Source organism: Streptomyces canus 299MFChir4.1 (assembly GCF_000383615.1).
GTDB classification, from domain to species: domain Bacteria; phylum Actinomycetota; class Actinomycetes; order Streptomycetales; family Streptomycetaceae; genus Streptomyces; species Streptomyces canus_C.
The window spans coordinates 374,296-489,638 of sequence record NZ_KB911582.1; the positions used below are offsets into that span (position 1 = coordinate 374,296).

At 71.6% G+C, this 115,343-nt stretch carries 95 protein-coding genes, 3 tRNA genes and 2 pseudogenes (2 of these 100 only partly in view); 51 read left to right on the forward strand and 49 right to left on the reverse strand.

Features of this window, described 5'->3' with window-relative positions; genetic code table 11:
* The 3 genes and pseudogenes from mmsB to H293_RS0101690 form a co-directional block, all read left to right on the forward strand.
* Positions 1 to 618, forward strand: the end of a protein-coding gene (gene mmsB, locus H293_RS0101680) for a multiple monosaccharide ABC transporter permease (protein WP_020116150.1). Its footprint begins 627 nt before the window's first position; only the last 618 of its 1,245 coding nucleotides appear in the window; its start codon lies off the left edge, out of view; its stop codon occupies positions 616 to 618.
* 58 nt (positions 619 to 676) lie between these two features.
* Positions 677 to 1,732: pseudogene (locus H293_RS0101685) on the forward strand (aldose epimerase family protein); the annotation flags it as partial.
* A 175-nt stretch (positions 1,733 to 1,907) separates the two neighbouring features.
* Positions 1,908 to 3,551 carry a pyridoxal phosphate-dependent aminotransferase gene (locus H293_RS0101690; RefSeq protein ID WP_020116152.1) on the forward strand — a complete coding sequence of 548 codons (1,644 nt, stop codon included), beginning with the start codon at positions 1,908 to 1,910 and terminating at the stop codon, positions 3,549 to 3,551.
* 23 nt (positions 3,552 to 3,574) lie between these two features.
* On the opposite strand, the gene H293_RS0101695 is transcribed toward H293_RS0101690, so the two are convergent.
* The 8 genes from H293_RS0101695 to H293_RS0101730 form a co-directional block, all read right to left on the reverse strand.
* A complete protein-coding gene (locus tag H293_RS0101695; RefSeq protein ID WP_020116153.1) occupies positions 3,575 to 4,531 on the reverse strand; it encodes an arabinan endo-1,5-alpha-L-arabinosidase in 957 nt (318 codons plus the stop codon).
* Positions 4,532 to 4,896: 365 nt separating this feature from the next.
* Entirely contained in the window at positions 4,897 to 5,427 is a 531-nt protein-coding gene (locus H293_RS0101700; RefSeq protein ID WP_020116154.1) for an SUKH-4 family immunity protein, read from the reverse strand.
* A 28-nt stretch (positions 5,428 to 5,455) separates the two neighbouring features.
* Positions 5,456 to 6,010, reverse strand: a complete 555-nt coding sequence (locus H293_RS0101705; protein ID WP_259294404.1) for a hypothetical protein — start codon at positions 6,008 to 6,010, stop codon at positions 5,456 to 5,458.
* Complete coding sequence (locus tag H293_RS0101710; protein WP_020116156.1) at positions 6,003 to 6,812, reverse strand: hypothetical protein; 810 nt, start codon at positions 6,810 to 6,812, stop codon at positions 6,003 to 6,005. The genes H293_RS0101705 and H293_RS0101710 overlap by 8 nt, the downstream gene beginning before the upstream one ends.
* A complete protein-coding gene (locus H293_RS0101715; protein WP_020116157.1) occupies positions 6,809 to 7,513 on the reverse strand; it encodes a WXG100-like domain-containing protein in 705 nt (234 codons plus the stop codon). The genes H293_RS0101710 and H293_RS0101715 overlap by 4 nt, the downstream gene beginning before the upstream one ends.
* A 988-nt stretch (positions 7,514 to 8,501) precedes the next feature.
* Positions 8,502 to 8,972 (reverse strand): hypothetical protein, encoded by a 471-nt coding sequence (locus tag H293_RS0101720; RefSeq protein WP_199790120.1) that lies wholly within the window; start codon positions 8,970 to 8,972, stop codon positions 8,502 to 8,504.
* 83 nt (positions 8,973 to 9,055) lie between these two features.
* A complete protein-coding gene (locus H293_RS0101725; protein WP_020116159.1) occupies positions 9,056 to 9,400 on the reverse strand; it encodes a DUF1330 domain-containing protein in 345 nt (114 codons plus the stop codon).
* A 683-nt stretch (positions 9,401 to 10,083) separates the two neighbouring features.
* Positions 10,084 to 10,389 carry a hypothetical protein gene (locus tag H293_RS0101730; protein ID WP_020116160.1) on the reverse strand — a complete coding sequence of 102 codons (306 nt, stop codon included), beginning with the start codon at positions 10,387 to 10,389 and terminating at the stop codon, positions 10,084 to 10,086.
* Positions 10,390 to 10,535: 146 nt separating this feature from the next.
* On the opposite strand from H293_RS0101730, the gene H293_RS0101735 reads away from it, so the two are divergent.
* The gene (locus H293_RS0101735; RefSeq protein ID WP_020116161.1) at positions 10,536 to 11,306 is read left to right on the forward strand and encodes an intradiol ring-cleavage dioxygenase; all 771 of its coding nucleotides are present in this window, start codon (positions 10,536 to 10,538) and stop codon (positions 11,304 to 11,306) included.
* Positions 11,307 to 11,370: 64 nt separating this feature from the next.
* On the opposite strand, the gene H293_RS0101740 is transcribed toward H293_RS0101735, so the two are convergent.
* Positions 11,371 to 12,021, reverse strand: a complete 651-nt coding sequence (locus H293_RS0101740; RefSeq protein WP_020116162.1) for a DUF4360 domain-containing protein — start codon at positions 12,019 to 12,021, stop codon at positions 11,371 to 11,373.
* Positions 12,022 to 12,210: 189 nt separating this feature from the next.
* On the reverse strand, positions 12,211 to 12,669 hold the full coding sequence (locus tag H293_RS0101745; protein WP_028807453.1) for an RrF2 family transcriptional regulator: 459 nt from the start codon (positions 12,667 to 12,669) through the stop codon (positions 12,211 to 12,213).
* A 110-nt stretch (positions 12,670 to 12,779) separates the two neighbouring features.
* On the opposite strand from H293_RS0101745, the gene H293_RS0101750 reads away from it, so the two are divergent.
* On the forward strand, positions 12,780 to 15,767 hold the full coding sequence (locus tag H293_RS0101750) for a glycoside hydrolase family 35 protein (protein WP_020116164.1): 2,988 nt from the start codon (positions 12,780 to 12,782) through the stop codon (positions 15,765 to 15,767).
* A gap of 51 nt (positions 15,768 to 15,818) precedes the next feature.
* Positions 15,819 to 17,558 (forward strand): endo alpha-1,4 polygalactosaminidase, encoded by a 1,740-nt coding sequence (locus H293_RS54430; protein WP_078612496.1) that lies wholly within the window; start codon positions 15,819 to 15,821, stop codon positions 17,556 to 17,558.
* Between the two features lie 18 nt (positions 17,559 to 17,576).
* Here H293_RS54430 and arfA read toward each other — a convergent pair whose 3' ends face one another.
* The 5 genes from arfA to H293_RS0101780 all read right to left on the reverse strand — a co-directional run bounded on the left by arfA (position 17,577) and on the right by H293_RS0101780 (position 23,641).
* Positions 17,577 to 19,088, reverse strand: a complete 1,512-nt coding sequence (gene arfA, locus H293_RS0101760; protein WP_020116165.1) for an arabinosylfuranosidase ArfA — start codon at positions 19,086 to 19,088, stop codon at positions 17,577 to 17,579.
* Between the two features lie 66 nt (positions 19,089 to 19,154).
* Positions 19,155 to 20,123, reverse strand: coding sequence for an arabinan endo-1,5-alpha-L-arabinosidase (locus H293_RS0101765; protein WP_020116166.1), 969 nt, complete (start codon positions 20,121 to 20,123; stop codon positions 19,155 to 19,157).
* A gap of 358 nt (positions 20,124 to 20,481) precedes the next feature.
* Positions 20,482 to 21,348: a carbohydrate ABC transporter permease gene (locus H293_RS0101770; RefSeq protein WP_020116167.1), complete on the reverse strand. Its 867-nt coding sequence runs from the start codon at positions 21,346 to 21,348 to the stop codon at positions 20,482 to 20,484.
* Positions 21,345 to 22,295, reverse strand: coding sequence for a carbohydrate ABC transporter permease (locus H293_RS0101775; RefSeq protein WP_020116168.1), 951 nt, complete (start codon positions 22,293 to 22,295; stop codon positions 21,345 to 21,347). Before H293_RS0101775 ends, H293_RS0101770 begins: the two co-directional genes overlap by 4 nt.
* The gene (locus tag H293_RS0101780; protein ID WP_020116169.1) at positions 22,292 to 23,641 is read right to left on the reverse strand and encodes an extracellular solute-binding protein; all 1,350 of its coding nucleotides are present in this window, start codon (positions 23,639 to 23,641) and stop codon (positions 22,292 to 22,294) included. Before H293_RS0101780 ends, H293_RS0101775 begins: the two co-directional genes overlap by 4 nt.
* A gap of 179 nt (positions 23,642 to 23,820) precedes the next feature.
* Here H293_RS0101780 and H293_RS0101785 point away from each other — a divergent pair, with 179 nt between their 5' ends.
* Genes H293_RS0101785 through H293_RS0101795 form a run of 3 tightly spaced genes read left to right on the forward strand, consistent with a single transcriptional unit; the run spans position 23,821 to position 27,045 of the window.
* Positions 23,821 to 24,411: a hypothetical protein gene (locus H293_RS0101785; RefSeq protein WP_020116170.1), complete on the forward strand. Its 591-nt coding sequence runs from the start codon at positions 23,821 to 23,823 to the stop codon at positions 24,409 to 24,411.
* A complete protein-coding gene (locus H293_RS0101790) occupies positions 24,408 to 25,640 on the forward strand; it encodes an MAB_1171c family putative transporter (RefSeq protein ID WP_020116171.1) in 1,233 nt (410 codons plus the stop codon). The genes H293_RS0101785 and H293_RS0101790 overlap by 4 nt, the downstream gene beginning before the upstream one ends.
* Positions 25,633 to 27,045 (forward strand): NAD(P)/FAD-dependent oxidoreductase, encoded by a 1,413-nt coding sequence (locus H293_RS0101795; protein ID WP_028807455.1) that lies wholly within the window; start codon positions 25,633 to 25,635, stop codon positions 27,043 to 27,045. The genes H293_RS0101790 and H293_RS0101795 overlap by 8 nt, the downstream gene beginning before the upstream one ends.
* Positions 27,046 to 27,052: 7 nt before the next feature.
* On the opposite strand, the gene H293_RS0101800 is transcribed toward H293_RS0101795, so the two are convergent.
* Positions 27,053 to 27,901, reverse strand: coding sequence for an SMP-30/gluconolactonase/LRE family protein (locus tag H293_RS0101800; protein ID WP_020116173.1), 849 nt, complete (start codon positions 27,899 to 27,901; stop codon positions 27,053 to 27,055).
* Positions 27,898 to 28,671: an IclR family transcriptional regulator gene (locus tag H293_RS0101805; protein ID WP_028807456.1), complete on the reverse strand. Its 774-nt coding sequence runs from the start codon at positions 28,669 to 28,671 to the stop codon at positions 27,898 to 27,900. Before H293_RS0101805 ends, H293_RS0101800 begins: the two co-directional genes overlap by 4 nt.
* Positions 28,672 to 28,923: 252 nt before the next feature.
* On the opposite strand from H293_RS0101805, the gene H293_RS0101810 reads away from it, so the two are divergent.
* Complete coding sequence (locus H293_RS0101810) at positions 28,924 to 30,978, forward strand: TerD family protein (RefSeq protein ID WP_020116175.1); 2,055 nt, start codon at positions 28,924 to 28,926, stop codon at positions 30,976 to 30,978.
* A gap of 24 nt (positions 30,979 to 31,002) precedes the next feature.
* On the opposite strand, the gene H293_RS0101815 is transcribed toward H293_RS0101810, so the two are convergent.
* Complete coding sequence (locus H293_RS0101815; protein ID WP_028807458.1) at positions 31,003 to 32,226, reverse strand: PucR family transcriptional regulator; 1,224 nt, start codon at positions 32,224 to 32,226, stop codon at positions 31,003 to 31,005.
* 3 nt (positions 32,227 to 32,229) lie between these two features.
* Positions 32,230 to 32,382 carry a hypothetical protein gene (locus H293_RS59045; RefSeq protein WP_020116177.1) on the reverse strand — a complete coding sequence of 51 codons (153 nt, stop codon included), beginning with the start codon at positions 32,380 to 32,382 and terminating at the stop codon, positions 32,230 to 32,232.
* Positions 32,383 to 32,770: 388 nt separating this feature from the next.
* Between H293_RS59045 and pgfA the strand changes: the two genes are divergently transcribed.
* The 11 genes from pgfA (at position 32,771) to H293_RS0101875 (ending at position 45,728) form a co-directional block, all read left to right on the forward strand.
* Positions 32,771 to 33,760 (forward strand): cell envelope lipid trafficking protein PgfA, encoded by a 990-nt coding sequence (gene pgfA / locus H293_RS0101825; protein ID WP_020116178.1) that lies wholly within the window; start codon positions 32,771 to 32,773, stop codon positions 33,758 to 33,760.
* Positions 33,761 to 33,952: 192 nt separating this feature from the next.
* A complete protein-coding gene (locus H293_RS0101830; RefSeq protein ID WP_020116179.1) occupies positions 33,953 to 35,134 on the forward strand; it encodes a glycosyltransferase family 4 protein in 1,182 nt (393 codons plus the stop codon).
* On the forward strand, positions 35,131 to 35,871 hold the full coding sequence (locus tag H293_RS0101835; protein ID WP_020116180.1) for a class I SAM-dependent methyltransferase: 741 nt from the start codon (positions 35,131 to 35,133) through the stop codon (positions 35,869 to 35,871). The genes H293_RS0101830 and H293_RS0101835 overlap by 4 nt, the downstream gene beginning before the upstream one ends.
* Positions 35,868 to 40,067 carry an alpha-(1->3)-arabinofuranosyltransferase domain-containing protein gene (locus H293_RS48910; protein ID WP_020116181.1) on the forward strand — a complete coding sequence of 1,400 codons (4,200 nt, stop codon included), beginning with the start codon at positions 35,868 to 35,870 and terminating at the stop codon, positions 40,065 to 40,067. The genes H293_RS0101835 and H293_RS48910 overlap by 4 nt, the downstream gene beginning before the upstream one ends.
* Positions 40,064 to 41,431, forward strand: coding sequence for a condensation protein (locus H293_RS0101845; protein ID WP_020116182.1), 1,368 nt, complete (start codon positions 40,064 to 40,066; stop codon positions 41,429 to 41,431). The genes H293_RS48910 and H293_RS0101845 overlap by 4 nt, the downstream gene beginning before the upstream one ends.
* Positions 41,428 to 42,165, forward strand: a complete 738-nt coding sequence (locus tag H293_RS0101850) for a class I SAM-dependent methyltransferase (RefSeq protein WP_020116183.1) — start codon at positions 41,428 to 41,430, stop codon at positions 42,163 to 42,165. The genes H293_RS0101845 and H293_RS0101850 overlap by 4 nt, the downstream gene beginning before the upstream one ends.
* A 24-nt stretch (positions 42,166 to 42,189) precedes the next feature.
* Positions 42,190 to 43,095 (forward strand): hypothetical protein, encoded by a 906-nt coding sequence (locus H293_RS0101855; RefSeq protein ID WP_020116184.1) that lies wholly within the window; start codon positions 42,190 to 42,192, stop codon positions 43,093 to 43,095.
* Positions 43,092 to 43,331, forward strand: a complete 240-nt coding sequence (locus tag H293_RS0101860; RefSeq protein WP_020116185.1) for a Trm112 family protein — start codon at positions 43,092 to 43,094, stop codon at positions 43,329 to 43,331. Before H293_RS0101855 ends, H293_RS0101860 begins: the two co-directional genes overlap by 4 nt.
* Entirely contained in the window at positions 43,328 to 44,179 is an 852-nt protein-coding gene (locus H293_RS0101865) for an FkbM family methyltransferase (RefSeq protein ID WP_020116186.1), read from the forward strand. Before H293_RS0101860 ends, H293_RS0101865 begins: the two co-directional genes overlap by 4 nt.
* The gene (locus tag H293_RS0101870) at positions 44,127 to 44,723 is read left to right on the forward strand and encodes a hypothetical protein (RefSeq protein ID WP_028807459.1); all 597 of its coding nucleotides are present in this window, start codon (positions 44,127 to 44,129) and stop codon (positions 44,721 to 44,723) included. Before H293_RS0101865 ends, H293_RS0101870 begins: the two co-directional genes overlap by 53 nt.
* Before the next feature lie 132 nt (positions 44,724 to 44,855).
* Positions 44,856 to 45,728 carry an ATP-grasp domain-containing protein gene (locus tag H293_RS0101875; RefSeq protein WP_020116188.1) on the forward strand — a complete coding sequence of 291 codons (873 nt, stop codon included), beginning with the start codon at positions 44,856 to 44,858 and terminating at the stop codon, positions 45,726 to 45,728.
* 32 nt (positions 45,729 to 45,760) lie between these two features.
* On the opposite strand, the gene H293_RS0101880 is transcribed toward H293_RS0101875, so the two are convergent.
* The gene (locus H293_RS0101880) at positions 45,761 to 46,468 is read right to left on the reverse strand and encodes a FadR/GntR family transcriptional regulator (RefSeq protein WP_020116189.1); all 708 of its coding nucleotides are present in this window, start codon (positions 46,466 to 46,468) and stop codon (positions 45,761 to 45,763) included.
* Positions 46,469 to 46,676: 208 nt separating this feature from the next.
* Between H293_RS0101880 and H293_RS0101885 the strand changes: the two genes are divergently transcribed.
* The 4 genes from H293_RS0101885 (at position 46,677) to H293_RS0101900 (ending at position 52,103) form a co-directional block, all read left to right on the forward strand.
* The gene (locus H293_RS0101885; RefSeq protein ID WP_020116190.1) at positions 46,677 to 48,092 is read left to right on the forward strand and encodes an SLC13 family permease; all 1,416 of its coding nucleotides are present in this window, start codon (positions 46,677 to 46,679) and stop codon (positions 48,090 to 48,092) included.
* A gap of 36 nt (positions 48,093 to 48,128) precedes the next feature.
* Positions 48,129 to 49,574: an acyl-CoA synthetase gene (locus H293_RS0101890; RefSeq protein ID WP_020116191.1), complete on the forward strand. Its 1,446-nt coding sequence runs from the start codon at positions 48,129 to 48,131 to the stop codon at positions 49,572 to 49,574.
* Positions 49,567 to 50,976, forward strand: a complete 1,410-nt coding sequence (locus H293_RS0101895; protein WP_020116192.1) for a carboxyl transferase domain-containing protein — start codon at positions 49,567 to 49,569, stop codon at positions 50,974 to 50,976. The genes H293_RS0101890 and H293_RS0101895 overlap by 8 nt, the downstream gene beginning before the upstream one ends.
* Positions 50,977 to 51,065: 89 nt before the next feature.
* Positions 51,066 to 52,103, forward strand: coding sequence for a rod shape-determining protein (locus H293_RS0101900; RefSeq protein ID WP_020116193.1), 1,038 nt, complete (start codon positions 51,066 to 51,068; stop codon positions 52,101 to 52,103).
* A gap of 21 nt (positions 52,104 to 52,124) precedes the next feature.
* Here H293_RS0101900 and H293_RS0101905 read toward each other — a convergent pair whose 3' ends face one another.
* The gene (locus H293_RS0101905; protein WP_020116194.1) at positions 52,125 to 52,754 is read right to left on the reverse strand and encodes a ScbR family autoregulator-binding transcription factor; all 630 of its coding nucleotides are present in this window, start codon (positions 52,752 to 52,754) and stop codon (positions 52,125 to 52,127) included.
* A 385-nt stretch (positions 52,755 to 53,139) separates the two neighbouring features.
* On the opposite strand from H293_RS0101905, the gene H293_RS0101910 reads away from it, so the two are divergent.
* A complete protein-coding gene (locus H293_RS0101910; RefSeq protein ID WP_020116195.1) occupies positions 53,140 to 53,637 on the forward strand; it encodes a hypothetical protein in 498 nt (165 codons plus the stop codon).
* 208 nt (positions 53,638 to 53,845) lie between these two features.
* On the opposite strand, the gene H293_RS0101915 is transcribed toward H293_RS0101910, so the two are convergent.
* Complete coding sequence (locus tag H293_RS0101915; protein WP_028807460.1) at positions 53,846 to 54,784, reverse strand: anti-sigma factor RsbA family regulatory protein; 939 nt, start codon at positions 54,782 to 54,784, stop codon at positions 53,846 to 53,848.
* Positions 54,785 to 55,115: 331 nt separating this feature from the next.
* On the opposite strand from H293_RS0101915, the gene H293_RS0101920 reads away from it, so the two are divergent.
* Positions 55,116 to 55,787 (forward strand): ANTAR domain-containing response regulator, encoded by a 672-nt coding sequence (locus H293_RS0101920; protein ID WP_020116197.1) that lies wholly within the window; start codon positions 55,116 to 55,118, stop codon positions 55,785 to 55,787.
* Positions 55,788 to 56,242: 455 nt separating this feature from the next.
* Entirely contained in the window at positions 56,243 to 56,779 is a 537-nt protein-coding gene (locus H293_RS0101925) for a hypothetical protein (RefSeq protein WP_020116198.1), read from the forward strand.
* Between the two features lie 4 nt (positions 56,780 to 56,783).
* Here H293_RS0101925 and H293_RS0101930 read toward each other — a convergent pair whose 3' ends face one another.
* From H293_RS0101930 to H293_RS0101945, 4 genes are all read right to left on the reverse strand, one after another.
* Positions 56,784 to 57,479, reverse strand: a complete 696-nt coding sequence (locus H293_RS0101930) for a SecDF P1 head subdomain-containing protein (RefSeq protein WP_028807462.1) — start codon at positions 57,477 to 57,479, stop codon at positions 56,784 to 56,786.
* Positions 57,476 to 57,997 (reverse strand): SigE family RNA polymerase sigma factor, encoded by a 522-nt coding sequence (locus H293_RS0101935; RefSeq protein WP_020116199.1) that lies wholly within the window; start codon positions 57,995 to 57,997, stop codon positions 57,476 to 57,478. The genes H293_RS0101930 and H293_RS0101935 overlap by 4 nt, the downstream gene beginning before the upstream one ends.
* A gap of 367 nt (positions 57,998 to 58,364) precedes the next feature.
* Positions 58,365 to 59,807, reverse strand: a complete 1,443-nt coding sequence (gene dctA / locus H293_RS0101940; RefSeq protein ID WP_020116200.1) for a C4-dicarboxylate transporter DctA — start codon at positions 59,805 to 59,807, stop codon at positions 58,365 to 58,367.
* The gene (locus H293_RS0101945; RefSeq protein WP_020116201.1) at positions 59,804 to 60,922 is read right to left on the reverse strand and encodes a PrpF domain-containing protein; all 1,119 of its coding nucleotides are present in this window, start codon (positions 60,920 to 60,922) and stop codon (positions 59,804 to 59,806) included. Before H293_RS0101945 ends, dctA begins: the two co-directional genes overlap by 4 nt.
* Before the next feature lie 131 nt (positions 60,923 to 61,053).
* Between H293_RS0101945 and H293_RS0101950 the strand changes: the two genes are divergently transcribed.
* The gene (locus H293_RS0101950) at positions 61,054 to 61,962 is read left to right on the forward strand and encodes a LysR family transcriptional regulator (protein ID WP_020116202.1); all 909 of its coding nucleotides are present in this window, start codon (positions 61,054 to 61,056) and stop codon (positions 61,960 to 61,962) included.
* 51 nt (positions 61,963 to 62,013) lie between these two features.
* Here H293_RS0101950 and H293_RS0101955 read toward each other — a convergent pair whose 3' ends face one another.
* Positions 62,014 to 63,477 (reverse strand): aldehyde dehydrogenase family protein, encoded by a 1,464-nt coding sequence (locus H293_RS0101955; protein ID WP_020116203.1) that lies wholly within the window; start codon positions 63,475 to 63,477, stop codon positions 62,014 to 62,016.
* Positions 63,478 to 63,614: 137 nt separating this feature from the next.
* Between H293_RS0101955 and H293_RS0101960 the strand changes: the two genes are divergently transcribed.
* Entirely contained in the window at positions 63,615 to 66,080 is a 2,466-nt protein-coding gene (locus H293_RS0101960) for a SpoIIE family protein phosphatase (protein ID WP_020116204.1), read from the forward strand.
* Between the two features lie 16 nt (positions 66,081 to 66,096).
* Here the strand turns inward: H293_RS0101960 and H293_RS0101965 are convergent, their stop codons facing one another.
* On the reverse strand, positions 66,097 to 66,492 hold the full coding sequence (locus H293_RS0101965) for a (2Fe-2S)-binding protein (RefSeq protein ID WP_020116205.1): 396 nt from the start codon (positions 66,490 to 66,492) through the stop codon (positions 66,097 to 66,099).
* A gap of 12 nt (positions 66,493 to 66,504) precedes the next feature.
* Between H293_RS0101965 and H293_RS48915 the strand changes: the two genes are divergently transcribed.
* Complete coding sequence (locus H293_RS48915; RefSeq protein ID WP_020116206.1) at positions 66,505 to 68,115, forward strand: laminin G domain-containing protein; 1,611 nt, start codon at positions 66,505 to 66,507, stop codon at positions 68,113 to 68,115.
* Positions 68,116 to 68,287: 172 nt separating this feature from the next.
* Here the strand turns inward: H293_RS48915 and H293_RS48920 are convergent, their stop codons facing one another.
* The 6 genes from H293_RS48920 to H293_RS0102000 all read right to left on the reverse strand — a co-directional run bounded on the left by H293_RS48920 (position 68,288) and on the right by H293_RS0102000 (position 70,549).
* Positions 68,288 to 68,749: an SRPBCC family protein gene (locus H293_RS48920; RefSeq protein WP_020116207.1), complete on the reverse strand. Its 462-nt coding sequence runs from the start codon at positions 68,747 to 68,749 to the stop codon at positions 68,288 to 68,290.
* Between the two features lie 56 nt (positions 68,750 to 68,805).
* Positions 68,806 to 69,204: a PIN domain-containing protein gene (locus H293_RS0101980; protein WP_020116208.1), complete on the reverse strand. Its 399-nt coding sequence runs from the start codon at positions 69,202 to 69,204 to the stop codon at positions 68,806 to 68,808.
* Positions 69,192 to 69,443: a type II toxin-antitoxin system Phd/YefM family antitoxin gene (locus H293_RS0101985; RefSeq protein ID WP_020116209.1), complete on the reverse strand. Its 252-nt coding sequence runs from the start codon at positions 69,441 to 69,443 to the stop codon at positions 69,192 to 69,194. The genes H293_RS0101980 and H293_RS0101985 overlap by 13 nt, the downstream gene beginning before the upstream one ends.
* 711 nt (positions 69,444 to 70,154) lie before the next feature.
* A tRNA-Ile gene (locus H293_RS0101990) sits at positions 70,155 to 70,228 on the reverse strand.
* 169 nt (positions 70,229 to 70,397) lie between these two features.
* Positions 70,398 to 70,470 (reverse strand) — tRNA-Asn (locus H293_RS0101995).
* Positions 70,471 to 70,476: 6 nt separating this feature from the next.
* A tRNA-Asn gene (locus tag H293_RS0102000) sits at positions 70,477 to 70,549 on the reverse strand.
* 191 nt (positions 70,550 to 70,740) lie between these two features.
* Between H293_RS0102000 and H293_RS0102005 the strand changes: the two genes are divergently transcribed.
* The 4 genes from H293_RS0102005 to H293_RS0102020 all read left to right on the forward strand — a co-directional run bounded on the left by H293_RS0102005 (position 70,741) and on the right by H293_RS0102020 (position 76,420).
* A complete protein-coding gene (locus tag H293_RS0102005; RefSeq protein WP_020116210.1) occupies positions 70,741 to 71,046 on the forward strand; it encodes a hypothetical protein in 306 nt (101 codons plus the stop codon).
* A gap of 106 nt (positions 71,047 to 71,152) precedes the next feature.
* Positions 71,153 to 72,589 carry a xylulokinase gene (locus H293_RS0102010; protein WP_020116211.1) on the forward strand — a complete coding sequence of 479 codons (1,437 nt, stop codon included), beginning with the start codon at positions 71,153 to 71,155 and terminating at the stop codon, positions 72,587 to 72,589.
* A 169-nt stretch (positions 72,590 to 72,758) separates the two neighbouring features.
* Positions 72,759 to 74,492: an ABC transporter ATP-binding protein gene (locus tag H293_RS0102015; protein WP_020116212.1), complete on the forward strand. Its 1,734-nt coding sequence runs from the start codon at positions 72,759 to 72,761 to the stop codon at positions 74,490 to 74,492.
* A complete protein-coding gene (locus H293_RS0102020; protein WP_020116213.1) occupies positions 74,492 to 76,420 on the forward strand; it encodes an ABC transporter ATP-binding protein in 1,929 nt (642 codons plus the stop codon). The genes H293_RS0102015 and H293_RS0102020 overlap by 1 nt, the downstream gene beginning before the upstream one ends.
* A gap of 32 nt (positions 76,421 to 76,452) precedes the next feature.
* Here the strand turns inward: H293_RS0102020 and H293_RS0102025 are convergent, their stop codons facing one another.
* The 5 genes from H293_RS0102025 to H293_RS0102045 form a co-directional block, all read right to left on the reverse strand.
* The gene (locus H293_RS0102025; protein WP_020116214.1) at positions 76,453 to 77,742 is read right to left on the reverse strand and encodes an RNA polymerase sigma factor; all 1,290 of its coding nucleotides are present in this window, start codon (positions 77,740 to 77,742) and stop codon (positions 76,453 to 76,455) included.
* 101 nt (positions 77,743 to 77,843) lie between these two features.
* Positions 77,844 to 79,751 carry a DNA primase gene (gene dnaG, locus H293_RS0102030; protein ID WP_020116215.1) on the reverse strand — a complete coding sequence of 636 codons (1,908 nt, stop codon included), beginning with the start codon at positions 79,749 to 79,751 and terminating at the stop codon, positions 77,844 to 77,846.
* A gap of 29 nt (positions 79,752 to 79,780) precedes the next feature.
* Positions 79,781 to 81,046, reverse strand: a complete 1,266-nt coding sequence (locus tag H293_RS0102035) for an NAD(P)/FAD-dependent oxidoreductase (protein WP_020116216.1) — start codon at positions 81,044 to 81,046, stop codon at positions 79,781 to 79,783.
* A gap of 155 nt (positions 81,047 to 81,201) precedes the next feature.
* Positions 81,202 to 82,443 carry a deoxyguanosinetriphosphate triphosphohydrolase gene (locus tag H293_RS0102040; protein ID WP_020116217.1) on the reverse strand — a complete coding sequence of 414 codons (1,242 nt, stop codon included), beginning with the start codon at positions 82,441 to 82,443 and terminating at the stop codon, positions 81,202 to 81,204.
* A gap of 55 nt (positions 82,444 to 82,498) precedes the next feature.
* Complete coding sequence (locus tag H293_RS0102045; protein ID WP_020116218.1) at positions 82,499 to 83,311, reverse strand: sirohydrochlorin chelatase; 813 nt, start codon at positions 83,309 to 83,311, stop codon at positions 82,499 to 82,501.
* A 211-nt stretch (positions 83,312 to 83,522) separates the two neighbouring features.
* Between H293_RS0102045 and H293_RS0102050 the strand changes: the two genes are divergently transcribed.
* Entirely contained in the window at positions 83,523 to 84,218 is a 696-nt protein-coding gene (locus tag H293_RS0102050) for a SanA/YdcF family protein (RefSeq protein WP_028807463.1), read from the forward strand.
* A gap of 131 nt (positions 84,219 to 84,349) precedes the next feature.
* The gene (locus H293_RS0102055; protein ID WP_020116220.1) at positions 84,350 to 86,452 is read left to right on the forward strand and encodes a molybdopterin oxidoreductase family protein; all 2,103 of its coding nucleotides are present in this window, start codon (positions 84,350 to 84,352) and stop codon (positions 86,450 to 86,452) included.
* Here the strand turns inward: H293_RS0102055 and H293_RS0102060 are convergent.
* Positions 86,412 to 86,873 (reverse strand): gamma-glutamylcyclotransferase family protein, encoded by a 462-nt coding sequence (locus H293_RS0102060; RefSeq protein WP_020116221.1) that lies wholly within the window; start codon positions 86,871 to 86,873, stop codon positions 86,412 to 86,414. The two genes, H293_RS0102055 and H293_RS0102060, sit on opposite strands and share 41 nt — an antisense overlap.
* A 130-nt stretch (positions 86,874 to 87,003) precedes the next feature.
* Here H293_RS0102060 and H293_RS0102065 point away from each other — a divergent pair, with 130 nt between their 5' ends.
* On the forward strand, positions 87,004 to 88,659 hold the full coding sequence (locus tag H293_RS0102065) for a M4 family metallopeptidase (protein WP_028807464.1): 1,656 nt from the start codon (positions 87,004 to 87,006) through the stop codon (positions 88,657 to 88,659).
* A 377-nt stretch (positions 88,660 to 89,036) separates the two neighbouring features.
* Here the strand turns inward: H293_RS0102065 and H293_RS0102075 are convergent, their stop codons facing one another.
* Entirely contained in the window at positions 89,037 to 89,465 is a 429-nt protein-coding gene (locus tag H293_RS0102075) for a VOC family protein (protein ID WP_028807465.1), read from the reverse strand.
* A gap of 43 nt (positions 89,466 to 89,508) precedes the next feature.
* Positions 89,509 to 90,090, reverse strand: a complete 582-nt coding sequence (locus tag H293_RS0102080; protein WP_020116224.1) for an NADPH-dependent FMN reductase — start codon at positions 90,088 to 90,090, stop codon at positions 89,509 to 89,511.
* A 278-nt stretch (positions 90,091 to 90,368) separates the two neighbouring features.
* Here H293_RS0102080 and H293_RS0102085 point away from each other — a divergent pair, with 278 nt between their 5' ends.
* Together H293_RS0102085 and H293_RS0102090 are read left to right on the forward strand one after the other, a co-directional pair.
* Positions 90,369 to 90,890, forward strand: a complete 522-nt coding sequence (locus tag H293_RS0102085) for a hypothetical protein (protein ID WP_020116225.1) — start codon at positions 90,369 to 90,371, stop codon at positions 90,888 to 90,890.
* Between the two features lie 112 nt (positions 90,891 to 91,002).
* Complete coding sequence (locus H293_RS0102090; RefSeq protein WP_020116226.1) at positions 91,003 to 91,629, forward strand: class F sortase; 627 nt, start codon at positions 91,003 to 91,005, stop codon at positions 91,627 to 91,629.
* Here the strand turns inward: H293_RS0102090 and cpt are convergent.
* Positions 91,613 to 92,158: a chloramphenicol phosphotransferase CPT gene (cpt, locus tag H293_RS0102095; protein WP_020116227.1), complete on the reverse strand. Its 546-nt coding sequence runs from the start codon at positions 92,156 to 92,158 to the stop codon at positions 91,613 to 91,615. The two genes, H293_RS0102090 and cpt, sit on opposite strands and share 17 nt — an antisense overlap.
* Positions 92,159 to 92,530: 372 nt before the next feature.
* Here cpt and H293_RS0102100 point away from each other — a divergent pair, with 372 nt between their 5' ends.
* The 5 genes and pseudogenes from H293_RS0102100 (at position 92,531) to H293_RS0102115 (ending at position 97,544) form a co-directional block, all read left to right on the forward strand.
* Positions 92,531 to 93,742 (forward strand): NAD(P)/FAD-dependent oxidoreductase, encoded by a 1,212-nt coding sequence (locus H293_RS0102100; RefSeq protein ID WP_033415102.1) that lies wholly within the window; start codon positions 92,531 to 92,533, stop codon positions 93,740 to 93,742.
* A complete protein-coding gene (gene nirB, locus H293_RS0102105; protein WP_020116229.1) occupies positions 93,742 to 96,345 on the forward strand; it encodes a nitrite reductase large subunit NirB in 2,604 nt (867 codons plus the stop codon). Before H293_RS0102100 ends, nirB begins: the two co-directional genes overlap by 1 nt.
* Entirely contained in the window at positions 96,342 to 96,692 is a 351-nt protein-coding gene (gene nirD / locus H293_RS0102110) for a nitrite reductase small subunit NirD (RefSeq protein WP_020116230.1), read from the forward strand. Before nirB ends, nirD begins: the two co-directional genes overlap by 4 nt.
* Before the next feature lie 9 nt (positions 96,693 to 96,701).
* Positions 96,702 to 96,836, forward strand: a pseudogene (locus H293_RS57000) (SDR family oxidoreductase); the annotation flags it as partial.
* A 57-nt stretch (positions 96,837 to 96,893) separates the two neighbouring features.
* Positions 96,894 to 97,544, forward strand: coding sequence for a LysE family translocator (locus H293_RS0102115; RefSeq protein WP_020116231.1), 651 nt, complete (start codon positions 96,894 to 96,896; stop codon positions 97,542 to 97,544).
* Between the two features lie 37 nt (positions 97,545 to 97,581).
* Here the strand turns inward: H293_RS0102115 and H293_RS0102120 are convergent, their stop codons facing one another.
* Entirely contained in the window at positions 97,582 to 98,508 is a 927-nt protein-coding gene (locus tag H293_RS0102120) for an oxidoreductase (RefSeq protein ID WP_020116232.1), read from the reverse strand.
* Between the two features lie 228 nt (positions 98,509 to 98,736).
* On the opposite strand from H293_RS0102120, the gene H293_RS0102125 reads away from it, so the two are divergent.
* Positions 98,737 to 99,159, forward strand: coding sequence for an excalibur calcium-binding domain-containing protein (locus tag H293_RS0102125; RefSeq protein WP_106968227.1), 423 nt, complete (start codon positions 98,737 to 98,739; stop codon positions 99,157 to 99,159).
* Positions 99,160 to 99,209: 50 nt separating this feature from the next.
* Here the strand turns inward: H293_RS0102125 and H293_RS0102130 are convergent, their stop codons facing one another.
* Positions 99,210 to 99,650, reverse strand: a complete 441-nt coding sequence (locus H293_RS0102130) for a VOC family protein (RefSeq protein WP_020116234.1) — start codon at positions 99,648 to 99,650, stop codon at positions 99,210 to 99,212.
* Positions 99,651 to 99,817: 167 nt separating this feature from the next.
* On the opposite strand from H293_RS0102130, the gene H293_RS0102135 reads away from it, so the two are divergent.
* Positions 99,818 to 100,105 (forward strand): hypothetical protein, encoded by a 288-nt coding sequence (locus tag H293_RS0102135; RefSeq protein WP_020116235.1) that lies wholly within the window; start codon positions 99,818 to 99,820, stop codon positions 100,103 to 100,105.
* A gap of 166 nt (positions 100,106 to 100,271) precedes the next feature.
* Here H293_RS0102135 and ppdK read toward each other — a convergent pair whose 3' ends face one another.
* Together ppdK and H293_RS0102145 are read right to left on the reverse strand one after the other, a co-directional pair.
* The gene (gene ppdK, locus H293_RS0102140) at positions 100,272 to 102,992 is read right to left on the reverse strand and encodes a pyruvate, phosphate dikinase (RefSeq protein ID WP_020116236.1); all 2,721 of its coding nucleotides are present in this window, start codon (positions 102,990 to 102,992) and stop codon (positions 100,272 to 100,274) included.
* Between the two features lie 406 nt (positions 102,993 to 103,398).
* Positions 103,399 to 104,601, reverse strand: a complete 1,203-nt coding sequence (locus H293_RS0102145; protein ID WP_020116237.1) for an ROK family transcriptional regulator — start codon at positions 104,599 to 104,601, stop codon at positions 103,399 to 103,401.
* Between the two features lie 120 nt (positions 104,602 to 104,721).
* On the opposite strand from H293_RS0102145, the gene H293_RS0102150 reads away from it, so the two are divergent.
* From H293_RS0102150 to H293_RS0102160, 3 genes are all read left to right on the forward strand, one after another.
* Complete coding sequence (locus H293_RS0102150; RefSeq protein ID WP_020116238.1) at positions 104,722 to 106,170, forward strand: MGH1-like glycoside hydrolase domain-containing protein; 1,449 nt, start codon at positions 104,722 to 104,724, stop codon at positions 106,168 to 106,170.
* Positions 106,167 to 108,107 carry an amylo-alpha-1,6-glucosidase gene (locus H293_RS0102155; protein ID WP_020116239.1) on the forward strand — a complete coding sequence of 647 codons (1,941 nt, stop codon included), beginning with the start codon at positions 106,167 to 106,169 and terminating at the stop codon, positions 108,105 to 108,107. Before H293_RS0102150 ends, H293_RS0102155 begins: the two co-directional genes overlap by 4 nt.
* Positions 108,108 to 108,258: 151 nt before the next feature.
* Positions 108,259 to 109,995, forward strand: coding sequence for an LTA synthase family protein (locus H293_RS0102160; RefSeq protein WP_020116240.1), 1,737 nt, complete (start codon positions 108,259 to 108,261; stop codon positions 109,993 to 109,995).
* Positions 109,996 to 110,337: 342 nt separating this feature from the next.
* Here H293_RS0102160 and dusB read toward each other — a convergent pair whose 3' ends face one another.
* A complete protein-coding gene (gene dusB, locus H293_RS0102165; RefSeq protein ID WP_020116241.1) occupies positions 110,338 to 111,459 on the reverse strand; it encodes a tRNA dihydrouridine synthase DusB in 1,122 nt (373 codons plus the stop codon).
* A gap of 105 nt (positions 111,460 to 111,564) precedes the next feature.
* Between dusB and H293_RS0102170 the strand changes: the two genes are divergently transcribed.
* Positions 111,565 to 113,010, forward strand: a complete 1,446-nt coding sequence (locus H293_RS0102170) for an MFS transporter (protein ID WP_028807466.1) — start codon at positions 111,565 to 111,567, stop codon at positions 113,008 to 113,010.
* Between the two features lie 50 nt (positions 113,011 to 113,060).
* On the opposite strand, the gene H293_RS0102175 is transcribed toward H293_RS0102170, so the two are convergent.
* Positions 113,061 to 115,343 carry the 3' portion of a cation-translocating P-type ATPase gene (locus H293_RS0102175; RefSeq protein ID WP_020116243.1) on the reverse strand. It continues 2,034 nt past the right edge of the window, so the window shows 2,283 of its 4,317 coding nt (coding positions 2,035-4,317); its start codon lies beyond the right edge, outside the window; it ends in the stop codon at positions 113,061 to 113,063.

A 115,343-nucleotide genomic window follows, 5' to 3' on the forward strand; every position in this document is an offset into this window, starting at 1 on the left:
GCCTTCGTGGTCTACCAGGAGATCCGCGACCGCAAGCGCCAGCAGGAGTTCGCGCTGGACGTGCTGCCCAGGAACGCCTTCCTGCTCAAGCTCGTCGCGATCGCCGCCGCGGTCCTCGCGGTCACGATGCTGCTCGCCAGCTACCAGGGCGCGCCGATCATCCTGCTCGTCCTCGGTGTGCTGGTGGTCGGCTACGGCTACGTCATGCGCAACGCGGTCTTCGGCCGGCACATCTACGCGATCGGCGGCAACCTGCCGGCCGCGAAGCTGTCCGGCGTCAAGGACAAGAAGGTCACCTTCCTTGTCTTCCTGAACATGGGCGTGCTCGCGGCCCTGGCGGGTCTGGTGGTCGCGGCCCGCCTGAACGCGGCCTCCCCGAAGGCGGGCCTGAACTTCGAACTCGAGGCGATCGCCTCGTCGTTCATCGGTGGCGCGTCCATGAGCGGCGGCGTGGGAACCGTCCTCGGCGCGATCATCGGCGGTCTCGTCCTCGGTGTGCTGAACAACGGCATGAACCTCCTCAGCGTCGGCACCGACTGGCAGCAGGTCATCAAGGGCCTGGCCCTGTTGGCGGCGGTCGGCTTCGACGTGTGGAACAAGCGCAGGGTCGGCTCGTAGACCGGGCCGACCGGATCGGGCCCCGCCGGACGGCGGGGCCCTTCCCATGGGAGGAGAGGACAGACCGGTGAAAACGCTCTTCGGCAGGCTCGCCGACGGGACCGAAATCCACCGCTGGTCGCTGGAGAACGGCGGCACCCGGCTGAAGGTCCTGTCCTACGGCGGGATCGTGCAGTCCCTGGAGGTCCCCGACCGAGACGGCCGGTACGCGAACGTCTGCCTCGGCTTCGACCGCGTCGAGGACTACGTCGCCTCCAGCCCGTACTTCGGCGCGCTGATCGGCCGGTACGGCAACCGCATCGCCAAGGGCCGGTTCACCCTGGACGGCAAGAGCTACCAGCTCTCCGTCAACGACGGGGTCAACAGCCTGCACGGCGGCACCCAGGGCTTCGACAAGCGGGTGTGGGACGTAGAGCCGTTCACCAAGGGCTCCGACGCCGGCCTGCACCTGTACTGCACCTCCGTCGACGGCGAGATGGGCTACCCGGGCACCCTCAAGGTGAAGGTGACGTACACCCTCACCCACCACGGCGACTGGCGGATCGACTACACGGCCACCACCGACAAGGCCACCGTGGTCAACCTGACCAACCACGTGTACTGGAACCTCGGCGGCGAGGGCACCGGCACCATCGAGGACCACGAGCTGCACATCGCCGCCTCCCGCTACACGCCCACCGACTCGGGTCTGATCCCCACCGGTGAGCCGGCGAAGGTCGGGGGCACGCCCTTCGACTTCCGCAAGGGCAAGCCGGTCGGCCGGGACATCCGCGCCGGCCACCCGCAGCAGATCCTCGCCGAGGGCTACGACCACAACTGGGTGCTCGACAAGGGCATCACGGCGAAGCCCGAGCACGTGGCGACCCTGCGCGACCCCTCCTCGGGCCGCACGCTCAAGATCTCCACCGTCGAGCCGGGCCTGCAGTTCTACTCGGGCAACTTCCTCGACGGCACCCTCACCGGCACCGGCGGTCACACCTACCGCCAGGGCGACGCCCTGTGCCTGGAGACGCAGCACTTCCCGGACTCGCCGAACCACCCGTCGTTCCCTTCGACGGTGCTGCGTCCTGGCCAGACACACCGGTCCACGACGATCCACTCGTTCGGTGCCTGACCTGGCCTGATGCCGGATTCGGGCCCATGGTTCCCGAACTCACACTTCTTTCACACCCGTTGAACAGCGCCACGCGGACATCCGTATGTAAGGGCGGCCCGTGCTCCCCCGCGCGGGCCACCCAATGACGACGGACCCGGTCGTCCCCGCCGGGTCCGCCCCATACGGAGGTTCGATGGCCGACAACGTCACCTCGTTGTTCCGCAGCACTTCTGCGCACAGCCCGTCCATGGCGGCGCTGGCGCGCGAAGGCGGAGACGGGACGGGGCCGGTGGACTTCTGTATCCCCTGCAATCCCTACTTTCCCACCCCGGCGATGATGGACACCATGGCCGCGCGGCTGAAGGACATCATCACCTACTACCCCAGCAGCGCCGACACGATCACCGCCGAGCTGTGCAACCTGCTCCAGCTCCCGCCGCAGGCCGTGGCGATGGGCAACGGCTCGACCGAACTGATCACCTGGATCGACCACCTGCTGGTCCGCGAGTCCCTCGCCGTCCCGGTCCCCACCTTCGGCCGCTGGACCGACCAGCCGATGGAGACCGGCAAGCGGGTCGACATGTTCCCGCTCCAGGAGTCCAGCGGATTCGCCCTGGACCTCGCGCAGTACGCCGACTTCATACGCACCCGGGGCACGCGGGCAGCGGTCATCTGCAATCCGAACAACCCCGACGGCGGCTTCCTCCACAAGCACGCGCTCGTGCAGTTCATGGACGCCATGGCCGACCTGGACCTCATCGTCATCGACGAGTCGTTTCTGGAGTTCGCGGACGCCGAGCAGGAGCCCTCGGTGGTCCAGGAGGCGATGCTCCGGCCGAACGTCATCGTCCTGCGCAGCCTCGGCAAGAACTTCGGCCTGCACGGCATCCGCTTCGGCTACATGGTCGCCAACCCCTCCCTCGCGGGCCGGGTCCGCTCGATGCTGCCGAAGTGGAACCTCAACGCCTTCGCCGAGTACGTGGTGTTCATGCTCAAGGAGCACGGCGCCGAGTACGCGCAGAGCCTCCACCAGGTCCGCCGGGACCGTCTCGACATGGCGAGCCAGCTCGCCGCGCTGCCCGGCCTGACCGTCTACCCCTCCCAGGGGAACTTCCTCTTCGTGCGCCTGCCCGTGGGCGCCGAGGGCACCGTGGTCCGGGACCGGATGCTCACCGAGCACCGCATCCTCGTCCGCGAGTGCGGCAACAAGATCGGTTCTTCCAGCCGCTTCCTGCGGCTCGTGGTGCGCCCCCAGGTGGATGTGCGACGCCTGGTGTCCGGCCTGGAACAGGTGCTCTACGGGACCAGGAGGGGAGCCGCCGTGCCCGAGCTCGCTCAAGGGACCAGCTACAGCTCGGGTACGGCGGCAGTGGACCGGCTCGTCGGCCAGACCAACGGGGCCGGCATGCAGGACCTCGCGGCGATGGCCGTCGGCGGTGGGGGGATGGGCGGAGGCGTCGGCATGCCGATGCCGGTCGCCCAGCCGGTGGCGGTGGCCGCGGCGGCGCCGATGGGGCCGGCCGCTTCCATGGGCTCCATGGGTGCGGGGATGCCGATGCCGGCCCAGATGCCGACGCCGACCCCGATGCCCGCGCCTGCCCCTGCCCCCGCTCCCGCCGCTGCCCAGATGCCGACGCCGGTGCCGCCTCCGGCTCCGGCGCCCTTCGCGCCGACCCCTCCTGGGGTGCCGGCCCGTGGCGGACTCACCGCCGCACAGGTGCGCGGCATGACCGCCCCGGCGCCGGGGGCTCCGCAGGAGCTGTCCCAAGCCCCCGCCACCGGCTGGCCCAACGCTCAGAGCTGGCCCAACGCGGCGGGCATGGGGCAGACCGGTTGAGCGGCCTCCGCGTGTTCGACTGATCAGTACGCGACCGGCCAACCCGTGCTCCAGTTCAGCAGGTTGACGCCGAGCTTGGGTGTGCCGTTGTCGTTGCCGTCGTAGTAGTGGTAGACGATCAGGTCGCCGTCGGAGTCGTTCATGATCGACTGGCCGCCGGGGCCGATGTAGCGGCCGTGCGACTCCAGGACCGGGGTGCCGCCGTTGTTCATCATCGAGACGCCGTTCTTGTCGACGTACGGCCCGGTGACGCTGGTGGCGCGGCCGACCTTGACCTTGTAGGTCGAACTGGTGCCGGCGCAGCAGGTGTCGTAGGACGCGAAGAGGTAGTAGTAGCCGTTTCGCTTCACGATGTACGGCGCTTCGACGGCCTTGGTCCCGGTGGGGCGGGAGGCGATCGAGTAGCGGGTGGAGTTGGAGGAGAGCTGCTTGCCGGTGGCCGGGTTGAGCTGGATCATCTTCAGGCCGGTCCACCAACTGCCGAAGGACAGCCACCACTTGCCGTCGCCGTCGACGAACAGGTTCGGGTCGATGGCGTTGTAGTCGCTGGAGGTGGTGGAGGTGTACACGGTGCCCTGGTCGCTCCAGGAGCCGGGCAGGCCGGTGCTCGACGTGGCCAGGCCGATGGCGGACTTGTTGGAGCCGAAGGTCGAGACGGCGTAGTACAGCAGGTACTTGCCGCGCTGGTAGGAGATGTCGGGCGCCCAGGCCTCGGTGGCGTACGACGACCACCAGCCCGGCTTGGCGGAGAAGGCGTCGCTGCCGGCCGTGAACGCGATCCGGTCGGTGGAGGTGCGGTAGCCGAGGCCGCCGCCGGTGCCGTACAGCAGGTAACGGCCCGCCGAGGTACGGATCATCGTCGGGTCGTGGATGGTGGTGGCACCGGTGACGGTGCCGGGGTTGGGGTACGCGGAGGCCGTGCCCGGGATCAGGGCCAGCAGGAAGGCCACGGGGACGGCCAGGAGTGAGGTGCGGCGCACGGGGACGCTCCTTCGCAGGATGCGGGTGGGGGGATGTTCGATATGCCGATCACCGATCAGAGCTTCGGACGGGACCGTAGAATCGAACCCCTTGCGCGTCAATGGCCCGCGCTCGCCTCAGTGGTGAGGGGTTCCGTGGCAGCCGTACAGGTGACGGTGTGGGACGACGGTGCTCAGGCAGCCGTCGGCGGCTGTTGATGCCCCCCCCGGAGTGACAAGGTGGCGCCGCGCTGCTCGCCACACGGGGCGGCACCCCCGGGGTCGCGCTGACTCGCTCGGGGCACGCCGGGCACCACCCGCACACCCAGTGGCCCGACGCCCTCGATGCGGGGCTGCGGGAATCCCGGGTGCGCGCGTCGTGGGACTCAGCCGACCTGCTCGAAGACCATCGACCACCAGCTGTCCGGCTGGGCGAACGCGTAGGGGTCGCGGGCCTTGAGGTACTCGACGAGCTTGTCGGTGTACGGGGCGCGGTCCTGGGGTGCGGCCTGTTCCAGGTGCTTGGCGCGCAGGGCGAAGCGGTACAGGAACTCGACGAGGTCGGCGAGGGTGCGGTTGACGATCTCGGCGCGCGGCTCCGCGTCGAAGGACATGAGGATGACGTAGCCGCGGTCCATGTCGAGGCAGTACCGCATCGCCGGGTCGTCGGTGGGGCCACCCAGGACGAGGATGTGGGTCTCCTCGCCGCCCGCGGCCACCGGCACCACGGTGAAGGGATCGGGTCCCTCCTCGGCGGTGTCGAGGGTGAACAGCACGTCGACGAAGACGGGCACACCGACCTCGCACAGCACCTCGGCGTCGGCCTCGGACAGTCCGCGCTCCTCGGCGACGGCACGGTCCAGCGTGACCACGCGGTCCGCGCCGAACAGCTCCGTCATCTCGTCATGGGTGGCCATGCGTCCTCTGCTTTCCCTTCGTCCTGCCTCAGCCGGTCAGACCGGCTCGGCGCAGCAGCTTCAGCCAATCGTCGTACTCCAGCAACTCGTCGTCGATCAGAGCGAGCCGGGCGTACTCGTCGGGAGCGACCAACCGCTCCAGGAAGAACGCCCCCAGCCCGGGCGCGAGCTGCTCGAAGCGCTCCGCGTCGGGCCAGTCCGGGCCTTCTTCAATGGCTCCGAGGAGGTCGCCGCTCGCGCGGTCGACGAAGACTGGGGCCTCCTGGATCATCCCGACACAGTAGAGCTTCTCGGGGGACAGCGGCAGCGGGGAGTCGACCACCGGCTCGCAGTAGAACTGGTGCTCCTCGGCTTCCGCCAGGCTGAAGAGCTGCACGGACGGCCCGCAGCCCACGCCGTTCAGCACCCGGCAGAAGTCCAGGAACGCCCGCGGCACCCCTTCGGCCTCCGCGGCGGCGGCCGTCTCCTCGTCGATCGTCCCACCGAGCGTGAACCCGAGCAGGTCCGGGCTCTCCAACAGTGCCAACCGCAGGGCGTCCACCGTCGCGATCAGACGGGACGGCGCATGGCTCGCGCTAGTCATCTGGCCACCATTTGATGTCGATGTTGATCGGATTGCCGTCCGGTAGATCCTTGATCTGCGGGCGTATCTGGTTCCACCCGATGTCCTGGTTCGTGACCCGGTCAAGCATCCGCAGGTTACGCCACGCGTCCGGACCACCGGTCTGCAGCTCGTGGACGTGGTCGGGCGACATGTTACGGGCGGCCTCCGCGGCCTCCCTGGCAAAGTCGGGGTCGTCCTTGTTGTTCCTGAGGATCAGGGCGGTCAGCGCGCCCTTGTAGTCAGCTGTGATCTTCGAGTCACGGTAGTCCTTGGTCCTGCCCTTGAACTTGAAGAGCTTTCCCTCTTCCCCCAACCGCTGAAGGGCCCGCGCCTTCCGCTCGAAGGCCTGCTTGGGCATGCCGGGCTTCCACTCCAGGGTGACGGTGTGCGGGTCCTTCGTCGTGTCCGGCCGGTCCTTGCCGATCCCGCCGCCGTCACGGACCGTGTCCTGGTCGCGGGAACGCTTGACGATGCTCTGCAGCATCGTCTCGATGTTCTTGTCGTTGCGCGCGTGGTTGTCGCCCATCGCCCGCACGCCCTTGGACACGTCCTGCAGGTGCTTGTGGAGCTGGTCCTCGGCCTCCTCGATGGCCTTGAGGATCTTCTCGGCCCCGGTCTCGACGGCCGCCGCGAGGGCGCCCTTGCCCCGGGTGCGGTTCAGCCCCGCGCGGCTGCGGCGCAGGTGGGGGCGGGCGCCGGACTCGTGCTCGTCGGCCTGGGAGGTGATCCGGTCGGCGAGCCGGTCGTGGAGGTCCTTGTCGCTGCGGACGGTGTCGCTCACGCGGCGCCTCCCTTGCCGGTGAAGGTCCCGGTGGTGCCGTCGGCTCCCGTGACGGCGTCCAGCCCCTCGGACAAGCCCTCGCTGCCCGCGTGCAGGGTCTTGCCGGGGCTGTAACCGTCCTGCAGTCCCACGGCGTTGGCGCCGAGCTGGAGGACGAGGTCGGTGGCCATGTTGCCGAGCGCGGAGTAGACCGGGCCCATGGCGACGGACATGAGCTCCTCCATGAGGAGGTGCTCGGCCTCCTTCAGCAGCCGCCGCACGATCAGGCGGGTGGCCTGGGTGGCACCGAGCGCGCCGACCTCGGAGAGCCCGAGCGTGAAGGGCGCGGCGGCCTGGGCGGCGATGATCTCGGCGGCGAGGATGCCGAGTTGGACGATGGCGGCCACCTTGGCTCCGGCCACGGCGATCGCGGCGCCGTCCAGGGCCGTCGCCCCGAGGTCGGCGGCTTCACCGAGCCGTTCCAGGTGTACGTCGCTGACCTTGCCCCAGTGCTGCTGGAAGGCCGCGGTCGCGATGCCCTCGTTGCCCTCCAGGAACTCCCTCACGACGCTCGCCGTGGCGTCCTTGCCCTCCCGCATCTGGGAGGCGAAGGAACGCAGGCCGTCGGCCATGTCCCGGTAGTCGTCCTCGTCGACGTTGGGCCACTCGACCCCGATGAGGTCCAACACCCAGGCCGCCTCGTCGGGCAGCACGACCCCCATGCTCGTTCCCCCTTTGTCTTGGCAGGACCATTTCAGGTCACGCGTACGACGGCCGAACTTTACTACGGGGGGCGGGATTTGCTGGGGGTGTGGGCGGGGGTGGTGTTCTGGGCGGAGGGGGTCTGCTGGCGGGGCGGGGCGAAGTGGGGTGGGCGGGTTGCTCGTTGAGGGGCGGCCGGGTGCTGAGCCGGCGTTCGGCGGCTGAGTTCGGTGATGGGGAGGGGTGTTCGACGACGGAGGAAGGGGAGCCCGGGGCGGGCGTGGGGCGGCGCTGGCCCCGGGCCGGGCGGGGTTCAGCGGGTGGCCGCAGGTGCCCCAGGGGAGGGCAGCGCTTGACCGGGTCCCGAGTTCAGCGAGATGCGGACGGAGGTGAACAGGGCCCGCGGTTCGGCCACGGCTACGAGAGCCTGGGGCGGAGGTGCCACGCGACCGCAGTCCCGAGCCCACCCCGAAAAACGCCGGCAGCGCCAGACGAGCCCCGGAGTTCAACGGAGCCCCAAGAAGTGGGTGACACCCGACCGCAGGCCCAAGCCCAGCGACAGACACCCCTCGACACAGGCCGCACCGGAAGGGAACGTCGCTCAGCCGCGCCCGCGAGGACGCGGGGCTAAGGCGGCACTCGACCGCAGGCCCGAGCCCAGCCCCAGCCCACCCCGAAACGCCAGCAGCGCCACACGAGCCCCGAAATCCAGCGGAGGCCGCGGAGGCCCAAGAAGCGGGTGACACCCGACCGCAGGCCCAAGTCCAACGACAGACACCCCGCCACGCAGGCCGCACCGGAAGGGAACGTCGCCCAGCCGCGGCCGCGAGGACGCGGGGCAAAGGCGGCACGCGACCGCAGGCCCGAGCCCAGCCCCAGCCCCAGCCCACCCCGAAACGCCAGCAGCGCCACACGAGCCCCGAAGTTCAGCGGCGTCCGAAAAGCCCCGGCGAGGGGGTGGCGGCACCGCTCGGCGAGGGCCGGAACGGGGCAGGACAGGCCCGGTGCTCAGCCGCGGTCGAAGGGGCCTGCCGGGCGGGGGCCGCCCAGGCCGCCCGGCCCGCCCGCACCGGGGTGCCGCCAGGGCCCCGACGGCCGCTGAGGTGCCGGACGGGGCGTCGTCTCGGACGGTGGCGTGCCCTGGCCCTCGCCCCCGTCACCGCGCTCGTCCTCGGTGCTCCGCGCCTCCTGCCACGCACCGAAACGCTCGCCCGCCTCGCGAGCCTCGGCGTCGGTACGCAGCTCCCCCGCACGCCGGATCTTGTCGGCGCCGGAGAACAGGGCGGCGGTGTACTCCGGGTCCGTGAAGGCCTGTTCGGCGGTGAGGTCGCCGCGCAGCACCCCGGTCGCCATCTCCCGCAGCTTCGGATCCGGCCCGGAGCTCAGGGTGCGCAGCGCGCGGAGCAGGCTACGGGCCCGCTCCTCGTCCTTCGCGACGCCCAGCAACTCCGCCTGGTCCACTTCACGTCCGTCCGGCACGCGAACCTCCCCCTTCCGTACGCCAGTCGCCCCAGTATCCAACAGCCCCGTAGGTCACGGGAGTCGGGGAACACCACCGCCCCTCACGACGTGAGCGCGTCCCGCATCGCCTTCGCGGTGACCGCAGGGTCGTAGCCCTCGGGAACGCCCTCGACCAGGATGATGTCGCCCTCGATGTGCCGCGAGCGCAGTGGCGCGATCTCCTGGTACCCGGCGGAATCCCACCAGGCCCGCGCCTCGGCGATCCCGGGAAACCCGATCACCACGACGTGCCCGGGCCAGCCGCCCTCCTTCACCTCGTGCCGCGCGCCATGCACGAGGAAGCGTCCGCCGTACGGCTCGAAGGTGGCGGTGATGCGCTCGATGTACTCGGCGATCTCGGGGTGCGGCACGGCTTCCCGCAGGTGGGCTATGGCGTAGGCGGTCATGGTGTCCTCCCGGTCGGTAGGGCTCCGTACAGGGATGAGCCTGGCACGCACGCCGAACCGGGGTCGATTACCCGAGGGGTAAGCGGTCAGGGGCGCCGGGCGGGGTCTTCGGGAACCTCCGGGTCCCGACGCCCCAGCACTTCGGCCAGAGGAGCCCCGCTTCGGGCCGCCGCGACCCGCCGCGCCCGTAGCTGAGCCCGGGTGCGGGGGCGGGACTCGGGCTCCCTGCCACAGCCGCAGGGCTCACGTCCCTCGTAACGCAGACCGGCGGCGAGAACGGCCGCCACCACACTCCAGGCCTTCACGTCCCGCCGCCGAGGCGCCGCGAAGTCACGCCCGGCGCAGTTCATCGGAGTGGAGCAGCGGGGGCACCGATGCCCGCCGGGACCGGGATGCCGCTTGAACGCGACACGGCAGGGCACGCACGCGTAGTGCAGCTTGTATGCCTTCCCGGCGTGGTAGCACATGGGCCGAACGTACCCGGCGGTGCGACGACCGGCGAACCGGTTTAAGCGGGCCCTCCACTGCACGGCAGCAACGTGGACGCTCGACACCGACACCGACACCGACACCGGCACCGACCCTGCCCAGCCCGACCCGACCCGGCCCCCGAGCAGCGCGCGGCCCCGCAGTCGCCCCGAACCCGGAGGTTCGGCGGCCACCGCGGGGCCCGCACCGCCGCCTCAGCCGGAGGCGACCGCCGGACCGAAGTCCGCCTCCAACCGCTCCCTCCACCCCGCCTCCGCCAGCCCCGCCCCCACCAGCACGTCCCGCCAGTCCTCCTTGGCCAGCTGGACCGCGTCCAGGAGCCGGTCCACCCGGCCCTGTCCGCACAGCAGCGTCGCGGCGGCGATCCGTTCCTTGTCCTCCTGGTCGCCCCGGTCGGTGAGGTGGTTGACCAGCTCGGTGAGGAGATCGCCCACCACCTCGCCCTCGCGGCCGGGGAAGTCCTCCGCGATGCGCCGTTCGACCCGCACGGTAAGCCCCATTTACCCTCCTTGTCGGCATACGCCCCGTTACAGTAGCCCGCCCACCACGAGGAACACCGCAACCTGTCTCGCAGGAAACTTGACGGTCCCTCACTTTGCCGAACTGGCAGCCCATCAACAGCAACACCTCTTAAGGTGCCGTGTCCATGACAGACACCCCCACGAAAGACACCATCGGCCGACGGACCGTCCTCGTCGCCACCGGGGCCACGGCCGTCACCCTCGCCGTGGGTGCCGCCGCGCCCGGTACCCAGGCGGCCCCCGACACCACAGCCGACACCGCACCCGTGGCCGCCGCCGCGGTCTGCACCCTCACCAGGGAGATGACCGAAGGCCCCTACTACCTCGACGGCCAGTACGTCCGCTCCGACATCACCGAGGGCAAGACCGGCTTCCCGCTCAAACTCGCCCTCACCGTCGTCGACAACGACACCTGCGCCACGATCAGCGACGCCCTCGTGGAGATCTGGCACTGCGACGCGCTCGGCGAGTACTCCGGCTACGTGGGCAACAACGGCCACAACGAGCCCGACAGCGGCACCTTCCTGCGCGGCGGCGTCCTCACCGACGCCGGCGGCGTCGCCCGCATCACCACGGTCTACCCGGGCTGGTACCGGGGCCGCTGCGTGCACATCCACGTGAAGGTGCACGTCGGCGTCACGCTCACCCCGGACGGCTCCTTCACCGGCGGCACCGAACTCCACACCGGCCAGCTCTTCTTCGACGAGACGATCACCGCCAAGGTCGGCAGGCTCTCGCCGTACTCGGCCAACACGGTCACCCGCACCACCCTCGCCCAGGACGGGATCTACGACGACGGCGGCGCCGCGTCCGGCCTGCCGACCCTGGCCGCCCTCGGCAGCGGCCCCTCGGCCGGCTACTCCGGCACCCTGACCCTCGGCGTCGAGAGGAGCTGACGCCAGGACCCGAACCGCCCGCCGCCCCTGAGGGCGGCGGGCGTGACCTGCTGGGAGCGGAGCCTCACTTGCCGGGGCACGCCTTCCACGCCATGTGGTAGACGGTGCTGATGTCGCCGTCGGTCGAGTCCATCGTCATGAAGCTGACCTTGGACGGCGAGGAGGTGCCCGCGTTCACGCGGACCTCCGTGTTGATGTTGAAGTTGCGCTGGACTCCACAGGGGGCCCAGACCAGTTGGGCCCAGTCGGTGGTGTCGGTCGCCTGCCAGTTGTCGTTGTAGGCGCCGGGGAAGGTGTGGGTCTTGGCGGCCGTCTGCGAGGAGCCCTGGAAGTAGTACGAGGCCCGCTGGACGCCGCTCGCGCCGGCCTGGAGCGAGGCGAAGCCCCGGTAGTCCGCCTCGGCGATGGCGTACGTGAAGCCCTGCGGGACATGGACGAGCAGGTTGAGCTGGCAGTTCTTGCGGAACGCCGTGGGGTCGGAGTTGCCGCCGACCTGGGCGAGGTAGTCGCTGTAGGTCACCGTGAAGGCGGTGTTGTCCTCGGAGACGGCGACGGCCGCCGTGCCCGCGGGGCAGCCGGAGCCGTTCACCGTGGCGACGTCGATGACGATCTTGTCCGGGGGCGGGTCGGTGAACCCGCCGGACGGGTTGTGCGCGGGCACCGCCGCGGCCACGAGAGCGGTGACGGCACCGCCCAGAAGAAGTCCACTTGCCATGGGGGGTCTCTCCTCTGCGCTGAAGTTGAAGCGTGGAGAACCTGTGTGGTTTCTGTGAAGCACCGCGGCGATCGAATCGTAGGGAGCGCCCTGTGACACCGCCAGGGCGAACTCCAGCCATTCGGCTTATGTCCGAACTCACGTGTAAGCAGAGGAAGTTGACCGCTGAAGGGTCTCCTGCGGGGTGGGTCAGGGGTTCTCCCAGGCGGCCGGTTCGGCCGCGAGCCGTTGCACCGGCTCGGGGAGCGCGTCGCCCGCGATGTCGGCGATGGTCACGCCCTCCAGGATCTTGCGGACGTTGGCCCGCAGGGCGATCCACAGCGGGAGCAGGGGCTGTGCGGACCCCGTGTACTCCAGACCGGTGGGCCGCTCACCGCGCACCGACACGATCGGCCCGTCGACCGTGCGGATGACGTCCGCGACCGTGATGGCCGAGGCCTCGCGCGCGAGCCGGTAACCGCCGCCTCCGCCCCGCCTGCTGTCGACGATGCCGCCGCGCCTGAGGTCGCCGAGGATCCCCTCCAGGAACTTGTGCGGAATGTCCTGGACCGCGGCGATGGCCTCGGCCTTCACCGGTTCCGTGCCCTGCCTCACGGCAAGCTCCAGCACCGCCCGTACCGCGTAGTCCGCCCGTGCAGAGATCCTCATACGACAATTGTGCGGCGTTCGGGCAGAGACAATGGCCACGCCACAATAGGCACACCAACCACACCCACGGACGGACTGGCGCTAGCGCGGCACGACCAGGAGGCGCTCCCTTGGAGCTGAGCAGACGTACATTCAGCGCCCTCGCCGGCACCACGGCGCTCGGCTTCGCGCTGAGCGGCAGTGGTGGGGAGACCACCCGGGCCTACGCCTCCCACAGCGTGCCCACCGGCCCCGCGCCCGGCGCGCCCGCCGCCGACCGGGCGCGCCACAAGGTCGGCTACGACAAGCACTCGCTGCTGGTCGACGGCCGGCGCCTGGTGCTGTGGTCCGGCGAGATGCACCCCTTCCGGCTGCCGAGCCCGTCGCTGTGGCGGGACGTCCTGCAGAAGATGCGCGCCCACGGCTTCAACGCGGTGAGTGTGTACGTGGCCTGGAACTACCACTCCCCCGGCCCCGGCCAGTACGACTTCACCGGCGTCCGTGACCTCGACCTGTTCCTGCGCACGGCCACCGAGACCGGTCTGTATGTGATCCTGCGCCCGGGCCCGTACATCAACGCCGAGGTCGACGGCGGCGGCTTCCCGGGTTGGCTGGCGGCGACCGCGGGCCGGGCCCGCACCTCCGACCCGGCCTATCTGTCGTACGTCGACGAGTGGCTGACCGAGGTGAACGCCATCGCCGCCCGGCACCTGTTCACCAGGGGCACGGGCACGGTCCTGCTCTACCAGATCGAGAACGAGTACGACGCCTTCGTCGACGAGCCCCTCGGCCGCGACTACATGTCCCACCTGTACAAGAAGGTGCGCGCCGACGGGATCAACGTCCCGCTCTTCCACAACGACAGGGGCAGGAACGGTCATTGGACCCCCGGCTCCTTCAACACCGGTGGCGAGGAGCGCGGTTGGCTCTACGGCTTCGACGGGTACCCCTTGCCGTCCGAAGTGCCGCCCGACTGGGGGGACTTCGGTGAGGGCGGGCTGAAGGGCGGAGCCACGGCCAGTCCCCGGACGCCCGGGTTCATGCCGGAGTTCGGCGGGGGCTGGTTCGACTCGTGGGGCGGGGCCACGTTCGACGGCAAGGGGTACGCCGAGGCGCGGCGGACCCGGGACGCGGCCTACGAGCGGCGCTTCCAGCTCACCAACCTCGCCAACGGCATCACCGTGCACAACGTCTACATGACCTTCGGCGGCACCTCGTGGGGCTGGCTGCCCGCGCCGCAGGTCTACACGTCGTACGACTACGGGGCGGCGATCGACGAGGCGCGCAGGCAGACGCCGAAGCTGGCCCCCACGCACCAGCTCGGCCATCTCCTGCGGACCGTGCCGGACTTCGCCAAGCTGGACCGGGCCGACGCGGTGCGGGCCGCGGACGAGCGGCTGAAGGTGTACCACCTGACCAACCCGGACACCGGCTCCCATGTGTACGTCGTGCGCAACGACACCGACGCGCCGATCACGACGACCGTCCCGGACGCCGGGATCGACGTGGCGTTCACCGTCGCCGCCCATGACGCCCGACTGCTCGCCGCGGGGCTCCAGTTGGGCGGGCGCACGCTCAGGTTCGCCACCGCGCAGCCCATGATGTGCCTGAAGGTCGGGCGGATGGACGTCGCCGTGTTCACGGCCCCGCACGGCGAGATGGCCCAGGTCCTCATCGAGTGCCCGGAGGAGCCGCTGGTCACCCGGGGCGACGCGGAACCCGCGTGGAACTACGACCTCGGGGTCCTCAGGATCACGGCGCCGATGGGTGTCGGCGGCCTGGCCCGGGTGCGGATCGAGGGCGGCGGCAGCGACAACCCGCTGCTGCTGGTCTTCGCCGACGACCCCGGCTCGCTGCGGCTGTTCCCGGTGGACACCCCGACCGGTCCGGTGCTGGTGTACGGTCCGTCGCTGGTGCGCGGGGTCACCCTGGACGGCGCGACCGCCCATCTCACCGGTGACACGGTCGAGGGCACGGGCATGGAGGTGTGGGGGCCGCGCGGGATGGGCCGGATCACCTGGAACGGGCGCCCGCTGCGCACCTCCGCCACCCCCATGGGCAGTCTGCGGGCCGACATGCCGGCCACGCCCGGGCAGCTTCCCGTCCCCGCCGTGGGCGAGGTGCGCCTGCCCGCGCTGGGCGGCTGGCGGCGCCGTACCGAGAACTTCGAGTCCGCCCCGGACTACGACGACTCCGGCTGGACCACCGCCGACCGCACGAGCTCGTACAGCATCACCCCGGTCCCGAAAGGGCAGCCGGTCCTGTTCGCCGACGACTACGGCTTCCACTACGGCGACGTCTGGTACCGGGGGCGCCTGACGGACGCGGACGAGCTTGAGTCGGTGTCCCTGTCCTACAGCACGGGCACGCAGGGGCTGCTGATGGCGTGGCTGGACGGTGAGCCGCTGGGCACGCACCGGATGCCGGTGCCGGACAAGGGCACCGCGCGCAAGGGCAGTTGGACGGCGACGGCCACCTTCGACACGCCGCCACCCACCGGGCGGGCGCCCCGCGTCCTGTCCGTCCTGGTCCGGCGGATGGCGCACGACATGGACGGCGGGTCCACCGACTCCCACAAGGCGGCCCGGGGACTGACGGCCGTCGGCTTCAAGGGCGGCTCTCCGAAGGCGAGTTGGCGTATCCAGGGCGAGACGGCACCCGACCCGGTGCGCGGGCCGCTCAACAACGGCGGACTGTACGGGGAGCGCAAGGGCTGGCATCTGCCGGGATTCGCCGAAGAGCACTGGGAGGACACGCAGTTGCCGCGCGCCGACCGGCGCCAGGGGGTCACCTGGTACCGGACGACGTTCCGGCTCGCCGTGGACGCCGGCATCGACGCCTCCGTCGGCCTCGACCTCGACGACGACCCGAAGCGCGCCTACCGCGTGCAGATCTTCCTCAACGGCTGGAACATGGGCCAGTACGTCAACGACGTGGGCCCGCAGCACACCTTCGTCCTCCCCAACGGCATCCTGCGCACCCGCGGCACCAACACCCTGGCCCTTGCGGTGCTGTCCGACGGGACGACGGAGTCCGGGCCCGGGGACGTACGGCTGAGGCTGCTGGGGACTTCGGCCGGAGGTGTACCGGTCACGCCGGTGGATTCCCCCGGCCGCTAGCCTGATGTCCTTGAACTTTCGACCACCCGTACTCGGAAAGGGTGTCCCGCGATGCCGCTGAGCCCCGGCGATCCGGAGTCCATCGGCGGCTACACGCTGGTCGACCGGCTCGGCAGCGGTGGCATGGGGGTCGTCTACCTGGGCCGCTCGGACTCCGGGCGGCGGGTCGCGGTCAAGCTCGTGCACCCCGCGCACGCGCTGGACGAGGAGTTCCGCACTCGCTTCCGGCAGGAGGTCGCGGCGGCCCGCCGGGTGAGCGGGGCGTTCACGGCTCCGGTGGTGGACGCGGACCCGGACGCCCCGCAGCCGTGGATGGCCACCCTGTACGTCCCGGGCCGCACCCTCGCGGACGTCGTGGCCCAGGACGGCCCGCTGCACGGAAGCGCGCTGCGGGTGCTCGCGCTGGGCCTCGTCGAGGCGCTGCGGGACATCCACCGGGTCGGCATGGTGCACCGTGACCTGAAGCCGAGCAACGTCCTGATGGCCGAGGACGGGCCCCGGGTCATCGACTTCGGCATCTCCTACGCCGTCGACAACGAGGCGCTCACCATGACCGGGCGGCTGATCGGCACCCCGCCCTTCATGTCCCCGGAGCAGTTCGCCGCGCCGCGCGAGGTCACCGGGGCCTCGGATGTCTTCTCCCTCGGGTCCCTGCTGGTCTACGCGGCCACCGGCAGCCGCCCGTTCGACGGCAGCAGCCCGTATCTGACGGGATACCAGGTGATGCACGAGCCGCCGGCCCTGGACGGGGTCGCGGAACCGCTGCGCGGCATCGCCGAACGCTGCCTGGACAAGGACCCGGCGGCCCGGCCGGAACTCGGTGAACTGCAGGAGCTGCTAAGGGCGTTGCCGGACACCGGGGCGCCCGCGGCCCCAGCCGCACCGGTGCCGCCCGGACCGTCCGACTCCACGGCGACCGGACACCCGGTCTCGCGACGGGGGCTCCGGCGGCGCCTCCTCGTCGCTCTCGTCACGGCCCTGGCCGTCACCGGGCTGGGCATCGCGGCGGTGTGGGCCGGGTCGGACAAGGACAGCGCGGCACCGTCACCGCCCGAGCCGACGTCGTCCACCTCGCCCGTATCCGTGACACTCCCGCCCCGGCACGTGCCCTGGGACTACCAGATCGGCGGCGCGTACCCTCCCGCGGCCGGTGTCCGGGTGGTGAGCCGCGGCTACGAGGACGCGCCCGCGCCGGGGCTCTACAACATCTGCAACATCAACGCCTTCCAGGCGGAGTCGGGCGAGGAGAGCGACTGGGACGCCGACCTGCTGCTGCGCGGCGCCGACGGGAAGACCGTCTACGACAAGGACTGGGACGAGGCCGTCCTGGACATCCGTACGGCCGCCAAGCGCGAGCGCGTCGCCGCCCGCTTGGACACCTGGATCGACGCCTGCGCGGCCAAGGCCTACCAGGCCGTGGAGCCCGACAACTACGACTCCTTCACCCGCTTCCCGTCGTATCTCAAGGCCGCCCAGGCCGAGGCCCTGATGAAGCTGCTGGTGACGCACGCCCATGCCAAGGGGCTGGCGGTCGCGCAGAAGAACACCGCGGAGCTCGTCTCCGACCGCGCCTTGCCGGGCCTGGACTTCGCCATCGCGGAGGAGTGCGCGGAGTACGACGAGTGCGGCACGTTCGCCGACGCCTTCGACGACCACGTCCTGGTGGTCGAGTACACGAAGAAGGGTCTGACCACGGCGTGCGCCGGCTGGAGCAGCACCCTCAGCGTGGTGCGCCGGGACGAGGACGTCGTGCCCGAGGGCGCCGACGGGTTCCTGCGCGAAACCTGCTGACGCCCTCGGGGACCCTGCTCAGCCCAGCCGGATCACGTTCCAGGACAGCGGCTCCAGTACGGCGGTGAGGGTGCCGTCCGTCAGCGCGGTGCCCTCGGCCGCGTGCGGGGCGACCCGCTCGGGCTCGTCGAGGGTGTTGCGGGCGTCCGGGTCTGCGTCGGCGAGGACGCTGTGCTCGACCACGCTCGTCAAGTCCAGCCCGTTCAGGGCTACTTCGAGGGGCAGGGACTGCGACCGGCTGCGGTTGACGGCGAACACGGTGACCGACCCGTCCTCGGCGCGCACGGCGGTGGCGTGCAGGAGGTCCGTCTCGCCGTACTTCTTCGTCTCGTACGTCGGCGAGTCGACCCGTACGTCGAGGACCTCGCCGCGGCCGAACCGCGAGGCCTGGGCGAACGGGAAGAACGTCGTCTGACGCCAGGCCGGGCCGCCCGGCTCGGTCATGATCGGGGCGATCACGTTGACCAGCTGGGCGAGACAGGCGACGGTGACCCGGTCCGCGTGCCGCAGCAGGGCGATGAGGAGGGAACCGAAGACGACCGCGTCCAGGACGCTGTAGTTGTCCTCCAGGAGACGGGGGGCCTCCGCCCAGTCCCGCGCGCCGGAGTTCTCGATCTCGTGCCACTCCGAGATGTACCAGACGTTCCACTCGTCGAAGGAGAGGTTGATCTTCTTCTTCGACTTGAGCTTCGCGCCGATGTGGTCGGCGGTGGCGACCACGTTCTCGATGAAGGACTCCATGTCGACGGCGGAGGCCAGGAAGGAGTCGACGTCGCCGTTCTCGGGCTGGTAGTAGGCGTGCAGGGAGATGTGGTCGACGAGGTCGTACGTCTCGGCGAGGACCGTCGCCTCCCACTCGGCGAACGTGGGCATGGACTGGCTGGAGGAGCCGCAGGCGACGAGTTCGACGCCCGGGTCGATCTGGCGCATCGCGCGGGCCGTCTCGGCGGCGATCCGGCCGTACTCCGTCGCCGTCTTGTGGCCGGTCTGCCAGGGGCCGTCCATCTCGTTGCCCAGGCACCAGAGGTTGATGCCGAAGGGGTCCTTGTCGCCGTGGGCGGCGCGGAGGTCGGAGAGGGCGGTGCCGGATGGGTGGTTGGCGTACTCCAGGAGTTCGAGGGCCTCGGCGACTCCGCGGGTTCCGAGGTTGAGGGCCATCATCGGCTCGGCCTGGGGGCCGACCTTCTTCAGGAAGGCGATGTACTCGGAGAGACCGAAGCGGTTGGTCTCGGTGGAGCGCCAGGCGAGGTCGAGGCGGCGGGGGCGGTCCTCCACCGGGCCGACGCTGTCCTCCCACTTGTAGCCCGAGACGAAGTTGCCGCCGGGGTAGCGGATGGCGGTGACGCCGAGTTCGCGGACGAGGTCCAGGACGTCGGTGCGGAGGCCTTCGGCGTCGGCCGTGGGGTGGGTCGGCTCGAAGATGCCGGTGTAGACGCAGCGGCCGAGGTGTTCCACGAAGCTGCCGAAGAGGCGGGGGTTCACGTGGCCGACGGTGAAGGCGGGGTCGAGGGTAAAACGGGCGGTGCTCATCTTGGCCTTCCGGTTTCAGTCTCGTCTGCAGGTGGTTCGTGGCTGGTCGCGCAGTTCCCCGCGCCCCTAGAAGACCTCGGGCCAGCCGTCCTTTGTCCAGCTCAGGCGGTTCAGCCCGAGCTTCGGTGTGCCGTTGTCCTCTGCGTCGTAGTAGTGGTAGGCCAGCCAGTCCTGGCCGCGGGTGCGGAAGACCGACTCGCCTCCGGTGCCGATGTACCTCCCGTGTCCTGCCAGCAGCACGTCGCCGCCGCCCTCCAGCAGGGGCTTGCCCGTGCTGTCCGTGTACGGGCCGGTGATCGCCGTCGATCTGCCCACCCTGATCTTGTAGGTGGAGTCCGCTCCCGCACAACAGGCGTCGTAGGACGCGAAGAGGTAGTAGTAGCGGCCGTGCCGCACGATGGACGGGCCCTCGACCGCGTACGGGGCGTCGGGGCGGGTGGCCAGGTGGTGGACGCGGGCCCCGGGGAGGGCCTTCCCGGTGACCGGGCTGAGCTCGACCATGCGGATGCCGGTCCAGTACGAGCCGAACGCCATCCACAGCCTGCCGTCCGCGCGGACGATCGCCGGGTCGATGGCGTTCCAGGAGTCGGCGGTCCCGGAGGCGAAGACCTTGCCGTGGTCGGTCCAGGTGCCGGGGAGGCCGGACGGGGAGGTGGCCACGCCGATCGCGGAGTGGTTGGTGCCCCAGGACGAGACGGCGTAGTACAGCCAGTACCGGCCTGCCCGGTAGGAGATGTCCGGCGCCCAGGGGTCACCGGTGTCGTTGTACTCGAACCACCAACTGGGCGCCTCGGCGAAGGCGTTCCCCGCGTCGGTCCAGTGCCTGAGATCCCCGGACAGCCGGGCCCCGATCACACCACCGGTCGAATAGGCCACGTAGCCACCGGACTTGAGGGCGATCACGGCCGGATCGTGGATGATCTGCTGCCCACTGATCGGGAGCGGGTCGGGATAGCCGGTGTCCGCCTGGGCCGTGGTCGGCAGAAGTGCGATGAGGGCGGCGGCCAGGACGGTGGCAAGTCTGAGTCGCTTCAACTGGAGCTCCCTACAGTATGGTGGCCCGCCGGGGCCGGGTGAGGTCGGTGTGGCGCTGCCGTCCGGGTGACTGCGCGGAGATGACCGCCCGACCGCCACCGACCCGGGCGGATCCCGCTGTCGCGCACCGCCTTCTCGACGTCCGCGGAGAACCACCCATGCCGACGGACCACGAGGTCCCGGCCCCTGCGCAGCCCCGCTCCGCACCGTGACGGGAAGGCCGGCCCACGGGGACCGCATACGACCGGTGCGGCCATGTCCCCCCGCCGACTGCAAGGAAGCGACCGCCCTGCAGACCCCGTCGGGACCACCACCGAGTCCCGCCCGGCCTCCGGCTGCACCCCATACCGTGGTCGTGTCACTGGCCCGCCAGCCCCGTATGGGCCACCCCCGCCACGATCTGGCGTTGGAAGAAGACGAACACGATGATCAGGGGGAGGCCCGCCATGAGGCCGCCGGCCATGAGTTGGGCCCACTGGATGCCGTAGGAGTTCATGACGGTCGCGATGCCGTTCGGCATGGTCATCAGGTCGGGGTTGTTGGTCACCATGTAGGGCCACAGGAAGTTGTTCCAGGAGGCGATGAAGGTGAAGATCCCGACCGCCGCCAAGGAAGGCCTCGCCAGGGGGACCACGATGGTGAAGAAGACCCGCCAGCGGCCCGCGCCGTCGATGAACGCGGCCTCCTCCAGCTCGCGCGGGACGCCCTGGAAGAACTTGTAGAGGATGTAGACCATCGCGGCAGGCGCGCACTGGGGAAGGATCATGCCCCAGTGCGTGTCGACCATCCCCATCTGCTGGACCGTCGTGAAGAGGGGCACTCCCAGGACCGCCGGGGAGATCATCAGGCCCGACATGACGATGCCCATCAGGACGCTCTTGCCGCGGAACTCCGTGCGGGCGAAGCCGTATCCGGCGAGGGCGCTGACCGTCAGCACGACGGAGGTGACGCAGACCGACACCACCAGGGAGTTGATGAACCAGTCGGTGATGTTGCCGGTCTCCCACAGCGCCTTCCACGCCTGTCCCGTCCAGACCTTCGGCAGCCAGTGCGGCGGGATCTCGGCCGCCTCCGCCTCGGACTTGAGGGAGGTGAACAGCGCGGCCGCGATCGGTGCGACGAAGACGGCGGAGACGGCCACGCCGAGCAGCGTGAGGACGACCTGGCCGGGCGTCCAGGGCTTACGGGGACGGGGGCTCCTGCGGACCTGCACGGCGGTGGTCATCGGCCGCTCTCCTCACGGTTGCGCAGCAGCCACATCCGCGCCAGCGCGACGACTGCGATGATCACGAAGAAGATGATGGACATCGCGGAGGCGTAGCCCACCCGGTAGCTGGTGAAGCCCTGTTCGAGGGTGTACTGGACGAAGGAGCGGGTGCTGACCTCAGGACCCGGTCCGAAGTCCATCATCACGACGGCCTGGTCGAAGAGCTGGAGCGAGGCGAGGATCTGGAGCGCGATCACCAGGCCGGTGATGTTGCGCAGCATCGGCAGCGTGATGTGGACCATGCGGTGCCAGGCGTTCGCGCCGTCCAGCTTCGCGGCCTCGTAGAGGTGGCCGGGGATGCCCTGGAGGGCGGCGAGGTAGAGCAGGAAGCTGAAGCCGACGGTCCACCACAGGGTCTCGATGACGATGGCGAGCATCGCGTACGACTTGTCGGTCAGCCAGGGTGTGTCGAGCCCGAAGGTCTCGTTGATCAGGCCGATGCCCTGGGTGAACAGCCACTGGAACATGTTGGCGGCGACCGTCGAGGGCAGCAGGAACGGCACGAAGAAGCACAGCCGCCACAGCCACTTGCCGCGCTCGATGTGGTGGGCCAGCATCGCGAGCAGGAAGGCGAGGACCGTGATGCACGGGACGACCAGCAGCGTGAAGTACGCGCTGTGGCCGAGCGCGTCCCACATCGCCCGGTCGTTCAGGGCCTCGCGGTAGTTGTCGAGGCCGACGAAGCTCGCGCCGTCGCCGGAGATGTTGGCGTCCGTGAAGCTGAGCCAGACGCCGCGCAGCAGCGGCCAGATCACGAACAGCACGAAGAGCGCCAGGAAGGGGGCGACGAACCAGCCCCCGTGCTGGAAGCCCTGCCTGCGGCGCACCGTCGCGACGGCGGTCGCGGTCCTGGCGCGGGCCGGTGCGGCGACGGCTCCGGTCGTCATGTGAGCGCTGGTCGTCATGCGACCGCATCTCCCCGCGCGGCGGTCCTGCCGTCCATCGGGTTCTTGGCGGCGAGGAGTCGGGTGAGGTGCTTCTTCATCGTCCGCGCGACCGAGGCCGGCTTGGCGGAGCCCATCGTCGAGGAGACGACGACCGGTCCGAGGTCCTGGGCGAGCACCCCGGTGGAGCCCGCGAACCACACCTTCGGCTCGGTGGCCTGGTGGTCCATGGCGCTCACGTACTCGTTCTGCGGGGTGAGCTTCTTGTACGCGGCCGTGGACAGCGTCGGCGTGTACGCGGGGATGTGACCGCCGGCCGCCCACTGGAGGGCGTGCGTGACGACGTACGCGGCGAGTTCGTGGGCGCCCTCATCGGTGGCGCCGCCGCGGCCCGCCTGGTGCGGCAGGACGAAGGCGTGCGACTCGGCGTGGGTGGCCTGTCTGCCGAACACGGGCGGCAGCGGGGTCGCGCCGTAGTCGAGCTTCGCGCCGGAGAACACCGGCACGGACCAGTTGCCCTCCCAGGTGAAGGGGGCGCCGTTGATGAACTGTTCGCCGGTGGGGGCGCCGGGGATGACGTACCCGTCGGTGACGTGCCTGCGCAGGAACTCCAGGACCTGGGTGGCCTTGTCGGGGTCGAAGAGGACCTCGGTGTTGTCGTCGTTGAACCACGTGCCGCCGAGCTGGGTGTAGAAGGCGACGAAGAACCACCACTGGAAGTTCTGGTCGTTGGTCCACAGGCCGATGGTCTGGAGCCCTTTCTTCTGGGCCGCCTTGGCCTTCTTCAGGACGTCGAACCACTCGTCGGTGGAGGTGACCGGGACCATCCGGCCGTCGTCGCCGAGCAGGCCGGCCTTCTTCAGCACGTCCCTGCGGTAGAAGCAGAGCTGGACGTGGATGTCGAGCGGGAGGGCGTAGAGCTTGCCGTCGATGACGCCGCGCTTCCACAGCGCGGGGTTGTAGTCCTGTTCGCGTACGCCGTACTTGGCGAGCAGGTCGACGTCCCAGGGGTCGAGGAGGCGGCCCGGTGAGAAGCCGGTGACCCGGCCCATGTGCATGACGCCGAGGTCGGGGGCGCGGTTGCCCGCGGCCGCCATGGCGAGCTTGGTGTAGAAGGGGTTGCCCCACTGGAGGGTGGAGTCCTTCACGTCGATGTCCGGGTGGGCCTTTCGGAAGGCGTCCAGCATCGCGATCATGTTGGCGCCGTCGCCGCCGCTGAAGAGGTTCCAGTAGCGCACCCGGGTGTCCGCCCCGGAGGCGAGCGCGTCGGCCCCGGTGCCGAGGGCCGCGAAGCCGAAGCTCGCGGCGACGCTCAGTCCGCCGGCCGCGGAGAGAAGATGCCTGCGGCTCAGGTCAGGTCGTCCCATTCCCTGCCCCATCTGTTCGAGATCTCGAATTGCGCCCGTAACTTCGAACGGGACCGTAGGCAGGAAGCGCTTTCTAGTCAATGGGGTACGCAGCAAAATCCGATCGCGTGACGGGACCGGACAGGGCGCGTAGTCTCGAACAGCCCGTCCTAAGGCGGCGGGAGAGTTCAGGGGGTGGGATGGACATCGCGGGTGCGCGCAGGAGTGCGGCCCGGATCGCCTCGGCGCTACGACGCACCCGTGCGACCTCGGCCATGCGCGATCTGGTCTCCCACCTCACCGCCGCGGTCCGGGCCAGACCCCGTCCCCCGGCCGACCTGCCCGAGCTGTGCCGGGCCCTGTGCCAGGAGATGAGCGCCCGCCGCGGCGGCCGCCCCGTCGACCTGCGTTTCGAACGGTTCCCCGACGAGATCGCGGTGACCGGACTGTGGGTGGAGTTCGAGGACTTCGACCTCGTCATCGTCGAGGAGCGGGCCGAGGAGATGCAGCAACTGGTCATCCTGGGCCATGAGTTGTGGCACCTGCACGCCGGCCATGCCCACCACCACGCGGCCGCGGCGGACGCGCTGGCCAGGCGGCCCGGCTGGGACTCCGTCGCCCTGACCGTGGCCGCCCGCGACGGCTCCCGGGCGGCGGACGAGGCCGAGGCGGACGACTTCGGGCACCGGCTGGCGGCGGCGTTCCGGCCGTTCGTCTCGGGCCGCGGCTCCGGTGCCCGGCCCGACACGGTCCAGAGAACCCTCGGCTACCGCGGAGGCGGAGCGCGGTGACACACCCCCACCTGACCGCGGGGACGGTCGGGTCCCTCACCGGTCTGAGCATCCCCTACTGGCTGCCGGGCCTGGTCCTCGGAGCGGCCCTGGCGATCAAGCTGCCCAGCATCGTCAAACTGTGGCGGGACCCGCTGCTGCGGGCCGTGGGCGGCCTGCTGCTGTTCGCCTGCGCGGTGTTCCTGTTCGCGGCCCCGAGCACCATCGCCTGGACGAACCGGGTCACCGGCGTCCCGAACATCGCCGCGCCCTGGGTGTACTCGCTGCTCACCGCGCTGTGCGCGTCCTGGCTGCTGCTCGTCGTGCACTGGCGCGACGGCCGCACCGAGCACCACGCCCGGACCCGGCGGGCGACCCGCTGGGTGATCTGGGTGTACGCGGCCGTGGTCGTCGTGATGTGGGTGCTGTTCGCCCTCGCCGACGTCCCCGTGGAGCGGATCCGGGACCTGGACACCTACTACGCCGGCACGCCGTTCATGCGCGAGCTGATCCTGCTCTACCTGCTCGCGCACACCGTGGCCAGCCTGATCACGTCCGGGCTGGTGTGGAACTGGATCCGCACCGCCGGCCTCGACGCCTGGCTGCGCTGGGGACTGCGGTTCCTCGGGATCGGCTTCGCGACGAACCTGCTCTTCAGCGCGGCCAAGCTCACCGCCGTCGTGGCCCGCTGGACCGGGCACGACCTGGATTGGCTGAACACCAACATCGCCCCGGCCGCCGCCTGCGTCGCCGCCACCCTGGTCGCGATCGGCTTCATCGTCCCGCACGCCGGCCAGTACCTCCACGAGCGCTGGCTGGTCCGCCGTCGCCACCGCGACCTCAGGTCCCTGTCCCGGCTGATGCGGACCGTCGCGGGCAGCCGCGAGCCGCTCGCCCTGCGCGCCACCGCCGAGATGCGGCTGATCCGCCGCGAGACCTTCATCCGCGACGCGCTGCTCCAGCTGTCCCGGTTCATCGACGAGGACCTGCGCGTGCGGGCCTACGACACCGCGCTCGCCCTCGGTTTCGAGCGCGGCCGGGCCCAGGCCCTCGCCGCCGCCGTGACCATCCTGGACGCCGTCGAGGCGGGGCGGCGGGCGCCGGACACCGAGGGCGACGGCGACCCCGACACCACGTACCTGCTCCAGGAGATCGCGGCCGTGTCCGAGGTCCTGCGCAGCCCCGACGAGATCAAGGCGGTACGCGCCCGCGCGACCGTCCCGGCAGAGAGCATGTCCACGCATGACTGAAAGCCCCTCCCCCGCCCGAGTCGCCGTCGTCCTCGGGGGATCGCACACCGGCATGCTCGCGGCGGCCGCGCTGACGGGCCTCGCCGACCGGGTGGTCGTGGTGGAGCGCGACGAACTGCCCGAGGGCCCGGCCCCGCGCAAGGGGCTGCCGCAGGCCCGGCACGCCCACATGCTGTGGTCCGGCGGGGTACGGGCGATGGAGGAGCTGCTGCCGGGCATCACCGCCGCGCTCCTGGACGCCGGGGCACGCCGGGCGCCGGTCACCACCGACATGGTCGTCCACTCGGCCCACGGCTGGTTCCGGCGCTGGCCCGAATCCCACCACGTGATCCTGGCCGGCCGGGATCTGCTGGACGCCACGATCCGGGCACGGGTCCTCGCCGACGAACGGGTCGAGGTGCTCGGCGGCGCGGAGGCACTGGGGCTGGTGGGCGGCGCGGCGGCCGTCACCGGGGTCCGGGTGCGGGAGGCCGACGGCCGCGAACGGACCATCGAGGCGGGGACGGTCGTGGACGCGACCGGGCGGTCCTCCGGAACGCCCCGTTGGCTGGCGGACCTCGGGCTGCCCGCGCCGGAGCGCCGCGAGGTCGACTCGGGCCTGGCGTACGCGAGCCGCCTCTACCTCGCACCCGAACAGGCCCGCGACGGCTTCCCCGTCGTCAGCGTCCAGCCCGACACCCGCGAGCCAGGCCCCGGCCGCTCGGGCTTCCTGCTGCCGATCGAGGACGGCCGCTGGATCGTCACCCTCAACGGCACCCGCGGCGGCGAGCCGACCGCCGCCGACGCCTCGGGCGAGGACTTCGTACGCTTCGCCCGCGAGGAGCTCAGACATCCGCTGATCGGCGACCTGCTCGCCCGCGCCGAGCCGCTGTCCGAGGTCGCCTTCACCCGTACGACCGTCAACCGGCGGAACTTCTACGAGCGGGCGGCGGCCTGGCCGGAGCACTTCACGGTGCTCGGCGACGCGTTGGCCGCGTACAACCCGGTCTACGGGCACGGTCTGGCCGTCGGCGCCCAGAGCGCGCTGATCCTGCGGGACCTGACACGGCGGCACGGGTTCGGGGCGGCCGGGCTGTCCCGCCGGGTGCAGCGGGCGGTGGCCCGGCCGGTGGGGGCCGCGTGGGACCTGGCCACCGGACAGGACGTCTTCTATCCCGGGGCGACGGAGACCGGCCCGACGGCCCGGGACCGGCTCGTGGCCGCGTACGTCTCGCGTCTCATGCGCACGGCCACCGGGAACGGCCGGATCGCCCGCCGGGTCACCGACGTGACCTCGCTGGAGCGGCGGGCGGAGGTACTGCTGACGCCGGCTGTGCTGCTGGCGGCGGTGCGGGGGCCGTCGATACCGGCGTTGGCCGAACCGCCGCTGACCGATGAGGAGTTGAAGAAGGCGGGCCTTCAGTAACCGTCCCTCAGCCCGCGAACGACGGCTGCCGCACGCCCTTGCCCGCGCCCGGCACCACCAGCAGGGAGCCCGCCACCGGGTGCGGGGCGTCCAGGCCCACCCGGGCCGTGGTGATGTACAGGTCGGTCAGGTCCGGGCCGCCGAACGCGCACGCGGTGACGCGCGGGGCAGGGAGGGTGATCACCCGGTCCAGCCCGCCGTCGGGCGTGTAGCGGCGGACCGCTCCCCCGTCCCACAGCGCGACCCACACGCACCCGTCGGCGTCGACGGTGAGCCCGTCGGGGAACCCGGCGCCGTCCTCGATCTCGACGAGGGTCCGGCGGCCGGAGATGTGCCCGTTCTCGTGGTCGAAGACGTCGACGCGGCGGGTGGGCGAGTCGACGTAGTACATGAGCCGGCCGTCCGGGCTCCAGCCGGTGCCATTGCTGACGGCCACGTCGTCGAGGACGGTCCGGTGCGTGCCGTCACCGGTGACCCGGGACAGGGTGCCGCCGCCCGGTGCTTCGTCGTAGCGCATGGTGCCGGCCCACAGCGAACCGTCGGGGGCGACGGCGGCGTCGTTGGCCCGGCGGCCGGGGACGGGCTCGTGGTCGAGCCAGCGGAAGGAGCCGTCGGGGTCCAGCAGGGCCACGCCGTCCCGCAGGTTGAGGACCAGTCCGCCGTCGGCGCGCGGCTTGACGGCGCCGATGTGCTGGTCGAGGACGCGGACCGTGCGCTGCCCGGAGACGGGGTCGTAGCTGTGCAGCCGGGCGCCGAGGATGTCGATCCACAGCAGCTTCTCGCCGTCCCAGGTGGGCCCCTCGCCGAGGGTGGCCTCGGCGCGTACGGCGACGTCGAACTTCGTGTAGCGGGTCATCCCACACTCCGGTGGCCGAGGCGCTCGGACAGTTCGGCGGCGCCCTTGGCGGCCAGCTGCTCCAGCTCGCCGCGGCGGTCGTCGCTCCAGCGGATCATCGGCACGGAGATGGAGAGCGCGGCGACGACCTGCCCGGTGCGGTCGCGTACCGGGGCGGCGACGCAGGACACGTCCGGGTTGGACTCCCGGTTCTCGACGGCGACCCCGCGCTGCCGGATCTCGTCGAGGGCCTCGCGCAGGGCCGCGGGGTCGGTGATGCTGTTGGGGGTCATGCCGACGAGCGGAGTGTCCTCCGGGATACGGGAGGCGAGCTGCGGCTCGGGGAGGGAGGCGAGGAGCATCTTGCCGACGGAGGTGCAGTGCGCGGGCAGCCGCCGGCCGGCGGCCGACACCATCCGCACCGCGTGCGTCGAGTCGACCTTGGCGATGTAGATGACGTCGGTGCCCTCCAGGATCGCCACGTGCACGGTCTCGTCACAGGTCTCGGCGACGGACCGGGCGACCTGCTGGCCCTCGGCGGCGAGGTCGAGCTGCTCGGCGTACCGGCTGCCGAGCTGGTAGGGCCGCACCCCGAGCCGGTAGCGTCCCGGCTGTCCCGGGACCTGGACGATGTACGACCGGGCGGCGAGAGTGGTCACCAGCTCGTGCACGGTGGTGCGCGGCAGCTGGAGCCTGCGCACGATGTCGGGGGCGGAGAGCGTCCCGTCTCCGTCGAGGAAGAGCTCGAGAATGTCGAGAGCCCGGGTCACGGCAGGTACGAGGCGTCCCACAACCGGCCCCCTCCCTTTGCGTCTAAGGCGTCTGCGTTCGAAATTTCAACAGACGATCGGCATGACGAACACAGGCTAGCGACATGCTGTTTCCTCCGGCAATGGTCAGGCGCGTCCCGAACTCCCCCTCCGGCCTGTTTCCGCAGGAAGGACACCGGTGTGAGCTGCCGGTACTACTGTGTTCGTGTGCGACACGTCACATTGCGTGGTGTGTCCGGGGGATGTGATCCAGGGGGGGATCTCGTGCTTGAAATGATCAAAGGGTCGAACACTGCCCTGTCGGCCCTGAGTGAGAACGCCGGTTCGGTGATCGTGAGCCTGGGCTGGAGCAGTCCGGCGGGGGACGGGGACGCTGATGTGTCCGTCTTACTGCTGGGCCGGGACGGCAAGGTCCGCAGCGACGCGGACTTCTACTTCTACAACAACCCGGTGGCCGCCGACGGAAGCGTGCACCTGCTGGACAAGACACCCACGGAGGACGGGAACGAAGACCGGATCGGCTTCGACCTGACCGCGGTCCCGCCCGAGGTCGACCGCATGGTGGTGGCCGCGAGCCGCTACGAGGGCGCCCACTTCGGCGAGCTGGACGACCTCCGCGTCACCCTCTCCGACGCGGTCGGCGAGACCCTCCTCCGCTTCACCGTCGGCGACGCGGGAACGGTCAGCGCGATCATCTTCGGCGAGCTGTACCGGCGCGGCGACGAATGGAAGTTCCGAGCCGTCGGCCAGGGGTACGACTCGGGGCTGGCGGGCCTCGCCACGGACTTCGGGGTGGACGTCGACGACGACGCGGAGACGGCCGTCGAGGTCGTGGACGACATGGCGGTCACGGCCGCTCCGGAGCCGGCTGTGAACGGCCGGCCGGTCGCAGTGGCGCCGGGCGGGGCTCCGGAGCCGGATCCGTCGGGCGCGCTGGACGCCGTTCCGGCTCCCCGCCGATCCGGCGACGAGGCCGGAGCACGCAGACCGGCTGCCCGGCCCCGCACCGCCAAGAAGCGCGCCGCACCGCCCAGCACGCCACCGAAGTCGCTGGCGGAGAACGACTCCTGGAAGCCCGCCAGGCTCTTTCCGGTCTCCGCGCTCAAGAGCGACCGGGACCGGGAGATGCGCGCCACCTCGGTCCTGCTGTCGGTGATGACCCAGGTTCCGCGGTTCGGCAGACGGCTCACCGCCGCGTTCGGGGCACCGTCGGGCCGTATGGAGACGTTCACCGAGGTCTCCCTGCCGCACGGTGACACCCCCCGGCGCCCCGACGGGGTGATCCGTATCGAGCGGGCCGGCAAGCTGTGGACGGCTCTCGTCGAGACGAAGACCAACGGCAACCCCCTCAAGGCCGACCAGGTGCAGGCCTATATGGACATCGCCGCCCGGCGTGGCTACGAGGCCGTGATCACGCTGTCGAACGACGTGGCGCTGGAGGGCAGTCCCCTGGTCGACGTCAGGATCGACCGACGGCGCAAGCACCAGGTGGCGCTGTGGCACCTGTCCTGGGCCGAAGTGGCCCATCAGGCGCAGATGCTGATCCGGCACGAGGGCGTCGGGAACGCGGCACGGACCTGGCTGCTCCAGGAGCTGCTGCACTATCTCCAGCACGAGAACTCCGGTTGCCACGGTTTCCAGAACATGGGCTCGGCCTGGGTACCGGTGCGCAACGGCATCAGCGACGAGACCCTGTGCCAGGGCGACCCCCGCGCCCTCGAAGTGGTCGAGAGCTGGGAGCGGCTCGTCCGCCAGGTGTGCCTCAGGCTCGGCGGCGAACTCGGGCAGAAGGTGCTGCCCGCCCAGCGCGCCCGGCGCGGCACCGACCCCGAGGCCCGCCGAATGCAGCTCGCCGACCGGCTCTGTACGGAAGGCCGGCTTCAGGCGGAGCTTCGCGTCGAGCAGGCACCCGGCCTGCTCACGATCGGCGCCGATCTGCGTACCGGCAGACTGCGCACCTCGATCGAGTTCCCCGCGCCCGAGCAGGGCTACCCCCTGACCTGGGTCAAGCGTCTGGTCCGCCGTCTCGCCGAGGCACCGGCGGACCTGCATGTCGAAACCCTGGTAGAGGGCGGGACGGGAGGCCCCCGGGGCACGCTGGAGCGGCTGCGCCCCGAACCGGCGGACATGCTGCCGAAGGGAGGTGCGGCCATCACCGGTTTCCGTCTGTCCCTCTTCAAGAACATGGGGAACAGCCGCGGCAACGCCGAGTCCAGCTTCATCCGCAGCGTGGACGACGCCGTGCACCGCTTCCACTCCACGGTGATGGTCCACCTGGACGCTCCCGCGGCCCGGCGAACGGGGGCCAGGGAGCGGGCGGGGGTGTGAGTCCCCGGGGCGGCGGTCCGCCCCTCACGCCAACTCCCCCCGCAACCGCCGCGCACGCAGCACCAGCTCCAGTTCGAAGCGGCGGTCCGGGTCGTCGATCTCGTCGCCCCACAGTTCGCGGATCTGGCGGAGGCGGTAGCGGACGGTCTGGGGGTGGACGCCCAGGCGGGCCGCCACCTCCGGGGCCCCGCCCCGTGTCTCCAGCCAGGCGAGCAGGGTTTCCGCGAGGCGGCGGCCGTGGGTGGGACCGCAGTGGCGCAGGGGGGCCAGGCAGCGCCGGGCCAGGTCGTCGATGAGTTCCTCGGGCTGCAGGAGGACCAGGGCCTCGGTGTGCTCGGTGCAGTACAGGACGTCCCCGGCGGGGAGCAGGTCGCGTTCCATCAGGCGTACGGCCGCCTCGGCCCAGCGCAGCGACTTGGCCGCGTCGGCGAGGGGGACCGGGGGGCCGATCGCGCCCGCCCAGCCGGTCAGGGCCCGGTGCAGGAGCTCAGGGCGGCCCGCGGCGTCCGGTTCCGGGACGACCATGCGGGGCTGTTCGTAGTCCATGTCCAGGAGGACTCCCTGGCCCACCGCGGGGGGTACCGCCTCGCGGGCCGGGCGGAGCAGGACGCCGACCGCCACCTTCTTCGGGAGGGGCCAGCCGATGCGGGCGGCGCGTTCCGTCAGCGCGTCCGCCGGGTCGCCCCGATGGCGTTCGGCCAGCAGTAACTCCATCAGTCGGCGCTGGAGGCGCAGCCGCTCGCCCGCCTGGCGGGCCGCGGCCTCCGCGTAGCCCCGCACCGACTGGTCGACCAGGCCGTCCAGGTACTCGTAGCCCGCGTCCACCAGCTCGTACATCGCGGGCGGCGGGATCTCGACGCGCTGGCCGATGTCGGCGAAACGGCGCCAGGCCAGGCGTACGCCCATGCGGTAGATCGCCTGGAGGGAGTCGAGACTGCGGCCGTTCAGGCCCTCGCCGCGGCCGAACTCCTGGAAGACGCCCGGTGGGACCGTCGGGCGGCCCTCCGCCGTCTCCAGATGCTGGACGAAGACCTCGATCGCGCGGCGGATGCCGACCAGGGCCATCGGTTCGCCGGAGTCGTCCAGGACGACCGGCAGATGGGGGTACTCGCGGCGGATCTCGCGCAGGATCTCCTCCGCGAGGGCCGGCGCCTCGGACATGGCGATGGCCGCGAACTGACGGACCTGGAGGCGGGGGACGTCATGCCAGGCCGAGCGGGCGTCCACTGCTGCCGGGCGGGCGGCCACGGGTCAGCTCCCCTGGTCCGTCTGCTCGTAGGTGATCAAGGGTGTGTTGGGCTGCTCGGGCGTCGCCTCAAGCAGCGCGACGATGCCGAGCGCGGCACCGAGGGCGAGCAGGGCGGCGACCACGACGGTCAGTGCGGCGGCGAGCAGTCTGGACATCGCAGGGGCAGCCTCTCTCGAGCGGCTCGGTCCGGCGTACGTCCCCACCCGGAACCCACCCGGTATCCACCCTGCCTGTCGACCCAGTGTCGACAGCACATTGACAATCCGTCAAGACATTGGCACGCCGTTGACACCCCGTGCCGATACGCCTACGGTCTCCGGCCCAAGGGCCCTGTCGTCACACTCCCGCCTGCCGAGCGACGCCTGGCACGCCCATCTGCGGCGTTGTCGTCGGTTGCCGACGCTCCGCGTCGACGCCCTCCTCCGCCTTGCAGCTGCACGCGCCAGACGCCGCTCGGCCCGCCCTACGGGCGGACGACGGGAGTGGGACGACAGGGCCCAGAGCGGCCCGAACTCCGTCATCTCACGCCCCTGGAGTGTCCGGATGCGCCGTACAGCCTCTCCAATCTCCCTGGTTCTGCTGGGACTCGGCACGTTTTTGCTGGTACTGGCGCCGTTGCTCGCGTGGTACGTGGCCCCACGGGCAGCCGTGAATCCGATCAACATCGACCAGACCGCCGTCTACCGCGGTACGGGCAGCGTCTTCGACACCGAGCAGGTGAAGACCGTCCCCGACCAGCGGATCACCGTCACCCAGCGGGTGCGCGGCGACGTCGAGGACAGCGAGCGCAGCGGCCGGGCCGCGGTGTGGGACGTCACCACCACCGTCGACACCGACAAGTCGCTGCCGGCCGCCGACCCGCACGACGCGCTGGAGTTCGTCCCGCACCGCTGGGTCATGGATCGCAGGACCACCAAGCCGGTGCACTGCTGCGGCGAGAAGCCGTACATCGAGGGCGAGGCCTATCTGAAGTTCCCCTTCGACGTGCAGCGACGCTCCTACCAGTGGTGGGACAACTCCCTGGGTTCCACGCTGACCTTGCGTTACCAGGGTACGAAGAAGGTTCAGGGGTACACGGGTTACCGGTTCACCGGCACGGTCGCCCCGGCGAAGGTCGGGACACGGCTGGTGCCGGGCACGATCGTGGACGAGCCCGACCGGCCGCAGGTGCTGGCCGAGGAGTGGTACTCCAACCACGGCATCGAGCTGGTCGTCGACCAGCGCACCGGCCGGGTGGTCTACGCGCAGGTGGGCCCCAAGCGCACCCTGCGGGCGCCCGGGGCGAAGAAGGACGCGGTCGTGCTGCTCGACAGCGAAAAGATCGCGTTCACCACCGCGACCCAGAAGGACGCCGTACGCCTCGCGAAGCGGGACAGCGGCCAACTGCGAGCGGTGGGCGAGACGTTGCCGATCGGGGCGGCTGTGGCTGGATTCGTGCTGGCTGCCGTGGGAGGCGTTTTGGTGGTACGGGGACGCAGGCGCCCCGAGTCCACCGATATGAGCGGTACGCCCCAGCCCGTCCTCACGATGTGACTGGACGTCAGCTCTAATAAGCCCCGAAATTGTCACGTGCGTGAGTAGCCACGGCGTACCGGTGGGCGAAAACTGTGCCACCCCACCCGAGCACAACCCGTCCACACCCTCCTCCTAGGAAGCACTCAGTCCCCCCACAACAGCCCGAAAGACACTGCTGAGTTCCGCACCCTGAGACGAGTTGGAGCACCCATGCCCCAGCACGTGCCCCACCCGCTGCGCACGTCCCCCCAGGCGTCGCAGTGGCAACCCTCATCGCACGGCCCGCACCACCCCTCGGCGCTCCCCCCACCCCCGCGCCGAATCGTTTTTCTCGCCCACCGTGACCTCGACAACCCGGCCGCCGGCGGCTCCGAGCTCCTCGTCGACCGGCTCGCCGACGGACTGACCCGGCTCGGCCACCAGGTGACCCTGCTGTGCGGCGGGCCGGCCTCCTACCGGGACTACCGCGTCGTGTCGGCGGGCGGCGAGTTCGGCCACTACCTGCGCGCCCGTACGGCCTTCGCCCGCCAGGTCGGCGAGACCGACCTGCTGGTCGAGGTCTGCAACGGCATGCCGTACCTCGCACCTCTGTGGCACCACGGCCCCACCCTGTGCCTGGTCAACCACGTGCACACCGACCTGTGGAAGATGCGGTTCGGCGGCCCGCTGGCCCCGGCCGCCCGGATCGGCCGAAGACTCGAACACTGGGCGCTGGCCGGTGCGGCGGCCCGGCACCGGAGTCTGCTGGTCGCCGTGTCCCCCTCGACAGCCCAGGCCCTGCGGGCGATCGGGGTCGAGCGGGACCGCATCCGGGTCGTGCACAACGGGGTCGAGGAACCGGAACCCCTGGTTCGCCGCTCACCGGAACCGCTCTTCGTGGCCGTGGGCCGGCTGGTCGAATACAAGCGCATCGACCTGCTGCTGAGACTCTGGGAGCGGGTGCGACCGGTGACCGGAGGCCGACTGGTGATCGTCGGGGACGGCCCCGAGCGCTCCCGGCTGGAGCAACTCGCCGGTCCCGGCGTGGAGTTCACCGGCCATGTCTCCGAGGCCGAGAAGCACCGGCTGCTGTGCGAGGCGTGGTTGCTGCTCCATCCCTCGGCCGTGGAGGGGTGGGGTCTTGTGGTGACCGAGGCCGCGACCCGCAAGACGCCGACCATCGCCTTCGATGTGCCCGGATTGCGGGATTCCGTCGTGGACGGGGAGACGGGTGTCCTCGCGCGGGGCGAGTCCTCGTTCGCCGCCGCCTGGTGCACGCTCACCCTGTCGGGGCACCGCCGTGAGCTGATGGGCAAGGCCGCTCAGGACCGGGCGGCCCGGTATCGCTGGCATCGGACGGTCAGACAGTTCCGGGCCGTGGCCGCCGAGGCGGTGAGGGGCTGGGGACCGTGACGCGGACCCGGGCGAAGGATCCCTCCCTCCGCCGCTCCCTGGCTCTCTTCCGGGCCTTCCTGCGGGAGCAGGACGACCCCGAGTCCTGCTACGCGCTGCTCGCCCGCGACGCCGTGGACCAGGTCGAGGCCTACGACGGTCCGGTCGCCGGCCGTACCGTCGTGGACGTCGGCGGCGGGAGCGGGTACTTCACCGAGGAGTTCCGGCGGCGCGGCGCCGACGCGTTCCTCTTCGAACCGGACGCGCGCGAGCTGGGCGAGAAACCGCCCGACTCCACGGTGATCGCTGACGGCTACCTGCTCCCCCTGCGGGACGCGGCCGCCGACGTCACCTTCTCCTCCAACGTCCTTGAGCACGTGGCCGATCCGGAGACCTTCCTCAGCGAGCTCGTCCGGGTGACCCGGCCCGGTGGGCTGATCTACGTGTCGTTCACCAACTGGCTGTCCCCGTGGGGCGGTCACGAGTGGGCTCCCTGGCACTACCTGGGTGCCGAGCGGGCCCACGCCCGCTATCGGCGCCGTACCGGGAAGGCCCCCAAGCACACGCTCGGCGAGAACCTGTTCGCCGTGCACATCGGCCCGACCCTGCGGCAGGTGCGTGCCCGCGACGACGTCACGGTCGTCTCGGCGCGCTCCCGCTACTGGCCCTTCCTCGCGGAGACCGTCGTGCGGGCTCCCGGCCTCCGCGAGATCGCCACCTGGAACCTCCTCCTCATCCTCCGGCGGTGTCCACCATGACGACGTCCACGGTCCAGGCCCCTCCTCCGGCAGCCGTCCCCAGCACCGCGCTCATGTCGGGCCCCCCGGAGGGTCCGCGGTCGCGGAGCTGGCTGCTGGGGTTCTGGGCCGTGGTCTTCGTGCTGTTCCTGGTGGTGCACCCGGGCCGGCAGACCTTCGACACCAAGCTGGGCGTCACCACGGACCCCGGACGGTTCCTCGGCGACCTCGGGCAGCTGTGGCACGACCAGGGCTCCTTCGGCGGCATCCAGGACCAGTACGTCGGCTATCTGTGGCCGATGCTGCCGTTCTACTGGCTTGGCCACGCCCTCCAGTTGCCGGTGTGGCTGGTGGAGCGGCTGTGGCTGTCGCTGATCGTGTCGGTCGCCTTCTGGGGCGCGCTGCGGCTGGCCGAGCGGCTGCGCGTCGGCAACGGACCGGGCAGGCTGCTCGCCGCCGTCACGTACGCGCTGTGGCCGACCTTCACCATCGTCGTCGGCTCGACCTCCGCCGCCGCGCTGCCCGGCGCCTTCCTGCCCTGGGTGCTGCTGCCGCTGACGAACGAGCGCCTGAGCGCCCGGATCGCCGCCCTGCGCTCGGCGCTGGTCGTCCCGTTCATGGGCGGGGTGAACGCGGCCTCGACCCTGGCCTGTCTGCTCCCGGTCGGGCTGTACCTCCTGTCCCGGCCGCCGGGACCACGGCAGCGCAAGCTGATCGCCTGGTGGGTGCCGGGAGTGATCCTGGCGACGGCCTGGTGGGTGATCCCGCTGCTGCTGCTCGGCCTCTACGGCGAGAACTTCCTGCCGTACGTCGAGAGCGCGCACACCACGACCGAGACGATGTCGGCGACGGAGGCCCTGCGCGGGGCCGGGAACTGGGTCGCCTATCTGCACCTGGGGGAGGCGTGGCTGCCGGCCGGCTGGACCGTGGCCTCCTCGGTGATCGTGATCCTCTGCTCGGCGTTCGCGGCCGGACTCGGCCTCGCGGGCCTGGCGCGCCGGGACATGCCGGAGCGCCGGTGGCTGGTGCTGACCGTGCTGACGGCCGTCCTGGTGCTGCTCGCGGGGTACGGCGGCGCGTTCGGCGCCCCCTTCCACGGGCTGGTGCAGGACTGGCTGAACGGCGGTCTCGCCCCCTTCCGCAACATCTACAAGTTCCAGCCGGGGCTGGCCCTCGCCCTGGTCCTCGGCCTCGCCCATCTGGTGGGCGTGGCCGCCGAGCCGCGCGGGGCGAGAGAGATCAGGGGCCGCCGGTACGCCCCGCTCGTCGCGGCCGTCCTGATCCTGCCCGGGCTGATGTGGCCGTATCTCAACGGCTCGATCCTGAACCCGGGTTCCTTCCAGGAGCTGCCCAAGTACTGGCACACCACGGCCGACTGGCTGGACAAGTACTCCCCCGACTCGCGCGCCCTGGTCGTCCCCGCGACCGCGCACGGCATTTACACCTGGGGCTCCCCCATCGACCAGCCCCTCGACGTCCTCGCCGAGTCCCGCTGGGCGCAGCGGGACTACGTCCCCTTCGGCACCCCCGGCAACCGGCGCACCACGGACGCGGTCGAGCAGGCGCTGATGACCGGCGGCGAGATCCCGGGCCTCGCGGACTACCTGAGCCGGGCCGGGGTCTACTACGTCGTCGTCCGCAACGACCTCGACCCCGACCAGATCGGCGCCGTGTCGTCCTCGGTCGTCAAGCGGGCTCTCGAACAGTCCGGCTACGAGCGGGTGACGGGCCTCGGGCCGCTCATGACGGGCGGGAAGATCGCGAACGACACCCCGCTCCAGATCGAGGGGCTGTACCCGAGGCAGCGGGCGGTGGAGATCTACCGTCCGGCGGGCGAGGACGTGCCCCGGCCCGGACAGGCCGGCCTGCTGCCGGTCGCCGACACCGCGCAGGTGTCCGGCGGTCCCGAGTCACTGCTCCCGCTGGCCACCGAACTGCGGGGCAGGGCGACGGTGTTGACCGGTGACAACCACCCCGGGCTCGGCACCCCGCCGATCCAGATCGTCGGTGACGGACTGCGGCGCGCGGACACCCGCTTCGGTCTCGTCAACGCGAACACCTCGTACACGTACACCGGCGAGGAGCGCAATGCCTCCGGGGCCGCGCAGGACGCCGGGGAGAAACCGCACCAGATCCTGCCGACGACGGGCCAGGCGCACCAGACGGTGGCGGAACTGCGCGGCGCCCGCTCGGTGACGGCGTCCTCGTACGGCAACTGGCTGTTCCACCTCCCGCAGTTCGACCCGGTCAACGCCTTCGACGGCAACCCGGACACCGCCTGGGCGGAGGGCGTCGCGGGCTCGCCGGACGGGCAGTGGCTGCGGATCGGGCTGTCCGATCCCGCGTACGACATGCCCTCGTCGTTCAAGGTCACGCCGTTGCCGCAGGAGAGCGTGCGGTCGGCGGCCACCGAGGTGCGGGTGGAGACGGAGCGGGGGTCGCGGACCAGCTTCCTGCGGGCCGACGGCTCGACGCAGAGCATCAAGGCCCCGCCCGGGGCGACGAGTTGGATGAAGCTCACCATCGTCGACTCGGTGGCACGGCGGACCGGTCTCGCCGGTGCCGGGTTCTCCGAGATCGCCCTGCCGGACGTGCAGGTGACCCGGCTGCTGCGGGTGCCGACCGACGCCGACGGCGCGGACTCGGCAGCCGAGGTGGTCTCCCTGCACCGGGTCCCCGACCCGGCCGGGATCTCCCCGACCGGCACCGAGGCCGGACTGCACCGCCGCTTCACCACGGAGGCCGCGGGCACGTACGCGGTGAAGGCGAGCGCGGTGCCGGTGACCGGGGAGGAACTCGACAGGCTGCTGTACGAGGTCGCCCCCGACCAGCGCGACCGCATCACCGCGACCGCGGACTCCACGGCCGCCCTCGGCACGGGCCTGTCCGCCCGCAACCTCACCGACGGCGACCTCACGACCGCCTGGATCGCCGGCGACCGCCCCACGATCCACCTCAGCTGGAACGGCAAACAGCCCATATCCGAGATCGTGCTGGCGCCCGCGGGCGGCCTCTCCACCCGTCCCACCGAGGTGGACATCACCTCGCCCGACGGCGCGACGGTCGCCGGGGTCGACGAGAACGGCGCGGTGCGCTTCCCCGCGATCACGACCGACCGCCTCGACATCACGATCACCAAGACGGCCCCGCTGGTCCTGCACAACCCGGTCGCCGACGAGGACCTCCAGCTCCCGGTGGGGCTGACGGAGGCGTACATCCCGGCCCTCGACCAGTACCGGACCCCGCAGCCGAAGGCCGACCGGAAGTTCGCACTGCCGTGCGGCAAGGGCCCGGTGCTGGCGATCGACGGGAAGCTGTACGAGACGGGCGTGTCGGGCCTGATCCGCGACCTGACGGACCGGCGTGAGCTGACCGTGACGCTCTGTCAGTCGGGCCGGTCGGACGCCGAGTTGTCCCTCCCCTCCGGTGAGCACGTCGTCGAGGGCGGCGACGCCGGGCCGCTCGCCCTGACCGACATCACCCTGACCCGCGGCACGGTCCCCGAACCCACCTCCCTCACCAGGGAGTTGCGGATACGGGACTGGCTGGGCGACCGGCGCGAGGTGACCGTGGGGTCGGGCGCCGCCTCGTACCTCACGACGTACGAGAACTACAACGACGGCTGGAAAGCGACGCTGAACGGCAAGTCGCTCTCCCCGCTGCGGCTCGACGGCTGGCAGCAGGGCTGGCGCGTCCCCGCGGGGGCCGGCGGCACGGTGAAGCTGTCGTACGAGCCGGCGACGACGTACGACGGCGCGCTGATCGGCAGCGGGGTCGCCCTGGCGGTCCTGGTGGGCCTGGTGCTGTGGCGCAGGCGCTCCCCGAACCCCGACGAACCGCAGCCGGTGCCTCCGGCGCCGGGCGTGTGGCTCGGCGTGGTGGCGCTCACCCTGGTGGGCGTGGTCATCGCGGGCTGGTTCGCCCTGCTGGTCCCGGCACTGGCGCTCCTCGCGTCCAGGCGGCACGGTCTGCTGGTGCCGATCGCCTTCGTTGCCCTGGCGGGCGCGGGGATCGCCGCGGCGGTGGGGGCGGGTGAGCCGGTGGGCGCGTCGCACGGGGCATTCGGCCACGTGGCCCAACTGCTGGCACTGATCGGCTTGTTCGCGGCGCTGGTGAGTGTGCGGGACGGTGAGACCGAGGCGCCCCCCGACTCCGAGGCACCGACACAGCAACTGCCGCCGGTCGAGGTGAACAAGGGGAGGGCGGAACCGGCATGACCCCACCGACACGCATCCCGTTCCCGGTGGTCGACGAGGTCTCCCGCCACTGCCTCCAGGAGGAGGAACCGGAGACGGTCCACATCGAGGTGCATCTGCCGGGACGGCTCGACCCCGCGCGCCTGAGGAAGGCGTTCACGGAAGCTCTGCACCGGCATCCACGGATCCTGATGCGGGAGGCCCCGGGGGGCTGGTACCGCCGCCGCTACGAGTGGGAGCTGACGGCGGAGCCGGATGTCGAGGTGGTGAGCTTCCCGACGCCGGGCCGGGATGCCTTGCGGGACGCGAGGACAAGGGCCTTGGAGGAGGCACCTCCCCTGACCCTGTCCCCACCGATCCGTCTGGAGGTGGTGGAAGGAGCGGGCCCGGCGGAAGGCAGCGAGGCAACGGACATAGTCGGCCTGCACCCACCTCTTCAGGGGCGCGGGGAACTGCGCGACAAGCCCCCACCAAGCCGCACCCAAAACACAACCGTCCTCTTCCTCACCATCAACCACACAGCTCTGGACGGCCCCGCCTGCCTCCGCATACTCGCCACAGCAGCAGAGATCTACGGCGGCAGGGACAACTCCCCGGCACCCGCACCCACCCGCCCACAAGAACCCCCCGCACCCCCCGAGAACACCCCCTCCAACTGGACCCGCCCCGCCCGCGTAGCGCAAGGCACCCCCGAGACCTCCCCCGGCAACGGCCTCCTCGTCACCGAACTCCCCCTCCCCCACCGCCCCAAGGGCTCCCCCTACACGGTCAACGACCAGCTCATGGTCGCCACGGCCCTGACGATCGCCCACTGGAACAGGGAACACGGAGAAACCCCCCGCCCCCTTCGCATCACCATGCCCGTGGACGACCGCCCCAGGGACATGACGATGCCGATAGGAAACGGCACCCGACTGGTCGAAGTCCCGTTTTCACCAGCGGAGTTGGTACGCAAACCCGAAGACATGCCCGACCTCCTGCGCCGCACCGCACAACGAACCCGCGCCCTCAAATCCCTCAGCCGCCCCCAACTCGGCCACGGCGCAGGCGTCCTCACGGCTCCGGTCACCCCGGTGACCTGGCGCGCCGCCCTCACCCGCGGCCTGCGCAGAGCGGCTGCCCCCTGGACCTCCACCACCCTCCTCAGCAACATCGGCCGCATCCCGTACCCCCTGGACTTCGGCGAGGAGGCGGGCCGCGCGCACGCCGTGTGGTTCTCGGCGCCCGCGCGGATGCCCCGCGGCCTCACCGTCACGACCGCTTCGACCGCGGGCCGCCTGCACCTCGCCCTGCGCTGGTCGCGGGCCCTGCTCGGGCACGGTGACGGCGCCCATCTGCGGGACCTGTTCGAGCACTACCTGCACACCACGGAGGTGGCCCCGTGAACACCACCGCGCCCCCGCGCCGCGGCGGCCTCAGGGACTTCTACGAGGACCCGGCCGTCCCGGTCGCCTCCGGCGCGCCCCGCTCCCTGCGCCAGGCCCGCATGCTGGCCGCGGCCCTCGGCACCGCCGGAACAGCGCCGCGTACCGTCCTGGACATCGGCTGCGGCGACGGCTCCGCGGCCGCCACCGCCGCCCCGCTCCTCACCGGTCACCGCATCGTCGGCGTCGACTGGTCCCAGGACGCCCTCCAACGCGCCCGCAGCAGACTGTCGTACGCCATCCGCGGTGAACTCGGCGACACGGGGCTGCCGTTCAGGGACGCCTCGGTCGACGCCGTGCTGTTCAGCGAGGTCGTCGAGCATCTCGTCGACCCCGACGCAGCGCTGGACGAGATCCGTCGCATCCTTCGCCCGGGAGGCCACCTCATGCTGTCCACTCCGAACCTGGCCGCCTGGTACAACCGCGGCCTGCTGCTGGCCGGCGTCCAGCCGGTGTTCTCGGAGGTGAGTCTGCGGGCCATCCACGGGCGGCCGGGGCGGGAGGTCGTGGGGCATCTGCGGCTGTACACGGCGCGTGCGCTGCGGGAGTTCGTCGCGGCGGCCGGCTTCGAGGTGGTACGGCTGGCGGGGGCGCCCTTCCACGGTGTGCCGCGTCCGCTGCGCGTACTGGACCGGCTGGCGTGTGCCAGACCCTCACTCGCGTCGATCCTGCTGCTGCACGCGCGCAAGACGTAGGGGGCGTGGACCATGTGGTGGGGAGTGGCGGCGGCCCTGTTGGCGAACACCCTGTACAGCGTCGGATTCGTGCTGGAGAAACGGGCGTTGACCGCCCTGCCGGAGGTGTCGATCCGGCAACCGGCCCGGCTGCTCGGGCTGGTGCTCAGAAGCCCGCTCTGGATCGGCGGCTCCTTGTCACTCGCGGCCGGGTTCGGGGCACAGCTGGCGGTGTACCGGACGCTGCCGATCGCGGCCGCGCAGGGCATCTTCGTCTCCGGTCTGGTGCTGCTGGTGCTGCTGTCGGCGCGGCTCCTGGGCGAGGAGACGACCGGGCGGGAACGGTACGCGCTGGGCGCCATCCTCGTCGCGCTCCTCATGGTGGTGCTGTCCCTGAAGGAGGGCTCGGACCGGGTCAGCCGGGACGCCCCGTACCAGCTGATCCTGCTGGTGTGCGTGCCGTCGCTGGCGGCGGGCGTGTGGCTGTACGGGTCCGCCGAGCGGCGCACCCGACACCGGCACCGCATGCCGACGACCGGCGTCGAGTACGGCGTGGCGGTGGGCCTGCTGTACGGGGTCAGCTCGCTCGCGATCAAGGGCGTGTCGAGCTATCTGACGTCAAGTGGGCTTGGTGGCGCGGTAGTTGAGCTGTTGGCCTCTCCGTATCCGTATCTCCTGTTGTTCACCGGAGCGTTCGGTCTGGTGATGTCGCAGGCGGCGCTGCAGCGCTGCCGGGCCTCGCTGATCGTGCCGGTGTGCACGACGGTGACCTGTCTGTACACCGCGGTGCTCGGCACGCTCTCGTTCGGCGAGTCCCTGCCCCACGATCCGCTGCGGCTCGCGCTGCGCCTCGCGGGCACGGTGCTCGCCGTCGCCGTACTGCTCAGCATGCCCAAGCACGATCCGGCGCCCCAGCCCCCCATCGGTGCCAAGGAGTTGACGCCCCCATGAACCCCGACGACCCGCTGCTGCAGATCCTGGCCTGCCCGCTCGACAAGGGCCCGCTGCACCTCGTACCGCCGGACGAGGCCCTCTACAACCCCCGGCTGCACCGCCGTTACCCGATCGTCGACGGCATCCCGCAGCTGCTGCCGTCCTCCGGTGAGCAGGTGACGGACGACGAGCACGAGGATCTGCTGCTGCGCTGCGCCGGAGGTTCCCCGCGGACTCCCGGGGCGACCCCATGACCGGACCGGCTCGCACCTGGGCGGCGAGAGTTGCCCCCCATCTGCCCACCCGCCTCGTCGCGGCGGCGGCCCGGGCCGTGTACCCGCGCTTCGAGCCGGAGCTGGCGCGGCTGGCCGAGCTGTGCCCGGCGGACTGCCGGACGGCGGTGGACGTGGGCGGCTGGTACGGGCCGTGGACGCGCCGGCTGGCCGGGCGGGCGCGGCAGGTGGTGACCGTCGAGCCGGTCCCCCACCTGGCCCGACTGCTGACCTCGGCGGCCCCCGCGAACGTCCAGGTCGTCCAGGCCGCCGCCGCGGACCGCCCGGGCATCGCCCGGCTGTGGCTGCCGCCCGGCGACGAGGGCGACCGCGGGGTGTCCTCCCTGGTCCGGCGCGACATCCACGGCCGCGCGCTGGACGTCCGCTGCGTCACGCTGGACGAACTGGGCCTGAAGGACGTCGGTTTCATCAAGATCGACGTGGACGGGAGCGAGCTGGCGGTGCTGCGCGGGGCGACGGGAATCCTCGCGCGCGACCGGCCCGCGCTCTTCGTCGAACTGGAGTCCCGGATCCAGCCGATCGCGCCTGTGGTGACCTACTTGTCCCTCCTCGGCTACGACGGCTGGGTGCTGCCCCGCGCCACCTGGGTCCCGCTGTCCGGCTTCCCCCTGGAGGCCCACCAGGAGACGGCCTCGTACGTCGTCAGCCAGGGCCTGCTCCGCCGGGTCCTGCCCTTCCTCCGCCGCCCGCGGTACATCAACTCGGTGCTGTTCCTCCCCGACGGGCGCCGGCCCAGTGTCAGTGCGGTGGGGGACGATGGGGACCATGCCCTCCGGAAACCTCCCGGCCAGCCCCTTCACCGTCCATGACTTCCAGTTGGTCCTGCTGCGCCGCATGGCCGACCACAACCCCGACCTTGTGGAGGGCGCCAGACGCACCCTGGGCGCCTCGATCGCGGACATGCGCGAGGCCAACAAGCGCTGGCAGGCGATGGTCCGCTCCCCGCGGGCCCGCGCCGCCGCGTCCCGGTACCGCTCGGTCCTCGGCGCCCCGGAGACCGTCCTGACCCGCGCGGTGGGCGACCTGGAGTGCGAGGCCTGGCTCTGGCCCGTCCCGCTCTGGCCCGACCTCCGCTTCGAGGTCCTCCTCTCCCCGACCGGCGCGGTCTGGAACGAGTGGCTGATCCGCGCCCCCGGAGCGGCGGGCCCCGGCCTCCACACCCTCGCCGACCTCGCCCCCTGGTCCTGCACGGTCGACGAGGCGGCCCGTGCGTTCTCCCCGGCCCGCCCCCTGGAGGGCACGGCCCCGACCCGCTGGGGCCTGGCGTTCACGGCCCCGGACGAGGAGGGCGTACGACGCGAGGTGGTGGCCGAGTTCACCTGGGGGCTGCTGCAGAGACTGACCGTGCGCTGACCGCCCGGCGCCGCGTCCCGACACGTGCGGGACGCGGCAGCTCCAGCTTGTCGTGGAGAGGCAAAGCGGTTGCCGCGGTTGCGTCCGCCGTGGTTAGCCTGCTGGTCGAGCTGTATGGGAAAGGAATCCGCCGTGCCCCGAATCGCCCTCGTCACCTACGACCCCCGGCCCGAGCCCAGCAAGGACGCCGATCTGCCCGTGCTGGTGGCGGCGCTGCGCGAGGCAGGGGCCGACGCGCAGGCCGTGTTCTGGGACGACGGGGAGGTCGACTGGGCCGGGTACGACCTGGCCGTCATCCGCTCCACCTGGGACTACAGCTGGCGGGCGGCCGAGTTCGTGGCGTGGGCGGAGCGCTGCGGCAAGGCGACGCGGCTCGCCAATCCGGCGGAGGTCGTGCGCTGGAACACCGACAAGCGGTACCTCGGAGAGCTCGCGGAGGCGGGCGTTCCGGTGGTGCCGACCCGCTATCTCGCGCCCGGCGGCCCGGCCGACCTGCCCGACGACCACGAGTACGTCGTCAAGCCGACGTCCGGGGCGGGCGCGCGCTACGCGGCGCGGTACACGCCCGGGCAGCGCGAGAGCGCGGTACGGCAGCTGGAGCGCATGCACGCGGAGGGGCTGACCGCGATGGTGCAGCCGTACATGCGGGGCATCGACGCGGCCGGTGAGCGGGCGCTGCAGTTCTTCGGGGGCCGGCTGCTGCACGCGAGCCGCAAGCGGGCCGTCCTCGCTCCCGGTACGGCCTTCGACGCGGCGAAGGTCGCCCACCCGGGCCTGGAGCCCTGGACGCCGACCCCGGCCGAACAGGCCGTCGCCGAGCGCGCCCTGGCCGCCGTACCGGACGCGCCGGAGCTGCTGTACGCGCGCGTGGACCTCGTCGACGGGGAGGACGGGCAGCCGCGGGTCATGGAACTGGAGCTGGTCGAGCCGAACCTCTTCCTGTTCCTGCATCCCGGGTCGCTGCGGCCGGTCGTGGAGGCGGTGCTGGCGGCCGCCGGGCGGTAGGGCGGGCGGCTCCCGGGCCCCGCGCGAGTCCGCTATTCGTCGTCCTCCGGCTCCCAGTCCAGCAGCCGTACCTTCGCCACCGTACGGACATGGCGGCGCATCGCCGTGGCCGCCTGGCCCGGGCGCTGGAGGGCGATCGCGTCGAGGATCGCCCGGTGCTGGGCGAGGGAGCGCTCGGGGCGGTGCGGCTGGCGCAGCGACTCGGTGCGGCTCTCGGCGATCTGGTCGGCGATGGAGCGCATGAACTCCGCGAGCAGGCTGCTGTGCGCGGCCGCGGTGACCGCCGCGTGGAACAGGCGGTCGCCCTCGATGCCATGAGCCCCGTCCTCGATCTCCCCGGCCATCTTGGCCAGCGCCGTGCGCATGGCGACCAGGTCCTCGTCGGTGCGGCGCTCGGCGGCCAGTTCGGCGAGCTTGGTCTCCAGGGCCTCGCGGGCGTCGAGCACGTCGGGCAGGCGCCGGCGCCGCTCGACCATCTTCTCGACGGGCTCGACGTCGAGGCTGTCCCTCACGAGATACGTCCCGCCGCCGCGCCGCGCCTCGACGAGGCCCTGGACCTCCAGCACGACGATGGCCTGCTTCACGGAGGCCCGGCTGACGCCGAGACGGGTGGCGAGATCACGTTCGGGCGGGATCCGGTCGCCGGCCCGGAGCCCTGCCTCGGCGACGTACTGGCGCAGCCGGTCCAGCACCTGTTCGTAGAGGCGTGGCTTGGTCATGGGGCGCAGGGCGTCGGTCACGGGTCCCCCTCTCGTTCGTCGGGAGCGTAACACCCCCATAGGCGGTCAATTGGACAAGTGGCTGAGCCAATTGCGTGCGCGCTCTTGACGTACGGTACGGACCGCACCACGCTGTCCACCCATCCCCCATTGGACGAGTGGCTGAGCCAATTAGCCAGTGAGCCACTCATCCGCCCAACCGCTCCGGGGCCCAACGACGGGAGCCCGTATGTCCCCCGAACTCATCTCGATCCTCGTCCTCGTCGTGGTGTTCGTCATCGCCACCACCCGTTCCGTCAACATGGGCGCCCTCGCCTTCGCCGCCGCCTTCGCGGTGGGCGAGCTGGTCGCCGACCTCGACGCGGACGGCATCTTCGCCGGCTTCCCCGGCGACCTGTTCGTCGTCCTCGTCGGCGTGACGTACCTGTTCGCCATCGCACGGGCCAACGGCACCACGGACTGGCTGGTCCACGCGTCCATCCGGCTCGTGCGCGGGCGGGTGGCGCTGATCCCGTGGGTGATGTTCGCGCTCACCGGCGCGCTGACGGCGATCGGCGCGGTCAGCCCGGCCGCGGTCGCGATCGTCGCGCCGATCGCGCTGAGCTTCGCCGCGCGGTACGGGATCAGCCCGTTGCTGATGGGCGCGATGGTGGTGCACGGCGCCCAGGGCGGCGGCTTCTCGCCGATCAGCATCTACGGCACGATCGTCAACGGCATCGTCGAGCGCGAACACCTCCCGGGCAACGAGGTGTTCCTCTTCCTGGCCTCGCTCGGCGTCAACCTCGTCATCGCGGGCGTGATGTTCGTGCTGTTCGGCGGGCTGAAGCTGTGGGCGCAGGGGGCGGTACCGCTGGACGAGGCGAACGGGGCCGCCGGCACCCCGGACCGGCGTGACGCACCGGACCGGCGTGACGCGTCGGCCGACGGCACCGGCACGGCTCCCTCCTCGGGCGCGGCGCCCTCCTCCGGCACGGCGCCTTCCTCCGGCACCGCGCTCTCCGGCACCGAGGTGGCCACCCGCCCCGAAGAGGCCCCCGGCGCCACCCGCCTCACCCCCGCTCGTGTCGCGACCCTCACCGCCCTGGTCGCCCTGGTCGTCGCCGTCCTCGCCTTCGACCTCGACGCCGGGCTCACCTCGATCACCCTCGCGGTGATCCTGAGCGCCGCCTGGCCCCAGGACAGCCGCACGGCGGTCGGACAGATCGCCTGGACCACGGTGCTGCTGATCTGCGGTGTCCTCACCTACGTCGGCGTGCTGGACCAGATGGGCACCATCAAGTGGGCCGGTGAGGGCGTCGGCGGCATCGGCGTCCCGCTGCTGGCCGCCGTACTGCTGTGCTACATCGGGGCGATCGTCTCCGCGTTCGCCTCGTCCGTGGGGATCATGGGCGCGCTGATCCCTCTCGCCGTACCGTTCCTCGCGCAGGGCGAGATCGGGGCGGTCGGGATGGTGGCGGCGCTGGCGGTGTCGGCGACGGTCGTGGACGTGAGCCCGTTCTCGACGAACGGGGCGCTGGTGCTGGCCGCGGCGCCGGACGTGGACCGCGAGCGTTTCTTCCGGCAGTTGATGATCTACGGGGGCATCGTGGTCGCGGTGGTGCCCGCGGTGGTGTGGCTGGTGATGGTCGTGCCGGGGTTCGGGTAGGAACGACAGGCGACAACAAGTCAGGAGTTGTGAAGCGTGACCTCTCTCTTCCCGGCCCTCAGGGGCGCCGCGGCGGACCGTCCCGCCCTGCGGTTCGGTGACCGCTCGCTCACCTACGCGCAACTCGCCGCCGCGACCGGCACCCTGGCGGCCCGTCTCGCGCGGCACGACCGCGTGGCCGTCTGGGCGACGCCGGAACTGGAGACCGCGGTGGCCGTGGTGGCGGCCCTGGAGGCCGGTGTCGCCGCGGTGCCGCTCAACCCGAAGTCCGGCGAGAAGGAGCTCGGGCACATCCTGGCCGACAGCGCGCCGGGCCTGCTGCTCGCCGCGCCCGGTGCCGAACTCCCGTCAGCGGTGGGGGGTCTGGAGCGCGTCGACGTCGACGCGCACGCCACCGGCCACCCCGCCCCCGACAGCGGGGCGCAGGACGGCGACCCCGCCCTCGTCGTCTACACCTCCGGCACCACCGGCCCCCCGAAGGGTGCCGTGCTCCCCCGCCGGGCCGTCGCCACCACCCTGGACGCCCTCGCCGACGCCTGGCAGTGGACCTCGGCGGACGTCCTCGCGCACGCTCTGCCCCTGTTCCATGTGCACGGTCTGGTCATCGGCGTCCTCGGCCCGCTGCGCCGCGGCGGCTCGGTCCGTCACCTGGGCCGTTTCAGCACGGACGGTGTGGCCCGCGAGCTGAACGACGGCGCGACCATGCTCTTCGGCGTCCCCACGATGTACCACCGCATCGCCGAGACCCTGGCGGCGGACCCGGAGTTGGTGAAGGCACTGGCCGGTGCCCGTCTCCTCGTGTCCGGTTCGGCGGCACTGCCGGTGCACGACCACGAGCGCATCACGGCCGCGACCGGCCGGCGGGTCGTGGAGCGCTACGGCATGACGGAGACCCTCATGAACACCAGCGTGCGCGCGGACGGCGAGCCGCGTGCCGGGACCGTGGGCACACCGCTGCCGGGTGTGGAGCTGCGGCTGGTGGAGGAGGACGGGGCGCCGATCACGGCGTACGACGGCGAGACGGTGGGCGAGATCCAGGTGCGCGGCCCGAACCTGTTCACCGAGTACCTCAACCGGCCGGACGCGACGGCGGCCGCGTTCACGGCGGACGGCTGGTTCCGTACGGGGGACATGGCGGTGCGGGACGGGGACGGGTACGTCCGGATCGTCGGCCGGAAGGCCACCGACCTGATCAAGAGCGGCGGTTACAAGATCGGGGCGGGCGAGATCGAGAACGCGCTGCTTGAGCACCCGGGGGTGCGGGAGGCGGCGGTGACCGGGGAGCCGGACCCGGACCTGGGCGAGCGGATCGTGGCGTGGATCGTCCCGGCGGACCCCCAAGCGCCGCCGCGGCTGGACGAGTTGGCGGACCACGTGGCCCGCCGCCTGGCCCCGCACAAGCGCCCCAGGGTCGTCCACCACCTCACCGCCCTCCCCCGCAACGACATGGGGAAGATCATGAAGCGGGCGCTGCATGGCTGAGCGCCTGTCCGCACGCGAGATGGCCGCCCTGCTCGCCGACGACTTCCGCGAAATCCCGTACCCCGAACGGCAGTCGAAGCCGGACGGGCCGCTCTCCTGGCAGGGCTACGACGCCTCGCGCGCCCGCGCCGCCGAGCGCACCGGCGAGCAGGAGTCGGTCGTCTGCGGCACCGCGCACGTCGAGGGCACCCGAGCCGTCCTGATGGCCTTCGAGTTCGGTTTCCTCGGCGGCTCGCTGGGCGAACGCACCGGGGACCGTCTGGAGGCGGCGTACACGTACGCCCGCGAACACCGCCTTCCGGTCGTCCCGTTGGTGGCCACGGGGGGCAGCCGTATGCAGGAGGGCATGCTCGCCCTGTCCCAACTCCAGCGCGTGGCACGCCAGTCGGCGCTCACCAGGGCGGCGGGCCTGCCCCAGATCGCGGTACTGCGCGATCCCACGACGGGCGGCGGCTGGGCCACCCTGGGCGCGGGCGCCGACGTGGTCCTCGCCCTCCCGGGCGCCCAGGTGGGCTTCGCTGGCTCCCGGGTCCGCCCCCCGGACGCGGACCCGACGGCGTACACGGCGGACGCTCAGGTGGCGGCGGGGGCGGCGGACGCGGTCGTACGGCCGCAGGAGCTGCGGGAGACGCTCGGACTGTGGCTGCGGCTGCTCGCGAGGCCGTCGGGCGGAACCGGCGACGAGACAGCGGACGGTCGTACCCCCGACACGGCACCCGCACCCGCTCCCGTCCCGGCCCCGCTCGGCACGGCCGACCTGCCCGCCACCGGGTGGGACGCGGTCCGCAGGGCCCGTTCTCCGCAGCGGCCCCGTGCGCAGGCGTACCTGGACGCCTACTTCACCCACCGTGCGGCCGTCTCCGGCGACCGCTGCGGGGGCACCGACCCGGGCATGCTGTGCGGCTTCGGGGAGCACGGGGGCCGTACCGTCGCCTACGCCGCCCAGACCGGCACAGCCACCCGCCCCGCCGGCTACCGCACCGCCACCCGTCTGATCCGTCTCGCGGACCGCCTCGGCATCCCGGTGCTCACGCTGGTGGACACCCCGGGCGCGGCCAACGACGCGGAGGCCGAGCGCCAGGGCGTGGGAGCGGCCGTCGCCGACCTGTTCACCGCGGTCGCCTCCGCCCGCACCCCGATCACGTCCCTGCTCATCGGCGAGGGCGGCTCCGGCGGCGCGTTGGCCCTGGCGGCGCCCGGAAACACGTACGCCACGCCGGACAGCTACTTCTCCGTGATCGCGCCGGAACTGGCGGCGGCGATCCTGAAGCGGGCGCCGGAGGAGGTCGAGCCGACGGCGGATCAGCTGCGGATCCGGCCGCAGGACCTGGTGGAGCTCGGGGTGGTCGCGCCTCCCGACGGCAGAAACCCCCATTCAGCGGCACCCCGCCCGGCCCCCTAATAGAGGCGCCCCCTCCCCCGCCCCCGCACGATGCCACTAAGCCCGCCACCCGGCGCGCCCCCACGGTCTGTGCTCTCGGGAGGACCTCCATGACCGCCAGTCTGGAGCAGCTGCGCCGCTGCCACTTCGCCGTCGACCTGGGCGCGGCGAGGACGCGGGTGTACGTGAAGGGGGCCGGGCTCGTCGTCGACCAGCCGTCGGCCGCCGCCGTGAACACCCGTACCGGCGCGCTGATCGCGGTCGGCGAGTTCGCCGAGAAGATGACGGGCCGCACCCCCGACTACATCCGTGTCGTACGGCCCGTCTCCGGCGGCACCGTCGTCGACATCGAGATGGCCCAGCGCATGCTGCGCCATCTGCTCGGCGACAAGATCCGCCGCAACCTGCGCCGCAAGCCCCGGCTGCGGGCGGCCGCCTGCACCCCGCACGACGCCGACCCGCTGGCCCAGCGCGCGGCGATCGAGACCCTCGTGGGGCTCGGGGCGCGGCGCGTGGAGCTGGTGGACACCCTCATCGCGGCCGCCGTCGGCTGCGGACTGCCCGTCGAGCGGCCCGAGGCCACCATGATCATGGTGTGCGGGGCCGCCGCCACCCAGGTCGCCGTGCTCTCCCTCGGGTCGATCGTGACGGCCGAGCGCGTCCCGGTCGGCGGCGAGGCCGTCGATCACGCGATCGTCCAGCACCTGCGTCACGAGCACGAGCTGATGCTGCCCAGTCAGTCCGTACGACCGCTCCAGCTCGCCCTCTCCGGCAACGGCCTCACCCCGCAGGGCCCCGCCTCCACCGAGATCCACGGCCGGGACGTCGCCACCGGACTGGCCCGTTCCGTGCAGGTCGACACCGCCGCCGTGCGGGACGCGATCGAGACCCCGCTGACCGCCGTGCTCGACGGCATCGGCCGGGTGCTGCGCAACTGCCCGCCCGACCTGGTGGCCGACCTCGCCGACCGCGGCATCATGATGGTCGGCGGTTCCGCGCTGCTTCCCGGGCTCGACCAGATGCTGCGGCACGCCACCGGGATGCCGGTGCACATCGCCGAGCGGCCCGACGTCTGCGCCGTACAGGGGCTGGGGTACATGCTGGAGGGCCGGATCGAGCCGCTGTCCCTCGACCCCCTGGCCACCTGAGGGTCGCCCCTGTGGGCCCCCTCAGACCATCTCGGGCACCCGGGCCGTGCCCTCGGGGTGGAACCGTTCCAGCCGTCGCGGCGGCACGATGCTCGGCAGCAGCATCTCCCACATGAGGGTGGTCTCCTCGGTCAGGTCGGCACGCCCGCTGAGGACTTGGGAGCTGAGCTGCAGTCCGGTCCAGGAGCCGACGACCAGCCGGGCCACCCGTCCGGGGTCGAGGTCCGCCTTCACGTCCCCGCGCCGCTGGGCCTGGACGAGGCACTCCCGGAAGAGCTCGATCCACCGGGTGTACGGCTCGCTGACGATGCCCGCCTTGGAGCTCTGGTCGATGACCAGGCGGATGCCGGCCCGCACCCGGACGTCCGCCAGCAGCCGCCGGGCCATGGAGTGCACGATGTCGATGACGGTCTGCACTCCGGGTCTGCCCGTGTCCGTGACCGACTCCAGGGCGGAGAACTGCTCGTCGACGAGGGCCTGGGCGAGCTCCTCCTTCGAACCGAAGTGGAAGTACAGCGCGGCCTTCGTCACTCCGGCCTCCTTGACGATGTCCCCGAGCGACGTCCCGTGGTAGCCCTCGGCGTCGAAGGCGCGGGCCGCCCCGTCGAGGATGGCCGACCGGGTGGCCTCCGCGCGTTCCTGTCCGACCATGCGTCCAACCCCTGCCTGTGTCACGACGAGCTCTCGGGAGCAGTCTGCCTTGGGACGTCGGCGCCCACGCCGAGCGGGGATGAGGTCGCCACATCCATCTCCCGGCGCTGCGTGCGCTAAACGACTTTCGGACACGACAGTCGCACACAGGTCTGGTGGACCCTGGCTTCATGCTGACCCGCTGGACGCGGTCAAGTCGGCGGCAGTGAGCGGCAGTCGGGGGCGGCGGGGCCGAGTGGACGTCGTCCGGCGAGCCCGGTGTGACCGGGTGCGCCCCTGTGTGCTCCCCGCCGACGGAGTTACGGTGTAGTCACCGACGGCTGTGGGAGGCTCTTTCGTGACGAGCGGAACCGCGACGACCCGAGAGGCCGGGACCTCTCCCACCGTGACCGGACCGGCTCTCACCACGGTCACCCGGATCGGCGTGACGGGGCACCGCTCCATCCCGGGCCAGGTCCTGCCGGTCGTGCGGGCGGGGATGCGCGGGCACCTCGGCGGCGGCTCCCTGGAGGCCCTCACCTGTCTCGCGGCCGGGGCCGACCAGCTGTTCGCGGACATCGCCCTGGACAGTGGTGTCCCGGTGACGGCGGTGATCCCGGGCATGGAGTACGAGGCCCACCTCGACGACGACGTGGCACGCGCCGGGTACCGCAGGATCCTGCGCGCCTGCGCGCACCGCGTGGAGCTGCCGCCCGAACCGACGCACGAGGAGGCGTACTTCGCGGCGGGCCGCTGGATCGTCGACCACTGCGACCGTCTGATCGCCGTGTGGGACGGCCGTCCGGCGCGGGGGCTGGGGGGCACCGGCGACGTGGTGGCCTACGCGCGCAGGACGGGGGTCCCGGTGACCGTGCTGTGGCCGAGCGGGGCACAACGCGGCTGACGCTTGCAGGGTCCAAAACTGCCGAACCCGACTGCATACCGTCACATCCCGAAGCGAACCAGCCTGAGGAACACGGGGCGTCCGTGCGGATCCCCCGAGACCCCCACCGAGGCCTTGACCGGGCCACGCTGCCCGAATCCTGCCCGCGGGGCGTACGGCGAACGAACACGCGGGTGAGCGCAGGTCGTGGCGGGCGGGCCTCGGCGGGTCAGACGGCGAACCAGCATCGGACCGTCGTGCCCTTCGGCCCGGTGTGCACGCGCACGAGGTCGGCGACGAGGTTGACGATGAGGAGGCCGCGGCCGCCGAACTGGTCCCGGGAGGGCGGCCGGCGACCGGCCAGCGGGTCGGTGAGGTGTCCCTGGTCGCGGACCTCGCACACCACGTGCCCGTCCTCGGCCCAGACCCGCAGCAGCCCCGAACCGCCGCCGTGCACCACGCTGTTGGTGGTCAGCTCGGCGACGGTCAGCGCCAGGTCGTCGAGCCGGGGCCGCTGGAGCCCGAACCGCTCGGCCGCGTCGGACGCGAAGTGCCGGATCTCGCCGAGCACATCGGCGACGAAGGCGTGGGCGGCCACGTCCGGGGCCGGTGGCAGCGGGGCGTTGTAGCGGGCGTGCACGGCCTCGAAGTCGTACCGTCCGCTCTCCTCCTCCCGCCCGGAGCCGGCGTCGACGACCACGGGGTGGGTGGCGCGGGCGTCGGCGACGACCTGGGGGTCGAGGCGCCGGGTGTCGTAGGGGCACAGGATGGTGACCGGGCGGCCCTGGAAGGCGGCGTTGATCAGCGCCTCGTGCTGGACGCAGGCGGGGTACTCGACGGCCGAACGGCCGGCCCAGATCGGTTCGCCGACGATCCGCACCCGGGTGCCGGGCGGCTGGGCGTCGGCGAAGGCGCGCAGCACCCCCGGGATGATCCGGCCGGGGTTGCGCCCGGCCTCGCGCATGTCGAGGAACCGTACGTCCTCCTCGGCGCCGATCTCCGCCTTCAGCAGCCGCAGGTTCTCGGTGGGCACGGCCACGGCGACCGGTTCCCCGGCGGCGACCGCCTTGTGCACGAACGGCACCACTGCGGCCAGGTACTCCCGCTCGTCGCGGTAGAACAGCGCGGGATGCACGAACGGATCAGGCGTCTCGGCCACAGCGCTCACCACGGCGTGACCCTGTTCCCGCACGCCGGAAGGCGGCGCCGCGGCGCGTTGTACCGGACCTTCACACCCACTCCCCACTGTCGTCCCGCCTCTCTCCCCTCCGATACGTGTCCCCTCCCGAAACGTCTCCTGTCAAGACCTGGATGAGACCGCGTTTACCCCCTGTGCGCGCCCGTCACGCCCCACCGGGCCGGGTGTACTCCCCGAGGGGCCGGGCAGGCGCATTCCAGCACCGCCGGATCCCGCACAGCCACACCCCTGGGCCGGGCCGGAGTCCGGCGGCGATCGGTGACTCAACGTCGTGACGACTGTGGGGAGCAGCGAGGCGGACATGAGTTCAGCGACGAACACTTCGCTCGCGGGGCGGCTGGACACCCTGGCCATCGACAGCAGTGTGGACGGGGGCAGGGCCGTGCTCGTCGTCCGCGGCGAGCTGATCCACGGCTGCGCGGACGCCCTGGGCAGGACCCTGGCCCGGCTGCCGGAGGACATCGACCGGGTCGACCTGGACATGACGGGCGTCACCTTCATGGACACGGCCGGACTGCAGTTCCTGGAAGTTCTCGACACCTACGGCCGCCGCTGTCGCGTACGGGTGGCGGCGACCGGCTGGGCCGAACAGGCGCGCCGCGTCCTGGAGATGGCCGGTCTGGACCCCGACGATCCCCTGCACGGCCCCGGGACGCGCCGGGAGCCCGTGCCCTGCACGGTGGTCCTGGAGCGCACCCGGCAGCTGGACCTGCTGCGCACGGAGGTCGAGCAGCTCCGGCAGGCGATCGCCACCCGCCCGGTCATCGACCAGGCGCGCGGGGTCCTGATGGCCACTCACGCCTGCTCCTCGGACCAGGCGTGGAACGTCCTGCGGGAGGCCTCCCAGCTCTCCAACACCAAACTGCGCACGGTCGCCGCGGTGGTCACGGCCGGTGCGGAGGGCGGTGGCCCGCTGCCGTCGCCCGAACTGCGCCGAGCGCTGCGGACGGCGATCGACCGCTGCCTGAACTGACCGGCGGTCGTGGGCCGTTGCGGCGTCAGTACGGCAGCAGTCGTCCCGACGGAGTCCTGCGGTCGATCTCGGGCTGCCGGGTGTCACGGGACGACGAGGGCCGACGGCTGACACGAACACGGATCTGGCGGTTCATGGCGCCCTCCTCGGGCCTGGATTCCTGTTCCCCGACACGAACCAGCCTCGTCCTCGAGACCCGCCCGCACATCGTGCCCACGGAGGCACCTGCCCTGCCTCCCCGGGACGACCGCACCGCCTCCCGCTACTCCCGGGGGAGGACAACTACCCGCGAGAACGCCCGATCAAGCCTTGTCGGGCAGGACGCGCGGGAACACCCGGCCGCGCTCGAGGCGCACACTGGAGGAACGCGGCGGTCGGAAGCCGGTCCTCCGCACCCGCGAGGGCCTGTCGGCGAGGCCCGGTCGGCACGGACACCACGGACGCCAGGAGGGGCCATGCGCACAGGCACAGCTCCGGAGGTGCCCGCGCCCCGAGCCGCACGATGGCTGCTGGCGGTTGTACGGTGGCCGGCGGTTGTACGGCCCCTCCTGCGCCCCCTGCTGTGCCGCCGCCCGGCCCCCGCCGGCCCGTCGCGGCCGGACCAGTTGAGGGCGCTCGTCGCCGTACTGGACGAAGCGGTGGCCGCGCAGCGGCCGGCCGACGAGGCGGTCGCCGCGTGCGGCGAGCCCGGCCCGGTGTCCCGCGGGTCGGCCCGGGACTGCGGGCAGCAGAGCATCGCCCTGCACCGGCTGCGCGCCCGGCTCCAGGACGTGGGCACCACCGACCCGGACCTGGTGGCGGCGCAGGCCCGCGCGGCCCGGCTGCTCGCCTACGACCTGTGGATGCTGCGCGCCTCGCTGAACCTGGCCTTCACCGTCCGCCCCGTCGATCGCACCGAGGCGGCCCGGCTGCGCCTCAACGGCCTGGGCCGCCCCGCGGACGACCTGCGCCGCCTGCGCGACACCCTGCGCGCGGAGCTCTCCGAGACGTAGGGCGTCAGGTGCCGGGGTCCAGCCGGTGGGCGAGGTCGTGGACGGCGGCGCTGGTGAGGTCCCCGACGAAGGAGCCGACGATCTCCAGACGGCCGCCGGTGATCGAGCGGTTCACGTAGGGGTTGCCCCACAGCTTGCCGTCGATGACGATGGCGAATTCGTTGCGCGGAGCCGGGGCCGAGGCGATGGAGCCGGTGAGGGCGGCGAAACGGGCCCGGTCGGCGGAGTCGAGGGTCACCTCGACCTGCCAGGCGCCGTCGATACTGCTCTTGACCGCCTTGGCGGAGGCGACCCGGACGTCGGTCATGCCCTTGGCCCGGTCGGTCCGGACGCAGAGCTCCGGGTGGGTCGCGCTCGCGGGAACGGTGTAGCCGCCGCTGCCGGGGGCGCAGGCGCGCTCCGTGGACGAGGTGACCGGCAGGAGGGACATCAGGGCCGCCTTCCCGGTGCTGTCCCCTGCCGCGGGCTGCACCACGTGCCCGCGCGGGGTCGTACCGTCCGGGACGGCCACCCAGGCGGTGGCGACCGCGGCGGCGACGGCGACACCGGCCCCGGCGCGGACCAGCCGCTGCCGCCGCCGGGCGATCCGCAAGGCGCCGTCGGCGAGTCCGGCCAGCCGGGCACCGGCGGCGTCGCCGCCGCTCTCCCGGACGTGGGCGTGCAGGGCGTCGCGCAGCGGGTGTTCGGTCGAGTCGTTCATGCGACGACGCCCCTTCCGGAGGCAGTGGACAGGGAGGTGCGCAGGGAGGTGAGCGCCTTGTGGGTCTGGCTGCGGACCGTTCCCTGGGCGACGCCCAGAATCGCGGCGATCTCCTCGTCCGGCCGGTCCTCGAAGTAGCGCAGCACGATCACCGCCCGCTGGCGCTTGGGCAGCCGCCGCAGTGCTGCCATGATGTCCTGCCGCTGGACCACGGTGTCGGCCCAGTCGGTGGCCTGCTCCGACGGCTGGTCCGGCAGGGTGTCGGTGGCCGTCTCCCGTCCCCAGCTGAGCAGTCGGAAGCGGTCCACCTGGGCGTGGTAGAGCGCCCGGCGCACATAGATCTCCGGCTGCTCCCGGTCCCGCAGCTTCGACCAGCGCCGAGCGGTGGCGGCGAGCGCGGTCTGGAGCAGGTCCCGGCCCTGCTCCCAGTCCCCGGTCAGCAGGTAGGCCGTGTGCAGCAGCGATCTCGACCGCGCCGCCACGAACTCGCGGAACTGGCGTTCCTCGTCGGCGTTCAATGTGCCCTCCCTCGTTCCCCTGTAAAGACGGGTGGGGAAGGGGGTTCGACTGCCCTGCCGCCCGGACTTTTTCACATGTGCGTCCGGCGTCGCCGACGACGCGCTGCGACCGCGCGTAAGGGGACTGCGCTCCCGCGAGGAGCTTCTCGCCGAGTGCGGCGTGCAGCTGCTGCCCAAGCCCGCCACGACGACGTGGCCGCGCTGCGCGAGGGCCCGTCCGAACTCCACCACCCGGGAGATCAGCGAGGCGCACCTCCGCTGTCCGCGCAGGGTCCTGACCGGCCCGGCGGCATGGCCTGAGTGAGGGCTGACACCGAGACCGGGGCCGGTCCGGAGCACGTGCTCCGGACCGGCTGTGAGAGGTGTGTCAGCCGGCCGCGGGCACCGGCTCCCGGTCCGCCCCTGGCGCCACCCTCGGGTCGGGCTCCTCGGCATCCTCGGGGTTCGCGTCCGGCGTCGGTTCTGCCTGCGCCTCGGGGGCGTGGTCGTCCTCGGGCGCGGCGGTGAACGGGAGGTCGCCGCGCAGGACGGCCTTGGCGCGCTCCTCGTCCAGCTGTCCCTCCCACTTGGCCACCGCGAGCGTGGCGACGCTGTTGCCGACCACGCTGGTCAGGGCTCGGGCCTCGGACATGAAGCGATCGATGCCGAAGATCAGTGCCAGGGCGGCGACGGGCACGTGCGGTACGGCGCTGAGGGTGGCCGCCAGGGCGATGAACCCGGAGCCGGTGACACCGGCCGCGCCCTTGGAGGTGAGCAGCATGATGGCCAGCATGGACAGCTGCTGGGTGAGGCTGAGGTCGATGCCGAGGGCCTGGGCGAGGAAGACCGAGCCCATGGTCAGGTAGATGGCGGTGCCGTCGAGGTTGAACGAGTACCCGGCGGGCAGCGTGATCCCGACGACCGGCTTCGAGGCGCCCGCGTGCTGGAGCTTGGCCATCAGACGCGGCAGCACCGGCTCGGAGGACGATGTGCCCAGGACGATCAGCAGCTCCTCCTTGATGTAGCGGAGGAAGGGCAGCAGGCGCAGGCCGTTGACGCGCATCACGGCGCCGAGCACGACCAGGACGAAGAACAGCGCGGTGAGCCAGAACGAGCCGACCAGCAGGGCCAGGTGGCGCAGGGTGTCCAGGCCGTAGTTGCCGATGGTGAAGGCCATGGAGCCGAAGGCGCCGATCGGGGCCAGCCGCATGATCCAGCGGATGAGCGTGAACAGCACCCTGGAGAGCTTCTCGATGCCCTGGGTGATCCCGGCCCCCGCCTCGCCGGCGGCGTTCAGGCCGAAGCCGAACAGCACCGAGATCAGCAGCACGGGCAGGATCTCGTGGCCGGTCAGCGCGCTGAGCAGGGTGTCCGGGATCATGGCGAGCAGGAACGCGGAGAGGCTCTCGTGGCTCGCGGTCGCCTCCGGCGGCAGCCCCTCGGTCGACAGGGTCGAGGGATCGACGTGCAGCCCGCTGCCCGGCTGGACGACGTTCACGACGACCAGCCCGATCACCATGGCGACGGTCGTCAGGACCTCGAAGTAGATCAACGCCTTGAGACTGACCCGGCCGACGGCACGCGCGTTGCCCATGGAGGCGATGCCGTGGACGACGGTACAGAAGATGACGGGCGCGATCATCATGCGCACCAGGGCGATGAACCCGTCGCCCAGGGGTTTGAGATCGGCTCCGAACGACGGCCACAGCCAGCCTGTGGCGGCCCCGGCCAGGACGCCGATCAGGCACTGGACGTACAGCAGGGACAGCAGCCTGCGCAGGCGGCTCGGGGGAGCGTTGCCGGTACCCGGGGCAGCGTCGTTGCGGCTCATACGGGGCGTCCTTCCAGGACGGGAACGAGGAGTTCGGCTCGGGCGATGCGGCGGGCGGCGCGGTGCAGCAGCACCGTGGGGGAGGCGCCCTCCGCCGTGGGGACGGCTCGGGCGGTGACGATGCCGGCCGGGGTGCCCAGGCGCAGCGTCCCGTCGGCGGTCTGCCGGGCGACGCGGTGGGCGAGGGTGCCGGGGATGGTGGCAGCGGTGGCCAGGGCGACGGCCGAGGTGAGGCCGATCGCCGGGTGGGGTGCGTGCATGGAGACCATGCGGACGGCCAGGTCGTACGCGTCCTGTGGGACGAGGGTGCCATCGGTGGTGCGGTAGGCGACAGGGCGGGCGACCACTCCGACCTTCGGGACGGCATGGCTGACGGGGTCGCTCTCCCGGACCAGTCCCATGGCCAGGGCGGCCTGCCGGCGCAGCACGGTGAGGGCGGGCACCGCCTTGGCGAAGTCGGCGAGGGACTCGGTGCCGTCGAGTCCGAACGCCTTGGCCTCGAACAGCGCCGCCGGGGCGCCGGCATCGACCAGGGACGCCTCGACGGTGCCGGTGGGCCCGGTCAGCGTGTCCACGGCGTGGCCGGTCGGCAGGGCCCGGCCCGTCGACGTACCCGCGGGGTCCTCGAAGCCGAGGAGTACCGGCACGCCGAGCGCGGCGGTGCCCGGCACCTGGGCCGTTCCCGCGTCGGGGGCGACCCGTCCCAGGGTGGGGATGGTGCCGCTGAGCCGGGCGCCGGTGTTGACGTTGAGCATCCGCACCGTGGTCGAGTCCGACGCGAGAGGCACCAGCCCGTTGTGGACGGCGTACAGGGCGACGGCGGTGGCGCAGTTGCCGCAGTTGCTGGTCCACTCCACCTGCTCGTCGCCGATGCCGACCTGCGCGAAGGCGTACTCGACATCGACGTCCGGCTTCGTCGAGGTCCGGACGACCGCCGCCTTGGAGGTGGTGGAGGAGGCACCGCCGACGCCATCGATCTGGCGGGGGTCGGCGGCGTTGTAGGCGGCGAGCAGGAGGGTGTCGACGTCCACGCCGGTGGCCACCACGTCGTGGTGGTCGAAGATCCAGCACTTGCTGGTACCTCCGCGGATCATCTCGCCCTGCAGACGCAACACAACGGTCTCCTCGTGGAAACCCCGACGGCACTTCCGCGGGGGTGCGATCCACAGTGGGCGCGGAAAGCGTGAAGTACAATCTCGGAAATCTGCATGGGTATTAACTTGAACTAAACGCTGGAGGTGGCGGGATGCTGGACGTCCGGCGCATTCTGCTCTTCACCGAGGTCGCCCGCCGGGGCTCGGTGACGGCGACCGCACGCGCCCTCAACTACACGCCGTCAGCGGTGTCGCAGCAGGTCAGCCGACTGGAGGCGGAAGCCGGACAACCCCTGCTTGAGCGTCACGCTCGGGGCGTCACCCTCACCGACGCGGGGCGAGCGCTGGCCGAGCGGGGAGAGCGGATCGAGCGTGAACTGACGGCCGCGGAGAACGAACTCGCCGACTTCGCGGGACTGCGTGCGGGCACACTCCGGGTCGGCACCTTCCCCACCGTCGGCGCCTCCCTCCTCCCCCGGGCCGTGATCGCCTTCCGGCAGACGCACCCCGACGTACGACTGACCGTGCGCAGCGCCCGTATCGCGGGGCTGTGGGCGATGCTGGAGAACCGCGAGATCGAGATGTCCCTGATGTGGGACTACGACTGGAACCGCATCGACCGCGAGGACATCGTCGTCACCTCGCTCGCCGACGACCCTCCGGCACTCCTCGTCGGCGAGGACCACCCCCTCGCCGGTCGCTCCTCGGCCGCCCTCGCCGACTTCGCCGAAGACTCCTGGATCACCCGCGCCGACCATCACCCGGTGGCCGAGGCCCTCGCCCGCAGCTGCCGCACGGCCGGTTTCGAACCGCAGATCGCCTATGAGGCCCACGACTACCAGGAGGCCCAGGCCATGGTCGCCGCCGGCATCGGCGTCGCCCTCGCCCCCACCCTGGCCCTGGAGGGCATCCGACGAGGCGTCAGCGTCCTGCCCCTCCTGCCCCCCGCCCCGGTGCGCCGCATCCTCCTGGTCCGCATGAGCGACCACGCCCTGACCCCGGCCGCCGAGGCCTTCGCGGGCTTCCTGCGTGACAGTGCGGCGGTCGCCGGGGGGCGCTGAGGCGCCGCGCTCCGGTACTCCGCACCTGCACCGCCGAGCCGGGCGGCCGGATCACCCGGAACCCAGGACCGTCATCCAGCGCCACTGGGTGAACTGCTCCAGATTGGCGGTGCCGCCGATGCGGGAGCCGTTGCCCGACGCTCCCATCCCGCCGAAGGGGGCGTTCGCGGCGTCCTTGGCGCAGACGTCGTTGAGGTGCACCATGCCGGTGCGCAGCTGCTCGGCGATGACCGCGGCCCTCGGCGTCGAACCGGAGTGCACGGCCGCCGTCAGGCCGTATGCGGTGTCGTTGGCGATCTCGACGGCCTCATGGTCGGTACGGAACGTGACGACGGGAGCGACCGGCCCGAAGATCTCCTCGGTGAAGGCGGGCATGGTCCGCTCGACGCGGTCCAGGACGGTGGGCGGGTAGAACAGCCCGTCGCGGCGTCCGCCCGCCAGGACCCGGGCGCCGGCGGCCACGCTCTCGTCCACGATGCGTTCGATCCGCGCGGCCTGGCGCTCGCTGATCACCGGACCGAGGGCCACGCCCTCCTCGCGCGGGTCGCCGACCCGCAGCTCGTCTGCCTGTCTGAGCAGCGCCTCCGTATAGGGCTCCACTATGTCGGCGTGCACCAGATGACGTCCGGCGGCGACGCAGGCCTGCCCCTGATAGCCGAAGGAGCTCATCGCCCCGGCTGCCGCGGCGGAGTCGATGTCCGCGTCGTCGAGCACGACGATCGAGTTCTTGCCGCCCAGTTCCAGCGCCACCCGCTTGAGCCCGTCACCCGCGGCGCGGGCGACCGCCCGTCCCGCCTCGGTGGAGCCGGTGAAAACGACCATGGCGACAAGGGGATCGGCCACCACGGCCTCACCGGTGCCGATGCCTCCGGGCAGGATGTGGAGCAGCCCCTCGGGCAGTCCGGCCTCCTCGAACAGCCGCGCCACGACGACACCGCCGGACACCGGTGTGTGGGGATCGGGCTTGAGCAGAACGGCGTTGCCCAGCACGAGTGCGGGCGCCAGGGCCCGCATGGCGAACAGCAGGGGGGCGTTCCAGGGGTTGATGACGCCGACCACACCCAGGGGGACCCGCCATGCGTAACTGGTCCGGGCGGGTGCCGACGGGCTCAGGATCTCGCCGTGGGGCAGCGACGCGAGGCCGGCGGCCTGCGCAAGCTGACTGAGTCCGGCCGCGATCTCGTAGTCGCCCTTCGCCGGGACGCCTCCGGACTCCCTGACGATCCACTCGCGTATCGCCCCGCGGTTCTCGCGCAGCGCCCTGGCGGCGCGGAGCAGGACCTCGGCGCGCTCCTGGGGTGCCGTCCCGGCCCAGGCCCGCTGGGCTCGGGCGGCCTGGGTCCCGGCCCGGGCGACATCCGCGGGTGCTGCCACACCCACCTCGGCCAGCCGCTCCCCCGTGGCGGGTTCGTGCACCGGCTGGACACCGCCCTCGGACCGCCGCCAACCGCCGCTGTAGATCTTCCCGGTCCATTCAGCCGCGTCCGGCCACGTCTCCTCGTCGGTGACGGTCATGGCCCGACCCTCCAGACCCGATACATTGGTCTATCTTTTAGGTTTATGCCCTTATCGAGCATATATGGCCGCCCATTCCCCCTGGGTTGCTCGTGGCCGGGCCGGGACGCACGGTGGAAAGACCGAAGTGAGGGCCGATGAACGCGATGACGGGTTCTGACGCCGCCGACGACGACCGGGCGGCGTGGCGGCCGGACGATCCCATCGACGAGTCGGCCACGGCCGGAGCCGGCGTGGACTCGAACGGCATCGTGACCGGGTGGAGCGAGGGGGCGCGGCGGCTGCTCGGATACCCGTCCACGGAGGTCATCGGCCGGCCCGCGGCATCATTGCTCGCACGGGAGCCGCCCGACGAGACGCTTCGCGCCCTGAGAACGCTGCCGAGGTGGAACGGCACCGCGACTCTCCTGCACCGGGACGGCCACCACCTCGCGGTGAACCTGCTGGCCCACCGCCGCGAACCCGACGGCGGGAACGAGGACGGCGAGTGGCTCCTGGTCTCCCCCCTGGCCCGGCCGGCGTCACCGCTCCACGACGACGGGCTGGTGATGTGGGCGTTCACCCGGTCCCCGTTCACGACGGCGCTCTACGACACCGGCCTGCGGCTGCGGCGGGCGAACGCGGACATGGAGCGGGTGATCGGGCTGCCCGAAGCGGCGATGCAGGGGCTGCGCGTGTCGGAGATCGTGCTCGACCCGGAGAGCGACCGGACGGAACGGTGCATGCGGCGGGCCCTGGAGACCGGCGAAGAGCAGCATCTGCAGCAGTCCCTGCACCTGTCGGGCCATGAGAGCGAGAGCGTCTGGACGACGTTGCTCACCCCCGTGCGGGACGCCGAGGGAACGATACGCGGAGTGCTCCTCTCCGCGTACGACGTGACCGAGGAGCACCTGGCCCGAGGGCGCCTGGCCCTGCTCAACGAGGCCAGCATCCGCATCGGCAGCACCCTGGACCTCGCCCGGACCGCGCAGGAACTCGCCGACGTGGCCATCCCCCAACTGGCGGACTTCGTCACCGTCGACCTGCTTCCCGCCATCGAGGGCGGCGACGACCCGCGCGCCGGCCCGCCGCCCAGCCCCGTCATGCTGCGCCGGGTCGCCTACCAGTCCGTCCTGGAGGGCTGCCCCGAGGTCGTGGTGGAGCGCGGAACAGTGGCCGCGTACCCGGACGATTCGACCGCGGCCAGGTGCCTGACCACCGGCCGGCCGCTGATCGAGAACGTGACGGCTTCCGCGATGGACCGGGTGGCGAGCCAGACCCCTGACCGGGCCGAGCGGATGCGACGCTACGGCTTCCACTCCGTGCTGGCCGTGCCGATGCGCGCCCGCGGCATCACCCTCGGCGTGGCCACGTTCTCCCGCCACCGGCACCCGGAACCCTTCGAGCAGGACGACCTGCTCCTGGGCGAGGAGATCACCGCCAGGGCCGCCGTCTGCATCGACAACGCCCGCCGCTACAGCCGCGAGCGCCGCACCTCCCTCACTCTGCAGAGCAGTCTCCTGCCGCAGCGGCTGCCCCCGCAGGCCGCCGTGGACGTCGCCTCCCGCTATCTCCCCGCCAGCGCGCAAGCCGGCGTCGGCGGCGACTGGTTCGACGTGATCCCGCTGTCCGGCGCCCGGGTCGCGCTCGTCGTCGGCGACGTCGTCGGCCACGGCATCCAGGCCTCCGCCGCCATGGGCCGACTGCGTACCGCCGTGCGCACCCTTGCCGATGTCGACCTCCCGCCCGACGAGCTGCTGACCCACCTGGACGACATGGTCATCCACCTGTCCACCGAGGCCGAAAGCGCGGACGGCATCGTCGGCGACATCGGCGCGACCTGCCTGTACGCCGTCTACGACCCGGTCTCCCGGCGCTGCGCCATGGCTCGCGCGGGCCACCCGGTACCCGCGCTGGCGACCCCGGACGGCGCCGTGGTGTTCCCCGACGTCCCCGCGGGCCCGCCGCTGGGCCTTGGCGGCCTGCCCTTCGAGGTCACCGAGATCGAGCTGGCCGAGGGAAGCGTCCTCGCGCTGTACACCGACGGCCTCATCGAGGCCCGCGGCCGCGACATCGACGAAGGTCTCGACGCCCTGCGCAAGGTGCTGGCCCGACCGTCGCCGTCCTTGGAGAGCGCCTGCGACAGCGTGCTCCAGACCCTTCTGCCGGACCACCCCGCCGACGACGTGGCGCTGCTGATGGCCCGTACCCGCGCCCTGGACACGGCCCATGTCGCCACCTGGGACGTGCCGCCCGATCCCGCGGCGGTCGCCGAGGCCCGTAAGAACGCCGTACGGCAGCTGGTCGCCTGGGGCCTGGACGAGGCCGCCTTCGTCACCGAACTCGTCGTCAGCGAACTGGTCACCAACGCCATCCGTTACGGCGGCGCCCCCATCCAGCTCCGGCTCATCCGCGACCGCCACCTCATCTGCGAAGTCTCCGACGGCAGCAACACCACCCCCCATCTGCGCCGCGCACGCATCTCCGACGAAGGCGGCCGCGGCCTGCTCCTCGTCGCTCAGCTCACCCAGGGCTGGGGCACGCGCCAGACGTACACCGGCAAGACGATCTGGGCCGAACAGGCCCTCTCCCCGCATTCCTCACCGCCGACGAAGACGGACTGACGTCCATGGCCGACCGTCAGCCGTGCGCCGCGGCCTTCTTGATCGCTTCGCGGATCCGGGAGTACGTACCGCAGCGGCAGACGTTCTCGATGGCGTCGATGTCGGCGTCGGTCGGGTGGGGCGTCTTCTTCAGCAGGGCCACCGCGGCCATGATCTGGCCCGGCTGGCAGAAGCCGCACTGCGCGACATCGCGTTCGAGCCATGCCTGCTGCACGGGGTGCAGCCCGTCGCCGTCGGCCAGGCCTTCGATCGTGGTGACCTCGCGGTCCGCGCAGTCCGCGACCCGCACGACACAGGGCTGGATCTCCTCGCCGTCGAGATGGCTCGTACAGGCACGGCAGACGCCCACGCCGCAGCCGTACTTGGGGCCCGTGACGTTCAGCAGGTCCCGCAGGACCCACAGCACCGGCACAACCCGGAGGACGTGTTCTGGGTGGACGGAGTGGGCGTCTATGGCCACTTCACCATGGACTCGCCTTCCGACGACGTGGTGTCGTACAAGTACGGCTTCATGGGCGGCCCTTACGACACCGTCTCCGCGGAGCGGCCGGGCGCGGCCGTGACCATTCCGTACCTGCCGCTCTCCGCGGGACCCAAGTCGCTGGCGGTCCAAGCGATCGACAGGTCGGGCCGAATCAGCGGGGAGTCGCGCTACGACTTCAACGTGAAGGCCGGCCGTGGTCCCGTCGCCCGCTGGAAGCTGGACGACCCGGCGGGCTCCGCCTCGGCCGCCGCCGAGACCGGCACCGCCGCCCGCGCCGGGATCGGCGTGACCTTCGGCGGCCCGGCGCCCACAGGCAGCACGGCCACCTCCACGGTCGGTCTCGACGGCAGCAGCCACGCCTTCCTCACCCCGGACACCTCGGTGACCGACATCCGTAAGACCTTCGCGGTGAGCGCGTGGGTACGACCCGCCGAAACCGACCGGAACATGACCGTCGTCAGCCAGGATGCCGGCGAGGAGCCCGGCTTCGACCTCGGGCTGCGCCACCAGGACTCCGGGGCCGCCTGGTCGTTCGCGATCGGCGGCGCACAGGTGTCCGGCGGCGCCCCCGAGACCGGCGAGTGGGCCCATCTGCTGGGGCTGTACGACGCCGAGACCGGAAAGGCGCGGCTGTACGTCAACGGCCACGAGGCCGGCACCGCCGCCGACGCGACTCCCGCCGAGGCGGCCGGCGCTTTCCAGATCGGGCGCGCCCTCAGGACTGCCGGCTATGAGGACCTGTGGCACGGGGGCATCGGTGACGTACAGGTTCACGACCGTGTCGTGGTACCGGACGAGGTGGCCGAACTTGCGCAACGTAAGCCGAAGTTGCTCGGCCACTGGTCGCTGGAGAACGCGACGGACGGGGTGAGCCCCGAGCAATCGGACGGCGCGCCGCTGCGGCTCGGCGCGGGGGCCTCGATCTACCGGGGATCCGACAGTTCCTGCATCCCGGAGATCGACCCGGACTGCACCTACGTGCCGCCGCCACTCGTCGGTGACGGGCATCTGGTGCTGGACGGCGAGAGCGGGTACGCCGCTGCTGACGGGCCCGTCGTGGACACCGGGGACAGTCTCACTCTCGGCGTCGTCGTTCGCCTCGCGGACTCCGAGCCCGCCCACCCGATGACCGTGCTCTCGCAGGCCGGCGAGCACACCGACGCCTTCAAGGTGCGCTACGAGCCGTCTACGCACACCTGGCAACTGGTGATGCCGGAGAAGGACGAGGTCGGAGCCCCCGAGAAGGTGGTGTCCCAGATCGTGGGCGCGGACGGAGGCGAGGGCCAAGGCCATCGCCTCGCCGTGGTCTACGACGACGCCACCGACACGATCAAGCTCTACCTCGACGGCCACACCAATGCCCAGGCGATCGCGAGCCTCGCCAACGGCTGGCACAGCAGCGGTGCCCTCCAGATCGGCCGGGCGATGTCCGACGACGGCTGGGGCGAGTACCTGCACGGCGACGTGGACGAGGTGCAAGCCTACGCGGGCGCGCTGACGGACCGGGGCGTCTCCGGCCTGGGCTCAGGTACGGATCCTTGTCTGTGCTGATCCCTGCCCCCTGACCTCCCCGACGGCCCGCCCGAACCCAGGTTCCGGCGGGCCGTCCTGGTCTGAGGAATAAGCGGGGTGGGGATTCTCGCGGCTCACGCTGTTGCCCCCGGCTCCTGGACGGTCCCATGTTCCGTCGTTGTCGGCTTCGACGCCGATTCCGGCCGCACCGTCAGCGCAGGACGGCGATCCGCTGCCCCCGACAGCACTGACTTCTGTTGGGTGGGTTCGTACGTGAGCTGGAGCCCGCGGAGATGTGGCCGTCACCCGGTCCGGAGCTGCGTCTGCTCACTCTCCGCTGTTTCGATGACGTGGACGCACCGGCGAGGGCGGCCACCATGTAGCGGCGCCAGAGCGGGGCGAAGGGGCCAGCGAGGATCCAGCGGCGGCCGGGCAGCGGCTTGAACTCGTAGGTCCAGCGGCTGAGTGTGCCGTCACCGTCGGGGTTGACGTCGAACTCGCCCCGGATTCCGGCCGCGAGGCTGGAGAGGGCGTTGGTGAAGCCGGTGATCTGGTAGGCGAAGCTGGAGCCCGGTACGTACTCGGTGAGTTCTTCGTCGGCCTGGGAGCCGTCGTCGAACTGCGGGTTTCTTCGCGGGCCCGCGTGGTCCCAGGCCTCGGTCCGGTTCTTCACGCTGCTGATGCCGGGAACTCCCAGCCGCCTCTCAACAGCCTGTCGTCCAGGACTCGTCACAACTGACGCACCCGAACGCCGGGAAGGTCGTCGAAGCGTGCCCGCTTGTCGTGGGTGACCACCGCGCGGGCCGTGGTCAGCGCGGTGGCCGCGATGATCAGGTCGTGCGCGCCCCGAGGTTGGCCGGCTCTGCGGACGTGGGCGAGCAGCCGCGCGTGCGCGCGAGCCACATCCAGGGTGTATTCCTCGACCGGGATGGTGGCGAGGACAGTGTCGACGAAGGACTGGCGGGCGACCCGGTTGGTGTCGTCCGCCAGTTCCACGCCCTGGAGCAGCTCCGCCGCCGTGATGGCGGCGATCGCCGGGTCGTCGTCGTCGGCCAGCACCTGATCGAGGGAGACTTTGCGGCGCTCGATCGCGATCAACACGCCGGTGTCCAGGATCAGTCGTTCCACGGATCGTCCAGCGTCAGCAGGTCACGGGTGGCGGTGACGTCATCCTCGAAGGCATCGTCGAGCGTGCCGACATGACGCAGAAGAGCATCCTTGACCGCCCGCCCCGTGGCCTTGGGTGCCGGGCCGAGCACAGCCAGACGCTTGCCTCCACGTGTGATCACGATGGTTTCCCCGCGTTCCGCGCTGTCCAGCACGGAGGCGAAGTTCCGTGACGCTTCGGTAGCGGTCATCGTCTTCATGACCTGATTTTCTCAGAGAATCTGATACTCGACAAGACACAAGGAGGACTGGCAGAAGCCCAGACCGGCGAGCGACGCCCCCGTCCTGAACCTCGCGTCCCCTGAACACGGTTTCGTCACGGTTCGCCGATCTCCGGTCCCTGCATCGTCGCAGTTCACAGCACTTGAGGCCCTTCCTGGCGACCTTCGCTGCCCCTCCGGCGCTCTGGGCGGGGTACGCCTTCTGGACAGCGCACATCACCGTCCTCTCGGAGCGGCGCTGGATGACACGGCCCCGCACTCTCGCCTGGACGGCCGCCGCCATCGGATGCGTCGGCTACTTGGCGGTGCCCCGACCCGACAAGGCAATGACGCACTGGGCCGTTTCCTGTACGGGCCGTAGTCCAGGCGCTCGCCTCGGGCAGCCCCTCCCGCGGTCTACGGCACCCACACGCCACCCGGGCAGAAGGCCGACTCGAAGATCACCAGAGGGCACTTGTGATCCCTCGCGTCCAGCCAACGTCCAGAATCAGGCGTCCAGGCCCTCGAAAACGTCAGTCGCGGAGGCATACCCAACGCCAAAGCCATGACATCAGAGCAGGTCACAGCGATTCGAACTAACGCCTACAACCCCAGAGTTGAAGTCACGAGCAGCGGATTCCGCCCCGTAGACCAACGCCCTGAATCCGCACCCACGATGGGACGTTTCCGCAGGTCAGCGACCTGCACAGGTGGGGCGGGTGGGACTCGAACCCACGGCCGACGGATTATGAGTCCGCTGCTCTAACCGGCTGAGCTACCGCCCCATAGCGGCGTGTCGCGTACATGTGTGCGCGCCGTCTGCCGCAGCATAGCCGCTCATACGATCTCCTGCTTCGCAGGGGCGACTTCGCATGCCCTTGAAGACTCCCCTGTGACCTGCGCAGTTCCGCCGGACATGAAAAAGGACCCCGCCGGGGGCCCTCCTTCGTCCTGCTCTCCCGACTGGACTCGAACCAGTAACCTGCCGGTTAACAGCCGGCTGCTCTGCCAATTGAGCTACGGAAGATCGAAGCTCCCCCGACTGGACTCGAACCAGTAACCTGCCGGTTAACAGCCGGCTGCTCTGCCAATTGAGCTACGGAGGATTGCCTCGTTGCATCGAACGTACCTCCCTGGGTATTCGCCAGGGGGCGGGCGCTCGCTGCGACACATACATTAGCGCAAGCAGGGGGGTGCTCCGCCAATCGGTTCCCCTGACACCGATACAGACACCGATAGCAACACCGATACCGACACCGACGTCGCACCGGAGACCTCGCAAGGAAGGGTGGCCGCCATGCGCTACAAGCTCACGTTCGTGGTCGGACTGACTCTGGGTTACGTGCTGGGCACCCGTGCCGGGCGCGAGCGCTACGAGCAGTTGAAGAAATCCGCCCGTCAGGTCGCCCAGAACCCCGCCGTCCGCAACACCGCGGAGACCGCGGCCCAGCAGGGCCGCCAGTTCGCCGGCAAGGCGTACCACGTGGTCAGTGACAAGGTGGGCGACCGAGTGCCGGAGTCCGTGTCCCAGCGGGTGCGCTCGCTGCGGGATCGCAACACCAACGGCACCGCCGAGGACGACTGGGGCACGAGCCCCACCTGAATCAGGCGTGACACAACCCACACGCGGGCGCGGGACCGGAGGCACCGGTCCCGCGCCCGCGCGACTGGGCGCACCGTTGCGACGCTACGCCCATAGAATTTCCGCCATGGGGATAGTCGCCGGGTTGGACAGCTCGCCCGAATTCACTCGCATCGTCGTCTGCGACGCCGACAGCGGTGCCGTGCTCAAACAGGGGTACGCGCCCCACCCGGTCGAGGGCCGTCCATCCGACGTCGACCCCCAGGCGTGGCTCCTCTCCCTCGGCGAAGCCGCCGGTGGCGGTCTCCTGGAGGGCGTACAGGCCATCGGCGTGTCCTCGCAGCAGAACGCCGTCGTGCCCCTCGACGCCCAGGGCAACACCGTGCGCCCCGCCATGGTCGGCGGCGACAAGCGCGCGCAGGTCGCCGCGGCCGACCTCGTCGACGCGCTCGGCGGGCGCGAGGCGTGGGCGCAGGCGGTGGGGTGTGTGCCGCAGGCCGCGCAGCCCGTGACCAAGCTGCGCTGGCTGAACAAGACCGAACCCGACGCCGCCCTGCGCACCGCCGTTCTCCTCCAGGCGCACGACTGGCTGGTGTGGCAGCTGCTCGGCCGCCCGGTGAGACGGACCACCGACCGCGGTGGCGCCTCCGGCACCGGCTACTGGTCCGCCGCGACCGGCGCCTACCGCGCAGACCTCGTCGAGCTGGCCCTCGGCCACCAGGCGATGCTCCCCGAGGTGATCGGCCCGGCGGACGCGGCCGGTACGACCCCGGAGGGGCTGCTGATCTCCGCGGGGACCGGCGAGACCATGGCCGCCGCCTTCGGTCTCGGGATCGGGCTCGGGGACGCCGTCGTGTCGCTGGGCGCGTCCGGGTCCGTGATGGCCGTGCACCACGAGGCGCTCGTCGACAACACCGGGATGATCACCTCCCTGGCCGACGCGACCGGCATGCACCTGCCCGTCGTGACCACCCTGAACGCCGTACGGACTCTGCGCGGGGCCGCCGAGATGCTCGGCCTCGGTGATCTGGAGAGCCTGTCGGACCTGGCGATGAAGTCGACACCGGGCGCCCACGGGCTCGTACTGCTGCCCTATCTGGAAGGCGAGCGGACGCCGAACCTGCCGCACACCGCGGGGACGCTCAGCGGGCTCAGGCGGGAGTCGATGAAGCCGGAGCACCTGGCGCGGGCCGCGTTCGAGGGGATGCTGTGCGGGCTCGCCGACGCGCTCGATGTGCTGCGCGGCCGAGGGGTCGAGGTGCGGCGGGTCTTCCTGCTGGGGGCCGCCGCCGAGCTGTCCGCCGTACAGGCCGCCGCGCCCGCGCTGTTCGGCGCGCAGGTCGTCGTGCCGCAGCCTGCGGACTACGCGGCGATCGGTGCCGCCCGGCAGGCGGCGTGGGCGCTCGGGGTGTCGCAGGGCACCCTCGACCCGCGCACCCCGCCGATGTGGCAGGGCCCGGCCGGACAGGTCCTGGAGCCGGGCGAGGAGCTGGCGGTGGGGCAGGCGGTGCGGCAGCAGTACGTGTCGGTGCGGGAGCAGACGTATCCTGGCGCGTTCCGCTAGACACGGATCCGGAAGGTAAGACACCGGTATGAGCGCGCCCGACGGCGACCCGTAGGGTTGTACGAAGCACTGCTCTCGGCTTAATCGGTTGAGGTAACGCGGGTGGAGTGTCCGACGATAGGGGCCAGGGGCAACCACTCGCCCCGTCGCCGACTCCGAGAGACGTAGCGTGCTCATACGACTTCTGCGGACCTATCTCAGGCCCTACAAGAAACCCATCGCCCTCCTGGTGCTGCTGCAGTTCCTCCAGACCTGCGCCACCCTCTACCTGCCCACGCTCAACGCGGACATCATCGACAACGGTGTCGTGAACGGCGACACCGGCTACATCCTGAGCTTCGGCGCTCTGATGATCGGCATCTCGCTGGTGCAGGTGGTGTGCAACATCGGGGCCGTGTTCTACGGCGCCCGGACCGCCGCCGCGCTCGGCCGGGACATGCGGGCGGCGGTCTTCGACCGGGTGCAGTCGTTCTCGGCGCGCGAGGTGGGCCACTTCGGTGCGCCCACGCTGATCACCCGTACGACCAATGACGTGCAGCAGGTCCAGATGCTGGCCCTGATGACGTTCACCCTGCTGGTGTCGGCGCCCATCATGTGTGTCGGCGGCATCGTGCTGGCGCTCGGTCTGGACGTGCCGCTGTCCGCCGTGCTGGTGGCCGTGGTGCCGACGCTGGGCATCTGCGTGACGTTGATCGTACGGCGGCTGCGGCCGCTGTTCCGGTCCATGCAGGTGCGCCTCGACACCGTGAACCGGGTGCTGCGCGAGCAGATCAGCGGCAACCGGGTCATCCGGGCGTTCGTCCGGGACGAGTACGAGGAGGGCCGCTTCCGTAAGGCGAACACCGACCTGACGGAGATCTCCCTCAAGACCGGCAACCTACTCGCGCTGATGTTCCCCGTGGTCATGACGACGGTGAACCTGTCGTCGATCGCGGTGGTGTGGTTCGGTGCCCACCGGATCGACAGCGGCGGGATGCAGATCGGTGATCTGACCGCGTTCCTCGCCTATCTGATGCAGATCGTCATGTCCGTGATGATGGCCACCTTCATGTTCATGATGGTGCCGCGCGCGGAGGTGTGCGCCGAGCGCATCCAGGAGGTCCTTGACACCTCGTCGAGCGTGGTCCCGCCCGTCGCTCCCGTGCGCGAGCTGCGGCGGCACGGGCATCTGGAGTTGCGCGGTGCGGGCTTCCGCTACCCGGGCGCCGAGGAGCCGGTGCTGAAGGCGATCGACCTGGTGGCCCGGCCCGGCGAGGTGACCGCCGTGATCGGCTCGACCGGCAGCGGCAAGTCCACCCTGCTGGGGCTCGTCCCCCGGCTGTTCGACGCGACCGACGGCGAGGTGCTCGTCGACGGCACCGAGGTGTCGACCATCGATCCGAAGCTGCTGGCCAAGACCGTCGGGCTCGTGCCGCAGAAGCCGTATCTCTTCGCGGGCACGGTCGCCACGAACCTGCGCTACGGCAATCCGGACGCCACGGACGAGGAGCTGTGGCACGCGCTGGAGGTGGCGCAGGCCAAGGACTTCGTCGAGCGGCTGGAGAACGGGCTCGACTCCCCCATCGCCCAGGGCGGCAGCAACGTCTCCGGCGGTCAGCGCCAGCGGCTCGCCATCGCGCGCACGCTCGTGCAGCGCCCGGAGATCTATCTCTTCGACGACTCCTTCTCCGCCCTCGACTACGCGACCGACGCGGCCCTGCGCGCGGCGCTCGCCGAGGAGACCGCGGAGGCGACCGTCGTGATCGTCGCCCAGCGGGTGGCCACCATCCGCGACGCCGACCGGATCGTCGTCCTCGACGAGGGCCGGGTCGTCGGCACCGGCACCCACCGCGCGCTGATGGCGGACAACGAGACCTACCGGGAGATCGTGCTCTCCCAGCTCACGGAAGCGGAGGCTGCCTGATGGCCGGGCCCATGGGGCGCATGATGGCGGGCGGCGGTCCCGAGACCCGGTCGATCGACTTCAAGGTGTCCGGCAGGCGGCTGCTCGCCCGGTTCAAACCGGAGCGGCTCACCCTCTACGCGATGCTGTGCTGCGTCGTGGTGAGCGTCGGCCTCAACGTGGCCGGGCCGAAGATCCTCGGCGAGGCCACCGACCTGGTCTTCGCGGGCATCATCGGCCGACAGATGCCCGCCGGCGCCAGCAAGGAAGAGGTCCTCGCGGGGATGCGGGAGCGCGGCGAGGGTCAGGTCGCCGACATGCTCCGCAGCACCGACTTCACCCCCGGCGAGGGCATCGACTTCACCGCCGTGGGGCATGTGCTGCTCTTCGCGGTCGGGGTGTTCCTCGTCGCGGGGCTACTGATGGCGGTAGCGACACGGCTGGTCAACCGGACCGTCAACCGCACGATGTTCCGGATGCGCGAGGACGTGCAGACGAAGATGTCGCGGCTGCCGCTGTCGTACTTCGACAAGCGCCAGCGCGGCGAGGTCCTGTCCCGCGCCACGAACGACATCGACAACATCGGCCAGACCCTCCAGCAGTCGATGGGCCAGCTGATCAACTCGCTGCTCACCATCATCGGTGTGCTCGCGATGATGTTCTGGGTGTCCTGGCTGCTGGCCCTGGTCGCGCTGGTCACCGTCCCGCTGTCGTTCGTCGTCGCCACGCGCGTGGGCAAGCGCTCGCAGCCGCACTTCGTGCAGCAGTGGCGCTCCACCGGCAAGCTCAACGCCCACATCGAGGAGATGTACACCGGGCACACCCTGGTGAAGGTGTTCGGCCGCCAGGACGAGTCGGCGGCGCAGTTCGCCGAGCAGAACGAGGCGCTGTACGAGGCCGGGTTCAAGGCGCAGTTCAACAGCGGGGTCATGCAGCCGCTGATGATGTTCGTCTCGAACCTCAACTACGTGCTGGTGGCGGTCGTGGGCGGGCTGCGGGTCGCGACCGGCTCCCTGTCCATCGGTGACGTGCAGGCCTTCATCCAGTACTCCCGGCAGTTCTCGATGCCGCTGACGCAGGTCGCGTCGATGGCGAACCTCGTGCAGTCGGGTGTCGCCTCGGCCGAGCGGATCTTCGAACTCCTCGACGCGGAGGAGCAGGAGGCCGACCCGGTCCCGAGCGCGAAGCCGGAGGAACTGCGCGGGCGGGTCGCCCTGGAGCACGTCTCCTTCCGCTACGACCCCGACAAGCCGCTCATCGACGACCTCTCCCTGAAGGTCGAACCCGGGCACACGGTCGCGATCGTCGGCCCGACGGGAGCCGGGAAGACCACCCTGGTCAACCTGCTCATGCGGTTCTACGAGGTCTCGGGCGGCCGGATCACCCTCGACGGCGTGGACATCTCGACGATGTCCCGGGACGACCTGCGCGCCGGGATCGGCATGGTGCTCCAGGACACCTGGCTGTTCGGCGGCACGATCGCGGAGAACATCGCGTACGGCGCCGCACGCGAGGTCACCCCGGGCGAGATCGAGGAGGCGGCCCGGGCGGCCCACGCGGACCGGTTCATCCGGACCCTGCCCGAGGGCTACGACACCGTGATCGACGACGAGGGCAGCGGGGTGAGCGCGGGCGAGAAGCAGCTCATCACCATCGCCCGGGCGTTCCTGTCGGACCCGGTGATCCTGGTCCTCGACGAGGCGACGAGTTCGGTGGACACCCGTACCGAGGTCCTGATCCAGAAGGCGATGGCCAAACTGGCGCACGGCCGCACCTCGTTCGTCATCGCGCACCGTCTGTCGACGATCCGGGACGCGGACACGATCCTCGTCATGGAGAACGGATCGATCGTCGAACAGGGCACGCACACGGACCTGTTGGAGGCCGACGGGGCGTACGCGCGCCTGTACAAGGCGCAGTTCGCGCAGGCGGTGGCGGAAGTGGACTAGCGGGAAGGGGTCGTCGGGAAACGACCCCTTCCTCAGTCCAGGTATCCCCTCAGCTGGTCCGCGAAGGCGTGGTCCCGCAGCTTGTTGAGCGTCTTCGACTCGATCTGGCGAATCCGTTCCCGTGTGACGCCGAAGATGCGGCCGATCTCCTCCAGCGTGCGGGCCCGGCCGTCGGCCAGTCCGTACCGGAGTTGGACCACCTTGCGTTCACGCTCGCCCAGAGTGGACAGCACCGCTTCCAGGTGCTCCCTGAGCAGCAGGAACGCCGCCGACTCGACCGGAGAGGCCGCGTCGCCGTCCTCGATGAGGTCACCGAGGGCGACGTCGTCCTCCTCGCCCACCGGGGCGTGCAGGGACACCGGTTCCTGGGCCAGGCGCAGGACCTCGCTGACGCGCTCCGGGGCGAGGTCGAGGTGGGCCGCGACCTCTTCCGGGGTCGGTTCGTAGCCGCGTTCCTGGAGCATGCGGCGCTGGACGCGGACGACCCGGTTGATCAACTCGACGACGTGGACCGGGACTCGGATCGTCCGGGCCTGGTCGGCGAGGGCCCGGGACATGGCCTGGCGGATCCACCAGGTGGCGTAGGTGGAGAACTTGTAGCCGCGGGCGTAGTCGAACTTCTCGACCGCCCGGATCAGGCCCAGGTTGCCTTCCTGCACCAGGTCGAGCATGGTCAGGCCGCGGCCGACGTACCGTTTCGCGACGGACACGACGAGCCGCAGGTTCGCCTCGATGAGGCGGCGCTTGGCCATCCGGCCCAGAACGACCAGCCGGTCCAGGTCGAGCGCCAACTGGCTGTCCAGATCGGGAGTGTTGAGCAGTTTCTCCTCGGCGAACAGGCCGGCCTCGACCCGGCGGGCGAGGTCGACCTCCTCGGCCGCGGTGAGCAGCGGGATGCGGCCGATCTCCCGCAGGTACTGGCGGAACAGGTCCGAGGACGGGCCGCCGGTGTCGACTCGGCCGCGGGGCGGCTCGGGCGGTTCGGCCGGCTCGGTCTCCACGTGCTCCAGGGCTTCCGCGGGCGGGGCGTCCGGCTCCGCCTCGGGGTGGTGCGCGACACGGTTCTGCGGGGGCACCGCGACGAGAACGTCGGGCTCGGCGTCCTGCTCTGTCGTGTCGTCGGTACTGTTCTCGGTCTGTGCGAGGGTCTGGGTCTGCACGGGGGCGACCTCCAGGATGATCGCTGCCAGGGAGGGCGGCAGCGGTACTTCGGGGGCGGAGTCGGCGGCCTCGCCGCTGTCCGTCCCGTACGCGATGAGCGGAACCGCGGGGGTCTGGGACCCGCTGGGGACGGATCGGCCGCGCTCCGAGGACTCAGGCACCGGAACCCAGTGTGGAGTACGACGCGTCGCCGCCACGAGGGGCGTGCGGTGACTTTTTGCAATCGGGTCGTGACCGCGCAGTTACTCCGCCGTACGCGTCGCTAGAGGGCGGCGGCCCCATGCTCCCGCAGTGCCTGGCCGTACTGCTGGAGGACCCACAGTTCGTTCTGCACGGCGGCCAGGTGGGCCGGGTCGCCGCCGCTGCCGAGGCGGACCAGGGTGCCCTGGATCTCCTGGATGCGGCGGTCGACGGCGCGGCGGCGGACCGTGACCAGCTGGTCGCCCGCGTAGTTCTCGTCGACCGTCTTGCGCATGATCGCCTCGACGGCCAGCTCCGTGACCATCGCGCGGACCGTGTCGTCGGGGGCGGCCTCGCGGACCCGGACGAGGTAGTCCTGGGAGTCCTGGACGCCGTACTCCGCGCCGCCCGCGTCCATGATGGCCTGGCGTACGGCCGCGTAGGGCGGAGCGGTGAACTCGTCGATGCCGTACGCGTCGAAGGCCGGGGAGACCAGCTCGGGGCGCTGGAGCGCGAGTTTGAGCAGCTCGCGCTCGGTGGCGTAGACGGGGTTGCGCAGGGTGAGGGCCGGGCCGGAGACGGCGGGGCGGTGCGCTCCGTCGTACGACGGCTGCTGCGGACCGCGTCCCGAGGGGGCCGGGCCCTTGCCGCCGCGGTCGCGGGCCCACCGGGCCAGCTGGGCCACCCGCTTGACCACGAACTGGGTGTCGAGGATGCCGAGCATGCCGGCGAGCTGGACGGCGACCTCGTGCTGGGCGCCGCTGTTCTTGATGCGGGCGACGATCGGGGCGGCCTCGTCCAGGGCGGCGGCGCGGCCGGCGGGGGTGTCGAGGTCGTAGCGGACGACGATCTGGCGCAGCGCGAACTCGAAGAGCGGGGTGCGGGGTTCGACCAGGTCGGCGACCGCCTCGTCGCCCTTGGCCAGGCGCAGCTCGCAGGGGTCCATGCCGTCGGGGGCGATCGCGATGTAGGTCTCGGCGGCGAACTTCTGGTCGTCCTCGAAGGCGCGCAGGGCCGCCTTCTGGCCGGCCGCGTCGCCGTCGAAGGTGAAGATCACGCGGGCCGAGCCGTTGTCCATCAGCAGCCGGCGCAGGATCTTGATGTGGTCGCCGCCGAAGGCCGTGCCGCAGGTGGCGATGGCGGTGGTGACGCCGGCGAGGTGGCAGGCCATGACGTCGGTGTAGCCCTCGACGACGACCGCGCGGGACGCCTTGGCGATGTCCTTCTTCGCGAGGTCGATGCCGTAGAGGACCTGGGACTTGCGGTAGATCGCCGTGTCGGGCGTGTTGAGGTACTTGGGTCCGTTGTCCGCCTCGTAGAGCTTGCGCGCGCCGAAGCCGACGACGTCGCCGCCGATGTCGCGGATGGGCCACATCAGGCGGCCGCGGAAGCGGTCGATGGGGCCGCGGCGGCCCTCCTGGGCGAGACCGGAGAGCAGGATCTCCTTGTCGCTGAAGCCCTTGCCGCGCAGGAAGCGGGTGAGGTGGTCCCAGCCCTGGGGGCTGTACCCGACGGAGAAGTGCGCGGCGGCGGCCTGGTCGAAGCCGCGCTCGGCGAGGAACTGGCGGCCGGTGTCGGCCTCCGGGCTGGTGGCCAGCTGCTCCATGTACCAGTCGGCGGCGATCTTGTGGGCCTCGACCAGGCGGATGCGCTCGCCGCGCTGGTGGGAGGGGTTGTAGCCGCCCTCCTCGTACCGCAGCGTGATGCCGGCCTGGGCGGCCAGGCGCTCGACCGACTCGGAGAAGGTGAGGTGGTCGACCTTCATCACGAACGTGATGGTGTCGCCGCCCTCCTGGCAGCCGAAGCAGTGGAAGAGACCCTTGCTCGGACTGACCTGGAAGGACGGCGACTTCTCGTCGTGGAAGGGGCACAGGCCCTTGAGGTTGCCACCGCCCGCGTTGCGCAGCTGGAGGTACTCGGACACGACGGCGTCGATCGGGACCGCGTCCCGTACCGCCTTCACGTCCTCGTCGTTGATCCGTCCTGCCACGCGTGAAGTCTACGGGGAGGTACTGACACCTACGGGACGAGGCTGACGAGTGGAACGTGGGGGTCCGCCAGCGCCTCCGTGTCCACCTGAGCCCCGGAGCGGATCAGTGCCTGGATCGGCTCCGTGACGTCCCACACGTTGACGTTCATCCCGGCCAGCACACGGCCCTGCTTCACCCAGAAGGCGATGAACTCCCGCTTCCCGGCGTCTCCCCGGATCACCACTTCGTCGTACGAGCCGGGGGGCGCCCAGCCGCTGTACTCCATCCCCAGGTCGTACTGGTCGGAGAAGAAGTAGGGCACCCGGTCGTACGTCACCTCGCGGCCCAGCATCGCGCGCGCCGCCGCCGGGCCGCCGTTGAGGGCGTTGGCCCAGTGCTCGACCCGCAGCCGGTTGCCGAAAAGGGCGTGGTGGAAGGAGGCCACGTCGCCGGCCGCGTAGATGTCCGGGTCGGAGGTGCGCAGTTGTCCGTCCACGGCGATGCCGCCGCCGTGCGCCCGGTCCGCGAGTTCCAGCCCGGCCGCCTCCGCGAGGGCGACGCGGGGGGCCGCGCCGACCGCCGCGAGGACGTCGTGCGCGGGGTGCTCCTCGCCGTCGTCGGTGCGGGCCGCGAGGACCATGCCGTCCTGCCCGATGATCTCCGTCAGTCGCGCCCCGAAGTGGAAGCGGACGCCGTGCTCGCGGTGCAGCTCCGCGAAGACGTTGCCGAGCTCGGGGCCGAGCACCGAGTACAGCGGGGTGGACGAGGAGGCGACGACGGTGACCTCGGCGCCGTACTCCCGGGCCGCCGCCGCGACCTCCAGACCGATCCAGCCGGCGCCGGCGATCACCAGGTGGCCGTTGTCCCTCCCGAGGGCGGCCAGGACGCCCTTGAGGCGCTCGGCGTGGGCGAGGCGACGCAGGTGGTGGACGCCCGCGAGGTCGGTCCCCGGGATGTCCAGACGGCGGGGTTCGGCGCCGGTGGCGAGCAGCAGCTTGTCGTAGCGGACCGCGGTGCCGTCCTCGCCGAAGCGGACCGTCTTCGCCGTACGGTCGATGGCGTCCACGGTCTCGCCGAGGTGCAGCTCGATGTCGTTGCGCGCGTACCAGGCGGGCTCGTGCACGAAGACGCTGTCGCGCTCCTCCTTGCCGAGGAGGTAGCCCTTGGAGAGCGGCGGGCGCTCATAGGGGTGGTCGCGTTCGTCGCAGATCAGTATCACGCGGCCGGTGAAGCCCTCCGTCCGGAGCGTCTCGGCCGCCTTCGCACCGGCGAGACCTCCTCCCACGATGACAAAAGTCTGATCCGCGTCGACCACTTGGTTCCTCCTCGTAAGCGTGCCGCCACATGGGAGCGTCCCGCACGGAGTGTGATGGGGGAAGAGGGAGTGGCCCGATCAGGCCACGGAGGGTCACATTCGGACTCGTTTCATGTCACTCCCGTCTCCTCCGCACAACTTGTACCCCGCAAGCATCACAGGTGACCCGTGAGACGTGCGTGAAGCGAACGCGCGGACGCGTCGGTGAGGGACCCGATCTGGTCGACGATCACCCGCTTGCGCCCCCGGTCGTCGGGCGCCCGGTCGAACAGCGCGCGGAACTGGGGGTCGAGTCCGTCCGGGGCGCGGACGGTGAGCGCCTCGGCCAGTTCGGCGACGACGATCCGCTGGTCGGCCCGCAGCCGCTCCTGCTCGGCGCGCTGCATGACGTACCGGTCGGCGACGGCCTTGAGGACCGCGCACTCCAGGCGGGTCTCGTGCGGTACGACGAGTTCGGCGTCGTACCTCGTGAGTCTCCCGGTGCCGTAGCGCGCGCGGGTGGCGGCCTCGGCGGACAGGCAGAAGCGGCCGATGAGCTGGCTGGTGGCGTCCTTGAGGCGGGCCTGCGCGACGGCCGAGCCGTCGTAGCCGTGCGGCCACCAGGGTTCCTCCTGGAGCCGGTCCAGTGCGGCGGCGAGTTCGGCGGGGTCGGTGTCCTCGGGGACGTACCTCCCGAGAGCGACGTCGAAGACCGCCCGGCGTTCCGGTTCGGCGTGCAGGCAGTTGGGGTCGATGTGGCCCGCGTGCAGTCCGTCCTCGACGTCGTGGACCGAGTAGGCCACATCGTCGGACCAGTCCATGACCTGGGCCTCGAAGGTGGTGCGGGTGCCCGGGGCGTCCTTGCGGATCCAGTCGAAGACGGGGCGGTCGTCCTCGTAGACGCCGAACTTCTGGGACGCCTGCGCTCCGCGGGGCCAGGGGTATTTGGTGGCCGCGTCGAGGGTGGCCCTGGTGAGGTTCAGCCCCACCGAACCCTCTTCGGTGAAGCGCTTGGGTTCGAGTCGGGTCAGGAGCCGCAGGGACTGGGCGTTGCCCTCGAAGCCGCCGCAGTCGTCGGCGAACTCGTTGAGTGCCTGTTCGCCGTTGTGGCCGAAGGGAGGGTGGCCGAGGTCGTGGGCGAGACAGGCGGCCTCCACCAGGTCGGGGTCGCAGCCGAGGGCCGAGCCGAGTTCCCGGCCCACCTGGGCGCATTCCAGGGAGTGGGTGAGACGGGTGCGGGGGCTGGCGTCCCACGCCTGGCTGAGGGTTCCCGGTGTGACGACCTGTGTCTTGCCGGCGAGCCTTCTGAGGGCGGCCGAGTGGAGGATGCGGGCGCGGTCGCGCTGGAAGGCGGTGCGGCCGGGGCGCTTGTCGGGTTCTGGGGCCCAGCGTTCGGTTGACTGCGGGTCGTACGGCATGTCTCGACAGTACGGGCAGCGACTGACAATTCGCCGGTCCGTCCGCCGGGTGCTGTCATCCGGCGAGTGCGGGCAGTTCGTGGCTGGTCGCGCAGGTCTCCGCGCCCCTCGGGTGGGCCACCTGGTCGTAGCGGTGGATGATCAGGTCGGCCATGGCCGGGTGGGTGCCGAGCGGGGCCGCCGCCACCCACGGGGCCTTCTGCGCGCACTGCCTGGCGAACAGGCCCGGTGCCGTGAAGTACGACGCCACCGCGATCCTGTGGCGGCCCCTTGCCGTCAGTGCGCGGATCGCCGTGTCGACCGTCGGGGTCGCCGCGGAGGCGTAGGCCGGCACCACCGGGACTCCCAGTCGGTCCGCCAGCAGCTTTGCCGTGCGGCGGATGTCGAGTGCCGACTCCGGGTCGCGGGAGCCGGCCGCCGCCAGGACCACGGCGCTCTCCCGCCGCATCTCCTCGTCCGTCCGCGTGGGCCAGCCCGCCTCGACGAGGCGGGCGTGGAGGGTGTCCACCAGGAAGGGGTGCGGGCCGAGCGGGGCCGCCACGCGCGTGCGTGCCGGGGAGGCCGCCGCCATCTCCGGGATGTCGCGCTTCACGTGGTAGCCGCGGGAGAGGAGGAGCGGGACCAGGACCGCCTCGGCGTCGCCGAGCTTCGCCAGCGTGTCCGGGAGCAGCGGCTCGTTGAGCTCGATGTGGCCCAGGCGCACCGGCAGGTCGGGGCGCTGGGCGCGGACCTGGTCGAGGAGTTCGTGAACCGTCTTCAGGGTGCGCGGGTCACGGCTGCCGTGGGCCACCAGGACGAGCGCGGGCGGCTCGGCGCGGCGCCTGTCGTCGAGGGAGACGAGACGGGGCTGGCTGCTGATCCGGTTCATGGATCGATGGTCGCGGCCGGAAGTTGCCTCCCCGTTTCCTGGCAATGACGCGTCCTTTCCAACGGTTCACGCGGGCGCGCAGCAGGATGTGAGGTGCCATGACCTGGCAATTCACTCTCGGGAGTGAGCCTGGTCACGCGTCGGCGGACGAACCGATCGGCCGGACGGCACGTCTCTGCTTGTCGAACAACCGACCGAGAGGGGTCGTCCGATGCGACTGCGGAGGGTACGTGGACTGCGCGGACCGCGCCTGCCACGCACGCGTGCCGGGCGGCGCAGGCTCGTGCAGGCCGTGATGGCGGGGTGTGTGCTGGCACTGCTGCCGTCGACCTGGATGTACGTCGTGACGGGCGACCGGCTGCGGACGACGGCCGACGTGCCGCGCACCGAGGTGGCCGTCGTCTTCGGTGCCGGGCTGTGGGACGGCGAGCCGTCGCCGTATCTCGCGCACCGGCTCGACGCGGCGGCGAAGCTGTACCGGGAGAACCGGATCGAGGTCGTCCTCGTCACCGGCGACAACAGCCGCGAGGACTACGACGAGCCCGACGCCATGCGCGCGTACCTGACCCGGCACGGCGTCCCGGACACCCGGATCGTCAGCGACTACGCCGGCTTCGACACCTGGGACTCCTGCGTCCGGGCCAGGAAGATCTTCGGCGTGCACCGGGCCGTGCTGATCAGCCAGGGGTTCCACATCCGGCGCGCGGTCGCCCTCTGTCAGGCGGCGGGAGTCACCTCGTACGGCGTCGGCGTCGACGCCAGGCATGACGCCACCTGGTACTACGGCGGCAGCCGGGAGATCTTCGCGGCGGCGAAGGCGGCGCTGGACGTGACGGTGCGGCCCGACCCGCGGTTCCTGGGGCCGAAGGAGACCGGAGTGCGGGACGCGCTGGCCTCGGGCCGCTGAGCAAGCGGGTGCTCGGCGTCCGCACGGGGCGAGTTCCTCACCGCCGCGGGGTGTCACGGGGGAGGTCGCCGTCGCGGCGGCGTAACACGGAGCCGTCCCCGGCGTAACACGGCCGACGCACGCTGAGGAGCATGCCGAACTCCGCGACGCCCACACACTGCCCGTACTGCGCCCTGCAGTGCGGCATGAACCTGACCCCCGCTCCGGACGGGACCGTCGAGGTGAGCGAGCGCGCGGATTTCCCGGTGAACCGGGGCGCGCTGTGCGGCAAGGGCCGTACGGCGCCCGCGGTGCTCTCGTCCCGGGTGCGCCTGACCTCCCCGTTGGTGCGCTCCGGGGGCACGCTGGTGCCCGCGACCTGGGACGAGGCGCTGGACCGGATAGCCGGGGAGTTGTCCCGCACGCGCACGGAGCATGGCCCGGACGCGTGCGGGGTCTTCGGCGGGGGCGGCCTCACCAACGAGAAGGCGTACACGCTCGGCAAGTTCGCCCGGGTCGTCCTCGGCACCTCGCAGATCGACTACAACGGGCGCTTCTGCATGTCGTCCGCGGCGGCCGGCGGCATGAAGGCCTTCGGCCTGGACCGCGGGCTGCCGTTCCCGCTGGAGGACATCCCGAAGTCCGGCTGTGTGATCCTGGTCGGCTCGAATCCCGCCGAGACCATGCCGCCGTCCTTGCGGTTCTTCACCGAACTGCGCGAGAACGGCGGCACGTTGATCGTCGTCGACCCGCGCCGCACCAGGACCGCCGAACAGGCCGACCTGCATCTGATGCCCCGCCCCGGCACGGACCTGGCTCTCGCGCTCGGGCTGCTGCACCTGGTGGTGGCGGAAGGCCGCACGGACGAGGCGTACATCGCCGAGCGCACGGCCGGCTGGGAGGACGCGCGGGCCGCCGCGATGGCCCACTGGCCGGAGTACGTGGAACGGATCACCGGCGTGCCGGTACCCCAACTGCGGGAGACCGTACGGCTGTTCTGCGAGCCCGAGTCCGCGATGGTGCTCACCGCGCGCGGGCCCGAGCAGCAGTCCAAGGGCACCGACACGGTGAGCGCGTGGATCAACCTGTGCCTGGCGACCGGACGGGCGGGACGGCCGTTCAGCGGGTACGGCTGTCTGACCGGGCAGGGCAACGGGCAGGGCGGGCGCGAACACGGCCAGAAGGCCGACCAGTTGCCCGGCTACCGCAAGCTGGACGACCCGGCGGCGCGGGCGCATGTCGCCGAGGTGTGGGGCGTGGACCCCGACTCGCTGCCCGGACCGGGGCGCAGCGCCTACGAGTTGCTCGACGCGCTCGGCACGGACATCAAATCGCTGCTGCTGATGGGCTCCAACCCGGTGGTGTCGGCGCCGCACGCCGCGCACGTCGAGGAGCGCATCAGGTCCCTCGACTTCCTTGCCGTCTGTGACGTCGTCCTGTCGGAGACGGCCGCCCTCGCGGACGTGGTCCTGCCGGTCACCCAGTGGGCCGAGGAGACGGGCACGACGACCAACCTGGAGGGTCGGGTGCTGCTGCGCCGGCAGGCGATCACCCCGCCGGACGGCATCCGCGGCGACCTGGAGGTCATGCACGAACTCGCCGACCGCCTCGGCGTGGAGAAGGGCTTCCCGACCGACCCCGAGGAGGTCTTCGAGGAGCTGCGCCGGGCGAGCGCGGGCGGTCCGGCCGACTACTCCGGGATCACCTACCGTCGACTGGCGGAGGAGAACGGGGTGTTCTGGCCCTGCCCGATGCCGGAGAAGGACGTACCGGCCGGTGCTGAGGACGTGCACCCCGGCACCGCACGCCTCTTCCTGGACCGCTTCGCCACCCCCGACGGCCGCGCCCGCTTCGTCCCCGTCTCGCACCGGGCGATCGCCGAGGAGCCCGACGAGGAGTACCCGGTGCTGCTGACGACCGGCCGGGTCGTGGCCCAGTACCAGTCCGGCGCACAGACCCGCCGGGTGGACGAGCTGAACGCCGCCGCGCCGGGCCCGTTCGTGGAGCTGCACCCGCGGCTCGCGGAGCGGCTGGGGGCGGCCGAGGGCGACCCGGTGGCCGTGGTCTCGCGGCGCGGGCGGGCCGTGGCACCGGCCCGCATCACGCTCGGCATCCGCCCGGACACGGTCTTCATGCCCTTCCACTGGTACGGCGAGGGCCGCGCCAACACCCTCACCAACCCGGCCCTCGACCCGACGTCACGGATGCCGGAGTTCAAGGCGTGCGCGGTGCGGGTGGAGACGGTCGAGCGGTAGGTCGCCCGAGCAGCCAGTCGCCGCTCCCGATGAGCCTGCCGCGGGCGCGCAGGCGGGCGGCGACGGATGGTGCCGCCACATAGACCCAGGCGCGCACGGGCGTGCCGTCGGCGGTGCGGATCACCTCGCGGGCGACCCGTTCGTACAGGTTGCGCGGGTCCCCGGGCCGGTACTCCTCCAACTCGTCGAGGGCGGCGAGCAGTTCGGCGTAGGCATCGGCGCGCGGGGTGACAAGTTCCCCCGCGACCGTTCCGCCGGCCCCCTCGACGGCGTACGGGTAGCCGGGACCGGCGTACAGCAGCGCGCCGGCGAGTCGGCCCGGCTCCTCGGAGCGGAGGCGGCCACGCAGGAACAGGTCGTGGTTGGCCTCGCCGGGGCGGAGGGTGCCGTAGACGAAGAAGGGGAGTCTCGCGGGGGTCACAGAAACGATTCTCTCCTCTCACATACCTGCACGTGACGCGGTATGGACACGGCTTGTCATGGCCTCTTAAATCTTGGTCAACGTCCGCGCCACCCCCACGCGCCCCATTGGCGCCTTTCAGAGGAGACCGATGAGTCGGATACGGCCGTACGTCCGAGGTGCCCGTTCCCGTCGTCTCGCCACTGCCGGAGTCGCCGCCACCGCCGCCACTTTGCTGGCCGCCGCCCTCTCCCCCGCCGCCGGTGCGGCGGCCAGACCCACCAGGGCCACCGCGCTCGAGAACGCCGCGTCGGTCCTGGCCGACCACGCCTCGGCGCTGGGGCTCGGCTCGGCGCAGCACACGAAGGTCCGGGACGTGATCGTCGACCCCGACGGCACCCAGCACGTCCGCTACGACCGCACGTACCGCCAACTGCCCGTGCTGGGCGGTGACTTCGTCGTCCACCTGACCCCGGGCGGGGCGTACAAGAGCTCCTCGCGCGCCACGAGGAGCGCGATATCCCTCTCCAGCGTCACCCCGGTCCTGTCCGCCCCGAAGGCGGCCGACCTCGCGGCGAACGCCCTCAAGGCCGCCAACCTCGGCGAGACGCTGAAGAAGCTGACGGCCAAGCCGCGGCTGGTCGTCGACGCGCTGCACGGGGCGCCGAAGCTGGCCTGGCAGACCGATGCCGCGGCGCAGGACGGGCTCGGCAACCCGGTCGCGCGCACCGTCCTCACGGACGCCCGCACGGGTGCGCAGATCGACGCGTGGGACAGCGTCGAGCAGGCGGCCGGCGACGGGAAGTCGCTGTACAGCGGCACAGTTGGGCTGGAGACGACGCAGTCGGGGTCGACGTACCAGCTCAAGGACGCGACGCGCGGGAACACGTACACGGGCGACGCGGCCAACAAGACCGACCTGTGCTTCCTGAACATCTGCATCAGCCGGGCGCCCGCGACCCTGTTCACCGACGCCGACAACCACTGGGGCACGGGGGCGAGTGCGGACCGGGCCACGGCGGCGGTGGACGCGCAGTACGGCACCGACGTCACCTGGGACTACTACAAGAACGTCCACGGGCGGAACGGCATCGGCGGGGACGGCAAGGGCTCGTACAACCGCGTCCACTACGGGAACAAGTACAACAACGCCTTCTGGGACGACAGTTGCTTCTGCATGACGTACGGCGACGGTGACGGGACGCAGCTCGGCCCGCTGGTGTCGCTGGACGTGGCGGGCCACGAGATGTCCCACGGCGTGACGTCGAAGACGGCTGCGCTGACGTACTCGGGCGAGTCGGGCGGGCTCAACGAGGCGACCTCCGACATCTTCGGCACGCTGGTGGAGTTCTACGCGGGCAACTCCTCGGACACCGGCGACTACCTGATCGGCGAGAAGATCGTCCGCTCCGGCTTCGGCCGCGACGCCCTGCGCTACATGGACAAGCCCTCCAAGGACGGCAACTCCGCCGACTCCTGGAGCAGTTCGGTCGGCAACCTGGACGTCCACTACTCCTCCGGCGTCGCCAACCACTTCGCGTACCTGCTGGCGGAGGGCAGCGGCGCCAAGACCGTCAACGGCGTCAGCTACAACTCCCCCACCTCCAACGGCTCCACGGTCACCGGCATCGGCCGCGACAAGCTGGGCGCCATCTGGTACCGGGCGCTGACGGTCTACATGACGTCCTCCACGAACTACGCGGGAGCGCGCACGGCCACCCTGAACGCGGCGAAGGACCTGTACGGCGCGGGCAGCACCGAGTACAACGCGGTGGCGGCGGCCTGGAGCGCGGTGAACGTGAACTGACGTCCACCGCACACCGGATGCGCGACACGGCTGCCTCGGGGTTCCGGGGCGGCCGTACCCGTGGGCGAGGTCGACCCGCACATCCATGTCGAGGTATACGTGGTCCGCGGCGAGGCCGCCGTGCGCACCATGCTCGCGGCCACATTCGGCCTGGCCGGGGACCTGCCGAGCACCGTCACCACCGGGTGCGGGCTGCGGGTGCCGCGCCATGACCTCGCCGCGACCGACCGGATGACGTGCCTGGCGTGCCGGGGTCGCCCGTCACCCCCGCCGACGCCAGGCGGGCCGCCGAGCGTCATCGCGCGCTCGCCGAGGAGTTCTCCGGTTCACAGGGCTGACGCGGTCCTGAGTCGGTTGGCGGGGTGCGCCCAGGGGACCTAGCCGAAGTCCGGCAGCGTCACCGTGCCGTCCTCCGCCAGCGGGAAGCCCGGGTTGAACGCCAGCTCCCAGGCGTGGCCGTCCGGGTCCGTGAAGGCGCTGGAGTAGAAGCCGATCTCGTTCACCGCGGCCGGTTTGGTGACGGTGCCGCCCGCCTCCGCCACGGTCGTGAGGAGGGCGTCGACCTCCGCCCGCGAGCGGACGTTGTGCGCGAGGGCGATACCCCCGAAGCCGTGCGCCGGCCCCGGCTCCAGTCCGCAGTCCTTCGCGAGCTTGTCCCGGCTCCACAGGACCAGGCCGAGGCCGCCCGCCTGGAAGAAGACCGTCTCCTCGACCTCCTGGCCGCGCCAGCCCAGGGCCTCGTAGAAGGCCTTGGAGCGGGCGAGGTCCGAGACGCCCAGGGTGATCAGGGTGATGCGCTGTTCCATGCCCATCGCTTCACGGTAGTCCGAGAAGCCGGGCACGGGCACCTCACCGGGCGTAGGGCATCGCCGCCCTGCCCTCCCTCAGCACCCTCCCCCACCACACCAACTGGTCCAGCATCGTCTTCGCCGCCGCGTCCGGGCCCGAGGGGTCCTTCAGGCGGCCGTCGGCGAAGGAGCCTCCCGCGTTGTGGAAACTCACGGTGTCCCGGACCGTCACGGCGTGGAGTTCGGCGAAGACCTGGCGGAGGTGCTCCACGGCGCGCAGGCCGCCGGAGATGCCGCCGTAGGAGACGAGGGCCACCGGCTTGGCCTGCCACTCCGTGAAGTGCCAGTCGACCAGGTTCTTCAGGCCGGCCGGGTAGGAGTGGTTGTACTCGGGGGTGAGGACGACGAACGCGTCCGCCGAGGCGAGCTTGGGGGTCACCGAGGCGAGGGCGGCGGTCGTCTCGGGGGTCGGGGCCATGGACATGGGCAGGTCGGCCCCGGCCACGTCCACGACGTCCGGGACCAGGTCCTCCCGGTCGCGGAGGCGGTCGAGGAGCCAGTCGGCCACGACGGGACCGAAGCGGCCGTGGCGGTTGCTGCCGATGACCAGGGTGACCTTGAGAGGTGCGGTGTCTGACTGCATGAAGGACAGCCTGGTACCTCGACCGAAGTTGAGGTCAAGCACGGATCGCGGACCCGGGGGTCACCCGTTCACACCCGCGCCCCGCGTCCTTCGGGTTCGCTTCCGCCACCTGCCCGCCGTACGCCGATGACCTGCTGAAACTCCGGCCGACCCGGCGCGTGGTACAGCGATCTGACACCCGTTCACCGCAATTCTGACGCCCCCTCAGGAAGCGGGCTCGGCCCACTGCCACTTACCTCGAAGGCACAGGGACTCACCCGAGAGCTCGAAGGAGCACCATGCGCCCCACCACCCGCCTGCTGACCGGCAGCGCGCTCGCCGTCGCCGCCGCGGGTCTCGTCTGCGCGCCCGCGTACGCCGGGGACACGGACGGGCTGGAGGTGTTCCCGTCCTCCGTGGTGCCGGGTGGGCAGGTCACCGTGAACACGGCGGCGTGCGGGGACGGCGGCACGGCGGCGGGGGACGCCAGCGCGGTGGGCGCGGGCGCCTTCACGCTGGCGCCCAGCACGCACGAGGGTGACGCGATCGGGCAGTTCCGGGTGCCGCCGAGCGCGCAGCCGGGGACGTACGAGATCGTCGCCACCTGCGCGGAGGGCGGCCGGCGGGTGACCGGTGACCTGGTGGTCACGCTGACGTCCCAGCGTCAGCCCGTGCATCCCAGAGGAAGTGTCAAGACGGGGGTCGGTGGCGCTCTGGGCCCCGATCCCGTACAGACCGCGGCCGGCGTGGCGGCTCTCGCCGTCGCCGCCGCGGGCGGTACCTGGCTCCTGCATCGCCGGGCGAGAGGCGACGGGATCTGACGGACACCCTCCGCTGTCCGTCCGCCGGTACCGCATGTCCCCTCCCCCTCCGGGTCCGACGCCCCTCGCGGCCCGGAGGGGGACGGGCAGTCCGGCCGTAGAGGAGGTACCTGTGCGCAACCGCAGCTTCGGCAACACCGCCATAGCGGGCGTCACCGTGGTGGCCCTGTGCACCGGCGCGTGGCTGCTGCGCAGCGGCGCCGAGACGCACGCCCCGCCGCAGCCGTCCGCCGCCCAGGCGCACACGGCGGGCGACAGCGGGCGGGCCGCCGCGCCCGCGCTGCCGCCGTCCCCGCCCGACCGCGTCCGCATCCCCGCGATCCGTGTGGACGCGCCCCTGATGGCCCTGGCCCTCACCGCGGGCGGCAGCCTCGATGTGCCGCCGGCCGCGAAGAAGAACCTCGCCGGCTGGTACGAGGCGGGTACCGTCCCCGGTGAGACGGGCACCGCGATCCTCGCCGGACATGTCGACAACGCCGAGGGCCCCGCCGTCTTCTACGACCTCGGTGCCCTGCGCAAGGGCAGCGCGATCGAGGTGGACCGGCGCGACGGAAGCGTCGCGGTGTTCACGGTGGACGCGGTCGAGGTGTACGACGCGAAGAACTTCCCCGACGAGAAGGTGTACGGGGCCGCGAAGAGGCCCGAGCTGCGGGTGATCACCTGCGGTGGCGGCTACTCGCCCTCGACCGGGTACCGGGGCAACGTGGTGGTGTTCGCGCACCTCACGGGGAGCCGCTGACAACCGCCTCGGCGATGGTGCGCGCGCAGTCCAGGGCCTCGGTGCGGGTGGTGTCGACCTCGATGTCGTAGACCACTCCCTGGTGGACGATCTCCGCCTGCTTCTCGGCCATCCCCCGGGCCCGGTCGCCCCGGACGATCTCGCGGCCCGCGGCGACGGCGGGCTCGCAGCGCACGCCGACCCACAGCACGTCGAGTCCGTCCAGCGTCTTGCGCCACCGTTCCTGCGAGTGCGTACCGCCCAGGAACACGTCGTCGACGATCACCCGGGCGCCCGCCCAGGCCGTCGCCGCGACCCCCGCCCGCCAGGCCGCCTCCAGACGCGTGAACTCCTCCCCGACGCTCACGCCGCCGTCCGCCGCGAACTCGATGCCCGAGCCGGAGGACTGGAGCGCGGCGGGCAGCGACTCGACGAACCCGTCGATCCCGAAGGCCAGCCACGGGTCCGGCAGGACCGCCTGAAGACACCGCACGATGCCGGACTTGCCGGAGCTGGAACCGCCGTTGAGCACGATCACCTGAGTCGTCACGGCGCCACCGTAACGTCAGGGGAGTCACTGGTCGTACGCAATATTCGCGTCCGGCGCGGGGGCCGGACCCGAAAGGTGTGCCGAGGCCCGGGCCGCCGGCCACGGCGTCCACCCGGTCGGCCCCGTACGCGGTGAGGCGCGGGCCGGCGGCCATGGTCAGCGAACATGTCGGGCATGCTCGTGACCCCGCGGGACGGCGTCCGTGCAGGTTGCACCCACCTGGGCGGTGCCCGGGGCCCGCGTCCTCACAGCGCGCCCCCGACGCCCCTGCCGAACCCTCACACCCGCCCCCGGTCCCAGCTGAGGGCAGCGTTCCTCGCGGGAAACAGAGGTGATGCGGTCGGGTAACACCCGCAACGCACGCTCCTGAACATGACCTCGAATACGCGTGTGGTGGTGATCGGCGCCGGGCTCGCGGGCGTCCGGCTCGCCCGGCGGCTCGGAGAGCTCGGCACGCCCGTGACGCTGATCGGCGAGGAGGAGCACCGCCCGTACAACCGGGTGCTCCTCGCCGAGGTGCTGGCCGGGCGGTACACCCCCGACGTGATCGCGCTCCCGGCGCCGGCCGCGCTGACCCGTGCCCGGGTCACCGGCATCGACCGCGGGGCACGGACCGTCGAGTACGCGGACGGTTCGAAGATCGCCTACGACACGCTGGTCCTGGCCACCGGCTCCAACCCCGTCCTGCCGCCGCTGCGCGGCCTGTTCACCCCCGACCACGTGCTGCCGGAGGGCGTCCACGCCTTCCGCACCATGGACGACTGCCTGGGTCTGTCCGCGGCGGTCCGGCCGGGAGTGAAGGCCGTCGTGATCGGCGGCGGGCTCCTCGGGGTCTCCGCGGCCCGCGCGCTCGCCCAGCGCGGTGCCCAGGTCATGCTGGCCCAGCAGTCCGAGCGGCTGATGGAGCGCCAGCTCGACCCGAGCGCGTCCAAGCTCGTCCGGCGCCACCTCGGGGACCTCGGCGTCGAGGTCCACACCGACCTGCGCGTGCGGGACGTGCGCTGTGTCGGCGGCGCGGTCCGCTCGGTCGAGATGGCCGACGGTTACGCCCTGGACGCCGAGATCGTGGTCCTGGCCTGCGGGGTCCACCCGCGTGTCGGTCTCGCGCAGACCGCGGGCCTGGAGGTGCGCAAGGGCATCGTCGTGGACGACGAACTGCGCACGTCCGACCCGCACATCCACGCCATCGGCGACTGCGCCCAGCACGACGGCAACGTCTACGGCCTCGCCACCCCGGCACTCGAACAGGCAGATGTCCTTGCCGAGTTGCTGGCCGGAAGGACGAACGCCCGCTACACCGGCACCCGTTCGCTGACCCGGCTCACGCTCGCCGGGCAGACCGCCTTCGACCTGGCCGCGTTCGGCGAGACCGAGGCGCTCCCGGGCGACGACGTCGTCCAGCTCGCGGACGCCACCCGCGGCACCTACCGCAAGGTCGTCGTCCGCGACGACCGCCTGGTCGGCGGGGTCCTCGTCGGCGAACTCGGCACGGTCGGCGCGCTCGCCCGCGCCTGGGAGGGAGCAGAGCCGCTCCCCGCAGGCGGCCCGCTGCTCCACCTGCTCACCAACGATGGAGGCTCCTGATGACCGCCACCCCGGAGGCCACGGAGGCCACCCCCACGATCGTCCTCGTCGGCCACGGCATGGTCGGCCAGCGCTTCCTCGAAGCCCTCGCCGAGCGGGGCATGACCGCCACGCACCGCGTGGTCGTGCTGTGCGAGGAGCCGCGTCCCGCGTACGACCGCGTCGCGCTCACCTCGTATTTCTCGGGGAAGACGCCCGAGGAACTCTCCCTGACGGACATGGAGTTCATCGACACGCACGGCATCGAGCTGTACGTCGGCGACCCGGCCGTGACGATCGACCGCGAGGCGAAGAAGGTCACCGCGAAGTCCGGGCAGGTGTTCGCGTACGAGACCCTCGTCCTCGCCACCGGCTCCTACCCCTTCGTGCCGCCGGTCCCGAACAAGGACGCCGAGGGCTGTTTCGTCTACCGCACGATCGAGGACCTCCTCGCCATCGAGGAGTACGCGAAGACCCGCACCACCGGCGCGGTGGTCGGCGGCGGACTGCTCGGTCTGGAGGCGGCCGGTGCCCTGAAGGGGCTCGGACTGACCTCCCACATCGTGGAGTTCGCGCCCCGGCTGATGCCGGTGCAGGTCGACGACGGCGGTGGCGCGGCGCTGCTGCGCACCATCGAGGAGATGGGCCTGAGCGTCCACACGGGCGTCGGCACGCAGGAGATCGTGGTCGGCGAGGACGGCGCCGTCACCGGCATGAAGCTGTCCGACGGCAGCGAACTCGCCACCGACCTGGTGGTGTTCAGCGCCGGTGTCCGCCCCCGCGACCAGTTGGCCCGCGACTGCGGTCTGACGGTCGGCGAGCGCGGCGGCATCACCGTCGACGAGCAGTGCCGTACGGTCGCCGACCCGCACGTGTTCGCGATCGGCGAGTGCGCGCTGGCCGCCGACGGCCGGGTGTACGGCCTGGTGGCCCCGGGTTACGAGCAGGCCGAGACGGCGGCGGCGACCATCGCCTCCGACGAGGCCGCCTTCCTGGGCGCCGACCTGTCCACCAAGCTGAAGCTGCTCGGCGTGGACGTGGCCTCCTTCGGTGACGCGCACGGCGCCACCGCGGACTGCCTGGACGTCGTCTACTCCGACTCCCGCGCGGGCCTGTACAAGAAGCTGGTCATCGGCCGGGACGGCACGCTGCTCGGCGGCATCCTGGTCGGCGACGCGGAGGCGTACGGCACGCTGAAGGCGTTCACCGGTTCGGTGCCGCCGGTCAAGCCCGAGTCGCTGGTGCTGCCGGCCGGTGCCGGGGAGTCGGTCCAGCTCGGCCCGACCGCGCTGCCGGACGACGCGATCATCTGCTCCTGCAACAACGTCCGCAAGGGCACGATCCGCGGGGCCGTCACCGAGCACCATTGCACCACCGTGCCCGAGGTGAAGAAGTGCACCAAGGCCGGTACCACGTGCGGCAGTTGCGTCAAGGTGCTGGGCCAGCTGGTCACCTCCGAGCTGGAGGCGTCCGGCGTCGAGGTCGACAAGGGCCTGTGCGGCTGCTTCTCGCAGACCCGCGAGGAGCTGTACGAGATCGTCCTCGCCCTGCGCATCAACACCTACCAGGACCTGCTGGACCGCTACGGCCGCGACGGCGCCCGGGGCGGCGACGGCTGCGAGGTCTGCAAGCCGGCCGTCGGCTCGGTCATCGCCTCCCTCGCCCCGACGATCGGCGCGAGCGGCTACGTCCTGGACGGCGAGCAGGCGGCCCTGCAGGACTCCAACGACCACTTCCTCGCCAACATCCAGAAGAACGGCTCCTACTCGGTCGTCCCGCGCATCCCCGGCGGTGAGATCACCCCCGAGGGCCTCATCGTGATCGGCGAGATCGCCCGCGACTTCGGCCTCTACACGAAGATCACCGGCGGTCAGCGGATCGACATGTTCGGCGCCCGCGTCGAACAACTGCCCCTCATCTGGACCCGGCTGGTGGACGCCGGCTTCGAGTCCGGGCACGCCTACGGCAAGTCCCTGCGCACGGTGAAGTCCTGCGTCGGCCAGACCTGGTGCCGCTACGGCGTCCAGGACTCGGTCCGCATGGCGATCGACCTGGAGCTGCGCTACCGGGGGCTCAGGTCGCCCCACAAGCTCAAGTCGGCGGTCTCCGGCTGCGCCCGCGAGTGCGCCGAGGCCCAGTCGAAGGACTTCGGCGTCATCGCCACCTCCAACGGCTGGAACCTCTACGTCGGCGGCAACGGCGGCGCGACCCCGCGCCACGCGGACCTGCTCGCCCAGGACCTCACCGACGCCGAACTGATCAAGCTCATCGACCGGTTCCTCATGTTCTACATCCGCACCGCGGACCGCCTGGAGCGCACCTCGACCTGGCTGGAGCGCATCCCCGGCGGCCTGGACCACGTCCGTGACGTGGTCGTGGAGGACTCCCTCGGCATCTGCGAGGAGCTGGAGTCCCTGATGACGGCCCACGTGGCGCACTACGCCGACGAATGGGCGACCACCATCAACGACCCCGAGAAGCTCGCCCGGTTCGTGTCCTTCGTGAACGCCCCGGACACCCCCGACCCGGTCGTCGGCTTCGTCCCCGAGCGCGAGCAGATCAAGCCCGACCTGCCGCTGCTGACCATCGGCCACCGTCCCCTGGAAGGAAGCGCCCAGCGATGACCCTGGCACCCGAGACCACCGACCTGAAGGTCGAACTCCAGCTGAACGGCGACTGGTTCGCGGTCTGCGAGCTGGCCCGGCTGCTCCCCGGCCGGGGGGTGGCGGCCCTGCTGCCCGACGGACGGCAGGCGGCCCTGTTCCGCGACCGCGCGGGCCATCTGTACGCCGTCGACAACCGCGACCCCTTCGGCGGCGCGGCGGTCCTTTCCCGCGGCCTGACCGGCAGCCACCAGGGGCGCCCGTTCGTGGCCTCGCCCCTGCTGAAGCAGCGGTTCGACCTGGAGACCGGGCAGTGCCTGGACGACGAGTCGGTGCGGATCGCCACGTACGAGGTGCGGGCCGCGTAACGAGATTTCCGCGCGAAGGCCACCCTCCCCCTGGGCCGGGTCTCGGCCACGTCCGAGATCGCCGCCGTCCTGTACCTGGCCTCGGACGACGCCTCCCCGATGGTGGGCACCGATCTGGTGGTGGACAGCGGGGCGACGGCCTGAGCGTGCGCCGACGAAAATCGGCTGGAGAGGGAAAGGGCCAGGTGCTTGCATGGGGGCATGGTTCCCACCGACCGTCTCCTCGCCTTCGCGGCCATGTCGTTCCTGCTGATCGTGGTCCCCGGACCCAGCGTGCTGTTCGTGATCGGCCGGGCGCTCGCACAGGGCCGGCGTGCCGCCCTGACCACGGTGGCCGGGAACACGGTCGGCGCCTACGTCCTGGTCCTCGCCGTGGCGTTCGGGGTCGGCTCGGTCGTGGAGCGCTCGGTACTGGTCTTCACCACGCTGAAGCTCGCCGGTGCCGCCTACCTCGTGTACCTGGGCGTCAAGGCGTGGCGCGGGCGCGGGTCGCTGCGCGCGGCGTTCGCCGAGGACGTGTCGGCGGCCGCGGCGGGGCACGGCGGTCTGCGTACGTTCTGGGAGGGGTTCGCGGTCGGTGTGACCAACCCCAAGACGATCGTGTTCTTCGCCGCGGTACTGCCGCAGTTCGTGGACCGCGGCCAGGGCGGGGTGGCCGCGCAGATGCTGCTGCTCGGGCTGGTGTTCAACGTCATCGCGCTGGTCTCCGACGCCGTGTGGGGGCTGGTCGCGGCGACCGCGCGGGGCTGGTTCGCCCGCTCACCGCGCCGCCTCTCCGCGGTGGGCGGGGTCGGCGGACTGACCATGATCGGCCTGGGCGTGACGGTGGCGGTGACCGGCCGGACGGACTGAGGGGCCGGGGGCCGAGGGGACCGCAGGGACTCAGGTGTCAGACCTTCAGGACGCCGTACGCCACCCCCGTGAGCTCCTCCGAGGCGGCCCAAAGGAGTGAGGCCGCCCGGTCGTCGCGGGTCCAGGGGGCCCGCCAGGAGGAGGCCGGGGGCCCGCGCCACCCCGCCAGGGACGGGCCGGTGAAGGAGTCGGGCGGCACCTCGGGGGCGGTGGCCGCGTAGAGGGTGGGGAGGGCGCCCGCCTCGGCGGACTGGGCGAAGAAGCGGTTGCCGACCCGCATGAAGCGTTCCGCTGCCCTGCGCCCGGCCATCTTCGCTCCCGCCGTCTGCAGGTTGGTGGCCGCGTACCCGGGGTGCGCCGCCACGGCGGTCACGTCCGCGCCGTGGGCCGCCAGCCTGCGGGCCAGTTCATGGACGAAGAGCAGGTTGGCGGTCTTGGAGCGGGCGTAGGCGACCCAACGCCGGTAGCGGCGCTCGCTGTTGAGGTCGTCGATGTCGATGTTGGCCAACGCGTGCGCCGTGCTGGAGACGGCCACGACGCGGGCGGCGGGGGTCGCGAGGATCGTCGGCAGCAGCAGGCCGGTCAGCGCGAAGTGGCCCAGGTGGTTCACCCCGAACTGCGTCTCGAACCCGTCCGCGGTCGTGCCGTACGGCAGCGCCATCACGCCCGCGTTGTTGACCAGCAGGTCGAGGCGGTCGTAGGGATACGTCGTCGCGAACTCCCGTACGGAGGCCAGGTCCCCGAGGTCCAGCCGGTCGAACTCCGTGTCCGCCCCCGGCACTTCGCCGACCAGCCGGTCCCGGGCCCCGACGCCTCGCGTCTCGCTCCGACAGGCGAGCAGCACGCGGGCGCCCCGACGGGCGAGTTCCCGCGCGGTGACGTACCCGATGCCACTGTTGGCCCCGGTGACGACGGCAACGCGTCCGCTCTGGTCGGGGACGTCCTGGGCACTCCAGCCTGACATGGCGGGGCTCCCTCCGCAGACGGGGTGGATCCAGCGTACGAGCGCGGCCGGCCGGATTCACCCAGCTCGCGCCGCCGCCGACTCGGACTTGCGGAGAGTTACCCTCCGGTCACGTCACGTTCGCATCACGGGTTTCTCATGTCGCCGACAGCGCATCCGCGCCTCACTAGGTTCGTCACCTCATATCCGGCTGATCGCCACTTCTTGATCACGCGCACGGATATCACCATGAACCTGGAGGGACCTGCTGTGAACCTGCTCCGCAAGCCCGGCGCCATCGTCGTCGCCGCGCTGGCGCTGGCCGTGCTGCCGGGCGCCGCCTCGGCACACGACGGTGACCACCCGTTCGAGAACTGCACCGAGGCGTACGCCGCCGGATACGCGAACATCCCCGAGGGCGACGAGCACTACGGCAGCCATCTCGACCGGGACGGCGACGGCATCGGCTGCGACCGGCCGCCCGCGGACTTCAAGGCCCACGACGACCAGGCGGCGGCACCGGCCGAGGACACCGGCAAGAAGGGCACGCGCCTCGCCGAGACCGGCGGCGGTGGCGACACCACCGTGTACCTCGCGGCCGCCGGCTCGGCCGTCCTGCTCACCGGCGGTGCGCTGGTGGCGTCGGCCCGCAGGCGCCGCGCCGAGCGCTGAGGCGCGGGCCCTCCCGGGGTCCGCGCAGCACGGCCCGGCCCCCTTCGTGCTCAGCTCAGCCGCTCGGCCAGTCCGACGATGACGCCCTCCGGACCGCGGACGTAGCAGAGCAGGTAACTGTCCTCGAACCGGGCGATCCCGCCGAGGAGTGCGGCGCCGTGAGGGCGCAGACGGGCGACGGTGTCCTCAAGGTCGTCGACGGCGAACATGACGCGGTGCGTGCCCAGGATGTTGTGCGGCCGGTTGCGCGGCTCGGTGCCGATCGCCGCGGGGCTGCGGTACTTCGCCAGCTCGAGCCGGCTGTGACCGTCCGGGGTCCGGACCATCGCGATGTCGCAGTGGACGCCGTCGAGTCCGGTGCACTGGTCGGCGACAGGGCCCTCGACCTCGGCCCTGCCCTCCAGCTCCATACCGAGTTCCACGAAGAACGCGACAGCGGCGTCCAGGTCCTCGACGACGATGCCGACGTTGTCCATCCGCTGAATCGCCATGCCGGTCTCTCCCTCTTCCCGATGCGGCCGGTGGTGGCCGCCGATGCCCCTGGGACGGAGCCGACGACACGTTCTCGACATCCGCAGCGCGGGTGGTCCGATGAACCTCCCGGGCCCCGCCCACGTCTTCCCGCGCGACCATCCCCGCACGCCCAGGAGAACAGACCGTGACCGGCAAGGACATCGAGCACACCGACGAGCGGGGTTACGACCCGGGGCCCTGGTGGGCCGACCTCGGGACGTGGGGGGCCATCGCACTGATCGTCTTCGGGGCTCTCGCGGCCGCGTGGGTCTATTTCCGGCTGCCCGGCACCCCGGAGGAACTGGCGGCCGGCTACTACCAGGCCGCGCGGATCATCACCATCGGCTTGGTGATCGTGGGATGCACCGTGCTGGGCCGCCGTCGCGACAGGGCCGCGGCCACAGAAGAGCCAGAGGAGCCGGAACGCGCCTGACAGCTGATGCACGAGAGGGCGGCACCCCCCGCACAGGGTGCCGCCCTCTCTTCGTGCTCCGGAACCGCCGCCCATCGGGTGAGGGTCGGGGACGGACGGCGGTTCCGGGGTTCCCATGGCCGTGGCCGTGACCGTAGCCGTAGCCGTAGCCGTAGCCGTCGGAGGCCTACCGGTGGTCGCTTCCGTTCGCCGTGATCGCCGCGCGCCCCGCCTCAAGTCGGGCGACCGGGATGCGGAACGGGGAGCAGGAGACGTAGTCCAGACCCACCTCGTGGAAGAAGTGGACCGACTCCGGGTCGCCGCCGTGCTCGCCGCAGACGCCGAGCTTGAGCTCCGGGCGGGTCCTGCGCCCCGCCTCCGCGGCCAGCTTCACCAGGGAGCCGACGCCGTCCTTGTCGATCGTCTCGAACGGCGACACCCCGAAGATGCCCTTCTCCAGGTAGGCGGTGAAGAAGGAGGCCTCCACGTCGTCCCGGCTGAAGCCCCACACCGTCTGGGTGAGGTCGTTCGTGCCGAAGGAGAAGAACTCCGCCGCCTCCGCGATCTGCCCGGCGGTCAGCGCGGCGCGCGGCAGCTCGATCATCGTGCCGATCGACAGCTTCAGCTCCACGCCCGTCGCCGCCTCGACCTCCGCGACGACCTGGTCGGCCTCCTCGCGGACGATCTCCAGTTCCTGGACGGTGCCGACGAGCGGGATCATGATCTCCGCGCGCGGGTCGCCCTTGGCGTTCTTGCGCTCGGCCGCGGCCTCCGCGATCGCCCGGACCTGCATGGTGAACAGGCCGGGGATGACCAGACCGAGGCGCACTCCGCGCAGGCCCAGCATCGGGTTCTGCTCGTGCAGGCGGTGCACGGCCTGCAGGAGACGCAGCTCGTTCTCGTGCGGCTCCTGGCGGGACTCCGCGAGGGCCACGCGGACCGACAGCTCGGTGATGTCGGGGAGGAACTCGTGCAGCGGCGGGTCCAGGAGGCGGACCGTCACCGGAAGGCCGTCCATCGCCGAGAACAGCTCCACGAAGTCCTTCTTCTGGAGCGGGAGCAGCGCCTTCAGCGACTCCTCGCGCTCGTCCTCTGTGTCGGCCAGGATGAGCCGCTCGACCAGCTCACGGCGGTCACCGAGGAACATGTGCTCGGTCCGGCACAGGCCGATGCCCTGCGCGCCGAAGCGACGGGCCCGCAGCGCGTCCTCGGCGTTGTCCGCGTTGGCACGGACCCGCAGCCGGCGCTTGCGGTCCGCGAACGCCATGATCCGGTGCACGGCCTCGACCAGCTCGTCGGCGTCGTTGGCGCCCGCGTGCATCCGGCCCTCGAAGTACTCCACGACGGGAGACGGGACGACCGGAACCTCGCCCAGGTAGACCTTCCCGGACGACCCGTCGATGGAGATCAGGTCGCCCTCCTCCACCACGTGCCCGCCCGGAACCGTCATCCGGCGCCGCTTGGTGTCGACCTCCAGCTCCTCGGCGCCGCAGACACAGGTCTTGCCCATGCCGCGCGCTACGACGGCCGCGTGGGAGGTCTTGCCGCCCCGGGAGGTCAGGATGCCCTCGGCCGCGATCATGCCGTCCAGGTCGTCGGGGTTGGTCTCCCGGCGGACCAGGATGACCTTCTCGCCCGAACGGGACCACTTGACGGCCGTGTACGAGTCGAAGACCGCCTTGCCGACGGCCGCGCCCGGCGAGGCCGCGATGCCCCGGCCGACCTGCGCGACCTTGGTGTTCTCGTCGAAGCGCGGGAACATCAGCTGGGCCAGCTGGGCGCCGGTGACGCGCTGGAGCGCCTCTGCCTCGTCGATCAGGCCCTGGTCGACGAGCTGGGTCGCGATCCGGAAGGCCGCGCCCGCCGTGCGCTTGCCGACCCGGGTCTGGAGCATCCACAGCTGACCGCGCTCGATGGTGAACTCGATGTCGCAGAGGTCCTTGTAGTGGTTCTCCAGCGTCTCCATGATCTGCATCAGCTGGTCGTACGACTTCTTGTCGATCTGCTCCAGCTCCGCGAGCGGGACGGTGTTGCGGATGCCCGCGACGACGTCCTCGCCCTGCGCGTTCTGGAGGTAGTCGCCGTAGACGCCCTGGTGGCCGGAGGCGGGGTCGCGGGTGAAGGCGACGCCGGTGCCGGAGTCGGGGCCGAGGTTGCCGAAGACCATCGAGCAGACATTGACCGCGGTGCCCAGGTCGCCGGGGATGCGCTCCTGGCGGCGGTAGAGCTTGGCGCGGTCGGTGTTCCAGGAGTCGAAGACCGCGTGGATGGCGAGGTCCATCTGCTCGCGCGCGTCCTGCGGGAAGTCCCGGCCCGCCTCCTTCTTGACGATCTTCTTGAAGGCGGTGACGAGCTTCTTGAGGTCGGCGGCCTCCAGGTCGGTGTCGACCGAGACCTTCTTGGCCTCCTTGGCCTTCTCCAGAGCCTCCTCGAAGAGGTCGCCGTCGACGCCGAGGACGGTCTTGCCGAACATCTGGATGAGGCGCCGGTAGGAGTCCCAGGCGAAGCGGTCGTCGCCGGCCTGCTGGGCGAGACCCTGGACCGACTTGTCGGAGAGGCCGATGTTCAGGACCGTGTCCATCATTCCCGGCATGGAGAACTTCGCGCCCGAGCGGACCGAGACGAGCAGCGGGTCGTCGGCCTGGCCGAGCTTCTTGCCCATGCGCTGCTCCAGCGCGTCGAGGTGCGCACTCACCTCGTCACGCAGTGCCGCCGGCTCCTCGCCGCTCTCCAGGTAGACCTTGCAGGCTTCGGTCGTGATGGTGAAGCCGGGGGGAACGGGGAGTCCCAGGTTGGTCATCTCGGCGAGGTTCGCGCCCTTGCCACCCAGGAGGTCCTTGAGGTCCTTGTTTCCCTCGGTGAAGTCGTAGACGAACTTCGCTACGTGGGGTTCTTTGTTTTCCGACACGGGTCTCGACTCCCTCGAGGACGCGGTGGCTGCCCTGACGGCGAGGAACATACCCAGATCGAAGGCGTCTGGGTACGTCTACTCGGGCGTCATACGCCCGTAACCAGCCGTCCGCCAGCGGATCGAAAGTCAAAGCTTGGCAAGCGACACGGGCCCGATGTTTTCACTTCTTGAACGCAATAACCCTCGCAAGCCGCCAGAATCGCTCATCTGAGCGGCAGGCGGCACGCCTGATTTCGATCGATGAACGATCAAGGGGTGGCACTCAGTGCCACCCCTTGGAGAAGTGCAGTCGCCCAAGATCCGCTCATTCGAGCGCGACCCCTATCAAGCGTGGCGAGAATCACGCTGCCACAGCGCACCGGATTTCACCATGCGGACGAGTATCGGGACCGCAACACGGACGTCATACGCCCATGGCCAGCAACCGCTCCTCGACCCGCTCGGGCGCGTACAGACACTCCACGACCAGCGCACCCGCCCCGACCAGCCCGGCCCGCTCCCCCAGCCGCGAGGTCACGACCTCCAGGCCGGCGGTGGAGCGCGGCAGCGCCCGCTGGTACAGCAGCTCCCGGACACCGGTGAGGAAGGGAGTTCCGGCCAAATCCCCGGCGATCATCAGGACCCCGGGGTTCAGCAGGGTCACCACGGTCGCGAGGACGTCCCCGACGTGCCGCCCCGCCTCCCGCGCGAGCGCCGCCGCCTCGGGATGCCCGGACGCCAGCAGGTCCCGCACGTCCGAGCCCGAGGCCGCGGGCACCCCGGCCGCCGCCAGCCGACGGGCCACGGCACCTCCGCTCGCGACGGCGGCGAGGCAGCCGTAGGACCCGCACCGGCACAGCGCCTCCGCGCCGGCCGGCACCCGGATGTGGCCGAGGTCGCCCGCGCCGCCGTCGATGCCCCGGTAGACCGAGCCGTCGACCACGACTCCGGCGCCGATGCCGGTCGAGACCTTGACCAGCACGAACGCCGAGCAGTCGGGGTGGGAGGTGCGCTGTTCGCCGTACGCCATGAGGTTGGCGTCGTTGTCGACGAGCACCGGGACCGGGCCCGCGCCGGTGTGCTCGGTGAAGGCTCTGGCGAGGCGGCCTCGTATGTCGTAGCCGTCCCAGCCGGGCATGATCGGCGGCTGGACCACCCGGCCGCTCTCCAGGTCGACCGGGCCCGGCACGGCGAGCCCGATCCCGCAGACCTCCGCCGCCCGCCGCCCCGCCTTCTCCAGCAGTTCGGCGAACCAGTGGCCCAGCTCGCCGAGCACCGCGTCCGGGCCGTCCTCGATCACCAGGGTGCCGCTGTGCTCGGCGAGGATCTCGCCGGTCAGGGAGAGCACGGCCGCGCGCGCGTGGCGGGTCTCCAGGTCGGCGGCGAGGACCACGGCGTGGGCGTCGTCGAACTCCAGGGTGATGGAGGGGCGGCCGCCCAGCGGGGAGTCCACGGGGCCTCCGGCGCCCTCGCGCAGCCAGCCCGCGCGGAAGAGCCGGTCGAGGCGCTGGCCGACGGTCGCCCGGGACAGTCCGGTGGCCTGCTGGAGCGCGCCGCGCGTGACGGCTCGCCCGCTGCGCACCAGTTCGAGCAGATCTCCGGCGCCGGTCTGACTCCGTCCACCCATGCGCACCCCCTTGTGTTTCCCAACTCTGCATTACATATTGAGTTTTGCGTGTTAAATAGACGTAACCCTACGGTAGCCCTGACCGAACCGGTCAGCCACACGTCTTTCGGGGAGCCCCGAGTGGATCGCACTGCCCAGCTCATCAGCCGTTCCGCGGAGCGCTCGATCGCATACGATCCGCCGGGTTCGCCGCCTTCCCTGCACGTGGGGGCGGCGAGGGTGCTGGAGGGCAACTGGACCGGCGCCTCCACGGTGCCCTCGCGCGGTCTGTACCCGCACCAGTGGTCCTGGGACTCCGCATTCATCGCGATCGGCCTGCGCCACCTCTCGCCGCTGCGGGCGCAGACGGAGCTGGAGACCCTGCTGACCGCCCAGTGGGGCGACGGGCGTGTCCCGCACATCGTCTTCAACCCCTCCGTACCGCTCGACGCCTACTTCCCGAGCCCCGACTTCTGGCGCTCCTCCACCGCGGGGCGCACGGCGGGCGCCCCGCGCACCGTACAGACGTCCGGCATCGTGCAGCCACCGGTCCACGCGCTGGCCGCGTGGCTGGTCCACCGCGCCGACCCCGGTCTGTCCCGGTCGCGCGGCTTCCTCGCCCGGGTGTACCCCCGTCTGGCCGCCTGGCACCGCTATCTCCTGCACCGCCGGGACCTGGGCGGCGGCGGCCTCGCGTCCGTCGTGCACCCCTGGGAACAGGGTATGGACAACAGCCCCGCCTGGGACCTCCCGCTCTCCCGTGTCACCCCGGCCCCGGCCCGCTCCTTCCGCCGCGCCGACCTCGACCACGGGGCGGCCGAGGACCGGCCGACGGACCTGGACTACGGACGGTACGTGCGCCTCGCGACGGACTACCGGGACGCCGGGTACAGGGATGGGCCGGGCGGGGGTCGGGGTGCCGGCACCGGCGGGTTCGCCGTCGAGGACCCCGCCTTCAACGCCCTGCTCATCGCCTCCGAGCACGCCCTCGCCCGGATCGCCGCCGAACTGGGCGCACCCGGCACGGCCCGGCACGCGCGCGCGGAGCGGCTCACGGAGGCTCTGGTGGAGCGGCTGTGGGACCCGGCGAGCGGGATGTTCCTGTGCCGGGACCTCAGGGCCCCCGCCCCGGACGGCCGCGGCGCCCTGATCCCCGAGCGCGGTGTCTCCGGCCTCGTCCCGCTCCTCCTCCCCGGCCTCCCGCGGGCCATCGTCTCAACCCTCCTGCACACCGCGTCCGGCCCCCACTTCGGCCTCGGTACCACCACCCGCCTCCTGCCCAGCTACGACCTCCTCGGCGAGGCCTTCGACCCGCACCGCTACTGGCGCGGCCCGGCCTGGTTCAACACCGCCTGGCTCGTGGAGCGAGGGCTGCGCACCCAGGGGGAGCTCCCACAGGCCGACGCCCTGCGGCAGTCGGTCCTCGAACTCGCCGAGAAGACCGACTTCGCGGAGTACGTCGACCCGTACACCGGCGAGGCCTGCGGGGCGACCGGCTTCAGCTGGACCGCCGCGCTCGCGCTCGACCTGCTGCACAGCGACACCACAGTCACGGCGGACATGGAACTCAAGGGAGGGAACCGGCGATGACGGACCGGCATCATCTGCTCGTGCACGGCGGGACGTTCGCTGCCGTGGGGGACAGCGGCGACATCAGCGGCGTCCGGAGCGCCGGCAGTTCCCCGGACGGGTTGTTCGTCCGCGACGCCCGGCACCTGAGCCGCTGGCAGCTCACGGTCGACGGCGCGGTACCGGAGGCCCTGTCGCCGGTGGCCGACGGCGACACCGCGCGCTGTGTCCTCGTCCCGCGAGGCGGCCGCCAGGAACCCCCCGCGCACACCCTCTTCCGCGAACAGGCGGCGGGGGACGGCTCGTTCGTCGAATCCCTCCGGATCACCAGCAACCGGCCGGTACCGACGACGGTCCGGCTCGCGATCACCGCGGACGCCGACTTCACCGACCAGTTCGAACTCCGCTCCGACCACCGCACCTACACGAAGACCGGCGCGACCCGCACCCGCGAAGTCCTCGACGACGGCGTGGAGTTCGGCTATCAGCGCCGCGAATGGCGTTCCTGTACGACGGTGACGGCCGACCCCGCCCCGGACGGCGTCGAGGAGACGGGCACCGGAGCCAGGCGCCTGGTGTGGAAGCTCGATCTGGAGCCGCACGGCACGGCCGAGCTGACCCTGCGCGTGATGGCCCGCCCGCACGGCGACCGGCGGACCCGCCGGGTACCGAGCTCCCCCGCCGCCCTGAACCGTCAACTCCTCGCGATGGAGGGCGAGTTCGTGGAGGGCGTGGCCTTCCCGACCGGCTGGCCCGAGCTGGCCGCCGCCTGCGCCCGCGGTCTCGCCGACCTCGCCTCGCTCCAGGTCCCGGCGACCGGCCCGGACGGCGAGGAGCTGCGCGTGCCGGCCGCCGGAGCCCCCTGGTTCCTCACCCTCCTCGGCCGCGACGCCCTCCTCACCGCGCTCTTCGCCCTCCCCTACCGCCCCCAGCTGGCCGCCGCGACCCTGCCCGCGCTCGCCGCGACCCAGGCCACCGAGGTCGGCGCGGCCTCCGTGGCCCAGCCCGGCAAGATCGTGCACGAGGTGCGGCACGGGGAGCTCGCGCACTTCGAGCAGGTGCCGTACGGCCGCTACTACGGCTCGGTCGACGCGACCCCGCTGTTCCTCGTCCTGCTCGGCGCCTATGTGGAACAGACCGGGGACGCCTCCCTCGCCCGGCGCCTGGAGTCCCACGCCCGCGCCGCGATCGGCTGGATGCTCGACCACGGCGGCCTCACCTCGCGCGGCTACCTCGTCTACCGCGCCGACCAGGGCGGCCTCGCCAACCAGAACTGGAAGGACTCCCCAGGCTCGATCTGCGGCGCCGACGGGACCCGCCCGAGCGGCCCGGTGATGGCGGCGGGCGCCCAGGGCTACGCGTACGACGCGCTGCGCCGGACCGCGTGGGTCGCCCGCACGGTGTGGGGGGACGAGACGTACGCGGCCCTCCTCGAACAGGCCGCGGCGGATCTGCGGGACCGCTTCCAGCGGGACTTCTGGATGCCGGACCGCTCCTTCCCGGCCCTCGCACTGGACGGAGAGGGCGGCCAGGTCGACGCGCTGGCATCCGACGCAGGACATCTGCTGTGGTCCGGGCTGCTCGACAAGGAGTACGGCGAGCTGGTGGGCCGGCGCCTGCTGGAGCCGGACTTCTTCTCCGGCTGGGGCGTACGCACCCTGGCCTCCGGCCAGCCGGCCTACCACCCGCTCTCCTACCACCGGGGCTCGGTCTGGCCGCACGACAACGCGCTGATCACGCTGGGGCTCGCCCGCTACGGCCTGCACGACGAGGCGCGGGCGGTGGCGCACGGGCTGGTGGACGCGGCGACGGCGACCGGGCACCGGTTGCCGGAGGTGCTGGCGGGGTACGGGCGGGAGTCCCACGGCGAGCCGGTGCCGTATCCGCACGCGTGCGTGCGGGAGTCGCGGTCCGCGGCGGCCCCTCTCGCCTTGCTGACGGCGGTCGGCGGCGCCTGATCGGAGGGGTGGACCTGTTGGCCAGGCGTTTGCCCGGTGTTTGCTCTGGCCGGTGAACTGTGGCTCGAGGCGAGCCGTACGGGACTGTGGCGGATCCGAGACCCCATATCGGGTCCGCCTTCCACCACGGACCGTACGGAAGGACCCTCGGGTGTCCGAGACCCTTGCAGAGAGCACGTCACCCGAGGTCGAGGCGGCCGACACGGACCAGCAGTCCCCGCGCGCGAGGTTCGTCCGGTGGCGGGAGGCCCACCCCACCGCCGTACGGAACGTGCGCTGGGCCCTGAACATCCTCGCCGCCGTGCTCGTCCTCGGGGCCCTGCTCCTGCCGAACAAGATCGCCTACCTGCAGCCGCGGGCGTTCGTGCGGATTCCGGCCGAGGCGATCATCGGGGCGGCCGTGATGCTCGCGCTGCCGCGCCGGCCGCGGCTGGTGGTGGCCGTGGTGTCCGGCGCGGGGCTCGGGGTGATGACGATCCTGAACCTGCTCGACATGGGCTTCAACGACTACCTCGGGCGGCCCTTCAACCCCGTCCTCGACTGGGAGCTGCTCGACGACGCGCAGTCGTACGTCGCGGACTCGATGGGCGGGGCCGTGGCGGTCGCGGCCGTGATCGGCGTGGTCGTCCTGGTGCTCCTGGTCCTGGCCGTCATGACGCTGGCGATGGTCCGGCTGAGCGGCCTGCTGGTCCTGGACCGCCGGGCGGCCACCCGCGGCACCCTCCTCGCCGCCACCGTCTGGGTCACCTGTTCCGCCCTCGGCCTCCAGGTCCTCGGCATCCCGCTGGCCTCCGAACACACCGCCGCGCTCACCGCGCTCCAGGCGAAACGGGTGGTGTACACCGTGCGGGACGAGGCGGATTTCCAGAAGGTGGCCAAGGTCGACGCCTTCGGGAACACGCCGGGCGCCCAGCTGGTGCCCGACCTGCGCGGCAAGGACATGATCTTCACCTTCATCGAGAGCTACGGGCGCAGCGCCGTCGAGGACCCGGGCATCGCGCCCGGCGTCGACAAGACCCTCGACACGAGCACCGCGGCCCTCGCGAAGGCCGGCTTCCACGCGAAGAGCGGGTGGCTCACCTCGGCGACGTACGGCGGCAGCAGCTGGCTCGGCCACTCGACGACCCTCTCCGGCCTCTGGATCGACAACCAGCAGCGCTACCGCACGGTCATGGCCAGCGACCACCTCAGCCTCACCAAGGCCTTCAGGAAGACCGGCGCCTGGGACACGGTCGGGGTGATGCCGGGCGTCCAGAAGGGCTGGCCGGAACAGAAGTACTACGGCCTCGACAAGGTCTACAACGCCTTCCAACTCGGCTACCAGGGCCCCAAGTTCAGCTGGTCGACCATGCCCGACCAGTACGCCCTGGAGGCCTACCAGAAGCGGATCCACGGCAAGAAGCGCGACAAGCCGCTGATGTCCGAGATCATCCTGACCTCCAGCCACCAGCCCTGGGCCCCCATCCCGAAGACGGTCGACTGGAACGACCTCGGCGACGGCTCGGTCTTCAAGGCCATCCAGAAGGCGGGCAACAAAGCATCCGACATCATCGCCGACCCCACCCGCTCCAAGCAGGAGTACGGCAAGTCCATCTCCTACTCGGTCACTTCACTGACCCAGTGGCTGGAGCGCTACGGCAACGACGACACGGTCCTCGTCTTCCTCGGCGACCACCAGCCGATCGCCCGGGTCAGCGGCGAGAACGCCAGCCGTGACGTGCCGATCTCCATCGTCGCCAAGGATCCCAAGGTCCTCGACAAGATCACGTCCTGGAACTGGACAGACGGCCTCAAGCCGGCCCACAACGCCCCCGTCTGGAAAATGAGCTCCTTCCGAGACCGCTTCCTGAGGGCGTACGGCTCAACTCCGCACCCGTCGAAGGGGTGACGCTGCGCTGGGCTTGAGCCCGGCGCCTATGGGGTGCCGGGTCAGGTTGTCGAGCGAGTGCGGGTCCGTCGTGGCTGGTCGCGAAGTTCCCCGCGCCCCTAGGTGGGACAGGTGGACGCACCTTTAGACGCGTACGGCGCGCAGGGGACGGGGTGGGGGTGTCCGCCCGCAGCGGCCGGCGTCCGTCACCGAGCACTACTCAAAGGAACCGAGCCGCCGGACCGAGGACGGACACCCCACGCGCTACCCAAGCCCCCACCGGAGCCGCAGCTGCGCCGCAGGCACCAGGGGCGCGGGGAACTGCGCAAAAACGCCCGCCCCCACCAACCCGCACCCGCACCCTCAGCCCCCCGACGTCTCCAACTCCGCGTCCTCCCCAACCCCCGCACAGTCATACGGATCCTTCAGCCACCCATCAGGCAGCACCACCCGATTGTTGCCCGACGTACGCCCACGCGGCCCGTCCGCCCCCGTCGGCCATGGCTGGTCAAGGTCCAACTCATCCAGCCCCGACCGGAGTTCGGACAGCGACGACGTGATCGCAAGCCGCTTGCGCATCTCGCTGCCGACCGCGAACCCCTTCAGGTACCAGGCCACATGCTTACGGAAGTCGATCACCCCACGCGACTCGTCCCCGATCCACTCCCCCAGCAGCGTGGCGTGCCGGACCATGACGTCGGCCACCTCCCGCAGCGAAGGCCGCGCGATGTCGTCCGTACGCCCCTCGAACGCCGCCACGAGGTCCGCGAACAGCCACGGCCGGCCAAGGCAGCCCCGCCCCACGACCACCCCGTCGCACCCCGTCTCCCGCACCATTCGCAGCGCGTCCGACGCCGACCAGATGTCCCCGTTGCCGAGCACGGGAATCTCCGGGACGTGCTCCTTCAGGCGGGCGATCGCGGACCAGTCCGCCGTGCCGCCGTAATGCTGCGCGGCCGTCCGCCCATGGAGCGCGATCGCCGTCACGCCCTCCTCGACCGCGATCCGCCCCGCGTCCAGATACGTGAGGTGATCGTCGTCGATGCCCTTGCGCATCTTCATCGTGACGGGCAGATCCCCCGCCCCGCTCACGGCCTCCCGCAGGATCGCCCGCAGCAGCGGGCGCTTGAACGGCAGCGCCGAGCCACCGCCCTTGCGGGTGACCTTGGGGACCGGGCAGCCGAAGTTCAGGTCGATGTGGTCGGCGAGGTCCTCCTCCGCGATCATGCGGACGGCCTTGCCGACGGTGGCCGGGTCGACGCCGTACAGCTGGATCGAGCGCGGCTTCTCGCTCTCGTCGAAGTGGATCAGCTGCATGGTCTTCTCGTTGCGTTCGACCAGCGCCCGAGTCGTGATCATCTCGCTGACGAACAGGCCCTTGCCGCCACTGAACTCCCTGCACAGCGTGCGAAAGGGCGCGTTGGTGATCCCGGCCATGGGGGCGAGGACGACGGGGGGCTGGACGGGGTGCGGACCGATCTGCATTCCCCCATTGTCACGCATCCCTCGCGGCGGCCGGCACGGATCGTGCACGATCATGCACTAACCATTAGTTAGACGTACTATTGAAATCGGCGTACGATGAAGCGCATGCCCGAGCTCAGCCATCGCCGACGCATGCTGGTCCTCGCGATCTGCTGTATGAGCCTCCTGATCGTGAGCCTCGACACCACGGCCCTCAATGTCGCCCTGCCCGCCATGCAGCGGGGCCTGGACGCGAGCACCGCGGGCCTCCAGTGGACGATCGACGCGTACACCCTGGTCCTCGCCTCCCTGCTGATGCTGGCCGGCTCCACGGCCGACCGGATCGGCCGTAAGCGCGTCTTCCTGGCGGGCCTGGTCGTCTTCACGATCGGCTCCGCACTGTGCTCCGCCGCGCCGAACCTGGAGGCGCTGGTCGCCTTCCGGATGGTGCAGGCGGTCGGCGGTTCGATGCTCAACCCGGTCGCGATGTCGATCATCACCAACACCTTCACCGACCCGCGCGAGCGGGCGCGGGCGATCGGCGTGTGGGGCGCGGTCATCGGCATCTCGATGGCCGCGGGACCGCTGGTCGGCGGGGTGCTCGTGGACTCGGTCGGCTGGCGCTCCATCTTCTGGGTCAACCTGCCGGTGGGCCTCGCGGCCCTCCTGCTCACCCTGCGGTACGTCCCCGAGTCCCGGGCGCCCAAGGCCCGCCGCCCCGACCCGGTCGGACAGCTCCTGGTGATCGCGCTGTTCGGCTCGCTGACGTACGCGATCATCGAGGCGCCGGCCTCGGGGTTGTCGTACGTCCTGCCCTTCGCCGTCGTGACCGTCCTCGCGCTGGCCGGGCTCCTCTGGTACGAGCCCCGGCGTGACGAGCCCCTCATCGGCCTGCGGTTCTTCGGGTCCGCACCCTTCAGCGGGGCCACGGTGATCGCGATCAGCGCGTTCGCGGGTCTTGGCGGGTTCCTGTTCCTGTCGACGCTGTACCTCCAGAACGTCCGGGGGCTGGACGCGCTGCACGCGGGCCTGTGGATGCTGCCGATGGCGGTGCCGATGTTCCTGTGCGCGCCCCTCGCCGGGCGGCTGGTGGGGAGCCGGGGGCCGAGGTTGCCGTTGGTGGTCGCGGGGGTCGCCATGACGGTGAGCGGGGTGCTCTTCGCGGCCTTCGACGCGGAGACGTCCGACGTGACGCTGTTGCTCGGGTACCTGTTGTTCGGGATCGGCTTCGGGTTCGTCAACGCGCCGATCACGAACACCGCGGTCTCCGGGATGCCGCGCGCCCAGGCCGGGGTCGCGGCGGCCGTCGCCTCCACCAGCCGCCAGCTCGGGCAGACGCTCGGGGTCGCGGTGGTCGGGGCGGTGCTGGCCTCGGGGGTCGGTTCGTCGTCGTACAAGGACGCGTTCGTGTCCGCCGCGGTGCCGGGGTGGTGGATTCTGGCCGGGTGCGGGGTCGCTGTGCTGATTTTGGGGGCGGTGACCACTGGGCCGTGGGCCCGGCGTTCCGCTGAGCGGACGGCTGAGCGGCTGGAGTCGGCGGAGGTTCGCGAGGCGGCGGGGGTCAGCGCGTAGTTTTGCGCCTGACGGCCGGTGGGGCTTCCCGCGCCCCTGGGTGGGTCAACTCAGCGCAGGTGACTCAGTACCGTTCGCTCCAGTCCAGGCAGAAACCTCTGACCCGCCACCGCCAGCCCGATCGCCGCCCCGACCCCAGCCCACGCCATTGGTCCCAGCGGTGTGCAGCCGAGCAGTTGGCTGACGCCCGGTGTCTCCACCACCGCGAACAGGACCGCCGCCGAACCCAGGGACGTCACGCGGACCAGCGGACTCTCCCGGCGGTCCGCGAGGGTCTGGGCCAACTGCGTGCCCACCACCGCGCACAGGGCCATCGTCGTCGAGCGGCGGGCCGTGCCCGGGGTGAAGCGGCCGATCAGCCAGGCCACGGTGGCGCCCAGGCAGGTGGTGATCGCGCGGTCGCGGATCTGACGGGTCAGAGCGGCGCCCAGGACCGTGTCGACCGAGGGCTCGTCCCCCGCCTCCGTGGGTTTCTCCGTCGGTGTCACGGCCACGGCCATCGCCGGGAAAAGGTCGGTGAAGAGGTTCACCAGGAGCATCTGGCGGGTGGACAGGGGTGCCGCGCCCGACAGGAGGGTGCCGAGGATGCCGAAGCCCACCTCGCCCGCGTTGCCGCCGATCAGGATGGCGATGGCGTCGGCGACGGAGTGCCACAGGGCGCGGCCCTCGCGGACGGCCTCGATGAGGACGGTGAGGTCGTCGCCGGTGAGGACGAGGTCGGCGGCGTTGCGGGCGGCGGCCGAGCCGCGGGCGTTGATGCCGACGCCGATGTCGGCGGCCCGGATGGCGGCCGCGTCGTTGGCGCCGTCGCCGACCATGCCGACGACCCGGCCCGCGTCCCTGAGGGCCTCGACGACCTGGAGCTTCTGCTCGGGCGCGACCCGGGCCACGACATCGGCGTCGCGCAGCATCCGGGAGCGGGCCGAGCGGTCGGCGGCGGCCAGTTCGTCGCCGGTGACGACCGTGGCGTCCTCGGGCCAGCCGAGGTCGGTGGCGATGGCGTGGGCGGTCTGCGGGTGGTCGCCGGTCAGCACGACCGGCCGTACGCCCGCCTCGCGCAGTCCGTGCACCAGGTCCGGGGAGGTGTCCCGGGCCACGTCGGCGAGGGCCAGCAGGCCCACGAACTCCAGGTCCCGCAGAGGCTCTTCGAGTACGGCCCTCCGGTCGCCGTCGTTGCCGTTGCCGTTGCCATCTCCGTCGCCGTCGAGCGGACGCCGGGCGACCGCCAGGACGCGCAGGCCGTCGCGGGCCAGCGACTGGGCCCGGGCGGAGGCGTCGGCGGGGAGGTCGGCGCAGGCGGGCAGGACGGTCTCCGGGGCGCCCTTGAGGACCAGTACCGGGGAGCCGTCGCCGGGGTGTCCGACGGCGGCGGCGTAACCGCGGCCGGCCTCGAAGGGAAGGCCCTCCAGCTGGGTCCACTCCTCGTCGGGCGCGGCCGCGTCCAGGACGGCCTCGTCGGTGGCGTGCGCCGGACGCTGCCCGGAGTCGCCGTCGAGCTGGGGACAGGCGCGGGCCGCGATGCGCAGCGGGCCGTCCGCGTCGGGCTCGTCCGGGGTGTGGACCGTGCCGTCCACGTCGCTGACCCGGACCAGGCGCAGCCGGTTCTCGGTGAGGGTGCCGGTCTTGTCGAAGCAGATGGTGTCCATGCGGCCCAGGGCTTCGAGGGTGCGCGGGGCGCGGACCAGGACGCCGTGCGCGCTGAGCCGGCGGGCGGCCGCCAGCTGCGCGACCGTGGCCACCAGCGGCAGCCCTTCCGGTACGGCGGCCACCGCGACCGCGACCCCGCCGCTGACCGCCTGGCGCAGGGGTGTGCCGCGCACCAGGGCGAGCCCGGTGACGGCGGCGCCGCCCGCCATCGTCAACGGCAGTGCCTTGCGGGTGAGTTCCTGGAGCCGGGCCTGGACTCCGGCGGCGGCCGGGGTACGGGCGGCGAGCGCGACGGCGCGGGCGGCCTCGGTGCGGTCGCCGGTGTCGACGACGACCGCGCGGGCGTTCCCGGCCACCACGGTCGTCCCCTCGAAGACCATGCAGTGCCGTTCGGCGACGGGGGCGCGGGGGCTCGGGTCGGTGCGCTTGCCCACCGGCAGGGACTCACCGGTCAGCGCGGACTCGTCGACCTCCAGACCGTCCTCCCACAGCAGCCGGGCGTCGGCGGGCACGACGTCGTCCAGCGCGAGCTCGATGACGTCCCCGGGGCTCAGCCTGGCGGCGTCGACGACGTGCGGTTCCGCGTCCCCCTCGGCGACCCGGGCCTTCTGCTTCTGCTGGGCCAGCAGCCCCGACAGGGCCCGCTCGGCGCGCAGCCGCTGCAGGCCGCCGACGAGCGCGTTCAG

Bases quoted from the DNA above. Each gene is read 5' to 3' on its own strand.
- H293_RS0101700 (WP_020116154.1), bottom strand. From the start codon at position 5,427: ATGGCCACCCATGACGAGATGACGGAGCTGTTCGGCGCGGACCGCGTG.
- H293_RS0101955 (WP_020116203.1), bottom strand. From the start codon at position 63,477: ATGACCGTCACCGACGAGGAGACGTGGCCGGACGCGGCTGAATGGACC.
- H293_RS0101775 (WP_020116168.1), bottom strand. From the start codon at position 22,295: ATGACGACCAGCGCTCACATGACGACCGGAGCCGTCGCCGCACCGGCC.
- dctA (WP_020116200.1), bottom strand. From the start codon at position 59,807: ATGAGCCGCAACGACGCTGCCCCGGGTACCGGCAACGCTCCCCCGAGC.
- nirD (WP_020116230.1), top strand. From the start codon at position 96,342: ATGACCCTGGCACCCGAGACCACCGACCTGAAGGTCGAACTCCAGCTG.
- H293_RS0102085 (WP_020116225.1), top strand. From the start codon at position 90,369: ATGCGCCCCACCACCCGCCTGCTGACCGGCAGCGCGCTCGCCGTCGCC.
- H293_RS0101780 (WP_020116169.1), bottom strand. From the start codon at position 23,641: ATGGGACGACCTGACCTGAGCCGCAGGCATCTTCTCTCCGCGGCCGGC.
- H293_RS0101930 (WP_028807462.1), bottom strand. From the start codon at position 57,479: ATGAACGACTCGACCGAACACCCGCTGCGCGACGCCCTGCACGCCCAC.
- H293_RS0102065 (WP_028807464.1), top strand. From the start codon at position 87,004: ATGAGTCGGATACGGCCGTACGTCCGAGGTGCCCGTTCCCGTCGTCTC.
- H293_RS0102005 (WP_020116210.1), top strand. From the start codon at position 70,741: ATGCGCTACAAGCTCACGTTCGTGGTCGGACTGACTCTGGGTTACGTG.
- H293_RS0101985 (WP_020116209.1), bottom strand. From the start codon at position 69,443: ATGAAGACGATGACCGCTACCGAAGCGTCACGGAACTTCGCCTCCGTG.
- arfA (WP_020116165.1), bottom strand. From the start codon at position 19,088: ATGAGCACCGCCCGTTTTACCCTCGACCCCGCCTTCACCGTCGGCCAC.
- H293_RS0101810 (WP_020116175.1), top strand. From the start codon at position 28,924: ATGATCAAAGGGTCGAACACTGCCCTGTCGGCCCTGAGTGAGAACGCC.
- H293_RS0102010 (WP_020116211.1), top strand. From the start codon at position 71,153: ATGGGGATAGTCGCCGGGTTGGACAGCTCGCCCGAATTCACTCGCATC.
- H293_RS0101730 (WP_020116160.1), bottom strand. From the start codon at position 10,389: ATGGGGCTTACCGTGCGGGTCGAACGGCGCATCGCGGAGGACTTCCCC.
- H293_RS0101895 (WP_020116192.1), top strand. From the start codon at position 49,567: ATGGCTGAGCGCCTGTCCGCACGCGAGATGGCCGCCCTGCTCGCCGAC.
- pgfA (WP_020116178.1), top strand. From the start codon at position 32,771: ATGCGCCGTACAGCCTCTCCAATCTCCCTGGTTCTGCTGGGACTCGGC.
- H293_RS0101900 (WP_020116193.1), top strand. From the start codon at position 51,066: ATGACCGCCAGTCTGGAGCAGCTGCGCCGCTGCCACTTCGCCGTCGAC.
- H293_RS0101925 (WP_020116198.1), top strand. From the start codon at position 56,243: ATGCGCACAGGCACAGCTCCGGAGGTGCCCGCGCCCCGAGCCGCACGA.
- H293_RS0101865 (WP_020116186.1), top strand. From the start codon at position 43,328: ATGACCGGACCGGCTCGCACCTGGGCGGCGAGAGTTGCCCCCCATCTG.
- H293_RS0102020 (WP_020116213.1), top strand. From the start codon at position 74,492: ATGGCCGGGCCCATGGGGCGCATGATGGCGGGCGGCGGTCCCGAGACC.
- H293_RS0101785 (WP_020116170.1), top strand. From the start codon at position 23,821: ATGGACATCGCGGGTGCGCGCAGGAGTGCGGCCCGGATCGCCTCGGCG.
- H293_RS0101735 (WP_020116161.1), top strand. From the start codon at position 10,536: ATGACAGACACCCCCACGAAAGACACCATCGGCCGACGGACCGTCCTC.
- H293_RS0102170 (WP_028807466.1), top strand. From the start codon at position 111,565: ATGCCCGAGCTCAGCCATCGCCGACGCATGCTGGTCCTCGCGATCTGC.
- H293_RS0102040 (WP_020116217.1), bottom strand. From the start codon at position 82,443: ATGCCGTACGACCCGCAGTCAACCGAACGCTGGGCCCCAGAACCCGAC.
- H293_RS0101960 (WP_020116204.1), top strand. From the start codon at position 63,615: ATGAACGCGATGACGGGTTCTGACGCCGCCGACGACGACCGGGCGGCG.
- H293_RS54430 (WP_078612496.1), top strand. From the start codon at position 15,819: ATGCCGCTGAGCCCCGGCGATCCGGAGTCCATCGGCGGCTACACGCTG.
- H293_RS0102120 (WP_020116232.1), bottom strand. From the start codon at position 98,508: ATGTCAGGCTGGAGTGCCCAGGACGTCCCCGACCAGAGCGGACGCGTT.
- H293_RS0101800 (WP_020116173.1), bottom strand. From the start codon at position 27,901: ATGACCCGCTACACGAAGTTCGACGTCGCCGTACGCGCCGAGGCCACC.
- H293_RS0101830 (WP_020116179.1), top strand. From the start codon at position 33,953: ATGCCCCAGCACGTGCCCCACCCGCTGCGCACGTCCCCCCAGGCGTCG.
- H293_RS0102115 (WP_020116231.1), top strand. From the start codon at position 96,894: ATGGTTCCCACCGACCGTCTCCTCGCCTTCGCGGCCATGTCGTTCCTG.
- H293_RS0102050 (WP_028807463.1), top strand. From the start codon at position 83,523: ATGCGACTGCGGAGGGTACGTGGACTGCGCGGACCGCGCCTGCCACGC.
- H293_RS0102080 (WP_020116224.1), bottom strand. From the start codon at position 90,090: ATGCAGTCAGACACCGCACCTCTCAAGGTCACCCTGGTCATCGGCAGC.
- nirB (WP_020116229.1), top strand. From the start codon at position 93,742: ATGACCGCCACCCCGGAGGCCACGGAGGCCACCCCCACGATCGTCCTC.
- H293_RS0101905 (WP_020116194.1), bottom strand. From the start codon at position 52,754: ATGGTCGGACAGGAACGCGCGGAGGCCACCCGGTCGGCCATCCTCGAC.
- H293_RS0101845 (WP_020116182.1), top strand. From the start codon at position 40,064: ATGACCCCACCGACACGCATCCCGTTCCCGGTGGTCGACGAGGTCTCC.
- H293_RS0101715 (WP_020116157.1), bottom strand. From the start codon at position 7,513: ATGGGGGTCGTGCTGCCCGACGAGGCGGCCTGGGTGTTGGACCTCATC.
- H293_RS0101795 (WP_028807455.1), top strand. From the start codon at position 25,633: ATGACTGAAAGCCCCTCCCCCGCCCGAGTCGCCGTCGTCCTCGGGGGA.
- H293_RS0101950 (WP_020116202.1), top strand. From the start codon at position 61,054: ATGCTGGACGTCCGGCGCATTCTGCTCTTCACCGAGGTCGCCCGCCGG.
- H293_RS0102125 (WP_106968227.1), top strand. From the start codon at position 98,737: ATGAACCTGGAGGGACCTGCTGTGAACCTGCTCCGCAAGCCCGGCGCC.
- H293_RS0101870 (WP_028807459.1), top strand. From the start codon at position 44,127: ATGGGGACCATGCCCTCCGGAAACCTCCCGGCCAGCCCCTTCACCGTC.
- H293_RS0101705 (WP_259294404.1), bottom strand. From the start codon at position 6,010: ATGACTAGCGCGAGCCATGCGCCGTCCCGTCTGATCGCGACGGTGGAC.
- H293_RS0101725 (WP_020116159.1), bottom strand. From the start codon at position 9,400: ATGACCGCCTACGCCATAGCCCACCTGCGGGAAGCCGTGCCGCACCCC.
- H293_RS0101885 (WP_020116190.1), top strand. From the start codon at position 46,677: ATGTCCCCCGAACTCATCTCGATCCTCGTCCTCGTCGTGGTGTTCGTC.
- H293_RS0101745 (WP_028807453.1), bottom strand. From the start codon at position 12,669: ATGAGGATCTCTGCACGGGCGGACTACGCGGTACGGGCGGTGCTGGAG.
- H293_RS48910 (WP_020116181.1), top strand. From the start codon at position 35,868: ATGACGACGTCCACGGTCCAGGCCCCTCCTCCGGCAGCCGTCCCCAGC.
- H293_RS0102130 (WP_020116234.1), bottom strand. From the start codon at position 99,650: ATGGCGATTCAGCGGATGGACAACGTCGGCATCGTCGTCGAGGACCTG.
- H293_RS0102155 (WP_020116239.1), top strand. From the start codon at position 106,167: ATGACGGACCGGCATCATCTGCTCGTGCACGGCGGGACGTTCGCTGCC.
- H293_RS0101740 (WP_020116162.1), bottom strand. From the start codon at position 12,021: ATGGCAAGTGGACTTCTTCTGGGCGGTGCCGTCACCGCTCTCGTGGCC.
- H293_RS0101770 (WP_020116167.1), bottom strand. From the start codon at position 21,348: ATGACCACCGCCGTGCAGGTCCGCAGGAGCCCCCGTCCCCGTAAGCCC.
- dusB (WP_020116241.1), bottom strand. From the start codon at position 111,459: ATGCAGATCGGTCCGCACCCCGTCCAGCCCCCCGTCGTCCTCGCCCCC.
- H293_RS0102100 (WP_033415102.1), top strand. From the start codon at position 92,531: ATGACCTCGAATACGCGTGTGGTGGTGATCGGCGCCGGGCTCGCGGGC.
- H293_RS0102055 (WP_020116220.1), top strand. From the start codon at position 84,350: ATGCCGAACTCCGCGACGCCCACACACTGCCCGTACTGCGCCCTGCAG.
- H293_RS59045 (WP_020116177.1), bottom strand. From the start codon at position 32,382: ATGTCCAGACTGCTCGCCGCCGCACTGACCGTCGTGGTCGCCGCCCTG.
- H293_RS0101690 (WP_020116152.1), top strand. From the start codon at position 1,908: ATGGCCGACAACGTCACCTCGTTGTTCCGCAGCACTTCTGCGCACAGC.
- H293_RS0102075 (WP_028807465.1), bottom strand. From the start codon at position 89,465: ATGGAACAGCGCATCACCCTGATCACCCTGGGCGTCTCGGACCTCGCC.
- H293_RS0101860 (WP_020116185.1), top strand. From the start codon at position 43,092: ATGAACCCCGACGACCCGCTGCTGCAGATCCTGGCCTGCCCGCTCGAC.
- H293_RS0102045 (WP_020116218.1), bottom strand. From the start codon at position 83,311: ATGAACCGGATCAGCAGCCAGCCCCGTCTCGTCTCCCTCGACGACAGG.
- H293_RS0102145 (WP_020116237.1), bottom strand. From the start codon at position 104,601: ATGGGTGGACGGAGTCAGACCGGCGCCGGAGATCTGCTCGAACTGGTG.
- H293_RS0101920 (WP_020116197.1), top strand. From the start codon at position 55,116: ATGAGTTCAGCGACGAACACTTCGCTCGCGGGGCGGCTGGACACCCTG.